Genomic DNA, 115,343 nt, shown 5'->3' with positions numbered 1-115,343 from the left:
GGCGACCCCATCGAGGCGCAGGCGCTGCTGGCCACCTACGGGCGGGACCGGCCCGACGACCGGCCGCTGCTGCTCGGATCGATCAAGTCCAACATCGGGCACACCCAGCAGGCGGCCGGGGTCGCCGGTGTCATCAAGATGGTGCAGGCGATGCGGCACGGCATCGTGCCCGAGTCGCTGCACGTCGACGAGCCGTCCCCGCACATCGACTGGGACGCGGGGGCCGTCCGCGTCGTCTCCGAACCCGTCCCGTGGCCCGAGACCGACCGGCCGCACCGCGCGGCGGTGTCCTCGTTCGGGATCAGCGGCACCAACGCCCACCTCATCCTCGAACAGGCACCGGAAACCGAACAGGCGACCGCCGAACCGGAAGAGCCCACGCCCGACGAACCCGCGTCGGACGCCCCGGCCGTCCCATGGCTGCTGTCCGCGCGGAACGCCGGCGCGCTCCGGGAGCAGGCCTCGCGGCTCGCCGAGCACGTCCGGTCCCGCGCCGACCTGGAACCCGTGGAGTTGGCCCACGCGCTGGCCACCGGCCGTGCCGCGTTCGAGCACCGCGCCGCCGTCGTCGGACGGGACAGGGCGGCGCTCCTCGACGGGCTGGCCGCGCTGGCCGACGAGGTCCCCCATCCGGGCGTGGTGCAGGCGGTGGCGCCCAAGGACCCCGGCAAGATCGCGTTCGTGTTCCCCGGCCAGGGGTCGCAGTGGGCGTCCATGGGAGTGGACCTCCTCGACACGTCCCCGGTGTTCGGCGAGCATCTGCGCGCCTGCGCCGAGGCGATCGCCCGCCATGTGGGCTGGAACCTCGTCGACGTGCTGCGCGGCGAGCCCGGAGCCCCCGACCCGGAACGGGTCGATGTCGTCCAGCCGGCGCTCTTCGCCGTCATGACCTCGCTGGCCGAGCTGTGGAAGGACGCCGGGGTCGTCCCCGACGCGGTCATCGGCCACTCCCAGGGGGAGATCGCCGCCGCGTACGTCGCGGGCGCCCTCACCCTGGAGGACGCCGCCCGCGTGGTGACCCTCCGCAGCCGGGCACTGACCGCGCTGGCGGGCTCGGGTGGCATGGCGTCGATCCCGCTTCCGGCCGACCGGGTCGAAGAGCGGTTGGCGCCGCTGGCGGGCGTGCTCGGCGTCGCCTCGGTCAACGGCCCGGACAGCACCGTGGTCGCCGGCGACGCGCGGGCGCTGGAGGAGTTCGTCGCCGGATACCAGGCGGACGGTGTCCGCGCTCGGCTCATCCCGGTCGACTACGCCTCGCACACCCCGCACGTCGAGGCCCTCCGCGACGAGCTGTTGGAGGTTCTGGAGTCGATCAGGCCACGGTCCTCCGCCGTCCCGTTCTTCTCCACGGTGACCGGGGACGTCCTGGACACCTCCGCCCTGGACGCCGAGTACTGGTACCTGAACCTGCGCCGCAAGGTCCGGTTCGCGGAGACCGTCGGCACGCTGCTCGAACGCGGCCACCGTCTCTTCGTCGAGAGCAGCCCGCACCCGGTGCTCACCGTCGGGATCCAGCAGGTCCACGAGGAGCTGGGCGTCGCCGCCGCCACCGTCGGCACCCTGCGCCGCGACCAGGACGGGCCCCGCGAGTTCCGCACCGCGCTGGCGAGCGTCCACGCACACGGCCACGCCGTGGACTGGACGAAGACGTTGCCCGCGCCGCGGACACGGCGGCACGTGGACCTGCCCACCTACGCGTTCCAGCGGGAGCGCTTCTGGCTGGAGCCGTCGGCGGCGGCCGGGGACGCGACCGCGCTCGGCCTGGACAGCACCGGGCATCCCCTGGTCGGAGCCGCCGTCACGGTCGCCGAGGACGACCGGCTCGTGCTCACCGGCACGGTCTCCGCGCGCACCCATCCCTGGATCACCGAGCACACCGTGCTCGGCACCGTCCTGCTCCCCGGCACCGGCTACGTGGAGTTGGCCGTGCACGCCGCCCGACAGGTCGGTTGCGACCGGGTGGACGACCTCACCCTGCTCGCCCCGCTGACACTGCCCGAACGGGGGACGCTCCAGCTCCAGGTCGTCGTCGGGCCCCCGGACGAGTCGGGGCGGCGGCCGCTCACCGTCCACGCCCGTCCCGGCTCCGGCGACCCCGGCGACGAATGGACCCGCCACGCCACCGGCGTGGTGTCCGCAGGTGAACCCGCCATGGAACGCGACCTGACCGCGTGGCCGCCACCGGGAGCGACCCCGGTGGACGCGACCACCGTCTACGACCGTTTCGCGATGCTCGGCCTGGAGTACGGCCCGATCTTCCAGGGGCTGCGGTCGGCGTGGCGGCACGGCACGGAGGTCTACGCCGAGGTGGACCTGCCCGACGACGTCGACATCGACGGGTACGCCGTCCATCCCGCGCTTCTCGACGCCGCCCTGCACGGGCTGATGCTCGGGGACGGCGACCGGTCCGGCGGGGAGGTGCTGCTGCCGTTCTCCTGGACCGGCCTGACGATGCGCGCGAGCGCCGCCAGGGCGCTACGGGTACGGCTCGCGCCCGAGGGGCCCGACGGTGTTCGGGTCGACGTGAGCGACCGGACCGGGGAGCCGGTGCTGTCGGTCGACGCGCTGCGGCTCCGTCCGGTGAACCCCGACCAGCTCGCCGTGCGCGACACGCGGCGCGGCGACCTGTACCGGATCGACTGGACCCCGGCACCGGAGGTGCCCGCGTCCGCGTCCGGCGGGACGGTCGTGACGCTCGGCGAGGAGCACGCCGACCCGGCCGCTCTCGCGGCGGCCGTCGCCGCCGGAGCCGCCGCCCCGGACGCCGTCATCGCCCGCTGCGCGACGAACGGATCCGCCGATCCGGTCACCGCCGCGCACGAGACCGCCGAGGAAGCCCTCAACCTGGTGCGGCGATGGCTGGACGAAGAACGTCTCGCCGCGTCCCGGCTGGTGATGCTGACGCAGGGCGCCGTGTCAACGGACGAGAAGTCCGATGTCCCGGACCTGGCCGCCGCCACCGTCTGGGGCCTGGTCAGGAGCGCGCAGAACGAGCACCCCGACCGGCTCGTCCTCGTCGACACCGACGACACCGCCACGTCCGCCACGCTGAACGCCGCCATCGCCACGGGCGAACCTCAACTCGCCGTCCGCGACGACCGCGTCTACCGGCCACGCCTCACCGCGGCCGAACCGGCGACCGAACCGGCGCCGTCGTTCGACCCGGACGGCACCGTCCTGATCACCGGCGGCACCGGCACCCTCGGTGGCCTCCTCGCCCGCCACCTCGTCACCACCCACGGCGCCCGGCACCTGCTGCTCACCAGCCGCCGCGGACCGGACGCCCCAGGCGCCACCGACCTGCAACACCAGCTCGAAGACCTCGGCGTGCACGTCACCATCACCGCCTGCGACGCCGCCGACCACGACGCACTCGCCAAGCTGCTCGACACCATCCCGTCCGAGCACCCGCTCACCGCCGTCGTCCACACCGCCGGAGTCCTGGACGACGCCACCATCACCACGCTCACCCCACAACAGCTCGACACCGTCCTGCGTCCCAAGGTCGACGCCGCCTGGAACCTGCACCACCTCACCAAGGACCACGACCTCACAGCCTTCGTGCTGTTCTCCTCCGCCGCAGGCATTCTCGGCAGCCCGGGACAGGCCAACTACGCCGCAGCCAACACCTACCTCGACGCACTCGCCGCACACCGACACGCCAACGGCCGACCAGCCCACTCCCTCGCCTGGGGATTCTGGGCGGAGACCAGCGGCTTGACGGCGGGGCTCGACACGTCCGACGTGCGGCGGATGGCGCGGGGCGGGCTCAGCCCGATGACGACCGACGAGGGCCTCGCGCTCTTCGACGCGGCCCTCACCGTGACGGGCGCCCCGGCGCTCCTCGCCGGACGGCTCGACCAGGCCTCGCTGCGCGCGCAGGCCGGGGCCGGGTTCCTGCCCGCGATCCTGGAGGGTCTGGTCCGGACGCCGCCCCGCCGGGCGGACAGCGGTGGCGTCCCGCTCGCGCAGCGGCTCGCCGGGCTCGGCGAGGACGAACGGCGGAGCCTCGTCGTCGGTGTCGTACGGTCGCACATCGCCGCCGTCCTCGGGCACAGCGGCCCCGACCAGGTGGACCCCGAACAGGCCTTCCAGGACCTCGGCTTCGACTCGCTCACCGCGGTCGAGCTGCGCAACCGCCTCAACGCCGCCACCGGCCTGCGGCTGCCCGCCACCCTGATCTTCGACTACCCCACGGCGCAGGCCCTGGCCGGCCATGTGCTGACCAGGCTCGAACCGGCGACGGAGCGGGCGCCGGGCGGTGTCCTCGACGAACTGGACCGGCTGGAGGCGGCGCTCGCCACCGTGTCCGCCGACGACACCGACACCGACGCCGTCGAGATCGCCCGCCGGCTGCGGGTGCTGGCGGCCCGCTGGGAGGACGTCCCCCGGTCCGCGGGCGCCTCGACCGCCGAGCAGATCCGGGACGCCTCCGCCGAAGAGGTCATGAACTTCATCGACCAGGAGCTGCGGCGGGCCTGACACGCCGTTTCGATCGAGGGTGAGGCTGGAATGACCGATCAGGACAAGCTCGTCGAGTACCTGAAATGGGTGACCGCGGACCTGCACGAGACGCGGCAACGGCTCGCCGAGGCCGAGTCCGGCCGCCGCGAACCGATCGCGATCATCGGGATGAGCTGCCGTTACCCCGGGAACGTCGCGTCGCCGGAGGACCTGTGGCGGCTCACCGCCGGCGGTGTCGACGCGATCTCGGAGTTCCCGCTCGACCGCGGCTGGGACGTCGGAGAGCTGTACGACCCCGCCCCGGAACGGCCGGGCACCTGCTACACGCGCGAGGGCGGATTCCTCTACGACGCCGACCGGTTCGACCCGGCGTTCTTCGGCATCAGCCCGCGTGAGGCCCTCGCGATCGACCCGCAGCAGCGGCTGCTGCTGGAGACCGCCTGGGAGGCGATCGAACGGGCCGGGATCGTCCCCGCCGACCTGCGGGGCAGTCGCACCGGCGTGTTCGCCGGGGTGATGTACGACGACTACGCGGCGCGCCTGTATCCGCACCCGCCGGACGGTTTCGAAGGCTATCTCGGCAACGGCAGCGCGAGCAGCGTCGCGTCGGGCCGGGTGGCGTACACGTTCGGGTTCGAGGGGCCGGCGGTGACGGTGGACACCGCGTGCTCCTCGTCCCTGGTGGCGATCCACCTGGCCGCCCAGTCACTCCGGCGGGGTGAGAGCGATCTGGCGCTGGCGGGCGGCGTGACGGTCATGGCGACCCCCGGCGTGTTCGTCGAGTTCAGCCGGCAGCGCGGTCTGGCGGCCGACGGGCGCTGCAAGTCGTTCGCCGCGGCGGCGGACGGCACCGGCTGGGCCGAGGGCGCCGGGCTCGTCCTGCTGAAGCGGCTGTCGGACGCGCAACGGGACGGCGATCCGATCCTCGCGGTCGTGCGCGGGTCGGCGGTCAACCAGGACGGTGCCAGCAACGGGCTGACCGCCCCCAACGGCCCGTCCCAGGAACGGCTGATCCGCGCGGCACTGGCGGACGCGCGGCTCGCGCCACGGGACGTCGACGCGGTGGAGGCGCACGGCACCGGCACCACGCTCGGCGACCCCATCGAGGCCCAGGCCGTGCTGGCCGCCTACGGGCAGGACCGCCCCGTAGACCGGCCGCTCCGGCTCGGCTCCATCAAATCCAACATCGGCCACACCCAGGCCGCCGCCGGGATCGCGGGCGTCATCAAGATGGTCGAGGCCATCAACCACGGTCTGCTGCCCCGCACCCTGCACATCGACCAGCCGTCCCCGCACGTCGACTGGGACTCCGGCGCCGTCGAACTCCTCACCGAGGCCGTGCCCTGGCCGGAGGTCGAACGGCCCCGCCGGGCCGGGGTGTCCTCGTTCGGGATCAGCGGGACCAACGCGCACATCGTCCTCGAACAGGCACCCGAACCACCCGCCGAGGGCGGCGAGACGGCCGACGGCGGCGCGCCGGCCGTCCCCACGGCGTTGCCGTGGCTGCTCTCCGCCAAGAGCCCGGCCGCGTTGCGCGACCAGGCCGCCCGGCTCCTCACGCACGTCCAGGACGACCCGGACGCCGACCCCGCGGACATCGCCCATGCGTTGATCTCCACCCGCACGCAGTTCGAGCACCGCGCCGCGATCGTCGCCGACGACCGGGCCGGCCTCCTCGAAGGGCTGGACGCGCTCGGCCGCGGGCGGACCGGCTCCGCCGTGATCCAGAACCAGGTCACCGCGCGCGGCGGCGGGCCCGCCTTCCTGTTCACCGGGCAGGGCAGCCAGCGTCCCGGCATGGGTCGCGAGCTGTACGACGCGTTCCCCGTCTTCGCCCGCGCCCTGGACGACGTCTGCGCGCACTTCGAACAGCCGCTCCGCGACATCATGTTCGCGCCCGACGACGACCGTCTCCACGAGACCCGGCACGCGCAACCGGCCCTGTTCGCGCTCGAGACGGCGCTGTTCCGGCTGCTGGAGAGCTGGGAGGTCCGTCCCGGCCACCTCGCCGGACACTCCGTCGGCGAGATCACCGCCGCGCATGTCGGCGGGGTGCTCTCCCTCGCCGACGCCTGCGCGCTCGTCGCGGCCCGCGGCCGGCTCATGCAGGAGATCACCGAGCACGGCGCGATGGTGTCCGTCCGCGCCCCGGAGGACGAGGTGCGCGAGAGCCTGGCCGGCCACGAGGACCGGGTCTCGGTCGCCGCGGTCAACTCGCCGTCGTCCACCGTCATCTCCGGCGACCACGACCTCGTCCTGCGCCTCGCCGACGAGTGGAAGAAGCGCGGCCACCGGACCCGCCGCCTCCAGGTCAGCCACGCGTTCCACTCGCCCCACACCGATGTGATCCTCGACCGGTTCCGGGCCGTCGCGGAGCGGCTCGACTACTCCCCGGCCGCCATTCCGATCGTCTCCAACCTCACCGGGAAGATCGCCACGGACGAGCAGCTGCGCTCGCCCGACTACTGGACCGACCACATCCGCGGCACCGTCCGGTTCGCGGACGCGATCGCGACCCTCCGCTCCGAAGGGGTCACCACCTACCTGGAACTGGGTCCCGACGCGGTGCTCACCGCGATGGCGCAGGACCGCCCGGACGACGACGGCGAGTCGCCCGGCGCGGTGTCCGTCTCGGTGCTGCGGGCCCGGCGGCCCGAGGTCCGCACGGCGTTGACGGCGCTGGCCACCGTCCACACCGCCGGGTGCCCGGTCGGCTGGCGGACGTGGTTCGGCGCGGCCCGCACCCGTCGCGTCCCGCTGCCCACCTACGCCTTCCAGCGCCGCCGCTACTGGATCGACGTGCCGGGCACCGAGGGCGCGGACGGACGGCCCGCCGCGGAGTCGCCCTTCTGGGACGCGGTCGAGGCCGCCGATCTCGACGCCGTCGCCCGCGACCTCCGGATCACCGGCGAGCAGCGGACGGCGCTGGCCGCGCTGCTGCCCGCGCTGTCGGCACGGCGGCGGCGTGCGCGCTGGGGTCACCGGATCGCCTGGCTCCCGGCGGCACACCCGCGGGTCGGCACGCCCGCGGGCAGATGGCTGCTGGTGACACCGCGGCGGAACGCCGGCGACCCCCTCGTGAAGACGGTCGCCGAGGCGTTCGGCGAGCACGGCGCCGAGATCGCCGTGGGTCCGGAGGACACCGGGCCGGACGAACTCGCCGACCGCCTCCGGAACGCGGTCACCGGCACCGGCGTGGAAGGCGTGCTGTCCCTCCTCGCGCTCGACGAGGACCGGATCGAACCGACACGGCGGCTGGCGGAGGCGCTGGACCGTGCCGCGATCCGGGCTCCGATCTGGGCGGCGACCCGCGGCGCGGTCTCCACGGGCCCGTCCGATCCGCCGGTCGACCCCGGTCAGGCCGAGATCTGGGGCCTGGTGCAGTCCCTCGCGGCCGAGCGGCCGCCGCGCTGGGGCGGGCTGGTCGACCTTCCGTCCGACCCGGACCAGCGGGCCGGTGATCTGCTGCGCGCCGTGCTCGCCGGAGAGCCGGACGAGGATCAGATCGCCGTGCGGTCGTCCGGGGTGTTCGCCCGTCGGCTGGTGGGCGCGCCCCTGGACGCGGCGGACGGCGCGGCCTGGCGACCGTCCGGCACCGTCCTGGTGACCGGCGCCGACACCGTGGCCGGGGCGGAGGCGGCCCGCTGGCTGGCCGAGCACGGCGCCCCGCACCTCCTCCTGACCGGGAAGAACGAGCCCGACGAACCGACCGACGAACTGGCCGGGCTCGGTGCCCAGGTGACCTGGACGGCGTGCGACCTCACCGACCGCGACGCGCTCGCCCGCCTGCCGGAGTCGATTCCGGCGACGCGACCGCTCACCGCCGTCGTGCACGTGGCGGTCGACGACGCCGACCCCGCAGCCGCCACGAACCTCGACGAACTGACCTCCGAACTCGACCTGTCGGCCTTCGTGATCCTGTGCTCGGCCGCCGGGGTCCTCGGCGCCCCCGGCCGCGCGGCGGACGCCGCCGGGCACGCGTTCCTGGACGCGCTCGCCCACCGGCGCAGGGCCCGCGGCCTCCCCGCCCTCACCGTGGCGTGGGGCCCCTCGGACGAGAACGCGCAGGCGGACACCACGTGGGGGCTGCGCCCCATCCCGCCCCGGTACGCCATGACCGTCCTCGAACGCGCGACCGACCCCGCGACCGCGTCCGTCGTCGTGGCCGACATCGCGTGGGAATTCCTCGTGCCGGAGCTGGCCGCCGAGGGCCGGGGCGCGCTGTTCCGCGAGGTTCCCGAGGCGCGGCGGCTCCTGAGCCGCACCGAGGAGCCGGCGGACGACTCCTGGCTGGAGCGGCTGCGCGAGGCGCCGGACGAGGAACGCGCGTCCCTGCTGCTCGACCTCGTCCGCGCCCACGCCGCGGACGTGCTCGGCCTCGACTCGCCCGAGGAGCTGGACACCGGCGCCAGCCTCCTCGACCACGGGCTGTCGTCGTTCGCCGCGCTGGAACTGAGCGCCCGGCTGCGCCCGGTCGGGGTGCGCCTGTCCCCCGCGGCGGTGTTCGACGACCCGACCCCCGCCGGGATCGCCCGCCACATCCACACCCTCGTCACAAGGAGCACGTCATGAACCGGAACGTCATCATCGTCGGCGCGGGCCCGGCCGGGCTGATGCTCGCGTGCGAACTCGGAACCGCGGGCGTCGAGACGATCGTGTTGGAACGGCTGCCCGAACCGCGGATCGACTCGCCGGGCATGGCCGTCAACCCGACCGTCGTCGAACTGCTCGTCCAGCGGGGCGTCATGGACGCGCTGCGCGGCGACGGCATGGAGTTCCCCCGCGCGTTCTTCGCGCACCTCGGCCTCGACCCCACCGCGCTGAAGGAGCCGCGCGAATACAACTACGCCCTCCCCCAGACGGCGCTGGAGCGGCGCCTGGAGGAGCACGCCGTGAAGCTGGGCGCGGACGTCCGGCGCGGTCACGAACTCGTCGGCCTGGACCAGGACGACGAGGGCGTCGTGGCGCGGGTCCGTACCGCGACCGGGGAGGAGTCTCTGCGCTGCCGGTTCCTGGTCGGCTGCGACGGGCCCGACAGCACGGTACGGCGGCTCGCCGGCATCGAGTTCCCGGGAACCGAGTCCCCCTTCTACGGGCTGATCGGGGAGCTGGCGGTGAGCGACGAGCTGTTCCAGCGGCTCGGCCCGCACATCCATCCCGGCGGCCTGTTCACCGTGTCGCCGTCCAGCCCCGAGACGCTCCGGGTGACCACCGCCGAGTTCGGGGTGGAGCCGCCCGACCGGAACGCGCCCGTCACGCTCGACGAACTCGGCCGCCGCATCGCCGAGGTCACCGGGGAACAGGTCACGCTCGGCGAACCGCGCTGGCTGTCGCGCTGGTTCCATGTCACCCGGCACGCCGCCGCCTACCGCGACCGGGGCGTGTTCCTCGCCGGCGACGCCGCCCACGTGCACTTCCCGCTCGGCGGGCAGGCCCTCAGCACCGGACTCGAGGACGCGGTCGACCTGGGCTGGAAGCTCGCCGCCGCCGTGCACGGCTGGGCCCCGCCCGCGCTGCTGGACACCTACCACGCCGAACGCCACCCGGTCGGCGCCCGCGCGTGCCGTACCACGCAGGCGCAGATCCCGCTCATGCATCCGATGGCCGCCGCCGAGCCGCTGCGCGAACTGTTCGCCGAGCTGATCAGGCTCGACCAGGTCAACGAGCATCTCGTCAAGCTGGTCGGCGGGATGGACGTCCGGTACGAGCCCGGCCCGAACGCGGTGGACCATCCGCTGGTCGGCCACCGCCTCCCCGACATCCCGATCGAGACGCCGGACGGGCCGACGGGCGTCGCCGCGTGCCTGCGTTCCGGACGCGGCGTCCTGCTCGACCTGTCCCGCGGCTCCATGGCCGCGAACGGCGTCACCGGCTGGGACGACCGGGTGGACGCCGTCACCGCCGAACCGACCGAACGGATCGACGCCGCCGCGCTGCTGCTCCGACCGGACGGACGGGTCGCCTGGGCGACCGCCACGCCCGACGGCACCGGACTCCGGGACGCCCTCACCGCCTGGTTCGGCGCGGCGAACACCGGGACCGAGCCCGGCGAGCGGGCGTCAGCGCGGGCCTAGTTCCGCTTAAGCGGCGCCGTCGACCATGAGAATCCGCGACCTTATTCACGCAGTGCTGGAAGGACCAGGATGAGCGGCCCTGACATCCATCTCCGCTCCGTCGGCACGGCTCTTCCGGGCCCTCCGGTGGACAACGCCACGCTGATCCGCCGCCTCGGCGTCCCGTCGGTGTGGGAGGAGTGGGTGGACTCCTTCATCGGCACCCGCGGCCGTCACTTCGCCATCGACCTGGACACAGGCGAGACCCGCCACTCTCTCGCCGACCTGGGTGAACAGGCCGGCGCTCGGGCGTTGGAGTCCGCCGGGCTCACCGCCGCCGACATCGACCTGGTGGTGATGGGCACCGCGTCGCCCGACCAGCTCATGCCCGCGACGGTCAACATGGTCGCCGAACGGCTCGGTATCAACGACGTTCCCACCTACCAACTCCAGTCGGGATGCTGCGGCGCCGTCCAGGCACTGGACGTGGCACGCACGCTGCTGCGCGCCCGCGGCGACGGGCACGCCCTTGTCCTCGGCGGCGACAACAGCGCCAAGCACTTCGACACGGCCGCGGACTTCGCCGCCCTGCCGTCCGCCGAACAGGTCAACGTGCTGCTGTTCGGCGACGGCGCGGGCGCGGCGGTCCTCGGCACCGAACCCGCGCCGGGATCGGCGGTGATCCGGCACGTGCTGCTCCGGCTGGTCGGGCTGAACCGGCCGCCGGGGCAGGTCGTCGAGTGGTTCGGCCGTGGCGACCGCGGCTCCGACCGCTCCCCGGTCGTGGAGGACTACAAGGCGATCGAGGAGTCCGTCCCCGCGCTCGCCGTCGACGTCCTGGACGCGCTGCTCGACGAGCTGGACTGGAAGGAGACCGACGTCGACTACCTGCTGCCGCCGCAGCTTTCGGGACGGATGACCGCGCGGATCACCGAGGGCCTCGGGCTGCCCGCCGCCGAGGAGGTCAGCTGCGTCGTCGACATCGGCAACACCGGCAACGCGCTGCCGTTCTTCCAGCTGGAACAGGCCCTTCCGCGCATGATCGGCGGCGACCGGACGATCGGCATCGCGATCGAGTCCAGCAAATGGATCAAGGCGGGCTTCGCCCTGGAGAAGGTCTGATCACCATGCCCGAAGCCTCCGGCTCCGAAGCCCCCGGCCCGGCCGACACGCTGCGCGAGCTGCACCGGACGGGACGGCTCGCCGCCGAGTACCCGCGCGTCGCGGGCCTGCTGGCCGGCCTGTCCGACACCGAACTGCTCCAGGCCGGCCACCTGCTGGCCCGGCTCGACCCGGCCGACGTCACCGCCGAGCACCCGGACACCCCGTCCCTCACCGTCGCCGTCACCGGCCACGGAACGCTGCCCGCCCTGGTCCCCGCGCTGACCGCGCAACTGGCCAGGCACGGGCTGCTGCTGCGCCCGCACGTCGGGGACTTCGACGGCTACGTGTTCGACCTCGGCGATCCGGACAGCGGCCTGTACGCGGCCCGGCCCGACCTGGTGACCTGCGTGCTCGACCCGGCCGTCATCTTCGACGACGTGCCGGTCCCGTGGCGGCCGGACGACGTCGAACGCGCGTGGGAGCGGAAGCTCAAGCTCATCGACGGGCTCGCGGAGCGGTTCGAGGCCGCCGGGCGGGGCGTGCTGGTGCTCAACACCGTCCCGCTGCCCCGCCGTTTCCCGGCCCAGCTCGTGGACCATCTCGCCCGCGCCCGGCTCGGGGCGGTGTGGCGGGAGGCCAACGCCCGGTTGCTGCGGATGGCGGAGCGTCGCCCGAGCGTCTACGTGCTCGACCTCGACCCGCTGGTCGCCGACGGCGTCCCCGCCGACGATCTCCGGCAGAGCGTCTACGCGAAGGCGCACCTGTCCGCCGGGCTGCTCGCCGAGTACGCCCGCGAGGTCGGCCACATCGCCCGCCACCTCACCGGCCGCACCGCGAAGGCCCTGGCGCTCGACCTCGACGGCACGCTCTGGGGCGGCGTCCTCGGCGAGGACGGCCCGGAGGGCATCGAGATCGGCGAGGGCATGCGCGGGGAGGCGTTCGGCGCCTTCCAACGGGTCGTCAAGCAGATCGGCGCCCAGGGGGTGCTGCTCGCGGCGGTCAGCAAGAACGATTTGGAGCCCGTCCGCGCGGTCCTCGACTCCCATCCGGGGATGACGCTGCGGGAGAAGGACTTCGTCCGGATCGCGGCGAGCTGGGGTCCGAAGAACGAGAGCATCGCCGACCTCGCCGCCACGCTCAACATCGGCACCGACGCTTTCGTCTTCGTCGACGACAGCCCCTACGAGTGCGGGCTGGTGCGGCACTCGCTCCCCGGCGTCACGGTGATCCGGGTCGACGGCGAACCGGCACTGCACCTCGACCGGCTCCTGCGGGACGGCTGGTTCACCACCCGGGAACTGACGGCCGACGACCGGGCCAGGGTCGACCGGTACCGCGTCGAGGTGGTCCGCAAGGACTTCCTGGACGGCTTCGAGTCGATCGAGGACTACCTCCACGAGCTGCGCGTCGAGGTGCGCCTCACCGCCGCCGACGACGCCGACACGGCACGGATCTCGCAGCTCACGCAGCGGACCAACCAGTTCAACCTCACCGGCCTGCGGCTCGGACGAACCGAGGTCCGGGAACGGGTCGCCGACCCGGACGCGCTCGTGCTCGCCGTCCGCACCCGCGACCGCTTCGGCGACAACGGCCTGGTGGGCGCGGTGCTGACCCGCCGGGTCGGCGCGACCGTCCACATCGAGAACTTCCTGCTCAGTTGCCGGGTCTTCTCCCGCGGCATCGAGCCGACCGCGCTCGCCGCGATCCTCAGGTACGCCAGGTCCACCGGCGCCGAGGAGGTGCTGGCCGACTACCGCAAGACCGCCAAGAACCACGGGGCCAGGGACTTCTACCCGCGCTACGGCTTCGAGCAGGTCGCCGAGGACGGTCCCACGACCACGTACCGGCACGATCTGGCCGACATCGTGGACACCCCGGACCACATCACGCTGACCGAGGAACTTCGTCCCGCCGACCTCGCAGGAGACGCCTAGTGGACACGATCGACGACTTCATCGCCCTCCTCGACCAGGAGCTCGGGATCACGGTGTCGGCCGAGGACGCCGGCGAACGGCTCGACCGGCTCCCCTCCTGGGACTCCCTCCACCTGCTGACCCTGCTCAGCGCCCTGGAGCGGCGGACGGGCCGGCCGGTGTCGCTGCCCGACGCGGTGCGCGCGGCCACGCTGCGGGACCTCTACGAGCTGACGGTGGCCTGAGGTGAAGACCGCACCGGTGCCCCGGGAACGCCGCCACACGCTGCGCTTCCTCGACGAGATCCGCGTGATCGCCCCGGTCTTCCTCGACACCGAGGTCGACATGACCGCCGTCCGGCGGCACCGGGAACGGGTCCGCGCGGAGGGCGGCCGACTCTCCACCGTGACCTGCGTGCTGCACGCCGCCGCGCGGGTGCTGGCGGTGCACCCGGAGGCGAACGCCGCCGTGCGCGGGCGCGTCCGGCCACGGCTGGCGCGCTACGACACGGTCAACGGCAAGGTCACGCTGGACAAGACGCTGGGCGGGCAGCGGGTCGTGCTGGCGACCGTCATCGACGATCTCGCCGGCCGGGACCTGGCGGACGTGCAGCGGCATCTCGACCGGTTCCGCGCCGGTGACCCCGCGACCATGCCGGAGTTCGCGGCCGTGCGGCTGTTCCACCGGCTTCCCTGGCCGCTCGGGACGCTGCTCTACCGGCTCGCGGTGCGGCCGCTCGGCAAGCGCGCCGAGACGGTGGGGACGTTCGCCGTGACGTCGCTCGGGCACCGTCCCGTCGACGGCTTCTACTCCGTGGGCGGCACGACCATCACCCTCGGGCTCGGCCGTGTCACCGACCGTCCGGTCTGCCGGGACGGACAGATCGGCGTCGCACCGGTGATGCGGCTCAGCCTCACCTTCGACCACCGCGTGATCGACGGGGCGGAGGCCGCCGACGTACTGGCGGAGATCAAGGATTCGCTGGAGTCGTTCGGCGCGGGCTCGCCGGGCGCCGCACCGGCACCGGCCCTCGAAGGAGAGCGATGAACGACGTCGGCGAGCTGAAGCGGTACGTGGAGGTCCACGCCCGCGGCCAGCGCATCCCGCGCTACCGCGCGCTGCTGGGCCGCATCACCACCGACGAGGGCGACGGGCCCGGCACCTGGACGGGCGAATGGTGCCGCGCGGCCGAACTGCTCGCGGGACGTGGCCGCGACCTGGAGGCCAGCCGGTACTTCGCCATGGCGCGATTCCCGTACGTGGACGGCCCGCCACGGCAGAAGGCGCAGGACCGGGCGGTCGAGTCGATCCGGCAGTGGGCGGCCGAACGCGGCGGCCTGGAAAGCGTCGAGGTCGAGATGGACGGCGGCCGGGTCCGCTGCTGGGCGACCGGGCTGTCTGCGTCGTCCCCCAAACCCCTCCTGGTGATCATGGGCGGGATCGTCACCGTCAAGGAGCAGTGGGCGCCCACGCTGGTCAAGCTGCGGCGGCTGGGCATGGCGGGCCTCGTCACCGAACTGCCCGGCGTCGGCGAGAACACGCTGCGCTACGGGCCGGACAGTCGGCGCATGCTGTCCCGGGTGCTGGACGCCGTCAGCGGCCGCGCGGACGTCAGCCAGACCTACGCGATCGCGCTGAGCTTCAGCGGTCACCTCGCGCTGCACTGCGCCGCGGAGGACGACCGGATCAAGGGCATCATCACGGCCGGCGCGCCGGTCCACACGTTCTTCACCGACCCCGACTGGCGGCGTGCCCTGCCGCGGATCACCGTGGACACCCTCGCGCACCTCACCGGCGAACCCGCGGCGCGCATCGAGGACGATCTCGGCGCGTGGGCGCTGAGCGGCGAGCAGCTCGCCGGGCTGCGCATCCCCGTCTTCACCACGGCGAGCCTGCGCGACGAGATCATCCCCGCCGGGGACGTGCGGTTCCTGCGCGAGCATGTCCGCGATCTCGAGGTGGTGGAGTACGACGACGTGCACGGCGCTCCCCTGCACGTCGGCGAGACCCAGTTGTGGAGCATCGCGTCGCTGCTGCGCGCCCGGGGCGTCCGCACCCCGCAGAGCGCGGTGATCGGCCTGCTGCTGCGCGGCCACCGCGCCCGCCGGCGGCTGAGCCGTCCGGCCCGCGCCCGCGCCGCCCACGCCTGACCCGCACCGCGTCACCGCTCCCGGCTCCCGGCTCCCGGCTCCCGGAAAGAGCCGGAAATCCGCGTTGTCACGGCCGGGCGACACAGAACACGCGAAATCGCCGGACTCGCGGCGACGCCACCTGCCCTCTGTCAACCCATAAACGCGTCCGCCGGTATACCTACGAAAGAAGCATCTTTCGGAGGGGCCCCACCACTTTAGGTGTTAATGCAGCGCAGAACGGTGCTCGCGGGCTCGTCCGAGCCTAGGCTGGCACCGTAATCGCGTCACCCGAGCCTCCGGCCGAGCGGTTCTCGAACCTCGACCGAAACCCGCATTCCAGAGGGACCTCATGACCGGCATCGCACGTTGGTGTTTCAGGCACCGGTTCATCGTGTTCGCGCTGTGGCTTTCCGCGCTGGTCGCCCTGGCCGTCGGGTCCTCCGCCGCGGGCGGCAAATACAAGGACGACTTCTCCCTTCCCGGTTCGGAGTCGACCAAGGCGCTGACTTTGCTCGAGGATTCGTTCCCCGCGCTGAGCGGCGAGTCCGACATCGTCGTATGGCGGACGAATTCGGGATCGGTCGGCGACCCTTCCGTCAAGGCGCGCATGACGAACGCGCTCAACGAGATCAAGAAACTCGATCACGTGGCGGAGGTGACGAGCCCCTACGTCCCCGCGGGCGCCGGCCAGACGAGCGAGGACGGCCGCACCGCCTTCGCGACGGTGAACTTCGACGTCCAGGGCGACAAGCTGTCCCGCGACACCGTGAAGGACCTGCTCGGCACCGTCGAGGGGGCGCGCACCACGGGGCTGACGGTGGAGATCAGCAGCCCGGCGGTGTCCCTGGTGCAGGCCGAGGAGCGCGGCGGGAACGTCAGCGAGCTGGTCGGGCTGCTGGCCGCGGTGGTGATCCTCCTGCTGGCGTTCGGGTCGATGCTCGCGATGCTGCTGCCGATCGCGATCGCGCTCCTGGCGCTGGGCTCGGCGCTGATGACGATCGGCCTGGCCAGCCACGCCCTCGACATCGCGACGTTCGTCCCGGCCCTCGGCACCCTCATCGGCCTCGGCGTCGGCATCGACTACGCGCTGTTCATCGTGACCCGCTACCGCGCCGGGCTCCAGGGGGGCCTCGGCACGGAGGAGGCGGCGGTGTCCGCGCTCGGCACCGCGGGCCGGGCCGTGGTCTTCGCCGGCGGGACGGTCTGCATCGCCCTGATGGGGCTGCTGGTGCTGAACATGTCGTTCCTCACCGGCATGGCCGTCGCCTCGTCGATCATCGTGCTGTTCACCGTCATCGCCGCCGTCACCCTGCTGCCGGCGATGCTCGGACTGTTCGGCACGCGGGTCCTCAGCCGCCGCCAGCGGCGCCGGCTCGCGGCCGACGGCCCCCGGCGACCGGAGAGCGGGCACGAGCCCCGCACCGGGGTGTGGGCGCGGTGGGCGGAGTTCGGCGCCCGCCATCCCGCGGTCCTGGCCGGTACCGCGACCGTCGTCATGGTCGTCCTGGTCCTGCCGGTGTTCTCGCTCCGCCTCGGCTTCTCCGACCAGAGCACCCAGCCGGAGTCCAGCACGAGCCGGAAGGCCTACGAACTCCTCGCGGACGCCTTCGGCCCCGGGTTCAGCGGCCCGCTCCAGCTGGTCGCCGAGGTCCGCTCCCCCGCGGACAAGGCCGTGCTGGAACGGCTGAGCACCCAGGTCCGCGGCGTCGAGGGGGTCGCGGCGGCGAGCCCGGTCACGCTGAGCCCGGACGGTTCCGTCGGCGTCGTCCAGGTCGTCCCCACCGGGTCACCGCAGGACGAGGCGACGTCCGACCTGATCGAGCGGCTCCGCGAGGACGTCGTCCCGGCGGCGGAACGCGGCGGACGGACCCAGGTCCTGGTCGGCGGCTCCACGGCGCTGACCGACGACTTCTCCGCCAGCCTGAGCGCGAAGCTGCCGCTGTTCGTCGCGGTCATCGTGGTGCTCGGCGGGCTGCTGCTGCTCGTCGCCTTCCGCAGCGTGCTGGTCCCGGTCGCCGCGGCCGCGATGAACCTGCTCGCCGCCGGCACCACCTTCGGGGTGATCGTCCCGGTCTTCCAGTGGGGCTGGGGCGAGAACCTACTCGACCTCGGCCAGGGCCCGATCGAGGCGTTCCAGCCGGTGTTCATGCTGGCGATCCTGTTCGGGCTCTCCATGGACTACCAGGTGTTCCTCGTCAGCCGCGTGCACGAGGAATGGGAGCGCACCGGCGACAACCGGCGCTCGGTGATCGTCGGCCAGACCGACACCAGCCGGGTGATCACCGCGGCGGCGACCATCATGATCTGCGTCTTCGGCGCGTTCGTGCTGTCGGGACAGCGGGTCCTGGCCGAGGTCGGATTCGGTCTCGCCGCCGGCATCGCGCTCGACGCGTTCGTGCTCAGGACGATGCTCGTGCCGTCCATCATGCACCTGCTCGGCCGGGCCAACTGGTGGATCCCGCGCCGGCTGGAGCGGGTGCTGCCACGAGTGTCCTTCGACGGCCCGCGACCCGTCCCGGATGCCCCCGCCGATGGACGGGCCCCCCAGGCGGCGCAGGAGGAGGAGGGTCGGAGCCGATCCGACCGCCTCGCCGCGCAGGGGGACGGGCAATGAGGCCGCGAGGGACGGGCGCCGCGGCGCCCGTCCCTCGCGGCACCCTCACGACGCGGACGACACCGCCAGCAGATCGAGTTCCCGGTCGTCGACCAGGATCGCCTGCTGCAGTTCGCGCAGCGCCCGGCACGGCTCCAGGCCGAGTTCGTCCCGGAGCGTGTCACGGGCCGAGTGGTAGACCTTCAACGCGTCCGCCTGCCGCTCCGACCGGTAGAGCGCCAGCATGAGCTGGCGGTAGAACGACTCGCGGAGCGGGTTCTCCGCGGTGAGCGAGTAGAGCCGTCCGACCAGCTCACGATGCCTGCCCATCTCCAACTGGGCCTCGGCGAGCAGTTCGAGGCATTCCAGCCGCAGTTCCGCCATCCACGTCGTGAAGCCCTCGACGATCGGCCCGCAGCGGACGTCGCCCGAACCGCCCCGCAGGTCACCGAGGACGGGGCCGTGCCAGAGCCCCAGCGCCTCCTCCAGAAGGACCTCCGCGTCCTCGCGCCGTCCCTCCCGCAGCGCGGCCCGGCCCTGGTCGGCGAGCCGCAGAAGATCGTGGAAGTCGATGTCGTCGCCGCCCTTGTTCAGCAGGTAGCCCGCGGGCCGGGTGACGATCCGGTTCCCGTCCTGGTCCGGCCGCTGCAGGAACTTGCGGAGCTGGGAGATGTAGACGTGCAGGCCCGCGGTGGCCCGGCGCGGCGGCCGGTCGGCCCAGATCTCGGCCATCAACTCCTCCGGCGCCACGACCTGGTCGGCCCGGATGAGCAGCACCGCCAGCACGGTCTCGATCTTCCGCGCGCTGATGAACGAGAACTCCCCGCCGTCGTTCACGCGCAGCGGCCCCAGAACCTCGTACCTCACGAAACGCCCCCATCTGTCGAACGAACCCCGGCCACCGCACGGACACCGGCGCGGATCGCGTCGACGACGTCCGCGTGGCGCTCGTCGAGGTAGAAATGACCCCCCGGCATGGTCTGGAGGTCGAACTCCCCGGTCGTGTGCTCCTTCCAGGCCGCCGCCTCGTCGACGGTGGTCTGCGGGTCGTCGGACCCCACCAGCGCGGTGACCGGGCAGGACAGCGGCGGCCCCGGTGACCAGCGGTAGGTCTCCGCCGCCTTGTAGTCGTTACGGGTCACGCTCACCACGGTGGCGAGCATCTCCTCGTCCTCCAGCAGCCTCGGATCGGTCCCGCCGACCTCGCGAAGCGCCGCGACGATCCCCGCGTCGTCACGCTGGTGGACGGTCCCCGGACGGTGCCGGGACGGGGCCCGCCGGCCCGAGACGAACAGGCGCAGCGGCCCGGGGGCGCCGGCGTCCTCAAGCCGCCGCGTCACCTCGAACGCGAGCACGGCGCCCATGCTGTGGCCGAACATGGCGAACGGCCGGTCGACCGCGCCGCGCAGCACCTCGAAGAGGCGGTCCGCCAGCTCGGGAATGTTGTCGAGATACGGTTCCGTGCGCCTGTCCTGGCGGCCCGGGTACTGCACGGACGACACTTCGATCTCGGGAGCCAGCGACCGCGACAACGGAAAGTAGCGGGTCGCCGATCCGCCCGCGTGCGGGAAGCAGAACAGCCGTACGCTCGTTCCCGGGCAGGCGTGGAAGTTCCGGATCCACTTGGCTTCCTCGCTGATGGTCCGCGCCATCACGCTCCCTCCGACATTCGTCCGAGGATTGTTTTCCGCACACACACTCTTCGTCCCCCTGTAAGCACTGAGTCGGTCCCCGTTCGGTGTGCTATTCGGCGATGCTGGTGCGCATGATCCAGCGGAAGACCACCGGCCCCGGGTCGCCGTCCCGGGATTCGGTGTCGGACTTCTCGAAATGCTCGTAACCGGCCCGATGCCTGATCTTGATCTTGCGGTCGGTGATGACCTCCCGCCGCATGCGCACGGTCTCCGGAATGTCCGCCGGACCGCCGGTCAACAGAATGTCCACGGCGGCATCGTGGGTGACGGAATCGCTGGGGCCGTCCATGACATGACCTCCCGCGTCGAGAGAATTCCCTGACATGTGGACGCCGCCCCGACCGGGCGAACTCGTCGCGTTCTTCGGCGGGGGGTGGCTCCGGAATCGATAATGGAGTCCCGGCGCGGCGATTAGCTACCCGTAACCGTGGGCCAAGCGGACCCCTAGAGACCCGGGGCGCTAGGGGTTCCGGCCGGTGCCGTAGGGGTCGGCGGCACCTGACGGGCCGAGGTCACCGGGGTGCTGCGAACCGGTCACCGGCCAGACCCGCGATGTGGCCGACCACGGCGCGGTCACGTGGCGGTCACATGCCGGGGTCTCGCCCCCCTAGAACGGACACGGGGTCCCCCAGAAGAGGGCGTCCACCGGCGCCGCGGCACCGCGTGAGATGGGTCACCCTCGGGTGCGGGAAGCATGGAACGGCGGCCTGGAGGGGCAGGGCGCGCCAAGAATACCCCTGCGACGGGCATGTCGTCCGGCGGTTCGTTCAGGTCAGGCCGTGCAGGCAGGCGAGCAGGGTCCGGGCCTCGACGTTGAGGTACTGCCCGTGCCGGACCAGCTCCATGAGCTGGTGGACGGTCATCCACGCGTGGCTCTCCGGAACCTCCAGGGGGAAGTCCTCACCGACCTCGATCACCTGGTAGCGGGTCCGCGCGTGGTAGAAGCGCCCGCCCTCCTCCGACAGGCTCGCGTCGAAACGGATGCGCGCGGGGTCCGCCGAGACGACCTGGTGGAGGAACGGCGCGGGACCGGCGAGGGCGTCCGGTGACGGAAGCAGGACCGTGGGCGCGAGCTCCACCTTCGCCAGCAGCCCCGGTTCGAAGCGCGCCTGGACGAGCAGGTGCAGGATGCCCCGGGTGGACCGGGCCAGGAACGCCGCCCGCCGCTGCTCGTGCGGTTCGAGCATCGGCTGCGACCACTGGGTGACCTCGCGGCTACCGGCCCGGACCCGGACCGCGATGATGCGGAACGGGACGTCGCCGACCGTGATCGCGTCCCGGTCGCGGTCACAGCCGGACGCCTCCGACAGCGGGATGAGACGGGTCTCCCAACGGCCGCGCGACTTCGCGTCCAGCAGCCAGGTCTCCAGCTCACGCTGGGACGTCACGGCGGACAGCGGGCGCCCCGCCGCGCCATAGGAACGCCGCAGCGCCGCACCGAACGCGTCCACGGACCCCAGGTCCGCCCGCGCGAGCGACCACGCCGGCAGCAGGTCCCTGGGCAGGCAGCCGAGAACCGTGCGGCTGTCCATGTTGACCAGGTCTTCGACGCTCAGCAGCCGCAGCACCTCGGGCAGCGGCAGCCAGCGGAAGTCCGGATGCTCCGGAACGTCACCGTCCACCTCGACGATCATGTTCCGGTTGTGCTTCTGCCAGAACCAGGCGCCCTGCTCGGACTGGAGCACGTCGACGAGCACCCGCCCGCGCCGCGGCCCCCAGAAATGCTCCAGATACCGGGTCCGGCCGCCGCCGTGCACCCGGGTGTAGTTGCTGCGCGTCGCCTGGACGGTCGGCGAAAGCTGCAACCCGTTGACGTTCCCCGGCTCCATCTTCGCCTGCATCAGGCAGTGCGGGACCCCGCAGACGTCCTTGACCAGGAGACCGAGGATGCCGATCTCGGGCTGGTGCAGGATCGGCTGGTCCCAGCCCGACCCGTCCTCGCCCCGGACCCGCAGCCCTTCGACCGTGAAGAACCGTCCGCTCTCGTGGACGAGATTGCCGCCGGGCTCGAAACGCCAGCCGTCGAGCTCCTCGAACGGAATGCCCGTCACCTCGAACCGGTGCGCCGCCCGCCGTTCCGCCCACCAATCGCCGAATTCGGCCGGAAGCCTCGTCCGGCCTCCACCGACGGTCGCCGGTTCACCGACGTTCACGGTTCCGCCCTTTTCACGTTGCCTCGCGACATCGCCTGCTCCCACCGGATCCGAATTCTCTGCATCCGATCTTGGACAACGCCCCTAAAGGCGGGCTTGCCCACCTTTAGCGCCGCGCGAAAACGCGGGCACAACCGCTGACGCGCCGGCTCAGGAACTCGTCAGCCGCTCGGGCAGCGCCGGCCGCTCCACCTTCAGCGGCTTTATCACCGCGAGCAGCGGCCCGGTCATGAGCGTCGTCAGCAACGCCATCAGGACGAGGATGGTGAACAGCTGCTCGCCGATGATTCCGGCCTCCAGCCCGACATTGAGCGCGACCAGCTCGGTGAGCCCTCTGGTGTTCACCAGGGTGGCGACGGTGGCCGACCGGCGGGGATCAAGACCGCTCAGCCTCGAAATCGAGTAGGCGGGCCCGAACTTGCCCGCACAGGCGATCACTGTGATCACCACGAGCAGAACGACCCCGTGCCCGTGCACCGCGTCGATGGTCAACGAGAAACCGGTGGTGACGAAGAACAGCGGAAGCAGCAGGTTCCCGGCCTGCTCCATGGTGCGCAGCACGTCCGGATCAGGCCTGCCGCCCCTCCCGCGCATGACGACGCCCGCCAGCAGGCCGCCGAACACCGGATGCAGGCCGAGTTTCGCGGTGGCCCACGCGGTGCCCATGGCGAGCGCGAACGCGACCGGCAGCTGGTTGCGCACGATCGCCTCACTGCGCCCGCTCCACCAGGCCAGCAGGGGACGCACCACGCCCAACATGACGGCCAGGAAGGCCGCGATCAGCAGCAGCTTGACCGGCAGGGACAGCCCGCCCGAATGGCCCGTGCCGATCAGCGCCGCGGCCAGCGTCAGCCATGCCAACACGTCCATGATCGCCGCCGCGCCCATCGCCACGGTCCCGGTGACGGTCCCGGCCAGGTTGCGCTCGCGCACGATCGCGGCGAGGACGGGCAACGCCGTGATGGACGTCGCCACCCCCATGAACAGCACGAACGACCGCCCCTGAGACTCCTCGCCGATGGCCGCGAAGGACGGCTCCAAGATCAGCACAGCGAGCATGCCGAGGCTCATCGGCACCAGCAGCGCCCCGACCGCCAACACCGGCACGGTCCTGCCGTGCCCCCGCAGCGCCCCGAACTCGATCTCGTAGCCGACGGAGAACATGAAAATGACGATGGCCACCTGCGCCAGCACGGCGAGATACGAGAGCACATGCTCGGGAAACAGATAGTTGGACAGGTCCCCTGACAGCCGCCCGAGCACGGTCGGCCCCAACAGCACACCGGCGAGTATCTGCCCGACGACAGCCGGTTGCTGCAACCGCTGCGCCCCCGCCGCAAGCAGGGACGAAAACACGAACACCAGCGTGATATCCGCAAGGACGGTCGCTACCAGGGACTCCAAAATCAGCCCTCTCACCTGCGGATACACGTCGACCAAACGCCACTCGGACGCCTACACCAACGTCATTGTGCCCTTATCAACCACCCCTCACGCAATGAATTCCCACAATCCTCGTTCACCCAAGCAGTCCTTTAGTAACACTTCAGAAAGAAGCAGGAGCAGATGACCTTCGAATTGAGCACTTCAACAACTCCGATGCTCACGAATTCGACCCGCGGCCTTGGCCCGGACGCAGGGTTTTGCGGAGGATGTAGTTGGTTATCCGGCGCGGGGGCACGTGCGTGGACCGGTGTCTCTCTCGATATCGGCAACGCCTGCATCCGATGGCCCGACCGGCACGGTCCGATCGAGCCGACCGGCGGTCCCTTTCCCGATGTGCCGGTGCTGGTGGTGTCCGGCGACCTGGACACGAACACGCCCACGGAGGACGGTCGGCTGGCCGCACGCCAGTTCCGTCGCGCCACCGTCGTGGAGGTGCCCAACGTGGGTCACGTGCCGGAAAAGGAGCCGAGCGGTCGCGTGGCGGGCATCGAGAGCGCATTCGTCCGGAACCTCCGAGTCGGCGACACCTCCTGCCTGGCCGATATCCCACCGGTGCCCGTACAGAGCGAGAAACGTTCTTAAATCGCCGCAAAGAACAGTCGTCCAGAACCATGCTTTTCGCTACACCGTTTTGGCGGGCGTGGGTTCTCGGGTGGGCGGGCCTATGATCGTCGGCATGTCACTGCGATTCGTTCAGGTGAACTACAAGGCTCGGGACGACGAGGCGCTCGGCCGGTTTTGGGCGGAAGCGCTCGGCTGGGGTGTTTCCAGCGAGGCGCCCGGCGTGACCAATGTCGAACCCACCGGCTTCACCTGGCCCGATCCCGCCGCCTTCTACATCGACTTCGTCGCCGTCCCGGACCCGGAGACGGTGAAGTACCGCGTCCATCTCGAGCTCGCCACCACCTCCGAGGCCCATCAGGCGGAGCTGGTCGCGCGGCTGAAGAATCTCGGCGCGACGTCCCTGGACGTGGGTCAGGGCGACGTGCCCTGGACGGTCCTGGCCGACCCGGAAGGCAACGAGTTCCGCGTGCTGGAGCCCCGGGACATCTACCGGGACACCGGGCAGATCGCCGCGGTGGTGGTCGAATGCGACGCCCCACGGGCCCTCGCCGAGTTCTGGAACCAGGCGCTGGACTGCACTCTGCACGAGGTGACCGACGATCGGGCGATGCTGCGTTCGTCCGACGGTGTCGGCCCGTACCTGGAACTGCGCCGCACGCCCAACGCGCGAACGGCGCGGAAACGCGTCCATATCGATCTGTTGCCGCAGCCGATCGACGGCAAGGAGGCGGAGGTGACCCGGCTGCGGGGCCTGGGCGCCACCGACGTCGACCTCGGCCAGGGCGACGTTCCATGGACGGTCCTGGCCGACCCGGAGGGCAACGAGTTCTGCGTCCTCGGCCGCGGCTGACGCGAATTCTCAGGGCGCCAGGCGGGCCGGGGACGGGGTTCGGACGGTGGGCGAGTCGGCGTCGGGAATCAGGATGCGGGGAGCGCCGCCGCGCAACGCAACGACCCACACGTCGGCGTTGCGGCCACCCGCGCCGCCCTTGGGCACCCCGTACATCACGTGGTCGTCGTCGAGCCACGCCGCCTGGTCGTCCACACTGCGGGTCTCCGCGAGCGGGGCCTCGACGCCGGTCGCCAGGTCGAGGGTGTGGAAACGCCAGACGTCGGAGTTGGACCCGGTCCGCTTCTTGTAGACCAGGCGCTGACCGTTCGGGGACAGGGACGGGCACTCGACGTTCTCGCGCAGAGCGGTGAGGGTGCGCCGTCCGATGTCGCCCTCGACGAGGTATCTGCGGTTCTGCGTGGCGACGGTCGCGAAGAACCGTTGCCCTCCGGGGACGAACGTCACACCCCACACGTTGCGGTCCACGTTCCCGTTCGGCTGCCCGTTCAGCATGAAGGTGAACTGCTCGATGTTGCCGACCGGGTCGCCACCGATCCGACCGATGACGGTCTCGGTGGAGAAGCCGTCCGACAGGTAGGAGTGTCCCGTCACGAAGGCCGTCGTGGCGTAGTAGCGGCCGTCCTCGGAGATCCGGGCACGGCTCGGGATCCCGTTGAGCGGCGTCTCCTTCCCGGGGCGGAGCCGGTCGTCCATCAGGGACGCGGTGAACAGCCGGACCGGGTTGCGCGTCTGCCGCAGGCACAGGCCCCCGGCCGCCGAGGCGGCGGTCCGTTCGCAGCGGGTCGGGAGGACGACGCGCTCGCCGCGCGGTTCGGCGGCCGGAACCGCGGCGATGTGGCCGAAGGCGGGCCCGGGGCGGAGCGACCGGAACACGATCTGGCGACCGTCGGGCAGCTCCGCCGAGCCGTCCCCGCCGGTCGCGCGGGCGCGCAGCACCGAGGACGCGACACAGCCCGCGGCCACGGCCGTCACCAGGATCGCGATCGCCATCATGATCCTGCCGTCTCTGGCGCCGTGCCGGATCATCGAGCCTCCTTCCGTGTGATCATCGGTACGGCCGCGAGCAGGGCGACCGTGAGCGCGGCGGCGAAGGCCAGCACGGCGGTGTCGCTCTCGGCGGCCGTCCAGATCGCGCCGAACGTCACCGCGCCGAGGGCTCGTCCACCCGCCACCGCCGCCTGGACGACGGAGATCCCGGTCGCTCTCAGTTCGGCGGGCGGCAGCGGCGCGGCGGCAGCGGAAAGCACGCCCTCGGTCGCCGCGTAGTAGGCGCCGAGGAACACCAGGGTGAGCGCGGCCCCCGTCGTCCCGTCGATGAGCATCGCCGTGAGATACGCGCACAGCAGCAACCCGTATCCGATGGTGAAGACGCGGTTCCTGCCACAGCGGTCGGAGATGCGGCCGAGCGGCACGGCCAGGGAAAGATAGACCAGGCTCGTGCCGACGAACAACAGGGGGAACCAGCGGGTCGTGACCGCCTCGTTGCGCAGCAGGACGAGGTAGAGAAAGGTGTCGCCGATCGTCGTCGCCGACAACAGGGCCGCGGCGCACAGCAACCGCCGGAACCCGCCGATTCGCATGAGGGACGCGATGTCGCGAACCGAGATCGGTCGCGAGCCGCCGGGCCCGGCCGGACGTTCCGCACGGTGCTCCGGGACGCGGTGGACGAACAGCAGCACACCGAGAACGGCGACGCAGAACGACACGACGAAGACCATGTCGAAGTCGCCCGGTGCGAGCGCGAGCAGTCCGAACGCGACGACGGGGCCGAGCAGCGCACCGGTCGCGTCCAGGGCCCGGTGCACGCCGAAGCATCCGCCGAGCCGATCCCGCGGAGCCGCCGTGGCGATGAGCAGGTCGCGTGGCGCGGTCCGCAGGCCCTTGCCCGCACGGTCCACCGCCACCGCCGCCGACAGGGCGGCCGGGCCCCCGGCGGGGAACAGCATCAGCTTGGCGGCGGCCCCGAGGGCGTACCCCGTGCCCGCCACGAGCTTGGGACGTCGCAGCCGGTCCGCGAAGAAGCCGCCGAGCAGCCGTACCAGGACGGTCGCGCCCTGGTGGAGACCGTCCAGCAGACCGTACGCCAGCGGAGTGAGGCCCAGGGCGAGGGTCGCGAACAGCGGCAGGACGGCCGTCACCATCTCGGTGGACACGTCGGTGATCAGGCTCACCAGGCCGAGGACGACGACGACCCGGGGCACCCGGGTCGTCGATCTCCCACCTTGCGGTACGCCGCGTACCGATACGTACACATGGCCTCCGAGGTCGGCGACGGACGGACGGGGATCCGGTCAGCCGGTGCCGGGGAGCGGCCCGTCGGCGGTGAAGGCGTCCAGGACGTTCTCGGTGATGGTGGCGATGTCGTTGTCGTACTTGTTGAAGAACAGGCTTCCGGCCCAGGAGATGGAACTGGCCGAGAAGACCGCGCCTCCTCGGGGGTAGTGGGTCAGCGCGACGTCGCCGCGGACGAGCCAGTTGACGGTGCCGCCTTCCATGAGGTTGGCGGTGTTGTTCTCCTCTTTCACGAACAGATACTCGTCACCGAAGCCGCTGCCCGTCCCCAGGACGATCGTGTTGTCGGCGGACCCGAGGGCGTAGTCGGCACGATCGAGTTCCTCTCCCATGGGACCGCCCGGACTCTGCAGGGACTCGAAGTCGCCGATGGGACCGGTGGACTTGACGCCGTCGAAGACCCACGCGGCCTTAGGGTCGTGGCTCTCGGGCGAGCGGACGACAGGACGGCTGTACATGCCGGTGCCCAGCCGGGACCCGAACCCCTGAGCGGTGAACCCGACGCCGACCAGTTGCTGCGGGGGCCGTCCACGGAACCGCCACAGGCCGCCGTACTCGCCGGTGGTGCTGTGGTAGTGCTCGCCGGGGGCGCCCTGCCATGCCTCGGTACCGTCGTGGCGGCGCACCTCTGTGTAGGTACCGGTGCGATCGAGCGGCGTGACCCAGTAGAAGCCGTTCCCGCCCAGGTACATGAGGCGACCGCCGCCGTTCAGCCAGCCCTGGAGAGCGTCGAGCATGGGCTCCGAGGTGTACTCCGGATGGCTGCCCGTGATGACGACCTTGTAGTCGTCCAGCAGCTTCCCGCCCTCCCGGTGCAGGTCGTGGTCGGTGATGTAGTCGACGTTGCGGCCGGTGGACTCCAGCCAGTCGAAGATGTGGGTGTCGGCCTCGAACTGCCACGGCCTGCCCTCGCCCTTGGGCCCGGTGGTGTACGGACGCATGTTGATGATCGGACGTAGGCTCGACGAGTAGACCACTCCGCTGCCGTCGCTGTGCTGCGAGTACTGGCTCAGCCCGTTCACGAAGGGCCCCGTCACGCCGTAGGCCAGGTAGCTGAACGTCGGCACCAGCAGTGCGACCTTCGAGACGGGTTTCTTCGGACGCACCACGAAGGTGGCGTGATAGACGCGTCCGTCCGCCTCGAGTTTGGCCGCGTACACGCCACTGCGGGCGTCGTCGGGCACCCGCCAGGAGAAACTGGGCTTCCAGGCGGCGTCGCCCAGGTCGTCATCGTGGAAGTACATGGCGCCGTACTGCTCGCGCGCCCGTTTGAAGTCCTGCTCGTCGGCCTGCCAGTTGTGGCCGGTGACGGCCCGGACCGGCAGGTTGACCGCCCGCCCGTGCAGTCCGTTGCCCGAGGTGTCCACGATGCGGTCGGTGTCCATATTTCTGGAGAAGTCGAAGGACGCCACCGCCCCACCGGCCGGTCCGCCGCGTCGCAGGGCGCGGATCTCCCGGTCGTCCAGGGCCCGGTCGTACACCCTCGGAGCATCGATCTTGCCGTTGTAGAACCCGGCCGGACGGTCGCCGGCGCCCTGGTAGGCGGCCATCAGCAACGGGACGGTCGCGTTCTTCAACCCGCGGGCCCCGATCGTCCGGGTGACGACGGCCTCGGACGTGTTGGGATGCCCGGACAGCGGCTGCTGGTACAAGCGCACCTTGCCGGACTCCGCGTCGTAGGAGACCGCGGCGAAGTACCAGCCGGAGGAGTTCACGTGCTGCGGCCGAACCACCCCACGGGGTTCGACCCCACGCAGCGCCGGGGCCCACGGCTGCATCTTCACCCCGGTGCTCACCGCGTGGACGCGCCCGGACCGGTCGGCCAGCCGAAGGCCCAGCCCGCCGTCCCGATCCACGACCATGCCGTACCCGGTCTGCTCCGCCTCCGACCACTTCGTCACGATCCCCTGGACCGCACCGGTGCCGACCGGCGTCCGCTGAAAGGCGATGGGGTTGAGCTTGGAACCGGGAACGGTCGTCGGCGCGATCCACGCCGCGATGGTGAAATCACCGTCCGGCCGCAGGTCACCATCGTCGGGGACGGTCACGTACGACCCCAGCGGCAACGTCTGATACCGGCCCGGGTACTGCTTGTTGACGTCGGACTCGACGACCTGTTCTTTGATCCCGGGCCCGCGTGGATCGGCGTCACCGTGCACCACCCGCACCATCGTCGCCCGGAACGCCGGGCTCTTGGTGCTCACCCTGAACGTCACGGACTCCCCGGGCCGGACGCTCATCCGATCCGCGTAACCGCTGATCCCGAGCCTGTCCAGCTCTTCCTGCGGCGTCCTGGGATCGGCGGGCAGCGGGGGCGGATCGACCTGCGGGGTCTGGGGCCATGTCGCCGCCACCCCATCCGCCGTGGTCAACGGCCCGGACGCGCCGATCACGGCGACCAACACCGCGACCATCAGGGCCGTTCCCACCCGCGTGCGCGCAATCACAGGATCACCTCTCTGCCGCCCCCGAACCTCGGCCGCACCGGACCGATATGCCTTCTCATCGGGGCCGACGACGAGACACGTGCGCTCATCGTCGCGGAAGACCGCCTTTAACGGAGATCCGTCCTTTGCAGGAGACCTGACCTCAAATTAGATCAAACGTCAGAGAGGTACCAGAGAGCGTGAACCGGCGATCTGTCCGATAGCGGACCTTGATTTCGAGCCCCGCACTCTTACGGCTGATCACACGGCCTGACGGCGGCCCGGCACGAGAACCGGGCCGCCGCCAGGATCGGGTCGTCCGCCGCGCGAAAGCGCGCGACCCACCGGACAGGACTACCAGGCGTGGGCCACGTCAACGACGAGCCGCGTGCCACCGCCGTCACGTGGGAGGGTGAGGACCCGGAACGGCAGACGCGCCCGCACACCCAGGCCGATCGTCGTCTGCCCCTCGAACGAGGCCGCCCCCGCCACCTGCCGGAACGTGCTGTACCCGGAGACATTGGCCAGCTCGGGCGAGACGGCCGGGAACCCGGGCGCCGCGGCCGCCTGGACGATGATCCGGATCTTGGCACCGCCGCGCAGCGGCACCGGCTTGCCCGAACCCTCCTGGTGAACCTCGTCGACATAACCGACGAGGTAGCCGAAGCGCGACCCGGCCACCTCAATGACCAGCCGGTCGTAACACGTTTGACGGCCGGTACGGACCCGCTCCAGCGGCCCCTGCGAGTAGTTGCTCAGGGTCCCCTTCGACTGGGACCCCCATGGGGTGTCACACGCCGCCGACGCGGACGTGCCGAGCACCCCCACGAGAGCGATTGACAGGACGAGGGTCAACAAACCCCCGAATAGTGCGCGCATAGTGGACCTCCATCGCGCGAACCAAACCAAGTGCTTATAGAGACGTCCCATGTCCGCCGAAGGTTGGCCCGTTCCCGCACCCAAAAAGTCGATCACGACCGGTCCGAACTTCCCGTTTGGTCTCCTGCGACCGAGATCCGCCGCCGCAGGTGCTGAGATCAGGCCTAACCCGGCAACTGGGCATCGACACATTGCGTGCCCTTTGGCAGAGCACCACCGGGCAGCCTCTTCCTTCGCGCATCTACACGGCTCTCACCAGCGCTGAGACCGAAGGCATCTGAAATCACGCCCAGCGGCGGTCGGGGCGTGGGTGAGCTACCAGGTGTGGGCTACGTCGACGACGAAGCGTGTGCCGCCGCCGTCGCGGGGGAGAGTGAAGACGCGGAATGGGAGGCGGGCCCGGACGCCTACGCCGAGCGTGGCCTTGCCCTCGAATGCGCCCGTGCCCGCTACCTGCCGGAAGGTGGTGTAGCCGGAGATGTCGGCCAGATCGGGTGAGGTGGACGGGTACCCCGACTCGACCGGCGACTGGACGATGATTTCCAGTTTGGCGCCGCCGCGCAGCGGGACCCGCTCGCCGGAGGCGACCATGTAGACCTGGTCGACGTACTGGACGCGATGGCCGAAGCCCGATTGGGCGACGTCGAGGACCAGACGGTCATAGCAGGCGTGGCGGCCGGTGCGGACTCGCTCCAACGGCCCCTTCGCGACGCCGGTCAGTGTGCCCTTGCGTAACGACCCCCAGGCGGTGTCACACGCGGCCGAAGCGGGTGTGCCGAGCACTCCGACGAAAGCGGCCGACATGACGAGCGTCAGCGAACCCCCAATTAATGCGCGCATTCTGGACCTCCGTCGCGCAAGGAGACTTCGATTGCTCGATAGGACGCCCGTTCTCCAAGGAAGGTTGGCTTGCGCCGCGTTCTGTGATCAACGGGTTATGGCCTGGCGGTAGGTGGGGTTGGTGTTGAGGAGGATGCGGTGGGTGCCTTCGGTGGTGATGGCGCCGTCGTCCAGGACGAGCACGCGGTCGGCGGCGTCCAGGAGAGTCGGGCTGCTGGTGAGGACGACTGTGGTGCGGCCACGGCGCAGGGTGGCCAGGTTGCGGGCGATGAGTTGTTCGGTGACGGCGTCGACCGCGGTCGTCGGGTCGTGCAGGACGAGGACGGCCGGGTCGGCGGCCAGGGCGCGGGCCAGGGAGAGGCGTTGGCGTTGGCCGCCGGAGAGGTTCGCGCCGCGGTCGCGGACGGCGTGGTCGAGGCCCTCGCGGTGAAGGGCGACGACGTCGGTCAGCAGGGACGCCTCGACGGCCTCGTCGACCAGACGGCCAGTGCCGGAAGGGTCGATGTTGGTGCGGAGGGTGCCCGCGAAGATCTCCGCATGGGACGGGTTCACCAGCAGGTGTTCGCGGAGGGCCTCGATCGACAGGTCCGCTGTTTCCCGTCCGCCGACTCGTATCGCTCCTTCGTAGGCGTGTGGCGGGACGTTCATGGAGAGGAGCGCCAGGAGGTCTGCCGCGGCGCCGGGTTGGTAGGCGGCGATGGCCGTGAACTTGCCTGCGGGCACGTGGAAGCTCAGTTTGTGCAGGGAGCCGTACTGGACGCCGTCCAACTCCAGGCCGCCGTCGGCGTCAGGGCGGTCCGAGCCCGGCGTCATCACCGGTGGCGCGGCCAGGACCAGGGCCATTCGTTCGGCGGACGCGCGGGCCACCATGATGTACTTCGGCATTTCCGAGAACAGTTTCAACGGTTCCATGATGAACTGCGCCAGCCCCACGGCCATGACGAGTTCTCCGGTGGTGATCTGGCCCTGGAACGCGAGGTGGCCCGCCAGCAGGGTCACGGCGGCGGCGAGGAGTGCGTTCAGTGCCAGGGCGGCGCCCGCATAGGCGCCGTTCGCCCTCGCGACGGTGACCGCCTGGTTTCTCGCCTCCGTGCTGACCGTCCGGTAGGAGCGGAACGCGGCGTGGTTGCCGCCGAAGCCGTGCAGGGGGCGCAGGCCCGTGATCAGGTCGGTGACCTTGGCGCCCGCACGCGCCACCCGGGCCTGTTGTTCACGGGTGGACGAGCCGATCCGTTTCGACAGGACGCTCAGGATCGTCAGCAGCCCGACCGTCCCGACGATCACGAGCAGGCCGAGGCCGAGGTCGGCCAGACCCAGTGCGACCGTGGCGATCAGGACGGCGACGAGTGAGCTGACCAGCAGCGGCACCACTTCGATGATGTCGGCGGTCTGGTCGGCGTCCTCGGTCGCGATGGTCAGCACTTCACCGGACTTGAGGTCGACGTCGCGGGCCACCGGCTGGAGTCCGCGGGCCGCGACCCGGACCCGCCAGCGGTGCGCCTCCGTCGTCCCGGCCTTCTGCAGGATGCGCATGCCGAACCGCCACGAGAACGAGACCGTTGTGATGATCACGCCGAGGGCGGCGATGGAGAGGGCGAGGGCGCCGAGGCTCCGGTCCCGCATCGTGTGTTCGACGATCAGGCCGAGCGCGATGGGGAAGGCGGTCTCGCCCGCCTGGTAGAGGCCGAGGAGGAGGGTGCCCCAGGTCATGGGGGCGGCGTTGCGGCGCAGCGCGGTTCGGAGAATCGAGGTTCCGGTGGGTGTCATCGTGTGTTCAGCCGCCCGCCCGCCAGGCCCGCCACAGGCGCGCGTACCGGCCGTCGAGCGCGACCAGTTCGTCGTGGGTACCCTGCTCCACCACGCGTCCGGCGTCCAGGACGGCGATGCGGTCGGCCGCCGTCGCCTGGGTCAGACGGTGGGCCACGAACAGCGTGGTGCGGCCCCGGCAGGCGGCGTGGACGGCCCGTTCGAGTTCGGCGGCGCCCTGGCTGCCCGCTTCCGCGGTCGACTCGTCCAGCACCACGACCGGCGACCGGTTCAGGACGAGCCGGGCCAGGGCGATCTGGGTGGCCTTGGTGGCGTCGAGACGTTCGCCGCCCTCGCCGACCAGCGTGTTCAGGCCGTCCGGGAGCGTGTCGACCCATCCGACCGTGCGCAACGCGTCCATCAGTTCGTCGTCGGACGCGTTCGGGGCGGCCAAGCGTAGATCGTCGGCGAGGGAGCCGGAGAACACATGTGTCTCCTGCGTCAGGATGCTGACCAGGGAACGCGCCCCGGCCTCGTCCAACTCGGCGAGGTCGGTCGAGCCGATGCACACCGATCCGGACTGCGGGGTGCCGATGCCCGCGATGAGCGCGGCCAGCGTCGACTTCCCGGCGCCTGTCGCGCCGACCAGTGCGAGCGAGCCGCCCGCCGGGATCGTCAGGGTGACGTCCCGGAGGACGGGCTCTTCATTGCCGGGATAGGTGAACGTCAGGCCCTCGACCATGACCGGGAGGGCGGCGATGTCCGTGGACGGGACATCGCCGACCAGGTTTCCGGACGGCGCCTCCTTCAGCACCCCGACGAGACGGGTGAGGCTCGCGCCCGACTTCTGGGCCTCGTCGAAGGTGAACATGATGGAGCCGAGCGGGTTGAACAGGCGGTGGAACAGCAGCGGCGCCGCCGACACGTCGCCGAGGGTGGCGGCGTCGGCCTCCAGCAGCGCGTATCCGACCACGATGATCAGGACGAGTCCGATGTACTCGGCGCGGTTCTCCCTCCCGACGAAACGGCCGAAGAGGCGGAACACCTCGATGCCGAGATCGCGCACCCGCCATGACTCGCGGGTCACGTTCGCGCGGAAGGCGTCCTCAAGGCGGTACGCCCGGACGGTGTCGATGCCCTCCAGGCCGCTGATCAACTCTTGGGCGCGGTCGGCCTGCGCGGCGCGTTGCCGCTGGTAGAGCGGCGCCGACCTGGGGAGATACCAGCGCAGGGCCAGCGCGTAGGCGGGGAGCGCACCGGCGCCCGCCAGGCCGAGGCGCCAGTCGAGGCCGAACATTCCGGCGATGGCGATGGCGACCAGCACCCCCGCCGAGAAGACCGTGGGGACGGCCGTGCGGATGCCCTTCGACAGGACGGCGACGTCGTCGCCGACGCGGGAGAGCACGTCACCCCTGCCGACCTGTTCGATCCGCGCGCTCGGCATGCCCAGCACCGCGCGGACGGCGCCCTCCCGCAGCCGCGCGAGCAGGTCCGCGCCGAGTCGTCCGATCAGGTATGTCGACACGGCGGTGGCCGCCGTGCCGAGCGGCACGGCGGCCAGGAGAAGGGCGCCGATCGTGATGAGGGTCGACTGTGGTGCGCCTTCGACGACGTTGTCGACCACCCGGCCCAGCAGGAGGACGGGAAGTACCTGGAACGCCGCCCCGGCCACCGTGGTGAGCACGGCGGCGGCGGTGAGCCAGGGCGTCTCACGGCAGTGCGCGGCGACCCATCGCGTGGCCTCGCGCCCGGTCGCCGTGTGCAGGACGGACGGGGCGAGGCGCGTGCCGGTGGCGCCCATGCACCTACGCGGCCGACTCGACGATCTCGTCGATCGCGTAGGGGAGGGACAGCAGCGTGCCCTGGGACATGGCCGCGCCGATCGCCGGGCCCTCGCTGTCCAGCAGGTACGACACCTTCCCGTTCTTGACGGCGGTGAGGTTGTTGAACAGCTCGAACTTCTTCAGGCCCTCCTGGTCGGCCTTGTCGTTGACGACGAAGATGCGGTCGACGTCGATGAGGTCGATGCGCTCGGGTGACAGCTCGGTGAAGAACTTCCCGCCCGCGATCTTGTCGATCTCGGTGGCGCCCTTGAAGCCGATGCCGGTGACGAGCCGTCCCCGGACGTCGGTGGTGGTGAACGGGGCGATCTTGTTCTTGTACCAGGAGATGACGACGGCGGTCTGGTTCGCGAACTCCGGGTGCGCCTTACGGGCGGCGTCGAGCTTGCCCTGGATGTCGCCGACCATCTTGGTGCCCTCGGCCTCCTTGCCGAGGGCCTTGGCGATGTGCACCGCGTTGTCCTGCCACGGCGCGCTGAACGGCTCCTTCTCGGCCTTGGTCCGTCCCACCGTCGGGGCGATCTTGGAGAGCTTGTCATAGGCGGCCCGGTCGATCTCGGAGTAGACCGCGATGATCAGGTCGGGACGCAGCGCGGCGATCTTCTCGAAGTTGGGGCCGGAGTCGCCGTTGTTCATGATGACCTCGGGACGGGTGTCGCCCCATTTGTCCTTCACCCAGGGCCACTGGGTGTTGATGTCGGGGGTCTTGCCCGGCGGGTTCGGGTACTGGTCGACCATGCCGACCGGCTTGATGCCGAACGCGAGGATGGCCTGGTCGTCGGTGTAGCCGACGGACACGACCCGCTTGGGCGCCTTGGTGATCTTCGTGGTGCCGAAGTAGTGCTCCACGGTGACGGGGAACACGCCGCCCGCGGTGCCCTGGGCGCCGTCGCCGGAGTCGTCGCCCGAGTCGGAGCCGCATCCGGCGAGGAGGCTCGTGCCGAGGATCACGGCGGAAAGGATCGCCGCCCACCGCCGCCAGGAACTCGTGAGGGTCGTTGCTTGCAGGGGCATGCGCAATCCTTGATTGTGTACTGTCCTAATTGCCTGATCAAGGCGGGAACACCCTAGCAGGGCGAATTAGGGTAGGCTCACCTAACTATCTGTTGCGTCCCTCACGGTCGTTCCGGCCGGGTCGGCGAGGTCGGGACGGACGTGGGCGCGGCCGATCGGCACGATGAGCGGCCGGTCCCCCACCGGATCGTCGATCACCTCGGCACGCAGCCCGAACGCCTCGTGCAGCAGCTCGGCGGTGATGACGTCCCGTGGATGCCCCTGCGCCAGGATCGAGCCCGCCTTCATCACGATCAGGTTGTCGCTGTAGCGCACGGCCAGATTGAGATCGTGCAGGACCATCACCACGGTGCGGCCCGACTCGTGCAGGTCGTCCACCAGGTCCAGGACGTCGATCGAGTACGCCAGGTCGAGGTACGTCGTCGGCTCGTCCAGCAGCAACAGGTCGGTGCCCTGCGCCAGGATCATCGAGATCCAGACGCGTTGGCGCTGCCCGCCGGACAGCGCGTCCACCGGACGGTCCGCCAGGTCCGACACCTCCGTCATGGCGAGGGCGCGCTCCACGACGTCGGCGTCGTCCGACGACCACTGCCGTAGCCAGCCCTGGTGCGGGTGGCGGCCCCGCGCGACGAGGTCGGCCACCGTCAACCCCTCCGGCGCGACCGGCGCCTGAGGAAGCAGGCCGAGTTTCTTCGCCACGTCCTTCGTCTTGAGGCCGACGATGTCGGCGCCGTCCAGCACGACCGTTCCCCTGGACGGCCTGAGCAGCCGCGACAGCGTCCGTAGCAGGGTCGACTTGCCACAGCCGTTGGGTCCGATGATCGTCGTGATCACGCCGGACGGGATCTGCACGTCCAGACCGTCGATGACCGTCCGGCCGCCGTAGCCGACCGCGACGTCCCGGGCGGCGAGACGCGCGGCGCCGGCCTCGTCGGTTCCGAGGGCCGGGTCGTTCGCATGGTCCACCTTGGTCTGCCTTCGTCTCACCGTCACACCACCTGTCTCCGGTTCGCCCGCACCAGCAGATAGACCAGGAAGGGCCCGCCGATCGCCGCGGTGACCACGCCGACCGGCAGCGTGACCGGCAACAACGTCCGCGCCACCAGGTCGGAACCGATCAGCAGCACCGCGCCCACCAGCCCGGACGCCAGCAGCGGCGGGGTCGGGCAGCGCACCAACCGCATCGCCACCTGTGGTGTCACCAGCGCGACGAACGGGACCGGGCCCGCCGCGCTCACCGCCACACCGGCCAGCAGTACCGCGCACAGCAACATGACCGCGCGCACCGTCGCGTACCGGACGCCCAGTCCCGCGGCGACCTCGTCACCGAAGTGCATCGGCCTGAACTGGAACGCGGCACCGGCCACGACGGCCAGCAGGACGAGGGTGCACCCGAGCGCCACCGTGACCGTGTCCCATGACCGGCCGTCCAGCGAGCCGATGAGCCACACCTGGGCGCGGGCCACGTCGGTGATGTCGGCCGTGGCCAGCAGCCATGTCGTGACCGCCTGCATCAGGGCGCTGACCGAGACGCCGATGAGGATGAGCCGGAAGCCGTCGATTCCGCGCCGCCACGCCAGCAGGTAGACCAGCAGTCCGGTGCCGAGACCGCCCGCGAGCGACGCCGCGGACACGCCCACCGAACCGGCGATCGCCGCGGTCGTGCCGCCCGACACCGTCAGCAGCAGGACCGCGACCGCACCGGCGCCCTGGGTGATGCCCAGAACGTCCGGGCTGGCCAGCGGGTTACGCGCGAGGGACTGCGTGATCGCACCCGACACACCGAGCGCGAGGCCCACGACGAGCCCGGCCAGCGCGCGCGGCAACCGCAGGTCCATGATGACGAACCGGTCGAACCGCTCGCCGCCGCCGAACAGCGTGGCGATCACCCGGGGCAGGGCGATGGGGAAGTCACCGGCGCCGATGGACAGGCAGAACACCAGAAAGGTCGCCGCGGCCAGCAGCAGCGTGACGAGCACGTTCCAAGGGCGCCACACGAACGACACGCGTCCGAGTCGCACGCCGGGCGTGATGGGCCGTCGGAGGTCGGTGTCGTTCATGCGTTCCTGAACTTCCCGCGCCACACCAGGGCCGCGAAGAACGGGGCGCCGACGAGCGCGACGACGATGCCCGCGTCCAGCTCGCCGGGACGCACGACCAGGCGGCCCACGATGTCGCACACCATGAGGACGACCGCGCCGAGCAGCCCCGCGTACGGGACCAGCCAGCGGTAGTCGGGCCCGGTCACGTAGCGGGCGACATGGGCCACCATGAGTCCGAGGAACGCGATGGGGCCGCACGCGGCCGTCGCCGCGCCCGCCAGCAGCGTGATGGCGACGATGGCGACCGTCCGGCTGACCGCGATGTTCACGCCCATCGCCCGCGCGATGTCGTCCCCCAGGTTGAGCAGGTTGACGGCGGGCAGCGTGGCCAGGGCCAGGACGAGCCCGACCACGACGAACGCGGTCACCGGCCAGATGACGCGGAACCCGACACCGGCCACGGTGCCCGCGTTCCAGAACCGCAGCGCGTTCAGCGACTGCCGGTCCGACAGCGCGATCGCCGTGGTCATCGCCGCGAGGAAGACCGCGACCCCCTGCCCGGCGAGGACGAGCGTCAGCGGGTTGCCCGCGCCCCGGCCGATGCTCGCCAGCCCGAACACGACCACGCCGGACGCCGCCGCACCCATGAACGCGAACCAGACGTACTGGAACGGGCTGGTGAACCCGAACAGGGCGATCACCGACACGACTCCGAACGAGGCACCGGCGTTCACGCCCAGCAGTCCCGTGTCCGCGATCGGGTTGCGGGTGCATCCCTGGATCAGCGCGCCGCCGACTCCCAGCGCGATACCCGCGACGACCGCGAGGACCGTCCGGGGCACCCGCACTGTTCGCACGATGAGCCTGATCTCGGTGAGCCGCTGGTCGGGGTCCGGGGCGGCGAACAGTCCGTGCCAGACCTCGCCGGGGCTCAACGACCGCGCCCCGATGGCCAGCGACGCGGCGACCGAGACCGCGAGAAGCGCCACGAGGACACCCAGTCCCGTGACCCGCCGTCGGCGCGTCGCCGCGCTTCCGGAGGCGACCCCGGACGCCGGACCGGACGCGAGCCGCTTCTCCTTGACCGCGCTCATCAACGTCCGCCGAGTCCGGTCAGCACCACTTTCCTCCGAAATCGGCTACCGAATAAGGGGAGCCTAACCTGATCAGTCGTCACAGGTCATCGCGGCCCCGGACTTCGGAACCTCCTCGTTCGGCCGGACGGGGCTCGCTGCTGTGAGCGGATCTGCCGTGGGCGGATATGTCTGTGTCCGGTGCGCGCGTCGCCGCAGAGTGAAGGCATGAGCGAGGAACAGGTAATCCCGTTGTTCAACGAACGAGCGCGGCGCGAGCTGTACCAGCAACGTGTTCTCGTCCTCGACGGCGCGCTCGACGACGACAACGGCACGCTGCTGATGACCCAACTGATCACCTTGGCGAGGGAGGACGCGTCGCGGGACATCGCGCTGTGGATCCACTCCCCCGGCGGGTCGGTGCCGTCGATGCTCGCGATCCGCGACGTCATGCGGCTCCTCCCGTGCGACGTGTCCACGGTGGTGCTCGGCATCGCCTACAGCGCCGGGCAGTTCCTGCTGTCGTCCGGGACGCGCGGCAAGCGCCTCGCCCTGCCGCACTCCCGAGTGCTGATGCACCAGGGCTCCGCCGGGATCGCCGGGGCCGCCGTCGACATCGAACTTCAGGCGGGCGACCTGCGCCACACCCGCGACACGGTGCTCGGGCTCATCGCCGAGGACACCGGCCAATCCCTGGAGCGGGTCTTCGAGGACTCGTTGCACGACCGCTGGTACACGGCGCGCGAAGCGCTCGACTACGGGTTCGTCGACGCGATCGTCAGCGACTTCGACGAACTCGTGCCGTCCGACCGCCGCCCCGCCGGGCTCGGCCTCCCCTCGGAAGGAGCCCTCCGATGAGCACCTACACGATCCCGAACGTCATCGCGCAGCACCCGCGCGGTGAGCGGATCATGGACGTCTACTCGCATCTGCTGACGGAACGGATCATCTACCTCGGCACGGCCATCGACGCCGGAGTCGCGAACGCCCTGGTCGCGCAGCTGCTGTACCTGGAGTCCGACAGCCCCGAACGCGACATCCAGCTGTACATCAACTGCGAGGGCGGGGACCCGAGCGCGATGCTGGCCGTGTACGACACGTTGCGCTACATCCGTCCGCAGGTCGCGACGACATGCGTCGGGCAGGCGGTCGCCGTCGGCGCCGTGCTTCTCGCCGCGGGCACCCCCGGCAAACGCGCCGCGCTGCCCCACACCCGCGTCGTCCTGCACCAGCCGATGGGACAGAGCCGCGGCGCGATCCCCGACCTGATCCTCCAGGCGGACGAGGTCGTCCGGGTGCGCGCCGACATCGAGAGCATCCTCTCCCGGCACACCGGGCAGGACACCGCGACGCTGCGCGCCGACACCGACCGCGACCGCGTGTTCACCGCGAGGACCGCGCTGGACTACGGCCTCATCGACCACGTGATCGAGGAGCGGCAGCCCGTCGGCGTGTAGGGACGCGCCTACGCGGCCAGGGCGTAGGCGGTGGCCTGGCAGGTCGCGCCCATCGGCGGGGTTCCGGTCGGCGCGGCCAGCAGGCCCGTCGCGACCGCGAGCGTCAGGTCGCCGAGCGTCGTGCCGAGGGCACCGGCCACCGCCGCGATCATCTCGCTGGACGGCTCCTTGACGCCGCGTTCCATCTCGGACAGGTACTGCGGCGAGACCCCGGCGCGGCGGGCGGTCTCGACCAGCGTCTCACCGCGGTCGAGACGCAGCCCCCTCAGGCACTGGCCGAGGGCGTCGCGCCACAGCGGCTCGGTCGGTCGGCGCGATGGGTCCGGCTCGTGCGTCGTCTCGTCATCGGGCGTACGCGGACGGGTGGTCTCGGGACGGGTGGTCTCGGCCATGCGCACATCGTAAGTCGGCGTCGCCGTCGCGTCTCCCCCGTTCCGCCGACCGCGGAACACCAAGTCTTTTAGCCACAAACGGTCATGTGATCGGCACCTCATCGGGCATTCCGGACGGCCGCGAAGTGGTGAAATGCTCCGAGATCGGTTGCGGGGAGGATGGGGCATGTACCGACGTTCGGGCTTCGTGGTCGCGATGGTCGCCGGTGTGGTGGTGGTGAGTGCGTGCGGAAGCGGCGGGTCGGACGCCGGTCCGACGGCCGCCGCAAGCCCGTCGTCCGCGGGCGGCACTCCGTCCGCCTCCGCCTCGCCGGGCACCGCACCCGACGGGCCGGTCTTTCTCGGACCCACCGGGTACGGCACGGTCCAACTCGGGATGAGCAGGGACAAGGCCGAGTCCACCGGCTTGATCACGGTCAAGACCGAGCCGCCGGGCGCGATGGGGTGCGGCACGTTCGACCTCAGGAAGTTCCCCCAGAAGAAGTCGAGCGCCGGAGGGTACTTCTCCGCCGAACTCGGCATCGCGTCGATCTTCGCCGTGGAGGACATGCGCACGCCCGAGGGCATCGCGCTCGGATCGTCCACCGCCGAGGTCGAGAAGGCGTATCCGAAGCTGCGGAAGGGCCCGAACGCCTCGTTCACCGTCGTGCCGGGCAATCCGAAGGCGGTGTACACGTTCCTGATCGATGGCGGACGCGTCCAGGAACTGGTCCTCGACCTGGCCGAACAGACCTGCCACAACTGAGGACCGCGCCACCGTCGTTCGGGCTACAGGAGAGCAAGTGGGGAACTGGCAGATCTCCGGGTTCCGTGAGGTGCGGGAACTCGGTGCCGGGGCGCAGGGACGGGTCGTCCTGGCGCAGCATGAGGAATCGGGTCATCCGGTCGCGGTGAAATACGTTTCGGCGCGGGCGGACGAGTCCACCCTGGCCGGGCTGCGGCATGAGGCGAAGATGCTGGCCCAGGTGTCCAGCCCGCATGTCGCCCGGCTGTACCAGCTGGTCGAGAGCGCGCAGGGCAGCGCGATCGTGATGGAGGCCGTGAACGGCGTCTCGCTGAAGGAGATCCTCAAGGAGTACGGGCGGCTGGAGCCGACGGCGGCGCTGACCGTCCTGAAGGGGTCCCTGCTCGGGCTGGCGGCGGCGCACGCGGTCGGGGTCGTCCACCGCGACTACAAGCCCGCGAACGTGGTGGTGCCCGAGGACGGGCGCAGCAAGCTCATCGACTTCGGCATCGCGTCCGTCGCCGGTTCCGCGTCGCGGTCGGGCACGCCGCTCTACATGGCGCCCGAGCAGTGGCTGGGCGCGGAGGCCGGACCGTCCACCGACGTCTACGCGGCGGCCTGCGTCTTCTACGAGTGCGTTGCGGGGATGCGCCCGTTCGGCGCCGAGACGGCGGACGGGTTGCGCGACGAACATCTCGCGGCGCCCATCCCGTTGGACGACCTTCCCGAGCCGCTGCGGCCGCTGGTCGCCAGGGGCATGGCCAAGGACCCGGATGAGCGCCACGCGGGAGCGTTGGAGTTCGTCGCGGACCTGGAGGAGACGGCGCGCACCGCGTACGGGCACGACTGGGAGCAGCGCGGTGTCCGTACCCTCGCCACCACCGCGGCGGCGCTCTCCCTGCTGTTCCCGCTGATCGCGGCCGGGTTGCCCGCGCCGGTGGCGGCAGGTGCCGGGGCGGGCGCCGCGATGAGCGCCGCCGGTACCGGGACGGCCGGAGCCGGGAGCGCGGGAGCCGGAGGAGCGGGGGCCGGGGGCGCGGGGGCCGGGGGTGCGAGTGGTGTCGCCCAGACGTCCTCGGGTTTTCTGGCCAAGGCGACCGTGGCCAAGGCCGCGGTGGTCGTCGCGGGAGCGACGGCGGCGAGCACCGTGGGCGTCGTCGCCTACCAGGCGACCCGTCCGGAGGCCGCGACGGCACCCGTGGTCACCCTGGCCACACTGAACCAGGACCATCCCGACCGGGTGTTGCGCGTCCAGAACGGCCAGTACGCGCAGATCAAGGGCATGGAGGACGCGTCGGTGCAGGCCGCCGCCAACAAGGCACTGCGCGTCCCGCTCGACCAGGCCATCGACTTCTATAAGTACTGGACGCGGACCCCCGCCCTGCGGGCCGCCTGCGGTGACGGCAGGAATCTCCTGGGCACCCGGGTGGTCAAGGGGCTGACTGGGCCGACGCTGGTGTCGGTTCGTTACGTGCCCGACTTCCAGCGCAGGTGCGGCGAGGTACCGCGCTACTTTCCCGGGTTCTCCGTCACCGTCGATCTGCGCACCGGCCGTGCGTTGACGGCCGACGACGTGTTCCAACCGGCCTCGTACAACGACGCGGGAATGATGCGCCTGTGGAACGCCATCCCGGAAGGCGAGGAGAAGCTGCAAGTACGGCGCGGCTACACCGGCACGGGCGGCTTCTTCAATCCCTTCAACCGGGAGGCGTTTCACCTGGCCGCGCGACGTCCGGAGTCTCCTCCCTGGGCGCAGCCGTTCTTCGGCGACAAGCAGTTCAACCTCGTGTTCACCGGACAGAACCTCGGTGTGGCCGGTGACCCCTTCGACTTGAGGCGCACCGCCGCCTACAGCTTCCCCATCCCCTACGCACGGGTGAAGGGGCTCTTCAAACCGGAGCTGGTCAAGCTGCTGCCCGCGTCCTGAGAGCCCATGCCGGGCAGGCCCGGCCAGGCGGTGAGGAGGTCGACGCTCGCCCGCCGTGCCGCGACCGGGTCGGCCATCCTTCGGCAGCAGTCGAGCAGCTCGGCCGCCAGCGACTCGAACCCGTCGCCGTCCTCACGGGGAAGCTCGTGGGCGATCCGGGTCAGCACCCGGGCGCGGGGCTCGGGCCGGCCCGCGCGGGCGGCGGCCCGCCGTGCCCGGTCGACCTGTCCGGTGGACGCCAGCGCGGCGGCGTAGGCGGCCAGTGCGGCGGGGTTCCACCATGCGTGGCCGATCCCGTCGGCCGAGGTCAGCGCCTCGTCGGCGAGCCGCTCCGCGGGGGTGTCCGGGCCCGTGCGCAGGAGCCGGGCGGCGCCGCGCAGGAGTGCGTCGGCCCGCCACAGCGGGTCCTCGTTTCCGCGTGCCAGCGGGACGGCGACATCGAGGTTCCCGGTCCGGAAGTAGAGGTCGGCGACGGCGGCGAGGGCCTCCGAGCGCCAGGCGAGGTACGGGACGTCGCGGGCGGCGGCGACGGCCCGCGCGGCGATCTCCTGGGCGCGTCCGGTCGCCCCGGCACGGGCCAGCGGGACGGCGATGCCGGTGAGGGCCTCGGCGCGGGCCCATGGATCGCCCAGGTCACCGGCCACGTCCGTGCCCGTGTCGACGTCTCCGGCGGCGGCGAGGGCGATGGCCACCTCCGTGAGCGCCGTGACTTCCCGGCCGGGGTACTCCACCCGTTCGCACTGTCGCCGCGCCGCGACCGCGATCTCGTGCGCGCGGCCGGGACGGGCCGCCGCGCTCAGCCGTCGCGAGATCCGCGCGAGCGCCGTGATCCGGTGCTCGCTGAAACCGATGGTGTCGGCCGTAATGAGGGCCTCGTCGACGTCGCCGCAGATCGCCGCGGTCACCGCGATCGTGCGCCGCGCCTCGGCGCGCGACCAGGGGTCGGGGACGTCGCCGGAGCGGTGCAGCGCCGTCCGCACCAGTTCGCCGGACGGGTCCCGTCCCGCCAGGACGCGGGCGATCGCGCACAGCGCCGCGATCCGCGGCCCCGGCTCGATGACGGCGTCCGCGCCGCTGATCGCCGTGTCCACCTGGCCCGCCCTGGTCAGTGCCGCCAGCAGCGCGGGCACGTTCGGGCCGGTCGGCTCCACCGGTTCCGCGCAGGCGCGCAGCAGCTCGTCGACCACGCCGGACGTCATGACACCGCCCGGTGGTCGCCGGCGAGCTGCCGGACCCGCCGCCGGTAGAGGCCGAGGGCGAGCAGGCCGAAGGTGAGATGCGGTCGTCGCCCCTCGGCGGCCTGCTCGGCGGCCAGCGCGTCGATCAACTCAGGTTGCACGAGGTCCTCCAAGCTGTCGCGGTGTTCGCGGACGAGGTCGACGAGGGGCCCGGAACGGAACATCCGCTGATCCAGGTAGTGCGGGCCGGGCGGGTGTCGGGTTCCGGTGAGCCAGTAGGCGGGCGGGGGTCTGCGGGCGAGCGTCCCGGCGGAGGCCCCGGCCTCGGGGAAGTCCAGCAGCGACGGCCACAGGCGCGCCACGCAGTACCGGTGCAGCCGACTTCCGAGTTTCCAGCGCCGGGGCAGCGCACGGACGGCCCGGACCCAGCCGGGGTCGAGGAACGGCGCCCGCCATCGGACGTGCCCGTCCAGCGAAGCCAGCTCGGCACTGATCTTGTGCCGGGCGTACTGGGTCAGGAAGAACTCGTCGGACCGGTCCAACGCCGACCCCGACGCGCGTGACGTCGAGGCGACCCGGTCCCGGACCGCCTCCGGGTGCAGGGCGTCGCGCAGCGCGGGATGGACCATCTCCAGTTCGCGCGGGGTCAGCGGCACGGGGTATCGGCGCGTGACGATCTCGGTGGCGTGCCGTCCCGGCAACGCCGCCTGACGGAGGGCGGACAGCCCACGGCCCGCGGCGTAGTAGCCGCGCGCGTACTCGCCGCCCACGCCGAGCAGAATCGGCGGGCCGTGGTCTCCGGCGGCGACGCGGAGGTGTTCCAGGCCCGCGCGGCCGGTCAACGGGAGGAGCCCGATGCCCGCGGCGTCGCCGTCAAGGGAGCCGTCCAGCAACGTCCGCGCCTCCACCCGCGTCACCACGAGCGGCAGGTCGTAGCGCCGGGCGATGGCCGAGGCGACCTCCCGGTCGAACGAGCCCGGCACTCCGGAGACGAACAGCGTGGGACGGTGCCCGAGACGCAGCAGCGCGGCGAGCAGCACCCGCGAGTCCAGCCCACCGGACATCGACAGGCCGCATTCGGCACCGGCGTCCCCGCGAACGGCGTCGACCAGGGCGCGCGCCGCCGCGTCCGCGCCTTGTTCGGCGGGGCCGGGTTCGGGTGGTGCGGGCCGGCATTCGAGCCCGCCGTCCCCGCGCGTGATGCTCACCGAACCGGGAGGCACCAGCCGGACGCCGGGATGGAACGTGTCGTCCCCGAGCGGATGCGCGAACACGAGGAAGTCCGCCACGGCCCGGTGATTCCACGCGAAGGGCAGCGTGGCGGCGACGTCCGCGAGGCGACGGCCGTGCGCCGCGCGACCGTGATGGTAGGCGACCGCGACGGATCGGGACGAGACGATGACGTCCTCGGCCGCGCCCCGGGCGACGATGACGAAGGCGCCGCCCGCGTCCACCAGCCGTTCGGCTCGTCCCTCGCGCAGAGCGGCCCGGATCGCGTCCTCGTCCAGGCGGCAGTGCCCGTGAATTCGCACCGGACCGTCAGGTCCCTTCACACGCCCGCCTCGACTTCGAGGGCCCCCAGCACCACGTCGACCACAGCCATCGTGTTCGCCTGGCAGGAGCCGGTGACCGTGCTGGCGAACGTCCCGTTCTCGGTCCACTTGTTGACCGCGGCGCCGCCGCCGCACAGCCGGAAGTAGGAGCAGGTGTCACGGCACATCGACCGGCCCCGCTCGATGTCGGCGGCCAGCCGCCGGAACCCCGGCGACCAGTCGGCCACCGCCAGCGTGACGTCGGGATCGAGCACGTTTCCCAGGACGAAGTCGTCGTAGTCGGGCGCCTTCCAGCCGAGCAGCTCCGGCGAGAAGCTGCTCATCCGCCCGTCGGTGTCCACGGAGATCAGACACAGCGGCTCGACCTGGTCGTTGCGCGTCCCCAGGCCCGCCGACAGGATCGCCTCCCGCGCGGCGGTGAACCGGCGCACCGGAATTCCGGTGCGTTCCTGCCAGCGGTACATCTCGGCCAGGAAGTCGGTGTAGGCGGCGCGGAACCCGTGCCGCCCGAACAGTTCCGAGCGGTGCTCGCCCTCGGTCTCCTCCGGGTTGAGCCCGACCGACGCGGGCCGCACGTCCTCCAGGAAGGACAGGTACTCCTCCCGGTGGGCCAGCGTCAGTTCGCTGATCACCGAGATGGTCCAGAAGGGGATGCCGCGTGAGCGGAGCACCTCGATGCCCGCCATGGTCCGCGCGTGGGTACCCTTCCCCGCGCGGGTGCGCCGGTTGGCGTCGTGCAGTTCGGCCGGGCCGTCGACGCTGACGCCCACGTCGAAGCCGAACTCCTCGAACAGGTCGCACCATCGGTCGGTGACCAGGGTGCCGTTGGTCTGCAAGGAGAAACGCACGTCCGTGAGCCCGCCGAGGGCGGCCCTTAGCGCCGTGCACGCCTCCCGGTAGAAGGAGATCGGCGCGGTCAGCGGTTCACCCGCGTGCCATCTGACCTCCAGCCGGTCGTCCAGCAGCCCGGACGCCGCCAGCACGCGGCCCGTCGCCTCGACCACGTCGAGGGACATCACCTTGCGGACGTCCCGGTCGGGCAGGTAGCAGTAGGCGCAGTCGATGTTGCAGAAGCCGGTCGGCTGGAGGATGACCCGCCGGATCGGCCCGTACTCGAACGATTCGGTCATGCGAGCGCCACCGCGCGGCGAGGCACCGAGTCCGGCAGCCCGTTGATCGTCAACAGGGAGACGTCCGGAAGGCCCTGGTCGTTGGTGGCGCCGTCATGGATCGTGTTCTGGGTGTTGCACAGGTACGCCTGCCCCGGGGCCAGGCGCACGCGCAGCACCGGGTACTCGGGGAAGAGGCGGAAGAAGGTGTCCTTCAGCGCGATCGAGGACTCCGGTACCGGCTCTCCTCGCTCGGCGAGCATCGCCAGAAGGTTCCGGACGGGCAGGTTGACGAAGTTCAGGTACCGGTCGGTGAACCCGACGTTGACCGAGCAGAGGGTCATCGCGCCCGCGCACTGGGCGAACGGAAGCCGTTGGTGGCTGTCGATGTGCAGCCCCATGTAGCCGTTGAGTCCCTCGTTGAAGCCGGTGGAGAGTTGGTCCGGACGGTGGACGACCACGTCGACGGCGCCCAACGACTCCGGCACGAGGCCCTGCCGCTCGTACAGCAGGCCGAGGATCTTCTCCTGGAAGTCGCGCAGCGCCGCCTGCTGGTCGTGGCCGGTGTCCGTGCCCGCGCCGACGCCCGGGAGCAGTCGCTCGTGGGCCTCCTTCACCATGTCCTCGCCGAAGTCGGTCACCGACACCGACGAGGCCAGGCTGACCGGTTCGCCGGGGAACAGCACGGCGGCCTCGTCCGGGCGCAACGGCCGCCAGTCGTCGCGCGCCACCACGGCTCCGGGCGCCGCGGGCTGGGACGCGGCACCGTCCAGGGGCCGTACACCGGAACTGATCTCAACTCTGTCCTGCGTGCAGGAATCGGCCAACAGATTGACGCCGAACCCCCGGCGCAGCCCCGTCATCGATCACACTCTTTCCGTCGAAGCCGTTTCGGTGCGAAGGGCGGTGCCCCGGGCGCGACGCGACCCGGGGCACCTCTCTCGGTCAGCTGTCCCACGCGCTCCATGGCGGGTTGCAGGACCCACGCTCACTGAAGTCCAGCTTGTCGTGGAGCCTTTGCACGCGGCCCTCGATCGTCATGTCAATGGAGCCGGGCTTGGCGGAGCTGCTCAACGGTGCAGAAGCCGCACCGAGGCCCTCCAGCAGACTTCCCGCCAAATTGGTGTCCTTCTCCACCAACTCACCTCATTTCGCGTGATACGCCATGAACGACGCAATACTTACATGTGTCCGTTCATGACCACCACAGCCCGCTCACCTCGCGTTTCTCACTGACCGTTAGCGGTCACACGTGTTTGGAAACGCTCACCACGTGCCCGGCGGACCGCCCCCCACCAGGCGCGATGTTTCGATCTTGGTTCCGTCGATGAGATGGACGGTCTCGTCGACCATCACGGCGACCTTCCCTCCGGCCACCCCCACACCGGTCGAGGCACCGGACTCGCCCGGCGGCAACCGCACCCGGCGAGTGACCGTTCCGGTGTCCATCGAGTACCAGAGCAGTTGGTGCGACCGGCCATCGTGGACCAGCACCAGGACATGGGCACCATCCGGTGCGTAGGCGGCGCTGCGCAACCTCGTTCCCGAGCCGAAGGAAACGGGACGGATGTCGCCATTCGCGGAGTCGAGAATCCGCAGTTCGGGACCGTCGCTCACGCCCTCGGTCACGGACTCGAAGACAAGGTGCCGGGCGTCCGGCGCCCACCCGAGGGAATCGGCCCAGACCTTCGGAGGCAGGTCGACGACACGGCGGTCGCCCGTCGACGAATCGATGACGGTGATGACGTTGTGCGGCTGCCCACCGCACGTCTGGCTGACGTAGGCGAACCTGCGTCCACCAGGGGCGACGGCCAGGAGACCCGGTCCCTCGCCCAGCCGTCCCCGCAGGGCGGTCCGTGGCAGTTCGGCCAACGCGGCCGGGGTGCCGTCGGCTTTCAAGGTGAGGCCGTGGAAGCGGATCCGGCACGCGCCGGGGTCGGCGGTGGTGAGGACGAACGTCCGGTTGTCACCGGCGCCGGCGGAGTCACGAAAACCGGACGAACCCGGGGGAGCGGCCACCTCCGCGACGAGCTCCCCGGTGTCGGCCTTCCGCACGTTCACGGCCATCCCGCCGGGAGGCCACGCGCCGTCGAGAACGTACTCGGCGCCCATATAGGACGCGAGCGAGAAACGCTGCGGCGCGTCCCCCTCCTGGGACCACGGCGCGAGCACGACGAGCACGACGGCCGCCGCGACGGCGACGACCAGCCCGCCCAAGGAAACGACGCGCACACGCCGACGCCGCGAAGACGGCTCCGCCAGCGGCCGAAGAGACCGCGGCTCGACCGTGTCGGCGCCCTCGGACAACGCCGAACGCAGGACATCCTCAAAGGGCGGGGTCACCGTTCCTCCTCGTACCGTCGCCGGAGCGCGTCCAGGCCCCGGGAGATGGTGGACTTGACCGTGCCGGCCCGCACGCCCATCGCGGCGGCGATCTCCGCTTCGGACAGGTCGAGGTAGTAGCGCAGCACGATCGCCTCCCGCTGCCGGACGGGCAGCCTGACCAGGGCCTGGAGCACGCGGCGACGATCGTCGGCGAGCATCGCGTCGCTCTCCGCCGACCACACCGGCTGCGGGGCCTGGACGAGCCCGCGTGCGAGGGCGCGGCGGCGCAGCAGTGTCCGGCACGCGTTGAGCACGGAGGCGCGGGCGTAGGCGAGCAGTTCCGGCGGCGCGGCGGGCAGTCTTCCGGGCCCCCGGGCCGCGCGCCGGTGCAGCCGGGCGTACACGTCCTGGACGACGTCCTCGGCACCGGCCCGGTCGCCCGTGAGCAACAGCGCCAGCCGGACGAGCGACAGATGGTGGTCACGGAAGAGGTCCGCCACCACGTCCTCGGCCGCGTCCCCTGCCCCGGGCGCCTCCCGACGGCCGGGGCGGCGGGCCGCCGCCGTCAGCGCACGATCAGATCCCATGCAGAGAGAACCATCGAACCCGCGAAAGGTTGCTTCCGCCGAGCCACGAACTCAACGACCGTCCGTTCGGAGGAAGGCTCAGCCCGGCGGCTCGGTGATGAGTTTCTCGCGGGCGAACCGTTCGACGAGCACCGGCACGTAGTCCCGGAGGGGCGTGTCGTCGTAGCGGTGGTAGACCGCGTTGACGGCCTGGCTCACCTGCTCGGGTGGACGGCGTCCGGCGAGGCTGCGGATGAGGCGGTCGATCACCTCGCGCATGATGTGCTCCTCGCGTTCCACCGGGTTCCCGGACGGCGTCATCGCCAGCCCTCCCCGGCCGGGCGGAGGATGCGCCATGAACGCCGCCGGAACGGACGAGTAGCCGAGCGAGCACGGCCCGAGCCGCGGCTGCGCCGAGTCCCGCGCCGCCAGGTTGGCCTTGATGGCGACACTGACCAGGGAGATCAGCAACCCGACGTCATCGTTGCCGCCGAGCCACAACTCGATCCAGCCGCTGCCGGGCCGGATCCGCACAGCGGCGCAGTCGTCCAGCGACGCGCGCATCCGCTGGACCAGCGGCCAGGTCAAATGCAGCTCGGCCTGATCGGGCCCGTGCAGGTGGACGATCTGGTCACCGCCGCACGCGAACGCCTGACCGAACCCACAGGCGGCCCGACATAACTTCAGCGACGGCCAACCGCTCAGCTGCTCCGCCACACGGTCGGCCAGACAGATCCGCAGACCACCGGTCCCGCCCATACCCGTAGGATCCAACGCCGACGGCTTGATCAGTAGCCCCAGCGCACTAATCGTTACCAATACGGTCACCCACCCGCCACACCGCCGTTCCGTCTCACCGGCACGGGTTCCGCCCACCGCGGCAGGAGCGAGGCGTAGCCCCCGCTCTGGTCAGCGCCACGCTGTCCGGGTTGATATGGAGAGATTTCGTGTAGATGCAGATCAACGCTGACCGCTCGGCGGTGATCCCTGCTTACCTCGAAGCATGATCGATTTGTCTGGAATACTTCGCTCCCGGTCGTGCTCCGTGGCGCTCGCCGGGCTCAGCCTCCTCGGCATCGCGACGTGCGGGGCCACCGCCGTCGAAGCCTCCCCGCACACCGCGGTCGCCGACATGGGCCGTCCCGGCACGATCGTGCGCGACGACCTGCGCACCGTGTTCGACGCGGCCGGTGTGCGCGGCACGTTCGCGCTGCTGGACGTGACCGCCCGCACCACGACCGTTGTAGACCGGCGACGTGCCGGAACACCGATGGTGCCCGCGTCCACTTTCAAGGTCCCGCACGCTTTGGTCGCGCTGGAGACGAAGGCGGTCCGGAGCCCCGACGAAGTGATCCCCTGGGATGGGACGCCCCAGCCCTTCCCCGAGTGGGAGAGGGACATGAGCATGCGGGACGCCGTCAGCGAGTCCAACGCGGCGGCGTTCCAGGTGATCGCTCGCCGCATCGGCCTCAAGCGCGAGCGGCAGTGGCTGCACCGGCTCGGTTACGGCAACCGGCGGACCGGGACGGCGGTGGACAGGTTCTGGTTGGACGGTCCGCTGACGATCTCCGCGGTGGAGCAGACCCGCTTCATGGCGCGGCTGGCGGCCCGCGACCTGCCCGCCTCGGACCGGCACCAGCGGACCGTCCACGACCTGATCAAGCAAGAAGAGCAGGACGGGTACGCGCTGTTCGCCAAGTCCGGCTGGCAGAACGCGCCCGACCCCGGCACCGGCTGGTGGGCCGGGTGGGTCGAGCGCGGCGGACGGGTGTACGCCTTCACGCTGAACATCGACATCACCAAGGACGGCGATGCCGGGAAGCGCGCCACAATCGCACGTGAACTGCTGTACCGGCTGAACGTCCTGCCCGCGGCATGAAGGTTCTCGTCCCCGCTCATGGGCCGCCATGGACGGCCCGGCCGTCACCCGCCAGACCGCGACGGACGCCGCCCGGCGGCTCTCGCTCACCATCGAAGCGCCCATATTGACAGGAACTACGACAGGCGCGGATACTTCGCCTTGAATTCACGGTAGCCCGAGGGAAATCCGGTGAGATGCCGGTGCGGACGCGCCACTGTATCCGGGACGACGATCCCGGGAGCCAGGTCGCTCGGGATGCCGCGACCTCATTGTCCGGGACGCGCTAGATCCCCTACGGAGGTACTGTGAGCACGCTGTCGACTCCAGGTCACATTCCCCTTCCCCGCCTCGTGCCATGGCTGCTCGCGGTGCCCGTACTGCTGCTGGTCGGCTACCTCGTCCTGATGGACAACGGCGCCGTGTCCCAGACAGGCGGCTACCTGCACGAGCTGATGCACGACGGGCGGCATCTGCTCGGCGTGCCCTGCCACTGAGGCCGGGCTCATGATCCGGACCCTCCTGGTGAGGGGCCTTCTGTTCGGCCTGCTCGCGGGTCTCGTCGCGGGCGCGTTCGCGTTCGTCGCGGGCGAGCCCCGCATCGAGGACGCGATCGCGCTGGAGGAGGCCGCGGCCGAGCCCGCGCACGACCACGGCCCGGCGGCCGCCCCCCACGAGCACGAGGCGGCGGGCGGCGGGCACGAGCACGGGGCGGAGGTGAGCCGCGGCACGCAGAAGGTCGGGCTCTTCCTCGCCACCGGGCTCTACGGCCTCACCGTCGGCGGGGTGTTCGCGCTCGTCTACGCGGCGCTGCGCGGGCGGGTCGGCCCACGGTCGGACGGGGGCCTCGCGTTCGCCGCCGCCGGGACGGCCTTCGCCGCGATCATCCTCGTGCCGTTCGTGAAGTATCCCGCGAACCCTCCGGCGGTCGGCGATCCCGAGACGATCACCAGCCGGACCCTGCTGTATCTGGCGATGGTCGGCGTCGGGCTGCTCGCGGCGGCGATCGCGGTGACGACGGCGCGACGCGTCCCTGGCGGGCCGTGGGCGCGCTGGCCCGCCGCCGTGCTCGCCTTCCTCGCACCGGTCGTGGTGGCGACGCTGCTGCTGCCCGGGGTCGACGAGGTGCCGGACGGGTTCCCCGCGACTCTGCTGTGGGAGTTCCGCGTCGTCTCCCTCGGCACACAACTGGTGTTCTGGGCGGCGTTCGGCGTCCTGTTCGGGTGGGCGTGCGACCGGGCACAGCGTCCCGCCCGTGTCGCCGCACCGGCTTGACCGGGGTGCTGTTCGTCCGGCACGCCATGTCGGAGGGGATGCGGAAGGCCCGGTTCCCCTCCGACGACCCGGCCGACACTGCGGGCCTGGCCTCGGCGAGGCTCCTGGCCGGGAGCGTGCAGGGCGCCGAGGCGTGGTCGTCGCCCGCACGAGCGGCCCGGGAGACCTGCGCCGCGCTCGGGCTGGCCGCCCGGCCGGTCGCGGCGCTGGCCGAGGCCGACCACGGCCGCTGGGCGGGCGCCCCCTACGCGCGGATCGCGGCGGACGAACCGGACGCGCTGGCCCGCTGGCGCTCGGACCCGCACGCCGCCCCGCACGGCGGCGAGAGCCGCGCCGCCCTCGCGGCCCGTGTCGCCGCCTGGCTCGGCACCGGCCCGGACGGTGTCGCGGTCTGTGACGCGGGCGTCATCCGGGCCGCACTCGCCCATGCCCTCGGCCTCGACGTCACGGCCGCGGACCGCTTCGACCTCGCGCCGCTGTCCACCACGGGGCTCACCATCGAGGGCGACGGCTGGCGGGTCGCCCACGTCAACCGGAAGGTCCTCGCTTGAACGTCACCTATCCGTTCACCGCCGTCGTCGGCCTGGACGATCTGAAGTTGGCGCTGCTGCTCAACGCCGTCTCCCCCCGGGTCGGCGGGGTGCTGGTGCGCGGTGAGAAGGGAACCGCCAAGTCGACGATCGTCCGCGCGCTCGCCGCGCAGCTTCCCGCCGTGGACACGGTCGCGGGCTGCCGGTTCGCCTGCGATCCCGCCGCGCCCGACCCGTCCTGCCCGGACGGCCCGCACGCGCCGGACGGAGCATCGCTGCGGCGACCGGCCGCGCTGGTGGAACTGCCGGTAGGCGCGTCGGAGGACCGGGTCGCCGGGTCGCTGGACGTGGAACGCGCGCTGACGGAGGGCGTCAAGGCGTTCGAACCGGGCCTGCTCGCCGCCGCGCACCGCGGCGTCCTGTACGTGGACGAGGTGAACCTGCTCCACGACCACCTCGTCGACCTGCTGCTCGACGCGGCGGCGCTCGGCACCTGCTATGTCGAGCGGGAGTCGGTGTCGGTCCGGCACGCGGCACGGTTCCTGCTCGTCGGGACGATGAACCCCGAGGAGGGAGAGCTGCGCCCGCAACTCCTCGACCGGTTCGGGCTGACCGTCGAGGTGCGGGCGTCGCGGGAGCCGAAGGAGCGCGCCGAGATCGTGCGGCGGCGGCTCGCGTTCGAGACCGATCCGGCCCGGTTCGCGGAGCGCTGGGCCGCCGAGGAGGCCGCGCTCGCCGAGCGGATCGCGGCGGCGCGGGACCGGCTCGCGGGCGTCCGGCTGCCGGACGAACGGCTGGAGCAGATCGCGACGGTGTGCGCCGGTTTCGAGGTGGACGGGATGCGCGCCGACCTCGTCACCGCGAACGCCGCCCTCGCGCACGCCGCCTGGCACGGCCGTGACACGGTGACGTCCGACGACGTCCGCGCCGCCGCGCGGCTGGCGCTGCCGCATCGCCGCCGCCGCGACCCGTTCGACGCCCCGGGACTGGACGAGTCGCTGCTGGACGACCTGTTGAACGACTCGTCCCCCGACGACGACCCACCACCGGGCGGCGGCGGAGGCCACGACGACGGCGAGCCGCCCCCGCCCAGCAACGGCACGGAAGGCTCGGCGGAGCCGCCCAGCCCCGAGCCCGAGCAGACCGGCGGGGGCGGCGGCGAACGGGTCGCGTCCGTCGCCGCGCCGCACGCGGTGCCGCTGCTGGAGGTTCCCGGGGTCGGTGACGGCGTCGCCGGACGGCGATCCCGGTCGCGGACGGTCCGTGGCCGGGTCACCGGGGCGCGGCGGCCGTCCGGGAAGGTCCGCGACCCGCATGTGGTGGCGACGCTGCTGGCCGCCGCCCCGCACCAGCGGGCCCGCGGCCGGCACGGCGCCGGGCTGGTGCTGCGCCCCGACGACCTGCGCGAGGCCGACCGCGAAGGACGCGAGGGCAACCTGGTGCTGTTCGTCGTCGACGCGAGCGGCTCGATGGCCGCGCGCCGCCGCATGACCACGGTGAAGACGGCCGTGCTGAGCCTGCTCCTGGACGCCTACCAGCGCCGCGACAAGATCGGCCTGATCACGTTCCGGGGCCGGACGGCCGATCTCGTGCTGCCGCCGACCTCGTCGGTGGAGGCGGGCGCGGCGCGACTGCGGGTGCTGCCGACCGGGGGCCGCACCCCGCTCGCCGCCGGACTCGTCCGCGCCGCGGAGGTGCTGCGCGTGGAACGGCTGCGCGACCCGGCGCGGCGCCCGTTGCTCGTCGTCGTCACCGACGGCCGCGCGACGGCCGAGGGCGACGTGGCACGGGCCGCGGGACTGCTCACCGGCACGGCCGGGATCGTCGTCGACTGCGAGGACGGCCCGGTCCGGCTCGGCCTCGCGGGACGCCTCGCGACCCGGCTCGGGGCACGACTCGTCCCGCTCGGCGACCTCGACGGGATCGTCCGTGACCAGCGGCGCAGGAAGGCGGCCTGAGATGCCCCAGGGAAAGCCCGTGTCCGTCCCCGACGACGGCCTCACCACCAGGCAGCGCCGGAACCGGCCGCTGCTGATCGTCCACACCGGCCCGGGAAAGGGCAAGTCGACGGCCGCGTTCGGGATGGCGCTGCGGGCGTGGAACCAGGGCTGGTCCATCGCGGTGTACCAGTTCGTGAAGTCGGCGAAGTGGCGCATCGGCGAGGAGAGCGCGCTGCGGGTGCTCGGCGACAGCGCGGAGGGCGGCCCGGTCGCCTGGCACAAGATGGGTGAAGGTTGGTCGTGGATCCGGCGGCCCGGCACCGAGGACGACCACGCGGCGAACGCGCGGGAGGGCTGGGCGCAGATCAAACGCGACCTGGCGGCGGAGACACACCGCTTCTATGTCCTGGACGAGTTCACCTACCCCCTCAAGTGGGGCTGGCTCGACCTGGACGACGTCGTGGAGACACTCACCTCCCGTCCCGGTGACCAACATGTCATCATCACCGGACGCGACGCCCCGGACCGCCTCGTCGACGCCGCCGACCTCGTCACGGAGATGGGCAAGGTGAAGCATCCGATGGACGCCGGACAGAAGGGGCAGCGGGGCATCGAGTGGTGACCGGCCGCACCATCCCACGGCTGGTGGTCGCGGCGCCCGCGTCCGGAAGCGGGAAGACGACGGTCGCGACCGGGCTGATCGCGGCGCTGCGGGCCCGTGGCCTGGCGGTGTCCCCGCACAAGGTCGGCCCCGACTACATCGACCCCGGCTACCACGCGCTCGCGGCGGGACGTCCCGGCCGCAACCTCGACCCGTGGCTGACCGGTGAGGACCGGGTGGCGCCGCTGTTCCTGCACGGCGCGTCCGGCTGTGACGTGGCCGTGGTCGAGGGCGTGATGGGCCTGTTCGACGGGCGCGGCGACACCGGGTTCGCGTCCACGGCCCATGTCGCGCGGCTGCTCGCCGCGCCCGTCGTACTCGTCGTGGACGCGGCGCGGCAGAGCCGTTCGGTCGCGGCGCTCGTGCATGGGTTCGCGTCGTTCGAGCCGGATGTCCGGGTCGGCGGTGTCGTCCTCAACCAGGTCGGCTCGGACCGGCACGAGGAACTCTGCCGATCCGCGCTGGACGCGGCGGGTGTCCCGGTGCTCGGGGTGGTCCGCCGGGACGACGAGGTGGTCACACCGTCCCGGCATCTCGGGCTGATCCCGGCGGCCGAACGCGAGCCGGAGGCCGTGCGGGCGGTGGAACGCCTCGGCGAACTGATCTCCCGCTCCTGCGACCTGGACGCCCTGTTGCGCCTCGCCGCGACCGCTCCGCCGCTGCCGGGCCGCTCCTGGGATCCCGCCGAGCAGGTCCGGTCGGTGCCCGGCGTCCGCCCGGTCGTCGCCGTGGCGGGCGGAAAGGCGTTCAGTTTCTCGTATACCGAGCACGCCGAGTTGCTCCGCGCGGCGGGCGCCGACGTCGCCGTCTTCGACCCGCTCCGCGACGAGACCCTCCCGGACGGTACCGCCGCGCTCGTCCTCGGCGGCGGGTTCCCCGAGGTGCACGTCGCCGAACTCGCCGCGAACAAGCCGATGCTCGCTGCGGTGGCTGCCTTCGACGGCCCGATCGCCGCCGAATGCGCGGGCCTTCTCTATCTGTGCGAGGAACTCGACGGCCAGAGGATGTGCGGACGTGTGCCGGGACGGGCGCGGATGACGCCGTCCCTGACACTCGGCTACCGGGACGCGGTCGCCGTCGCCGAGTCGCCGCTGACCCGTCCGGGCGAACGTTTTCACGGCCACGAGTTCCACCGCACGACCCTCACCACCGACGCCGACCCGCTGTTCCGCTGGGCCCCCACCGGACGCGACGGATTCGGCGACGACCGCATCACCGCCTCATACCTGCACCTGCACTGGGCCGGGCATCCGGAGGCGGCTCAACGGCTGGTGTCGTCCTCCAGGTCGCCTTCCGTCTTGAGGTAGACCTCCTGGAGCGCCTGGAGGGTGTCGGGGTCCGGGTGCTCCCACATGCCGCGCTCGGCCGCCTCAAGCAGCCGCTCGGCGATACCGTGCAACGCCCAAGGATTCGACTCCTCCATGAACGCACGGTTCTCTTCGTCGAGCACGTACGCGGCCGTGAGACGGTCGTACATCCAGTCGGCCATGACACCGGTCGTGGCGTCGTAGCCGAACAGGTAGTCGACGGTCGCGGCCAACTCGAACGCACCCTTGTAACCGTGCCGCCGCATGGCGGCCAGCCAGTTCGGATTGACGACCCGAGCACGGAAGATCCGCGCGGTCTCCTCCGACAGGGTTCGGGTGCGGACCGCGTCCGGGCGGGTGCTGTCGCCGACATAGGCCTCCGGGTCCCGCCCGGTCAGCGCCCGCACGGTCGCGATCATGCCGCCGTGGTACTGGAAGTAGTCGTCGGAGTCGGCGATGTCGTGCTCGCGGGTGTCGACGTTCTTGGCCGCCACGGCGATCCGCCGGTAGGCGTTCTCCATGTCGGCGCGCGCCGGAATACCGTCGAGGTCACGGCCGTAGGCGTGGCCGCCCCACACCGCGTACACCTCGGCGAGGTCGGCGTCGTCCCGCCAGTTGCCACTGTCGATCAACGGCAGCAGACCCGCGCCGTACGCGCCGGGCGCCGACCCGAACACCCGCAGGGTGGCACGCCGCTCGTCACCGTGCCGCTCGGCGTCGGCTCGCACATGGGCCCGGACGTAGTTGTCGTCATCAGACTCGTCGAGACCCGCGACGAGCCGGACGGCATCGTCCAGCATCGCGACGACGTGGGGAAAGGCGTCCCGGAAGAAGCCGCTGATACGAACCGTCACATCGATGCGCGGCCGTCCCAACTCGGCCACGGGAACCGGCTCCAACCTCGTGACACGACGCGACGCCTCATCCCATTCCGGGCGAACACCGAGCAGCGCGAGCACCTCGGCGACGTCGTCGCCCGCCGTCCGCATGGCGCTCGTCCCCCACACCGACAGGCCCACAGAACGAGGCCATTCACCATGGTCGGCGCGATAACGCTCCAGCAGCGAGTCGGCCATCGCCTGCCCGGTCTCCCACGCGAGGCGACTCGGCACGGCACGTGGATCGACCGAATAGAAGTTGCGCCCGGTCGGCAGCACATTGACCAACCCGCGCAACGGCGACCCGCTGGGACCGGCCGGGATGTAACCACCATCAAGAGCGTGCAGGACGTGGTCGAGCTCGTCGGTCGTCCGGTCCAGCCGTGGCACGACCTCCGTCGCCGCGAACTCCAACACCCGCGCCACGATTTCCCGCCGCTCCTCGGAAACCTGCGCGGCGACCCGGGGCACCGCGTCCACCGCCCACCCGGCTTCCTCCATCGCCTGGACGAGCGACCGGGCCGTGGCCTCCACGGCGTCCACGGCGGCGAGCGCCTCGGTGCCGTCCTCGGCCAGGCCGAGCGCCTCGCGCAGACCGGGCAGCGTCTCCCGTCCCGACCACATCTGCCGTGCGCGGAGCATGGCCAGCACCAGGTCCACGCGGGCCTCCCCCGCCGGGGCCTGGCCGAGCACATGCAGGCCGTCGCGGATCTGCGCGTCCTTCACCTCGCACAGCCAGCCGTCGACGTGCAGGAGGAAATCGTCGAACTCGGTGTCGTGGGGACGGTCGTCCAACCCAAGGTCATGGTCGAGTTTCGCGGCCTGGATCAGCGTCCAGATCTGCGCGCGGATCGCGGGCAGCTTCGCCGGGTCCATCGCGGCGATCGTGGCGTGCTCGTCCAGGAGCTGTTCGAGTCGGGCGATGTCGCCGTACGTCTCCGCACGCGCCATCGGCGGAACCATGTGGTCGACGAGCACGGCATGGGCCCGGCGCTTCGCCTGCGTCCCCTCCCCCGGGTCGTTGACCAGGAACGGGTAGACCAGCGGCACGTCCCCGAGCGCCGCGTCCGTGCCGCACGACGCCGACATGCCCGCCGCCTTGCCCGGCAGCCACTCCAGGTTGCCGTGCTTGCCGACATGGACGATCGCGTGCGCGCCGAACTCGTCCGACAGCCACCGGTACGCGGCCAGGTAGTGGTGGCTCGGCGGCAGATCGGGATCGTGGTAGATCGCGATCGGGTTCTGCCCGAACCCGCGCGGCGGCTGCACCATCACCACCACGTTGCCCGCGCGCAGGGCCGCGAGCACGATGTCCCCGTCCTGGACGAACAGTTCCCCGGGCGGCGGGCCCCAGTGCCGCTCCATCTCGTCCCGCAGCTCCGCCGGCAGGCCGCGGTACCAATGCTCATACGCCGCCCCGGAGATCCGGACCGGATTACCGGCGAGCTGCTCCTCGGTCAGCCAGTTCTCGTCCTGCCCACCCGCCGCGATCAGCGCATGGACGAGAGCGTCCCCGTCCTGCTCGGCCACACCGGGGAAGCCGTCCCCCAGGTCATGTCCAGCCTCCGCGAGCCGGGCCAGCAACCGCACGGTGCTCGCCGGAGTGTCCAGCCCAACGGCGTTGCCCACCCGCGAATGCTTCGTCGGATACGCCGACAGCATCACGACCAGCCGCCGGTCCCCGGCCGGCGTGTGCCGCAGCCGCCCGTGCCGGACGGCGATCCCCGCGACCCGCGCCGCCCGCTCCGGATCGGCGGCGTACACCGTCAACCCGTCCTCGTCGATCTCCTTGAACGAGAACGGAACCGTGATGATCCGCCCGTCGAACTCGGGAATGGCGACCTGCGACGCCGCGTCCAACGGCGACAACCCGTCGTCGCTCGCCTCCCAGGCCGCCCGGGACGTCGTCAGACACAGTCCCTGCAAGATGGGCACGTCCAGCTCGGCGAGCGCACCCACATCCCAAGCCTCGTCGTCACCGCCCGCCCCGGCCGTCGCGGGCCGCGTCCCACCCGCCGCGAGGACCGTCACGACCAGCGCGTCCGCCTCCCGCAACACGTCGAACAGCTCCGGCTCCGCCGTGCGCAACGACGAACAGAACACCGGCAGGGCCCGCCCGCCCGCGTCCTCCACGGCGGCGCACAACGCCTCGACGAACGCGGTGTTCCCCGCCACATGATGAGCGCGGTAGTACAGCACCCCGACCACGGGCCCCGCCCCACCCCGGGACTCCCGCTCCAACAACCCCCACGTAGGCGTCGGCTGCGGCGGCTCGAACCCTCGCCCGGTGAGCAGCACGGTGTCACACAGAAAGGCATGCAACTCGCCCAGGTTCGCGGGCCCGCCATGCGCAAGATAGGCATGCGCGTCAGCGCACACCCCACCGCTCACCCCGCCCCTGAGCCGGGACAATTCCATCAACTCGGCGTCGGGCGCCTGCTCCCCACCGAGCACGACCACCGGCCGCGGCCCGGTGAGCAGGACCTCCAGCCCGTCCTCCCAGGCACGCCGCCCCCCGAGCAACCGCACCACGACCAGATCAACGCCCTCGACCAGCTCCGGCAGGTCGTCCACGGACAGCCGCGCGGGATTCCCGAGCCGATACGCGGCCCCGGACGCGCGTGCGCTCAACAGATCGGTGTCGGACGTCGAAAGCAGCAGGACAACGGACACGGCAGATCCTCCCCCTGGGGTCCTCGCCCCGGTCGTGGGTGTCACGACGGCGGAAGTCTCCTGGCTCCCGGATCAACGCTCGCCCCGGCCTTCCCATCCGCGAGGACAGTGGCCGAATTGCGGGGTTCACTCCCCGGTGACAGTGGCGGGACCGCGCCGGATTCCCACCGGCTTCCTCCACTGCCGTCGTCCACGTAGAGCGTACGACACCCCACCCCACCCGCCTAGTGCGCGAGACCGACCGAGGGTCAGTGCGGCGGGCCTGCCGCGCCCTTGCGGTGTTCCCAGTCGAACGTCTGCGGCTGCGCGACCGGCTACGGACCTTCGACCTGGACGGGAACGGGTACGCCTCCCACGGGCGCCGTGACCGCATCGAGAAGCCACGCATCGCCGGCGTAGCGGAACGTCAGCGTCTGCGGCAGGCGATACGACTCCCCGTCGTGGCCCTTGGCTCGGGCGGCTTCGCTGACCTCGAGAGAGTAGAGCTTGGTGAATTCACTGACCTTGAGCTGATTCCAGAACTTTTGGCCGGAGCCCGGGCACGCGAGGCAATCGGGGCCATGGCGACAGCGCAGCGTCGCCATGGCCATCAAGCGATGACCGTCGCAGCAGGGGAGTGCAGCGATGCGACTGATTGACAAAGGCGTGCGCCCCTGCTGGGCTCTGAGGCGCACCACAGGACTCTGCATGAAAGGGTGACGAGTGCCCCAACCTCCACAGTCAGTTTGTCCGCATTTCCCCTTCGATCCGCCTGATGATCCTCTTTCATTGCCTGAGACTCACAAGCATCTCCAGGCGCAGGGGCCGGTCTCCAAAGTGGCGTTACCTGCGGGACAGCCGGACGCCGAGGCGTGGCTTGTCACCGGGCACGCCGAAGCTTCCCGCGTCTACCGGGACAGTGACCTGTTCGTGCGCGGCACGGCCGACGGGATCGCGCCGTTCCTCAAAGCCGCCCCCATTATCATCGCGCTGGACGGTGAAGAACACAGACGCATTCGTAGTCTGGTCAAGGGCACCTTCAGTCCAGCGAAAGTACGACGACTCCGCCCGGCGATCGAGGACCTCGCCAACGCTCTGCTGGACGAAATGATCGCGAAGGGCGAGCCGGCCGACCTGGTCGCGGAATTCGCCATGTCGCTCACATTGAGGGTCATCGGCCGCCAGTTCGCCATCCCGGAAGCCGACTTCGATGAATTGCGCGCCTGGAACGAGGCAATCGTCTCGGTCAGTCCGGACGCGCACCAGCGGGCACCCGCCGCAATGCAGGCGATGGTCGAATACATGGTCGCGCTCATGCGCGAGCGCGTCCATGACCCAGGGGAGGACCTGGTGTCGGCCGTCGCTCTCAACGCAAAGGCCGCCGGCGTCGATGAGGCCTCTGCGGGCTTGCTGGCAGCGAGTGTGGTCACCGGCGGGTGGGAAAGCACGGGCGGGGCCCTGGTGTGCTTCACCCATCGTCTTCTCACCACCAAAGGCGCAGACGGAGAGTCCCTGTACTCGCAACTGACCCGCGACCCGGCGATCATCCCGACAGCGGTGGAGGAGTTGCTGCGCATCGTTCCCAACGGGGTTCTCGGCGCCACCCAGCCTCGCCGGGCGACCCGCGACACCGAACTCGGCGGCGTCCACATCCGCGCCGGCGACCTCGTCATCCCGTCCTCGGACGCGGCCGGCCGCGACCCGCAGGTCTTCTCCGACCCCGAGGGGATCGACCTGACGCGCAGCCCGAACCCGCATCTGGCGTTCGGCAGCGGCGCACACGTCTGTCTCGGTGCACCGCTGGGCCGCCTGGAGTTGCAGGTGGCCTTCGAGTCGCTCACCCGGCGGCTGCCCGCGCTACGTCTCGCGGTGCCGGCCGACGAACTGGAGTGGCGGTGGGACGCCGGCTTCATTCGCCGACCGGCGACCTACCCGGTCGCCTGGAACCCGGCATCCGGAGAATAAGCGACTTGGCATCAGACATGCCCAGTGACACAACCTACGGCCTCAAGGTCACCGGCCACGGCCGGCGAGGGCGAAGTCGAAGCAGCCGAACACCAGCGGTTCGTAGTAAGGCTTGTCTAGATCATCGCCTCGCCGGTCAAGTGGCGCACCGGGCACCCTGACCGCCTCATCATCGCCAGGTGGCACGCCTCGGAATGTTTTGTAGGCGGCAATGTGCAGGGCTGTCGCAGAACCATCCTCGAACTGCGGCTCTCAGTGCGTCCTCATGGACTCAACCGAATTCCTGAGAATTGATGGCCTTGGCCCGTCGCACGGACATGGTCTGATCGGCGACCCGTTGGTCTCCTGCGCGTTCGGCGCGTCAGGGGCTCAGGGGCGGAGGCGACTGGTCGCCTTGGGGTCGGTTGGGGTCTGGAAGGTGTGGTTACATCCTCATCGTGCCGGATGTTCATGTGGTGGGACGTATGCGTGCCGACGCGTGTCCCGGGGCGTTGCAGACGCACGACGCCGCGGACGGAGCGTTGGCGCGTGTGCGGACGCCCGGGGGCACGGTGTCGGCGGCGCAGCTCAGGGTGCTCGGCGCGGCTGCTCGTGAGGTGGGTGTGGACGTCATCGAGTTGACGTCCCGGGCCAACCTTCAGGTGCGGGGCGTCCGTGATCCGGCGGTGCTCGCTGAGCGGTTGGCGGAGGTTGGGCTGTTGCCGTCGGCGTCCCATGAGCGGGTCCGCAACATCGTCGCGTCGCCGCTCGGCGGGCGTGGGGTTCGCGGTGTGCTCGACACCGATCCTCTCGTTACGGCGTTGGATCGGGCGGTGTGCGCGAACCCCGTGTTGGCCGGTCTGCCTGGTCGCTTTCTCTTTGCGGTGGATGACGGCACCGGTGATGTGGTCGCGCTGGGCGCCGATGTCGCGCTGACGCCCGGAGGTCTGCTCCTGGCCGGGACGGCGGTGGACTTGGAGTTCGGTGAGCCGGTCGCGGTCATGGTCGCGGCGGCGGAGGCGTTTTTGGAGGTTCGCGGGGACGCGTGGCGGCTGGGTGAGGTGCCGGACGGGCCGCGCCTCGCCGCGGAGCGGCTGGGTGGGGTGTTGGCAGGTGACGGGCACGTCCCGGATCCTCCCGCCCCGCACGCGGGGATCGTCGAGCAGCGGGACGGACGTGTCGCGCTCGAGGTCGTACCGCCGCTCGGACGGATGTCGGGGACGCAGGCCGAAGCGCTCGCCGAGGTCGTGGACGAGGTGCGGTTGACGCCGTGGCGGAGTGTCGTCCTGCGGGATCTGGAGCGCGACGAGGTCGAGCGGTGCGTGAGGCGGCTGGAGCGGCATGGGTTCGCGACCGACGCGGATTCGCCGTGGGTGGGTGTCACCGCCTGCACGGGGAGTCCCGGGTGCGCGAAGTCGCGGGGTGATGTGCAGGGTCAGGCGCGGCGTTGGGTGGACGGGCTAGCGCGCGCTCCTCGAACCCCCGTCCACTGGGCGGGATGCGACCGGCGCTGCGGGATGCCGCGCGGGCCGGTCGTGCTGAAGACGGCGGCACCGGAAGGGCACACGTGATCGACTACATCCGCGACGGCGCGGAGATCTACCGGCGGTCGTTCGCGACCATCCGCGCGGAGGCCGACCTGTCGCGGCTGCCCGAGGATGTGGCGCGGGTCGCCGTGCGCATGATCCACGCCTGCGGGATGACCGACCTCGTCGATGACCTGGTCTGGTCGTCGGGGGTCGTGGAGCGGGCGCGGGCGGCGCTGGTCGGCGGCGCGCCGATCCTGTGCGACGCGAAGATGGTGGCGTCCGGTGTCACCCGGGCGCGACTCCCGGCGGGCAACGAGGTCGTGTGCACGCTCGGCGATCCGCGCGTCCCGGACCTGGCGGCGCGGTTGGGGACGACCCGCAGCGCGGCGGCCCTCGATCTGTGGCTCGACCGGCTGGACGGCGCGGTCGTCGCGATCGGGAACGCGCCGACCGCGTTGTTCCGGTTGTTGGAACTGGTCGGGGACGGCGCGGGCCGTCCGGCGGCGGTTCTCGGAATACCGGTGGGATTCGTCGGCGCGGTCGAGTCCAAGGAGGCGCTCGCCGCGAGCGGACTGCCGCATCTGGTGGTGCGCGGTCGGCGTGGGGGCAGTGCGATGGCGGCGGCGGCGGTCAACGCCATCGCCAGTGAGGCGGAGTGATGACGGGACGGCTCTACGGCGTGGGCGTCGGTCCCGGCGACCCCGAACTGGTCACGGTGAAGGCGGCACGGCTGATCGGCACTGCGGACGTCGTCGCCTACCACTGCGCCCGGCACGGCCGCAGCATCGCCCGTGCCGCCGCGGAACCCCATCTGCGCGGCGGTCAGATCGAGGAGCAGCTCGTCTATCCGGTGACGACGGAGACGACGGATCATCCGGGCGGATATCAGGGGGCGCTGGACGCGTTCTACGCCGAGTGCGCCGCCCGGCTCGCCGCGCACCTGGACGCGGGCCGGACGGTCGTCGTCCTGAGCGAGGGCGACCCGCTGTTCTACGGCTCCTACATGCACCTGCACAAACGGCTCGCGCCGCACTATCCGGCGGAGGTCGTGCCGGGCGTGACGTCGGTCAGCGCGGCGTCGGCGGCGGCGGGACGGCCCCTGGTGGAGCGGGACGAGACCCTGACCGTGCTCCCCGGGACGCTGCCCGGCGACGAGTTGGCCGCACGGCTGCGGGCGGCGGACGCGGCGGCCGTCCTGAAGCTCGGCCGGACGTTCCCCAAGGTCAGGCAGGCGTTCGAGGACGCAGGACGCCTCGATGACGCCTGGTATGTCGAACGCGCCGCGACCGACCGGGAGCGGGTCGTGCCGCTCGCGGACGTCGATCCGGCGGACGTCCCCTACATGTCACTGGCTTTGCTGACGAGCCCGGCGGAGCAGTCGTTCACCGCGCCTCCCCCGGAGCGGCCCGACGAACCGGGAAGCGTCACGGTCGTCGGGCTCGGACCGGCGGGTCGGCCGTGGCTCACCCCCGAGGCGCAGGACGTCCTGTCGTCGGCGACCGACCTCGTCGGCTACGGCCCCTACCTGGACCGCGTCCCGCCGAACCCCCGGCAGCGGCGGCACTCCACCGGCAACCGCGTCGAGTCCGACCGGGCCCGGCACGCGTTGGCGCTGGCCCGCGACGGCGCTCGCGTCGCGGTCGTCTCGTCCGGTGACCCGGGTGTGTTCGCGATGGCGACGGCCGTACTGGAGGTCGCGGAGGAGTTCGTGGACGTGCCCGTGCGCGTCGTTCCCGGGCTGACCGCCGCGCAGGCCGTCGCGGCACGGGCCGGGGCGCCGCTCGGCCACGACTTTTGCGTCCTGTCGCTGTCGGACCTGCTCAAACCGTGGGACGTGATCGCCCGGCGGCTCACTGCGGCGGCGGAGGCCGATCTGGTGCTCGCCCTGTACAACCCGTCGTCGAGCCGCCGCAGGCACCAGCTTCCGGCGGCCCGTGACCTGCTACTGAAACACCGGGACCCGGAAACGCCGGTCGTGGTCGGACGCGACGTCGGCGGCCCCGAGGAGACCGTCACCGTCACGACGCTCGGCAAGCTCGACCCCGAACGAGTCGACATGCGCTGCCTGGTCATCGTCGGCTCGTCCACGACCCGGGTCACCGACCGCGGCGTCGTCTTCACGCCCCGCCGCTACCCCTGAGCCCAGCGGGCGGCGGCGGTCGCGTCCCCGGCCGTCTTGACACCGCCGGGGACGGGCGGACGGTCGACCATGACGACGGGAATCCGGGCCTGACGTGCGGCGATGAGCTTCGGACGGGTCAGCGCGCCGCCGCTGTCCTTGGTGACCAGCACGTCCAGGCGGTGTTCGCGGATCAGCGCGCGTTCACCGTCCAGGGTGTACGGCCCCCGCGACAGCAGCACCCCAACGTTCGACGGGACGTGCCCCTCCGGCGGGTCGACCGAGCGGGCGAGGAACCACACGCCGGTACGGGCGGCGAACACGGGGATGCTGCGACGCCCGGTTGTGAGGAACGCGCGGGCGCCATCCGGCAGCGCGGCGGCGGCAGCATCGAGAGACGGGACGCGGCGCCAGTCATCGCCGTCCTCCTCGACCCAGCCGGGGCGGCGCAGCGCGAGCAGCGGCACACCGGTCAGCCGGGACGCCTCCGCGGCGGACGCGCTCATCTGCTCCGCGAACGGGTGCGTTGCGTCGACGACACGGTCGATCCGTTGGTCGCGGAGCCACGCCGCCAATCCGGCCGGGCCGCCGAAGCCGCCGATCCGGACCTCACCGGCGGGCAGCCGCGGGTCGGCGACCCGTCCGGCGAGCGACGACACGACGCGTAGGCCCGGGACGTCCGCCAGCCGTGCGGCGAGGTCCCGCGCCTCCGCCGTCCCGCCGAGGATCAGGACACGTCTCACACCCGTTGCCGCTCGGCGCTGTACAGGTGGCTTCCTGGAAACGCCGAAGCCGCCAGCACCCGCCCGACGATGATCACCGCCGTGCGCTTCACCCCGGCCTCGTGCACCAGGGCCGCGATGTCGGCGAGGGTGCCGCGCAGGATCAGTTCGTCCGGGCGGCTGGCGCGGGCGACGACCGCGACCGGGCAGTCCGCGCCGTAGTGCGGCAGCAGTTCGGCGGTCACCTCGTCGATCCGCTGGACGGCCAGGTGCAGCACCATCGTGGCGCCGCTCGCGCCGAGGGTGGCGAGGTCCTCACCGTCCGGCATGGGCGTGGCGCGCGCCGCCGTCCGGGTCAGGATCACCGTCTGCCCGACCCCGGGAACGGTCAGCTCCCGGCCCAGCGAGGCCGCCGCCGCCGCGAACGCGGGCACACCCGGGACGATCTCGTGCGGAACGCCCGCCTCGTCCAGCCGCCGGATCTGCTCGGCGACCGCGCTGAACACCGACGGGTCGCCGGAGTGCAGGCGCGCGACGTCCAGGCCGTCCCGGTGCGCGGCGGTCAGCTCGGCGACGATCTCGTCCAGCGTCATGTTCGCGGTGTCGACGAGCCGGGCGCCGGGCGGGCAGGCGTCCAGCAGCTCGACCGGCACCAGCGACCCCGCGTACAGGCACACCGGCGCGGACTCCAGCACCCGCAGCCCCCGCACGGTGATGAGGTCGGCCGCGCCGGGACCGGCCCCGACGAAGTAGACGGTCATTCGCTGTCCTTCCAGGTCGTCCAGATGGTGACGGGCATCGCCGGGCGCCACGCGGTGAACCCGCCGAGCGGCGCCGCCCGTTCGACGCCGATTCGGACCAGTTCTCCGCCGTGCGTCCGGCGGGCCTGGGCCACCAGCGCCTCCGATTCGAGGGTGACGGCGTTGGCGACGAGCCGTCCGCCGGGTCGCAGCGCGTCCCAGCAGCGTTCCAGCAGGCCGGGGACGGTGAGGCCGCCGCCGACGAACACGGCGTCGGGGCGCGGCAGCCCGTCCAGCGCGTCCGGCGCCCAGCCCGTCACCACGCGCACCCCGGGCACGCCGAGCGCCCCGGCGTTCCGACCGATCCGTTCGGCGCGCTCGGGACGTTCCTCGACCGCGACGGCCGCGCAGGACGGATGCGCCCGCGCCCACTCGATCGCGACGCTTCCGGCTCCGGCGCCGACGTCCCACAACAGTTCACCGGGCAGCGGCGCGAGCCGCGCCAGCGTCACGGAGCGGACCTCGCTCTTCGTGATCTGCCCGTCATGCTCGAACAAGTCATCAGAGAGCCCGGCCGTTCGCGGTAGCCGCACCGCGCCGGGACCGGGCGCGCATTCCACGGCGACGATGTTCAGCGCGGACGCGGCGGGCTCCGTCCAATCACCCGCGATCCCGTGCCGGAGCGTTTCGTCTTCCCCGCCCAGATCGCCGAGAACGGTCATCCGGCTGGGCCCGTAGCCGCGTCCGGTGAGCAGCGCCGCGACGACCCGCGGCGCCTCCCGGTCCGCGCCGAGCACCAGCACCCGTCTCCCCGGCGCGACCAGCGCGTTCAGGGTCTCCGCCGGACGGCCGACGAGACTGACGACGTCGACCCGCTCCAGCGGCCAGCCGAGCCGGGCGCACGCCAGCGACACCGACGACGGATGCGGCAGCACCCGCAGCCGCGCCGGGCCGAGCAGTTCCGCGAGCGTGGAGCCGATCCCGTAGAACATCGGGTCACCGCTGGCCAGGACGGCGATCGCGCGGCCCTCATACTTCTCGATCAACCCGGGCAGCGCCGGAAGCAGCGGCGACGGCCAGGCCACGCGCTCGGCCCCTTCGCCGGGAACGAGGGCGAGCTGGCGGCGCCCGCCGAGCAGCACCTCCGCTTGCCGCAGCGCCTCCCTGGAGGTCTCCGCGAGCCCGTCCCACCCGTCGGCGCCGATGCCCACGACGGAGATGACACGCGCGTCCACCGGCCCCCAATCCCCGCCTTCTAGGGACGAGTCTGTAGAAATGCGACGACAAGCCTATAGCAGTAGGACCTGGCACACTGAGCCAGGTGAAGCGGCTTCTGATCATCGGAATCGGCGCGGGCGACCCCGACCATCTCACCTTCCAGGGCGCCAAGGCGATCGCCGCCGCCGACGTCTTCCTCCTCGTCGACAAGGGCGAGGCGAAGGACGACCTGACCCGGCTGCGGCGCGACCTCATCGCCGCACACGGCCGCGAGCCCTACCGGATCGTCGAGGCCCGCGACCCGGAACGCGACCGCACCGCCCCCGCGTACACGGCCGCCGTCGAGAACTGGCGGTCACGCCGCGCCGACATCTACGAGTCCTTCGTCACCGACGAACTCGCCGACGGGCAGACGGGCGCGCTGCTGGTCTGGGGCGACCCCGGCGTCTACGACAGCACGCTCGCCGCCCTGGACGAGATCGACGCCGAGTTCGAGTACGACGTCATCCCCGGCATCAGCAGCATCTCCGCGCTCACCGCCCGCCACCGCGTCACCCTCACCCGCGTCGGCCGTCCCGTCCACCTCACGACGGGCCGCCGCCTCGCCGCCGAGGGCCCCACCGGCGACGACGTCCTCGTCATGCTGGACGCCGCCTGCTCCTTCGCCGGCACCGCCGACGACTTCCACATCTACTGGGGCGCCTACCTCGGCACCCCCGACGAGATCCTCATCTCGGGCCCGGTCACGGAGGTCGCCGACCGGATCCGCGCCGTCCGCGCCGAGGCCCGCGCCCGCAAGGGCTGGATCATGGACACCTATCTCCTCCGCCGTACTAATTGCAGGCTGTACTAATCGCAGGCCAGGCCCACTCCGCTCGCCTGGCGGCTCGCTACGTGACCTGTCCTGGAGCGAACGCGACATCGCTTCGCGATCCACCCGGCTCCGCTCGCCTCCGGCGTCGCTCCACCGGGCGGGTAACGCGTTCGCGCGCGGGCTGAGGCACGCCGATAACGGGCCTGGCACTTGCCGAAGTTCACCAGGATGAGGGCGGCCTTGTGGGTGCCCCGGAGCTTCTTCTTGCGCTTCACGCTGACAGCGGCGCTGGGTGTTTCGAGGGACTCGACACCCCCGGGCCATGGGGTACGTCCACAGAGGCGTGTCCAGCCATGGCCCGGCGGGGGCGCCGAGCTACCTGAAAAGCACGTCCTTCGTCAGGTCTCCTCCGTCAGGGCGACGAGAAGCTCGTTGAGATGGGTGGCGAAGGACGCCGGGTCTTCGACGCGCGCCCCCATGGTGAGGACGGCCTGGTTGAACAGCACATGGGCCCAGTCGCCGAGCCGCGGATCGTCGGGGCGCGCGTTCAGCCGCCGGATCAGCGGATGCCCCGGGTTGATCTCCAGGACCGGCTGGTTCGGCAGCCCGGTCCCCCGCAGACGCTGCACCAGGTTGAAGTCGGTGTCGGGCTCGGCGGCGATGATGCAGGCGGGCGAGGTCGTCAACCGGTTGGTGACGCGGACGTCCCATGCCTTCCCGTCGAGAAGCTCCTTCAGCTTGGCGGTCAGGTCGGCGTGCGCCTCGGTGGCCTCCTCGATGGCCTGCTTCCCGTCCTCGTCCTCCAGGTCACCGAAGTCCGGCGGGGCGCCCTGCGCCACCGACTGCAGGCGGTGACCGTCGATCTCCTGCACCAGGCCGCCTACGACCCAGTTGTCCACGGCCTCGCTGAGCAGCAGCACCTCAATGCCCTTCTCGCGGAACGCCTCCAGGTGCGGGCTCGCGGTGGCGGCGGCGAAGGACGGGGCGAGCAGATAGTAGATCTTGTCCTGGCCGTCCTTCATCCGGCCGATGTAGTCGCGGAACGACACGTCCGCGTTCTCGGTAGTGGAATGCGTGGACGTGAAGCGCAGCAGCTCCGTGAGCTCCTCACGGTTGGAGTAGTCCTCGGCGACGCCCTCTTTCAGGACGGTGCCGAACTCCTTCCAGAAGACCGCGTACTTCTCCGGCTCCTTCTCGGCCAGATCCTTCAGAAGCTTCAGCACCTTCTTGGTGGCGCTGGCGCGGATGTGCTCCACGGCCAGACTGCTCTGCAGGATCTCGCGGGAGACGTTCAGCGGAAGGTCGCTCGAATCGATGATTCCGGTGACGAACCGCAGGTAGTCGGGGAGGAGTTGACCGTCGTCCTCCATGATGAAGACCCGCTGGACGTGCAGGCGCACCTTCCGGCGGAACTCCCTGGCCCAGAGGTCGTACGGCGCGTGGGACGGGACGAAGAGCAGCAGCGTGTACTCGTAGCGTCCTTCCACCTTGGCGTGCAGATGGGTCAACGGCTCGGAGAAGTCACCGGTGATGTGCCGGTAGTAGTCGTGGTAGTCCTTCTCCGTCAGTTCGCTCTTGGGACGGCGCCACAGTGCCGAGGCCTCATTGACCGCGCTTTCGCCGTCCCCCTCGTCGGACGGCATCAGAATCGGCACGCCGATGTGGTCGGAGTACCTCTGCACGATCGAACGCAGCCGGAATCCGTTGAGCAGGTCGTCCTCGCCCTCGCGAAGATGCAGGACGATCGTGGTACCGGGCTCCGCGCGCTCAGCGGGCTCCAAGGTGAACTCACCGGCCCCGTCGGACTCCCACCGCACGGCCTCGTCGGCGGCCAGCCCTGCCCTGCGCGTGGTGAGCACGACCCGCTCGGCGACCACGAACGCGGAGTAGAAGCCCACACCGAACTCACCGATGAGGTTCGCGTCGGCCCGCTCGTCCCCGCTCAGTCCCCGCAGGAACTCCTTCGTCCCCGACTTGGCGATGGTGCCGATGTTCTTGACGACCTCGTCGCGACTCATCCCGATCCCGTTGTCGGCGACGGTGATGGTCCTCGCGTCCTTGTCGTACCCGACCCGGATCCAGGGCTTCTCGGCGTTCTCCTCCGCCCTCTGCTGCGAGAACCGCTCGAACCTCAACCGGTCGATGGCGTCCGAGGCATTGGAGACCAGTTCACGAAGGAAGATCTCCTTGTTGCTGTAGAGCGAATTGGCCATGAGGTTCAGCAGCTGCGTCACCTCGGCCTGGAAGCCGAACCGCTCCTGGTCCGCCTTGAGGTCCACAGAAGATCCCTCCTGTCCATGGGGATCCCGCACCACGGCCGCCGGGATCCCGACCTGAGCACGATGCCCGGCCTCCGCGCACGCCGACCGGGCCCGTCCACTCTAAACAAATCCGCCCGGCTCCGGCGCGACATACCCGCATGTGGACGCACGACGTCTGCGACCAATCGCCGCCAATGACCGGAATCGCTCAGTCCACCCGCCCGCGTGTGGAGTGCGTGACGCGGATCTTGGATTGACCGTGCGGAAGTTCCTCCCAGTCGTCCATGAACCGGGCCGTGAATCCGTGCTTCTCGGCGAGCGCGATCAGGGTCTCGGTGCGGTAGTAGAAGTCCTCCCGCAGGACATGGTGTTCGGGGCCCTCGGTCCGGTCGAAGGTGAAGTCGAAGAAGCCGTCGGGCGCAAGGACACGACCCACGTTCGCAAGGCATTCGTCGATGACGTCGAGGGGCGAGTGGCTGAAAACGCTGTGCGCGTGCACGACGGAGAAGTATTCGGACGGGAGGAACCGCAACTTCAGGTCGTTGACGAGGGTCAGGTGCGGCAGTTTCTCCCGCAGATCCTGCTGGACGAGGGTGTTCTGCGCGGCGAGCAGAATGTCGGGCGAGATGTCGATGCCGTAGTAGTTCCCGGCGTCGAGGTGGTCGATGAACCGCCATCCGGCCCGCAGGTTGCCGCATCCGATCTCCAGAAGCCGGTCATCGGGCTTCAGACCGTGTTTGAGCAGGTAGTCGAACTGCATCTGGCCGAGCGCGAGCCAGCGTTCATGACTACGGCTCCCGACCGCGGCCTCCGGACTCTTGGCCGCGTCGGACCGCATCACGGCCCGGTAGTAGGCGACGTGGTCACGGCTGGACAGCCGGATCCGCAGATCCCTGGCCACCCTGCCCACATACGGTTTGATCTTGTCCGGGTTCTTGGCCGCGTACCGCAGTTTGTAGGCCAGACTCGCGCGATTTCTCCGTGTCGATGGGAGCCGTTCGGTCATTGGGATCGTCCCCTAAGGTGCACTTCGGAAAGCAATGTCCAGTGCCAGAAGGGCCATGATGGCACACCCGGGCAAGCCCTACCCCGATCATCATCAAATAAGCTCAGGACCGGACTCGTCCGGAAGTACGGCGGTTTGCTCCAGAATGTCGACTGTGACGGAGAGTGCCCCCACACAGCCCGAATGACCCACCTCCCCGACAAACACGAACGGACAATCCCACAACGCAGTCACTCCCACATACGGCCCACACAAATTGGAACGGTCACATCCAACGATGCACAGGCGACCAACCAGACTCTGCCTTGATTTGTTCGGCATCAGCCACCACGACAGTCGCATCTAACCAGCGCCGATCCCAGCCATAGGCGTCCTCAACGAGCCCCCCCGACTCCTGACCAAGAGCCGCAGCCCACGCGAAGACACCCGCGACAAGCCCTGCCAACGCTGACGAGCCCACCCCACAACCACGAACCCGACAGTGCGCACGCCAGCATCCACCACAGCCCACTTCCCCGCGCCCAAGCCCGATCCACGTCTCCGGCACACCTTCCAAACCGAGCATGACGCGGGCACCGCAACCAGCATCGTCCTCCCACTCGCCGAAGCCGCCGCCGCTTCACATCCCCGCCGCTCACCTGATTCCGGCAGCACGAACGGCCACCACCGCTAGGCCCGGTTGGCCGCACCCGGGCCCCGCCGCCATCGTCCAGCGAGTCCCGGGCGGCACCGCCAAGACACCTCCCGCCCGGAACGCCGTCGCCAAGGCTTCGACCGACACGGTCCGCTACCCGGCGCGGACGCATCCCGGCCACCCCCACCGCCTACCAATCGATGAGCGCCACGACAAACGTCTCAACCCGCCCGAGCGCGACGACACAAAAGGCACATCACACACATTTCCAAGAGCCCACATTAGCCCCATACCACGACATTTCACGATACCGCCAACTATCCCACCTCAGGACGCGAGATCACCACAGACAAGAAAGACCTCCAACCACCACCCAACGCCCATTGTTCACCGACCTCGACAACGATCACACTAGCTGTCACCTGCGCAAAGACAACTACGTCCGCGCACCTTACGATCAGCGATCTACTCGCGCAAACGACGAACAACCACCGAAACAAATGTGGCCGATATCGGCCACATTGAAGCAACCGATCTCCACCGAGTCTCACCATTGATGTGTGAGTAGTTCACCGGACGACTGATCATTATCAGCCGTCCCACAAGCGAATTGGAGTTGATGTTCGTGGTGGAAACCGCGAGCGAGGAGATCTCCGCCCAGAGCACCGAGGTCGAAGGGCCGGAGGGCGAGGGCTCGTGGCTGGGGCGTGGGGTCGCCCTGTTCACGCCCGTGTTCGCCGTCGCGGCCGGGTGGCTGGCCGGGGTGGTGGCCGAGTACGTCCCGGGAGCGAAGCTCGACGAGACTCAGGTGACCACCTTCATGGTGGCGGCCAGCACCGCGGCCCTGGGCGCCGGATGGAAATGGCTCCAGGGCTGGCAGGAGCACGAGAAGGCAGTCGCCGAAGGCAAGACCGCACCCGTGAAGAGCAGCCGCCAGCGCAACACCCGCGCGAAACGCTGACGGCCCCGCCCCACACACCCACGACACCGCGCGATCCCGCCGGACACGCACAGCAAGAGCCTCCCACCCTCCATAACGCCGCGCCCCGGCCGTCGCCGACGGCAAGTTCCCGCCTGGGAAGAGCAGCCGTAGGCGCCGCCCTCGCGCGGAACGCTGATCGCCCTGGCGTCTCGCACCACGCGCCCACGGCGCGACGCGATCCTCGTCGCACACGCCCAACAAGGGCTTCACGCCCCCGAAACGCCGCGCCCCGGGCCGCCGCCGACGGCAAGGCCGCTTCTGTGAGGAGCGGCCGTCCGCGCAACACCCGCGCGAAACGCTGAGCGCTCCGACGCCCCGCACCGTGCGCCCACAGCGCGGCACCCTCCTCACCGCACACGCCTAACAAGGGCGCCTTACGCCTCTTCGCAACGCCGCGCCCCGCAGATCGCCGACGACAAAGGCCGAACCCGTGACAGGCAGCCGTCCGCGCAACACCCGCGCGAAACGCTGAGCGCTCCGACGCCCCGCACCGTGCGCCCACAGCGCGGCACCCTCCTCACCGCACACGCCTAACAAGGGCGCCTTACGCCTCTTCGCAACGCCGCGCCCCGCAGATCGCCGACGACAAAGGCCGAACCCGTGACAGGCAGCCGTCGGCGCAACGACCGCGTGGATCGCTGAGCGACCGGACGTCTCGCACCACAAGTCCACGGCGCGGTGCGGTCCTCGGCGCAAGGCGCGCAGCCAGGGGCTCGGGGATTTCGGGACGCCGTGGCATGGTGACGTGTCGCGGAGAGTCGGGGGGGTGCGGAGGCGGAGGTCCTCGTGGGCGGTGCGTGGTCGCTTGGTCTCGTTGGTCCGTGGTTGGGCCGTGCGTGGGCTTCATGTGGTGGCAAGAAGGTGATCAATTGGTGTTCATCTGCTGATTTGGGCGGCGGGATACGTATGGCGATGTGCGTGCTGTTCTTGCCGTGGTGTTAGCGGGAGTGCTGGCGGGGTGCGGGGTTGCTCGGGCTTCCGTTTCCGATAATGACGTCATCGTGGTCGGGGTGAAGGCCGACCAGCCGGGGCTCGGGCTGCGGGAAGGGGGCGTCTTTCGCGGGTTCGAGGTGGACGTGGGGACGTACATCGCCCGGCATCTCGGTGCGTCCCGGGTGACGTTTCGGGAGGTCAGGTCCGACGATCGGGAGCAGAAGCTGGACGCGCACGAGGTCGATCTCGTGCTCGCCTCGTACTCGATCACTCCGGACAGGGCGCGGCACGTGACGTTCGGTGGTCCCTACTACGTGGCGCACCAGGACATCATGGTGCGGCGCGGGCAGGCGGGAATCCGAGGTGTGCGCGACCTGGCGGGGCGGTGGATGTGTCAGGCGAGCGGGTCGGTTTCCACCGAACGGGTGATCACGGAGTTGAGTGTCCCGGCGAAGCTCGTTCCCGGCTCTTCGTACAGCGATTGTGTGGAGAAACTGCGGCGGGGTGTCGTCGACGCGGTTTCCACCGGGGATCTCGTGCTGGCCGGTTTCGCGGCGCGAGATCTGGAGATCGTGAACGCGCCGTTCACCGACGAGCGGTACGGGGTCGGGATGCGCAAGGGCGACATCGACGGGTGCGAGGTGGTGAACCGGGCCATCACGACGATGTTCCAGGACGGGACGGCCGGTCGCCTGCTGCGCAAATGGTTCGGGGCCAGCGGGCTCAGGCTCGTCGAAGAGGTACCGCAGTTCGAGGGCTGCTCGTAATGTCGGTCCGGCTGTTTAGAGTGGGCGCGTGGCTGAGGACAGGGTCGCTTGGGACGAGCTTCTGGCAGCGGGCTTCCTGCATGCCCTGCGGGAGGCCCACCGAGACGCGACGCTGGCCGTTCTGGGTTCTTTGAGCCGGGCGGCGGGCTTCACGGAACGCTCGTACGGGGTCAGCTCGTTCGACGTGCTGGCCACGCGGATCGACCGCGCCTTCGAGGACGAGCCTCAGGTCGTCCGGGACGATCTCAACGGTTCCCCGGGGTGGCGCTACGGTCCGTACCGAATTCTGCTGAAGCGGCACGAGTTCGGCAACGTGCACGGCATTCGCTGGGATCGTGACAGCCCCACCAAGCAGGCCGTCGCGCGGCAGGGTTACGTCGAGGATCCGCAGCTGGAGCTGCCGCTCGGCATCCAGCGCGACACGCCCGGGGTCGTGACGTTGGTGCTCGCGCACAGCGCCACCGACGAGCCGCTGGAATTGGAGCTGTTCCTGGGTCGCCCCAGGTGGAACGCCGACGGCGGTACCGCCTGGCATTGGGTGAAGGAGCTGGACGACACCCTCGGACCCGATCCACGTCGTAAGCTCGTCGAGCGGACGATGCCGCTGTGGGACGACCATGAGGACGTCCCGGTGCGGCTCCGTGGGGAGACGAAATCGGCCTAGCAAGAGGTGGCGCGGGTGCTGTTCGACTGCGAGCGGCTGACACTCGCCCGGCGGCTCAGGGGATTGCGTAAGAACCAGGTCGCGCAGGCCGTCGGAACGACACCGAAGGCGATCGGACGGTACGAGGCCGGGGTGCAGGCGCCCGAGGAGCCGATGGTACGGCGCCTGGCGATCGCCCTGGGGGTGCCCGTCGAGTTCTTCCAGGGCGGGCGGAGTCCCGTGTCGCTGGACGGTGCCCATTTCCGGTCGTTGCGGTCGACCAGCCAGATCGAGCGTGACCAAGCCCTGGCCTACGGGCGGATCGCCACCGACGTGGTCGCCGCGCTGGAGGACCTTGTCGACTTCCCCGAGGTCGACCTCCCGGAGTATGTGGTGTCGCCGGACGAGATCGCCGGAAACGGTCCGGTCGAGGCGGCCCGTGTCGCGCGGAAGGCCCTGCTGGGTGAGCCGGGCCCGGTACCGCACGTGGTCAGGCTCCTGGAAGGGCACGGTGTGATCGTGCTCGTGCTGCCGGACGCGGCGGAGCGGGTCGACGCGTTCAGTGTCGGCGTCCATCCACGGCCCATGGTCTTCTTCAATCCGGCCAAGGGCGACTACTGGCGGAACCGTTTCGACGGCGCCCACGAGCTGGGGCATCTGGTGATGCACGCCGACGCCGAACCCGGGGAGAAGATCGTCGAGGATCAGGCGAACAGGTTCGCGGCCGAGTTTCTGATGCCGGAGGAGGACATCGGCGGCGAACTACCGCAGACCGCCGACTGGGACCGGCTGGCCGAGCTGAAGGCGACCTGGGGCGTCAGCATGGCGGCCCTGCTCTACCGGGCCCGCACCCTGCGGATCATGAATGAGACCGTTTACCGGAACGCGATGAGCGCGCTGAGTTCACGAGGCTGGCGGCGGCGTGAACCGGGATTCCCGAAGCCGCTGGAACAGCCGACGATGCTGCTGCGGGCCATCGAGATCGTCGCCACGGCGGGCACGGACCGTGACCGGGTCGCCGAGCGGGCCCGGGTGACGAGAGCCGATCTGGATCTTCTGGTGCGCGGTCGGTGACACCGTGGTGGAACGATCCCTCCTGCGAGTTCAACCAGGATCATGCGATTTGCACGGTCGGCTGGTAGTTACATATCTCTGACCGAAGGTTGCCTGCGCGTCCGTCATGGCGTGTGAGACCCTCCCAGAGTTGTCGCGACGTTCGAGGTGCTGGAGATCTAGTGCTTGATCATCGGCAGACCGGTCCGACCGCGTTGCGCATGCAGATCGGCGCGCGCCTGCGGCGGCTGCGAGAGGAGAAGGGAATCGGACGCGCGGAGGCCGGGGCGGCGATCCGCGGATCGGCGTCCAAAATGTGCCGTCTCGAACTCGGTCGGCACGGTTTCAAGGTCCGCGACGTCCTGGACCTGCTCGACCTGTACGGCCTCGACGACGAGGCCGAGCGTGAGAGCTTCATCGAACTCGTCCAGGAGGCGAAGCGGCCGGGCTGGTGGCAGAGCTACGGCGACGTGGTACCGGGCTGGTTCGAGCAGTACGTCGGATTAGAGCAGTCGGCGACGACGATCCGCGCATACGAGGTGCAGTACGTCCCGGGGCTCCTGCAAACGTTCGACTACGCGCGGGCCGTCATCGGGCTGGAGCATTACGACGCGGCCTATGACGGGCTCGACCGGCGGCTCAAGGTACGGATGGCCCGGCAGGACGTCCTTCGCCGTCCCGTCTCCCCCCTCAGGTTCTGGGCGGTGATCGATGAGGCGGCGCTACGCAGACCCATCGGCGGAACGGCGACGATGCGCGCCCAGATCGAGCATCTGATCACCGTGTCGGAGCACATGCCGAACGTGAAGGTGCAGCTCCTGCCGTTCGCCGCGGGCGGCCATCTCGCACTGGGCGGGCCGATCACGATCGTCCGGTTCGCCGAGCACGACCTGGACGACGTCGTCTACCTCGAACAACTGACCGGCGCCCGCTATCCGGAGGGGAAGGAGGCCGACCGCTACAAAGAGATCATGGACTCCCTGGCCATCCGCGCCGCCTCCCCGGCCCGCACCCTCGTCCTCCTCAAGGAGATGCTGAAGGACTTCTGACGCGCGGGCTCGTGCGAGCAGCCCCCTGAACCACGACACCGTCCGCCGCATGTTCGCGACCCGACCACGCTCGTCGGGCAGCCGATGATCGAACACATGTTTGACATCGCCGAATACAGTGGAGGCATGTTTCAGGCTTCGCTGCTGGACGACACGGACGAGAGCGGCCCGCGTCCACTGAGTTCGGCGCGACGGACGCGACTGGCGCACGGTGCCTGGATAGACGTCCTGCCCGGCTGGCTTCCCGCCGCGGACGCGTTGTTCGAGCGGCTGCTCACGTCCGTCCCGTGGCGTGCCGAGCGCCGCCACATGTACGACCGGGTCGTGGACGTGCCGCGCCTGCTCGCCTTCTACACCGAGGGGGACGAACTACCCGATCCCGTCCTGGACACCGCCAAGGCCGCCCTCGACACCCACTACGCCGACGAACTCGGGGAGCCGTTCCGCACCGCCGGTCTGTGTTTGTACCGGGACGGCCGCGACAGCGTCGCCTGGCACGGAGACCGGATCGGCCGCGGCGCCACGCACGACACGATGGTCGCGATCCTCTCGGTCGGAACACCGCGGAGCCTGCTGCTGCGTCCCCGCGGAGGCGGCCGGACGATCCGTCACGAACTCGGACACGGCGACCTTATTGTGATGGGCGGAAGCTGCCAACGAACATGGGAGCATGCCATCCCGAAGACCACCCGCGTCGCCGGACCCCGGATCAGCGTCCAGTTCCGGCCCCGCGGCGTCCGCTGACCCGTTACTCCCCCGCACGACCCCGGTCGAGCCGCTCGCCTCCATCACCGCCGCGACGCGATCTCTCCTCGCCACCGCGGCGCGACTCAACGACGGCGACGTCCGCGGCCCGTCGCTCCTCCCCGGCTGGACGCGCGGCCATGTCCTCACCCACATAGCGCGGAACGCCGACGGCGGCACCCGCCTGCTCACCTGGGCCCGCACGGGCGTCGAGGCCGCCGAGTACCCGAGCCTGGACGCCCGCGCCGCCGAGATCGAAGCCGGTGCCGGACGTTCCGCCGCGGCACTCCTGGCGGACGTGCGCAACAGCGCTCAACGGTTCGCCGACGCCTACACGCTGATGCCCGACGAGGCATGGGAGCACGTCGTCCAATGGACGTCGGGCGCACGCCATCCCGCCGCCCGCGCTTCCGACTCCCGCCTCACCGAGGTCCTCGTCCACCATGTCGACCTCGACGCGGGTTTCCTGCCCCGCCACTGGCCCGCCGCGTTCACCACGCGCACGCTCGGCGGCGTCGTCGCGTCCTTCGCGCGCCGGGACGACGCGCCCCACCTGCGGTTGCGCGCCACCGACACGGCCCGCGAGTTCGGCGACGGCGACACCCTCGTCTCGGGAACGGAGGCGTCCCTACTCGCCTGGCTGATGGGCCGCTCCGACGGAAACGACCTCACCGGAGCCAACGGCACCCCCCTCCCATTCCTCTACTGACGCCCCTTCGCCGCCCAACCACTTCCCAACAGCGCTCTATACGACACCAGAGCGCGCGGTAACACAGCGCAGACGCCGACACCGCAACGCCGCCCACAGCGGCGAGGCGGGGGCAGGTTCCGCACGCATCACCCTCCCTGACGACGACGCCCCTTCGCCGCCTCGCCGCCCAACCCTCTGGCGGCAGCGCCCGTGCAACGCCAGGGAGCGCGGCGGCGCGGCGCGGGCGTCGCGGCCCCGCTTCGCGGACGCCATCACCGCAGCGCCACCTGCGGTAGCGGGGCGCGCTGCACGCGGCCCGGTTCGTGTGGGGGCAGGTTCCGCGCGCATCACCAGGCGGTCCCGCTACTGACGACCAGCCCGTCGACGCCTCGCCGTCCAACCGTCTGCCGACAGCGCCCGTACGGGGACAGGAAGCGCGGGCGCGGGTGTCGTAGAGCCGGTTCGCGGACGCCATCACCGCAGCGCCACCTGCGGTAGCGGGACGCGCTGCACGCGGTCCGGTGCGGGCGGTCCGGTGCGGGCGGTCCGGTGCGCGTGGTCCGGTGCGCGTGGTCCGGTGCGCGTGGTCCGGTGCGCGTGGTCCGGTGCGGGCGGGGCCGGTTTCGTGTCGCAGGGGATGGCGGCGTTTCTTTGCTGATCATGAACGGTGCCGGATGCGGGTTCGTGGGTGGCGGTCGTGCCGGGGCGACTTGGTGGAGTGCGGGCCCGGCCCGACCGCCGACCGTCGACACATCTGGGGTTCCGTCGAGAGGACGGGGGCGAACAGAGGCGGTTCAGGATTCCCTTACGGGGCACCTCTCAGCGTTATGTCAGGAGTAGCCAGTCAAGCCTTCCGACAATCACCATGCTCGACAATTTTCGAGTGCGGGCGCAAAAAAGAGTCACGCGACTCAACACCCGTCGAGATCCCCGCTTCGGACGGCGTTCAGCAGTGCATTCCACTGAACGGAATCAAGGGTGAGGACGCCGGCGGCATGGTCCCGCGAGTCGCGGACCAGCACCGAGGAGCCCAGCGTCGCCACCTCCACACAATCGCTGTCTTCACTATGGCTGGCCTTGCGCCAGTTCAACGTCGTTCCGTGAAGCGATCGGTACACCATCCCAGCAACCCTCCATCCATTGCCGGGCGGGTGCCGTCTCCTTCGACCGAGCCGACGAGAACACCCGCCCGGGCGAGCACCAAGCAGGGCACGGCAAACCACGACCTTGTGGATTAATTCCCGATCACGAGTGTAAACGGTTCGAGTTACCTCGACTACAAGGGAACACAAGATCACGCTGCGTGCTATGAAGGCCACTCGCCTTGTGGGTGCTTCGCTGCGGCCGTCACCTCCGGTCCGGTCGAGTCGCGGGGCTGGGGTCAGGCCATGAGGTCCTCGGCCGCCTGCCGGAGCAGGGCGATCGACTCGTCGGGCGACAGTGACTGTTCCAGGAGGAGTTCGAACGTGTCGCGGTATTCGTGGATCCTGACGTCGTCACCGGTGACCATCAGGCTGGCGCCCACCCGACGCTCCAGATAAAGGATGTCGTCCAAATCGCCCTCGAACTCCAGAAGGCTGAACGGGCCTTCGAGGCCCCGGTGCGCGCCCTCCTTAAACGGGATGATCCTGACCGTCAGCAGATCGCTGGCCTCGGCGGTGTCGGCGATGTGGTGCAGCTGGTTGGGCATGATCGCCGGATCGACCTTGATGCCCACATGGCGTCGGATGACGGCCTCGTCGATGATGCAGTGCTGGCGCGGGGGATTGCGCCGCTTGGCGAGTTCCTGCTGCCGCTCGACGCGCAGCTTCGCCGCCATCACCCTGCCGTGCTCGGACGCCCGCCCCGTGGCGAGCACTTGGGCGTATTCGGGCGTCTGGATCAGCCCCGGGACGACCGTCCCGTGAAACTGCCGGATGTAGGACGCGCCCGCCGAGTAGCCCACGTAGTTCAGGAAGCTGGGGTCGAACTCGCCCTTGTACTTGTTCCACCAGGCGGGCTCGCGCGCGCCGCGGGCCAGCGACTGCAGCCGCTCCTGGTGTGCCTCGTCGGTGACGCCGTACACGGTGAGCAGGGCCTGCAAGTCCGTCCGGGTGATGGCGTTCTTACCGCCCTCCACCCGGATCAGCTTCGACGGCGACCATTCGAGCTGCCCGGCGACCTGCTCCTGGGTCAGCCCCTTCTCCTTGCGCAGACGGACGAGCTCGGCGCGCAGCAGTGCTCCCTGGACGACGGGCCCCTGATCACTGGTCATCTCAATCGCTCACTCTATGTAGTGGGTGCTACCAGCCTGCATGCAACCTGTCGGCCCGTTACATGGCACGGTACGTCCCGCCATCGCGCTACCTGACGCGGCCCGGCAAACCTGCCCCCGAGGGCCGGACCCCGTCATACCACCCGAAACTCCGTGTTGAAGCTTCCAGACTGCTGCATACCCGTAGACTATGTTGTAATGTGCTAGGTAGCAAAGTAGCAGACGCTAACTTGCGAGCGGACATGTTGCCACCTACGCACCGAGGTCGAAGTTGACACAGGGTGAGGGCCGGGCCGGAACGCGCACACTCCGTCCCAGCACTCCCCACCGGTGGCGGAAACGCAACGAACACCGCCGAACCATAAGGAAACGGACACACGCCCACGGGGAGGACGCCACGAAGTACAGAAATCTCGGCATCGACAGAAAAGGAAATAGAGCCGCCCGCCGCCTTCCACCGACCACCGGTTGCGAGCCAAGACGATCGAGGGAAAGCGGAGAGCGACTCCTCGAGACCGCGTAAGACCGTACCGGCCGGTTACGCCGGGGATGCTGCGAGGAACACAGGAAGATCCCCGTTGACCTGCCAAAACGTTCTGTGCGGACTCACCCAGTCTAACCGCGATCATGCGGTTCGGGCTATAGGTGAACGCGACTTCGGCCGAACGGACGACACGACGCCAAGCAATCCCAGGTAGGTGGACGGACGGCAGCCGAAGAAGTGCTTCGGGACTTGGGGTTCTCGATATGTCAAGCCATGAATTTCTCCCCCCGACCATTGACATCCATCACCCCACACGACCACCACTCGCCGTCCCGTCGAGCGACAGCGGGGTGCGTTGATGGACAGATACACCCGCCGGCACGACCCGGACCAGATCGTCCCGTCCGAGACCGGCCACGGAAACTTCGTCCGGCAGGTGCACACCGACCCCGGCAAGTTCGAGGCCGCCGACGCCGAGGACCCGCGCCTCCTCGTCGCCGCCCCGACCGCGGCGGCCCTGCCGCCCCTCCGGCAGGGTTTCTGGGGCGCACTCACCGAGGACGAGCGGAACGACCTGCTCGCCCACGTCGAGGAGGTCGTCTACCCGGTCGGCACCGTGCTGTGGTTCGAGGGCCAGGCCGCCGACCATGCCGTCGTCGTCCGGTCCGGCTCGATCAGGGTCTCGGTGAACCGCGACGGCCACGAGCGGATCATCGCGTTCCGCGGCCCCGGCGACATCGTCGGTGAACGCGCCGCCCTGCTGCTGCGCCGCCGGTCGGCGACCATCGTCGCGATGGAGACCGTCCACGGCCTGCGGATGAGCACCCAGCAGTTCGTCGCCTACCTCAGCGACCATCCGCGCGTGGTCGCCATCATGGAACACGAGGTGTACCACCGGCTGACCGAGCAGATGGCCGTCGCGCCCCCACGAGCCGAGCCGTACCGGCCCGCGGCATCGCCCTTTCAACACGCCGGTCAGGCGTACGCGACCGGTTCGATGCCGATCCCGCGAACCGATCACGCGACCAACGGCGGCCTGGCCTCCGTGGTTCCGTCAGGCGATTCGACCGTGCCGGCGGCCCGCCTCCCCCCGGAGGAGGAGCCGACACGGCCCATGGTGACCGGCCCGCCCACACCCGCGAGCCCGTCATGGGCGGGTCAGAACTGCACGATCGTCTACACCGACATCGCGGGCTTCAGCGCCCCCCACCGCAACGACCGTGACCGCCTCGCCATGCGCCGCGCCATGTACGCCCTGCTCCAGGAGGCGTTCGAGGTGTCGGCCGTGCCCTGGCACGCCTGCCATATCGAGGACCGCGGCGACGGCGCGCTGATCGTCGTCCCGCCCGAGGTGCCGACCGCCGCCGTCATCGACCCCATGATCGCCTCGCTGGCCGTGCGGCTGCGTCACCACAACGAGCGGTCGAACTGCGCGGCCCGCATCCAGCTCAGGGTCGCGGTGCATGTCGGGCCCGTGATGCCCGACCCGCCCGGCGTGTCCGGTTGGGCGCTGATCCGCACCGCCCGGCTCCTGGACGCCCGTCCGCTCAAGGACCGCCTCGCCGCGACCGGCGCCGACCTCGGCTTCATCGCGTCGACCTTCGTCTACGAATCCGTCATCGCCCACGGCCCCGGGCACGTGAACCCCGCCGAGTACGAGCCCATCAGCTGCACGGTGAAGAAACTCAGGATCGAGGGTTGGGTCCACCTTCGTGGCGTCCCGGCCCAGTCCGCCGTCTGACCCGAAGTACCGCGTGTCCACCCCCACGCGGGCACTTCACCCCCTCGGCTCCGCGGTCCGCTCCCTGGGAATCCGGAGGACGAAACGGGCACCCTTGGCGCTGTCCTCGATGGTCAGCGTCCCGTCGTGAAGCCGGGCGATCTCGCGGGCGATGGGAAGGCCGAGCCCGGTACCCGCGGCGTCGCGGGTCTTGCCGGCCCGCAACCGGGCGAAACGCTGGAACACCAGGTCACGGTCCTGCTCGGCGATACCCTCACCGTCGTCGAGAACCTCCAAGACGGCAGTCGCGCCGTCCAGGCGGACGATGATGTCGATCCTGCTGTCGGCGTGCCTTTCTGCGTTGTCGAGAAGGTTCGTGAGCAGCCGGGCGAGCCGGAGCCGATCACCGAGCACCGTCACCCCGTCCTGGATGTGCGGAACGACCCGCTTCGTACGCTGTGACCTCGCGAGCTCGATGGTGACCAGCGCGCCCAGGTCGATCAGCTCGGTGTCCTGCCACGCGGCGGCGTCCAGGCGCGCGAGCTGCAGCAGGTCCGTCACGATCGCCTGGAGACGTTCGAGGCTCTGCAGGACGTTCCGTGCCGTCGTCGGCCAGTCGACCTCGTCCGTGCGCAACAGGGCCTCCTCGATCTGGGCGCGCGCCGCGGCGATGGGGCTGCGCAGGTCATGGGACGCGTCGGATGTGAAACCACGCTGCCGCGCCAGGGCCGTGTCGAGACGGTCGAGGGTCGCGTTGGCCGCCTCCGCGAGCCGTCTGATCTCGTCCTGGTTCTCCGGAACCGTCACCCGGCGCCCCGACTCGCCGGCGGTGATCTCCGTCAGCTCGGCGCGGATCGCCTCCACCGGGGCGAGCGTCTGGTCGACCGTCCCCCACGTCCGCAGGCACACCAGGAAGACCAGGAGCAACGCCACGGAGACCAACAACATGAGCAGGCCGGGAGTGACATACCAGGGGATGGTCGGCGTCGCCGCATAGACGATCCGGTCTCCGTACGGCTGGGAGACGCGAAACGCGACCACCCACATGCAACGGTCCAGCCCCCGCGGCGGACAGAGCACCTTGGCGCGGTAGATGTTCGCCTCAACCGGGCGGAACCGGGCGATCGGCGGCCCGCTCAACGCTCGGTTGCTCGCGATCACTCCGCCCCGACCGTCCACGAGTTGCAGGACGACACCGTCCGGCGCGGAGAGTTCCCCCCGAACCGGATTACGACCGACCTCGTAGGCGACGCGCAGCGCCGCGGACGTGGCCTGGTTGCGTTTGTAGTCCTCGGTGCGCCCCCGCACCCCGAAAATGATCAAGATGATCAGGACGACACAGATCAGGGCGGCGACCGTCCCGGCCATCACGGTCATCCGCACCCGTATGGACCATGTGCGCCGTCCGTTCACCCGACCTCCCGCAGGTGAGGTAATCACCGCCCAGATCGAAATCAGTCCTCCGAACGGCAGCGCGGCACCCAAGAGACACCAAAGAAATGGTGAGCCTGGCAGAAGCCCCGACGCTGGACAAACGCACTGTTAGCATCGCTGCTTATGGAGCTGCGCCAGCTTGAATACTTTGTGGCGGTAACGGAGGAGGCGGGTTTCACCAAGGCGGCGGCACGGCTGCATGTGGCGCAGCCGGGCGTCAGCGCCCAGATCAGACAGTTGGAGCGCGAGCTGGGGCAGCCGCTGTTCGACCGGTCGGGACGGACCGTCCGGCTGACGGAGGCCGGCAAGGCCGTCCTCCCCTACGCGCGGGCGGCGCTCGCGGCCGTCGAAGGCGCGCGCCTGGCGGTGGACGAGCTGACGGGCCTGCTCCGCGGACGTGTCACGATCGGCACCATCGACTGGATCCGCTCCCTCGACCTGCCCGGCATACTCGCCGCCTTCCACCATGACCATCCGAACGTGGAGATCACGGTCGTCCAGGAGAAGACCGCCACCCTGACGGACGGCCTACGGGACGGACGCGTCGACCTCGCGTTCCTCAGCCTCGGCGCCGAACCACCCGACGGCCTCACGACCCGCGTCGTCATCGAACAGAGCCTCTACGCCGCCGTCGGCCACGACCATCCACTCGCCCGCCGTTCCTCGGTCACGCTGCGCGCCCTCGCCGACCAGGACCTCATCTGCCTGCCGAAGGGCACCGGCCTCCGCGCCGTCCTCGACGACGCCTGCGCCGACTCGGGCCTCCGCCCGCGCATCGCGTTCGAGGCCGGCGACCCGCCCGTCCTGGCACAGCTCGCCGCACACGGCCTCGGCGTCGCCGTCCTGCCCGAATCCGCCGCCCGAGCCCGACCGGACGACCTACACCCGATGCCGATCGTCCGCCCCCGCCTCAGCGGACGAATCGCCCTCGCCTGGCGGACCGAGGGCCCACGCAGTCCCGCCGCACGCGCCCTGATCGCCCACACCCGCGACCGCCTGCCCAGATCAGGCGGCTGAACCTGGCGCGGCGGTCTCCTTCAGCACGCGGTTCAGCACGTCCGGCTTGTTGGTGATGATTCCGTCCACCCCGAGCCGGATGGCCCTTCTCATGTCGCCACTGTTGTTTATCGTCCAGGTAAGGACGTCCATGCGAGCCGCATGAACCTGCTTCACATAAGCCGCAGACAGCCCACGCCACGGCGGATTGATCTCGTCCGCATAAGAGGCGAACCACGGCAACTCCTCGGCCTTCGGAGTCCCCAGCAGCCCGATCGGCACCTGCGGCAGCACGGAGTGGAACCGCCGCATGGACCGCCAGTCGAACGACTGCACAGCGAGACGTCGCTCATTCCGCAGCCAGGACGGTGAACGCCGCAGTGCCCCGGCGACGCGTTTCTCGATGCCCGGATACAGCCTCGGACTCTTGATCTCCACCAGAAGCCCGACGCCCCGTCCCTCCAGGGCGCTCAGCGTCTGTCCCAGCGTCGGCACCCGCTCGCCCCGGTACTTCTTCCCGAACCACGCCCCGGCGTCCAGCCTCCTGATCTCGGCGAGCGTGAAGTCCGAAACCTCCCAGGGCGCCCGCTTCGGATACATCTCCTCCACGTTCGTCGTCCGGGCGAGCGTGGTGTCATGCATGAGCACGAGCTCGTGGTCCTTCGACTCCTGGACGTCGACCTCAACGACATCGGCACGCTGCGACACCGCGAGCTTGAACGCCGCGATCGTGTTCTCCGGCGCGTACGCGGAGGCCCCCCGATGCGCGACGTTCGCGACCCGAGCCTTACCACTGGCCAGCCGCACCGAGACTGGAACGACCTCCGCCGCCGCGGACGGCACCGGAAGGATCAAAGAAGCAGTCAGGACGAGGAGAACGAAACGATTCCGTCGGTGCATCTTCACCTCTTGGAAGCCGGGACCTGTCCACCCCCACCCTCGAACCGTCCGATGACACCAAAGTAACGAGTCAGTAGCTGACCGTGTACACTCAGTGACAACACATAACGGCGACTCAAACGCTGGAACTCCCCGCCTCCACGGCCACCTCCGCACCGGAAACGTCCTGCGAACCACGCCGCACGATCCCCCACCCGGCCACAACCACCCCGGCCCAAGCCGCCATGACGTACAACGCGATCCGGGTATCGGCCTCCCACGCGATCGTCACCGTGACAAACCCAAAGAACGCCAGCACGCCCCAGTTCGTGTACGGCGCCCACGGCATCCGATATGACGCCTTCGCGCCGACCTTCCGCCGGTAAACCATGTGCGCCACCAAAATGACCGTCCACACCGCGAGCGCCCCACCGGTCGACACCGACGTGATGTACATGAACGCCTTCTCCGGGACGACCGCGTTGACCACGACCCCGACCCCCATGACCACGGCCGAGATGACCACGGTCAGCACGGGCACCCCCCGACCGCTCAACCGCGCCAGCACCTTCGGCCCATCTCCGTTCACACCGGCCGTCCGCAACATCCGGGACGTCGAGTACAAACCACCCGCGTTGCAGGACGACAACGCCGCCGTGAGCACCACGAAGTTCACGATGTCCGCGCCGCCCGGGATGCCGATCCTGTCGAACGCCAACACGAACGGGCTGGCACCACCCTTGAACGCCGTCCACGGCACCACCGAGAGGATCACCACCAACGACCCCAGATAGAACAGCGCGAACCGCACCGGCAGAGCATTGATCGCCCGCGGAATATTGCGCTCCGGATCCTTGGCCTCGCCAGCCGTCACACCGACCAGCTCAACCCCCAGATAGGCGAACATCACCATCTGCAGCGTCATGATCGTGGCGCCGTACCCCTCGGGAAAGATCCCCCCGTGCCCCCACAAATTCCCGACCCGCGCGGTCTCCCCCGCATCCCCGAACCCGAAGGCCAACACCCCGAGCCCCACCAGGATCATCATCACGATCGCCGCGACCTTGATCATGGCGAACCAGAACTCCAGCTCACCGAAGATCTTCACCGAGATCAGGTTCACCACGAACAGGACCACCAGCGCCACCAGCGCCGTCTGCCACTGCTCGACCCCCGGCCACCACGTCTGGATGTACGTCCCGGCCGCGGTCAACTCCGCCATGCCGGTCGTGACCCAGATGATCCAGTACGTCCAGGTCGTGGCGTAACCCCAGAACGGCCCCAGAAACTCCCGGGCATACCCGGCGAACCCACCCTCCGCCGTCCGATACGTCAACAACTCCCCGAGCGCCCGCATGACCAGGAACAACGCCACCCCCGCGACCGCGTACATCAAGATCAGACTCGGCCCCGCCTTGGCGATGTTCTCCCCCGCCCCGAGGAACAACCCGGTACCGATCGTCCCGCCGATCGCCAACATCTGAATCTGACGAGTCCCCAGCCCTCGCTGATACCCCTCCGGGAGCTTCGCGACCACACGCCCTCCATCACCTCAGAACCGCCCCACCGGACGGCACCAGGAAGCCCCACGCCCCCCGAAACCACCCCGCCCCGCATCCCCCACCGACTTGATCTTGCCCCCTCCACCCCACCCATAACGAGTTGGCGCCCACCTCGGCCATCGCGTATGCTCTCGGACGTCGCCAAGCGCCACGCAACCCTCCGAAGCCGCTAGGCTCGGAGCAGCAAGGTCCTGTGGAGCAGCTAGGAGTGCTCGCCACCCTGTCAAGGTGGAGGCCGCGGGTTCAAATCCCGTCAGGACCGCCCCGACGTGCTACCAAACACGTCCCGGGCAGGTAGCTCAGTCGGTACGAGCGTCCGCCTGAAAAGCGGAAGGTCGGCGGTTCGACCCCGCCCCTGCCCACACTTCTGACCAGCCAAAAGGCCCGGAACCAATCGCGGTTCCGGGCCTTTTGACGGCAACCCTGACGGCAACGTCCTCAGCCGAGCGCATCCCCCAGCTTCCGCAGCGCCGCCCGCTTGTCGTCGAGCGAAGTGTGAGCGTAAATCGTCATGGTGACCTCGATGTCACTGTGCCCGACGATCTCCCGGACGACGTTCGGCGCGATGCCCAGATGAAGCAGCAGCGAGACGCAGGTGTGCCGCATGTCGTGGAACCGCATCGACCCCAGTCCCGCAGCCGCCCGGACGCGTCCCCAGCTACGGCGTAGGTTGTCCGGCTCCATAGGCGTACCCCGCCGGGACGGAAAGACCAGGCCGTTGTCCTCCCAGTCTTTCCATGCGTCCGCCCGTTCGGCCGCTACCGCCCTGACATAAGGCGCGGAACGGAGACAGGCCAGGTGTGGTGCGAGAGGACGCTCCTCCCGCACCACACCGTCCTCCGTAGCGCTCACCGCCGTGTCCGGAGAACGGTCCGCGGTCCCAAGCCCGGTGAGAATCGTTTGCACAAGGTTCGAAGCCCTTGGGAGACGAGGACGGACCGAATGCGATCTACGTGGGGGCGGCGGATTCTGCGGCCCTGGCTTCGACCGCCGGGCGGAAAGGGCTCGTGGCCGTGTCGATCCGGGCGCGACGTCGCCCGGCCGCCAGCCGGTCGGCGTGAAAGATCTTTAGGTTGCGTTCTCCAGGCTGAGACTGATCACCCTCCCTGACGACGCCACCAGGGATGCGCTTCCGAACTACGGCAAGGGGGCCGTGGGTTGAGTCGCGGCCAGCAGGGCGAGATGCGTTGTTTCTCTGGGAAAGATCTCCCCTACCGGCTGCTGCAGTTGGCGCGCCACTCATCCTCAAGGATGGAATGAACCACTGAGTCACGCCACGCTCCACGTACACGAAGATGTCCGCGGATCCGGCCCTCCTCGGTCATGCCGAGCTTGGTCATCAGCCTTGCGGACGTGGAGTTGTCAGGGCTGCGGGCACCCCAGATCCGGTGCAAGCCAAGGTCCTCAAAACCAAGCCGGAGTAGCAGCCGGACCGTCTCGGCACCGAGGCCCTTGCCCCACCGGTCGGCGCGCAAAGCAAACCCCACCTGCGCGCTTGACTGGCCTGGATGCTGGGCGTCCACTGCCAGTCGCGCAAATCCGATCACCTCGTCGACCGCCGACTCCACCACCGCGAGCGAGTACTCGACCCGCGGCTCCTTTCTAGCCGCATCGATCACGTGGGAAAGTGTCGCGGCGACCTGGTCGCGGCTGCGCGGCTCAAACGAGAGATGTTCGACGACGACCGGGTCGCCGTACACCGCCAAGACCGCGTCGACATCTTCGACCCGGAACTCACGCAGAGCCCCTCCGTTGCCCGTGACCGATACGGGATACATGGCCAGGAGGCTAGCGCCCGGGCGGAAGCGCCGCAGCCGCTGGGGTTCGTGTGTACGCTTCGATCTCCTGCTGAAGGCTCATCGCAGCAGGTCCCTGGAGCCGAGGCTCCCGGAGAATGCGATGCACCCGCCTGACGCTGGCGACGATCCCTTCGATTCTTTGGTCGACCGGAAGATCCAGCACATCCTCCAGAGCGTCCGCAGCGCCCTCAACATCGCTTTGGGCGGCGCGAGCCAGCGCCAGGTCCGTGCGAGCCCCTGCCTCGTCGCTGAACGACTGGTCGACGTCTGCAGCTCGTTGGTAGGCGTCGATTGCGGCCTCCGCCTGCTGAGCGGCATGCTCCTCCGCGCCCGGAAGCCAGATCGAGGCGTCAGCGGCGTAGTACAGCTGCCGGGGAGTTGGGAACGTCATGATGCCGCCGAGCTCGTCCAACTCGTCGCGTCCGGCGGCTTCGCGCGCTTCCTTGGCCCGTTGGATCGCCGCGCGGCACCGTTCGGCATTTCCGAGCAGTCCCCAAGCGCGCGCCTCCTGCGCAGGCAGCCACACTGAGGCGGTGCCGGAGGCGGCTGCTGCGGACTCCGCGCCCTGCTCGGCGTACCGAACGGCGTCGTTCGGCCGACTCGCCCAGTAGGAGATCATCGACCGGAGTCCCGCAGTCCACGCTTTCAATCCATCGTGACCGATGTTGTCAGCACAAATGAACGCCGTCCGCGCCTGCGTCAGGGCCGAATGCGGATCTCCCAGGTCGTGACTCGCCTTGGCCAGCATGCCCGAAAGGACTCCAGCCAGCAGGTACAGCTCCGCAGTGTGGCGTGGGCGTTGCCGGCCTTCCAGCAACCCGAAAGTGACCTCCTGCAGCTCGGCAAGTTCACCGAGCAGTTCCGGCAATGGCCGTTGCGGGTAGGCGCTCGCCACTCGTGCGACGTCGTCGCGAAGCTGATCGATGCCCTCCGGGCCGACGTTGCAGCTTTCGGCGTCGGTACCGAACCGCATGGCTCTACGTGCCGCCATCAGAACCTGCCTTTCCAATCGGGCTTCCACCTGCGGACATTGCCGAGGGGGTACCGACAACCCGAACTGGCCGGTGTCGGCATGAGTCTTGGGAGGAGAAGTGATGCTGCACCTGATCAGGACATCCCGTTCTTGTGGCTCCATGTGGTCTAAGGCCTCTGGAGCCAGGAGCCGTAACGGCAATACCTCGAAAATAGTGGCGAACGTGATGATCTGGGTTGCCAGCGGTGCTCGGCCGCCAGGCCCGGGAAACGCTTCCAGCCGCGACAAGAGTGGCTGATCCATGAAGACTCCAGGCGATGCCTCACTGAACCGTTCCACCAGTTCCGGCTGGGAAAGTCCTGCTGCCAACCGATACGCGGCGAGCATTGACACCCTCGCCCGCATCCGGATCTCGGATGCGATCTCACTGGAGTCACGTCCCTGTTGGACCATTTGCTTGCGCAGTCGGCCAATGTCGCGCCTGTTCCACGCACTCACCAGCGCCTCCCTGATGTGGCCTCATGGCCAGGGTCGCCCGCCGCGACCAGTCGCGGCAACTACACATTTCGGGCGGCCGCGCTCGCCGCGACATATAAAGTGGGCCGACTCTCGCGAATCCGCAGGTCAGCGAGCTAGAGCCCTACATGAAAAGTATGTCCCCAGCCCTAGTGACTCCCGGTGCGATGACGCGTTCACTAACTCCACGTCATCAGTTACCGCGTCCCGGTACGGAGGCCGTCATGAGCGACACCGGAGCCCGAAGGGCTGAGCCAGCCGCACAGCCAACTCTCACGCCCGCCATCCCGGTGGGTGCCCCAGCTCTGCCGTCACGGGCGCTTGCTCGTCGCCTCGAAGGCCGCGACTCGACATGCGACCTCGTCGACGATGGCGCCGACACCGAGTTGCGACTTCAACCGAAGCACGCCGACGGTGCCTCAGAGCGACCGTCCCCGCATCTGAACTGGTGCACGGCAGCGAGCCTCCGCCAGCCCTGCTCGCCCAAGAGGGCTTGGTTGAGACTGTCGCCGACTTGGCAGCCATGTCGGGCGACGCCACCCATGACCGCGGCGGCGGAGACACTGCGACCTGCCGAATGTCCGCCGCCGCACGCCGCCTCACCCCGACAGGTCAGAAACCTCCACATCACGGCCAGCCAGGCCCCGCCCCCCACACCTTCTACCGGCATCAAGGCCCACATCGGGGACGTCGCGCACGCGATCAAGCGCGTCATCACCGCCAAGGGGAACGGCCAGGGCATCACCGCCCGCTAGTCATGAGCGACAACTCTCAGCGCCCCACTTCCAGGCCCACCATGGGTCCGACCTGCGGCCAGTACGGGAGAGAACAGGTGCCGGAACGGTCCGATCTCGACCCCGAGCTCGACTCCAGAGAGCTGGAGCGTCTTGCGTTGGCCGAGCTCGTCCGGCTGCGCGAGGTGTTCAACCGGCCGTCTGGCGGTCAGTGGGCCATCCTGTATGACCCGTTCAGGCAGCGCTGGATCGCGGTCCGCGGGAAGTCCGGATGGGAGTCTGCTGGGACACCGGCCGCGCTGGAGAAGCTCATCGACCGCGCCTAGCGGCCACTGGTAGCCGCGATTGAGCGGTTCGATCCCGGCGGGCCGCCCTTTCTGACTGGCCCAGCCAGCTACACGTTCAGCTCATCGTCCCTACTGAGCCCCTCCCTGCGGAGGAGCCGCATGCCTCGATTCGGCGATCTACCCGACAAGTCCATAAACGATAGAAAGAGCCCTCTTGTCCCCCATCAAACGTAAGTGTCTCTCCGCGATCGCGGCCGGTACCGCACTGGCCGCGATCGGCGCCCTCGCCGCGTGGCCGGCGGCCCCCGGACGCGTCGTGGCCGTGGCTGAGACCTCGCCATCGGTGCTGGCTCGCCAGCTCGCGCAGGGCGTTCTGTCGCTGCATGGCGGCGGTCCGCTCCAGACCCGGCTCTCCGCCCAGGACGTCCGCGCGGCCAAGACCCTCGCTCGCGGCATCACCGCTTCCGCTGGGGGTGCCGCGCCGCCCCACACGGCCGAGTGTCGGGTGGCTTACAAGGTGCCGTGCTTCTCGGTCCGGCAGCTGGCCCGCGCGTACGGTGTCGACAATGCCCACCGTGCGGGTTGGACCGGTAAGGGCGTCACGGTGGTGTTCCCGATCTGGTACGGGTCCCCCACCCTGAAACAGGACCTGGCCCGCTTCAGCGCCGCCTACGGCCTGCCCGCCCCCAACATCGAGGTTCGCAAGTTCGGGACCATCCCGCCGATGCCCGCGCCCGACGCGCCGGACGCGCCGTTCCGGTACGCGGTGGCCGAAGAGGCCGTGCTGGACATGTCGCTGGTGCACGGCATGGCGCCCGACGCCAAACTCGTCGCGCTGGTCACCCCGGGCAACTTCGACGGACCCGACGCCGGGTACGCCGAGATCCTGCACGCGATGCGCTCCTACGCCCGCACTCACCCCGGCGCGGTGTTCTCCCAGTCCTACGGCATCTACGAGGCCGACCTCCCCGCGCGGGTGCTGCGCGGCTTGGACCGGCAAATCGCCCAGCTCGCGACGCAGTATGCCGCGACGATGATCGTGGCCAACGGCGACACCGGCAACACTTCCGGCACCAGCCCCGACCCGGCCGTGCCATGGCCCGCCAGCTCCCCGCACGTGACCGCAGTCGCTGGCACCCGGATGCACCTGACCGACGCCGGTACCCGCATTCGCCCCGACACCGTGTGGGACGACTCGAACGGCATCGGAATGGCCACCGGCGGCGGCCTGTCTGCCGTATTCGCCCGCCCGCCCTACCAGAAGCCCTACCGGAATCTGGTCGGACGGCACCGCGGCGTCGCCGACATCGCCGCCAACGGTTCAGGTGAGTCCCGGGTGGTGTTCTACTCCACCTACAACGTCCTCGGCGGTCAGATCGACCGGGACGGCGGATGGCGGCGCGCGGCCGGGACCTCGGTGGCCGCGCCGCTGATCGCCGGGATCACCGCCCTCGCCCGGCAGGCAGCCCACCGGCCCCTCGGCACCCTCAACCCCACCCTCTACCGGATCGTGGCCACCCCACGCCGCGCCCACAAGTTCGGAATCGCCGACGTCACCACCGGCTGCAACAGCGTCCCCGGCAACCAGGGCTGGTGCGCCCGCCCCTCCTGGGACCCGGTCTCCGGCGTCGGAACCATCGGCGACGCCGCCCGGCTGGTCCCGGCGCTCGCTGGCCGACGTACCAGCGGCTCCTCCGGCTGAGCGAAGGGGACTCCTTTGGCGACCGCGTATTCCGCGCCGAGCACGGAAACCCAAGAGGAGATCGCTGCTGCGCTCCAGCAGATCATCGCCCAACTCGGGTCCAGTGAGATGAAGTATCCGGCGGAGCTGGTCAACGCGTCGCTGGCCCGGGACGGTGCGGTGCGCGTGATCGCCTATCTCGCCGACCTCGCCGCAACCGCGGCGCGCGAGGCGTCGGCGGCCTCCGGGCAGGACCCCGAGGATCTCGTCCGGCGGTTCGTCGAGCGGATCGATCCCGGCGAGCTACCCGGCACCGTCCTGGCGTGGAAACGCGCGGTTGACGCTGTGCTACACCTGCTCGGTGCTCCGTTTCCGAAGGTGGGGGTCGGTTCAGTCGAGCCGGAGGATCTGGCCACCGCGCTAATTTTCCTGCAACTGCTCAGCCGCACCGACCTCGGCGTGGGCAAACACGATCCCGGCCTGATCTGCACGATCCCTGCGACAACCAGACGGGCCACTGGTGGTCCCACGCCCGGCCCGACCCCCTCTTGAACCTCGCCCGGCCGCGGGCCCAGACCGCGATGAGACCGCCAGCCACCGGCACCCGGTCCTGTGTGGTCTGCGGTCGGGCGAGCATGACCAATCACCTGCCCGGCCGCCCGCGAGCCCGCGCGGCCGAAGTCTCCACGCAGATTGGAGGGCACCGCGCATGACCAAGCTCCGGCTCAGCTACGCCAACGTCGAGCACGGCGGCCGGGACACCACCATCGGGTACTCGGCCCACTCCGGTGACGGCGGCGGCTACGACCTTCAGAAGGTCACCGCGATGTTCCACGACGAGGACCGGCCCGACGTCCTCGCCATGGGCGAGGGTGACCGGTACGAGCTGAACGGGATGGAAGCCACTCTTGAGGCCGCCGCCGCGCTGCGTGAGGCGGGCGGCCCCGCCTTTATCCCGCACCCGTGCTCGCTGCCACGCGATGGCGACATGTTCGCGCCCGTGATCCACGTCGACCCGCAGAAGGGCGTGGTGCGACGGTTCTGCCGCCACCAACTGTGGCCCCTGCTCCGGCGCTGCCCGATCCGCAGTCGCCGCCGATCGAGGGACGGCGGGTGCGGCGGATGACCGCAAGTCAGGCCCTGTGGCGATCCCACGTGCACGGTGGACCTCTAACCCACGTCTTCATCGATTACGGTGGCACGCTGACCAGCAGCGGTGACGCCGTCGACCCCCGGCTGGGCATGCGCCCGATCACCGATGCCGCGTTGGCCGCCATCTGGGAGTTGCACGCCGTCGGAGTCGTCCTAGGGCTGGTGTCCAACACCAGGCCGGGCCAGGACCGGCGCCGCGCCCTCCAGGCCGCCGGGGTCGACCATCTCTTCGGCGACCGGGTCCATCTCTCCCACGAGGTGGGCGTCAACAAACGCAGCTCGCTTTTCTACCAGCGTGTTCTAGACACCCTGGGAATCGAGCCCGGCCAGCTGCTGGTCTGCGGCAACCGCCTCGACGCCGATGTCCGCGCACCGGCGGCGCTCGGTATTCGCGCGGTCCTGCTCGGATCCAGTTCGGCCCGCGCTGAGCTGCCCCCACGAGCGACCTTGATCAGCGACATTCGTGATCTTCCCCGCGTCCTGACGGGGGCGAGCCGTGCGCCTCGATTCTGACCCGGTGCTGTGCCGCAACGGTGAGCCGCAGGCACCCCATTCGGCCCGCCGCGGGTGGTAGCGCAACGACCTACTGGAGGACTTCATGCCACCCACGACCACGCACTGCGAACTTCGGCTCGCCTACTGGAACCTTCACGAGGGCGGCCTGGACGGGGAAAACGACGAGCGGCTCCAGCAAGCCGTGCAGATCCTGGGCGCCGAAGACCTCGACGTGGTCTGCCTGGGCGAGGCCCGATGGTCCGAACGCGGCAACCCAACGGGAAACAGGCGGCTCCACCAGGTCGCCCGCGAGCTCGGCATGACCGGCCGGTATCTGGTGCCCTCAAAATATTACCGATGCGACATGGCGATCTTCCTCAAGGAGGACAAACTCCAGCTTGTTGAGGAGCGCCATGAACACGGCATGCCCTGGTTCCATGCGCTCGCCCGACTGGAAACCGTCGTCGACGGGTTCGGGCGCCTTGATCTGGTCTTCAACCATTTCGCGCCGTCGATGCCCACCATACGCGCCCTGGAGGCGGAAGCATTCAAATTGCTGGGCAAGGTTCCGGTCATCGCGGCAGGCGACTACAACGCCGTCGCCGAGCACGACGACGTGGACCCCGAGGCGTTCAAGGCCGATAAAGAACACAAGCTCGACCGCCGACCAGCCCACATCATCGCTGAGGCCGGATTCATCGACGCAGGCGCCGAATACGGCAATTTGTCTTCGACCGTCGGCTGGCGGAACGGCAGACGGTTCCGATGTGACCGCGTGTACCACAACATCAAGAACGCGCAGATCACCGGCTTCACAGTGATTTCGCCCGAAGTTTCGGAAGACCCAAGCCTGGATCTGTCCGACCACGGCGGCGTCATCGCACGCCTCGCCCTACCCACCCGGCCAGACACGCCGACGGCCTGACCGCAACACCCCAACCACGTCCTCCACCCTCCGACCCTCGAAGACCCGGAGTTGATCAACGCGCCGAGCCTGGCACAACGAGCGCGGAAGGACCCGACACGGTGACCAACCAAAACTCGAAACCAGAGGAACCTGACTACGAGACGAACAAACTACTCAAGCTGGCCTCAGAGCTCAACAACTATGGCTTGAAGACCCAGATGAAGACCGAGGACTCTTCACCATCCCTCGTACTGAATAACGGTGAGATAGTGTCCATTTCTGGCGGATACTTCATCGGAACGTTCGGGCGGACGTTCTCGGTACTATCGGCCGTAGAATTGCTCTTGGGGCTGGAGACAGAGCCCCGGCCGCCCTCGTCAGCATCCGGAATGAAATGGGGATGGCTCTCACTGGCCCTGACCTGCTACCCCGGCGTCACAGGAAACGAACCCGGCATCGGGTCCGCAAGCTTCGGATGGCATCGACCTAGCCGATCGGCAACAATCGCGAGAGTTCCAGCAGAAAAGCTACGGCGATGGGCCCAGGCGGGCCTGCTGAGCCACATCCACGAACCCAGAAGGCATCACCGCTATCTGCGCGCCGAACTGGACTTCATCAAGGAAATCGGAGCCGAACAGGAGGTCACCACACCAGCGCTAAGGGCGTACGCAGAGGCGGCGCTGTACGGGTTTCTCACGGCCGACACCTCCGGGCGCATCATTCGGTGTGCGTAAATGGATCTGTCGCTGCAGGCCCTGCAGCGACAGAAAACCGGGCGCACGCCGTGAAGCGACCACGCTCGTCAGGCACAGGTTGATGATCCAGCGTTTGGCAATGTGACCTGACTAACAGGCTGCGGCGCGGCGGTTGGTCAAGAGCGGGGCCGTTGTGTCCATGGCGGCGGTGAGAGCGTCATTGAGGCGGGGTGGCAGGTACTTCGCGCCGAGATGGCATTGCCGAACGATGCCGTGGGCGTGGCTGCTGTCGTCAGCGGTGAGCAGCGCGGCACAGCGGGGGTGGGCGAGCAGGTCACGGACGGCGTATCCGTCTCGAGTGGCGAGTGTCTGGCGGACCAGCCCGGCGGCGTGAGCATCAGCGTCGTGGTGTGCGACGGCTGTGGCGTCCAGGACGGACAGGCCAAGGCGGGTGTGGAAGACCGCCAGTTCTGGCCTCGCGGTGAGGCGCTGGTAGTGGTGGAGCATCGCGGTGACGGTCTGGTCGGTGGTGCGGCCGGCCAGGACGGTCAGGCAGGCGCCGACGGCGCGTTCCCAGGGCTCGTCTGGGGTGGCGGTGTTAAGGAGGGCGAGCGCACCTGCAGGGTCGTCATCGGTGGCGGCGGCGATGATCGCGATTTGGAGGCCGTCCAGGAGCCGGTGTCCAATGCCGCGGTGGTGTTGCATATGGACATGTGCGTCGTGCCAGCGGCCTGCGGTGATGAGGGCGCGGGGCGCGTCAGCGAGAATGATCGACCACAGCCAGCGGTGCAACTGCTGATGGTCGTCGGCGGTAGCGGTGAGTGTTGAGGCAGGCACCTCGATGCCGTCGACGGTGGTGTCGGTGCGAACGGTGACCGCCGTGTAGAGGGCGGCCAGCAGCTGGTAGGCGCTTTCGCCTTCCCCCGCCCGGATCCGTAGGCGTGCCAGGTTGACAAGGGGTTCGAGTGCGCGCCGGGCCGCTTGGCCATTCAGGGGGGCCTTGTCCAGGTGGAGCTGGGCGTGGCGGTGACACCAGGCGCGGGCAAGGTCGGGCAGACCGCAGTCGGATGCCAGGAGCGCGGAGCGGTTGTGGACGGCCGCGGCCTTGACCGGGTCGTGTTTCTGAGCGGCGGTGCGGGCGAGGGCGCAGATCCCTTCCACGCGTGTGGTCAGGGGCGAGCAGATGGGTCGGGTGCGGGGTAACAGCGGGAAGCGTTGCGCGGTCGGCCCGGTGGGGTCCATGGCATCACTGCCAGGTCACCACGATGGGCCTGCCGGGCCGGGGCAGCACGAAACGGCCGTTGGCCGGGTCGCTGGCGCCGGGGTCGCCGTCGGGGAGGGTGAAGGTGGCGGTCATTTCCCGGCGGTCGGCATTCCAGAGGTGGATCTGACGGGCGACGTCGTGGACGAGGTCCGGGGCGCCTGAGCCGTGACCGGCGACGCCGACCTCGAAGTTTCCATCCGGCGTACGTCTCATCGTCAGATAGGCCAACGCTTGGCCTCGGGTGGTGGCCATCGCCCCCCACCCGAACATCGGCGTGAGCCCATGCCGCTGTCTGGCTTCAGCGGCGACGGTCATCCGCATCAGCGCGTTGTCCAGGGTGAGGCCCAACCACAGGTCCATCCATTCGAACGATGCGCCTGGTGGGAGTTCCACACCGGTCCACTGCTGGGTCCCGGGGCTGTCCAGGACGTTGTCCATATGGTCGGCGTTGACAGTCTGGTCTTTGTGGACTTGGAGGGTGACGTCCTGTTGCGGGTTGAGGGCGATGGTGGTTCGTGCGTCGTCGCCCAGACCACGCAATGGCATGAACACCGACAAGTGACTGTCGACCGATGCCCAGCCGTCGCTTTGGCGCTCGAACGCGATGGTGCGGGAGGCGGTGCCTCGCAGCCTGGTGGGGACGACCAGGCGTCCGTCGGTTGCGAGTTGGTCGAGCCAGGCCGCGGGGATGTCGTAGGCGGAGCAGGTCGCGATGACCCGCTGATAGGGGGCGGCGGTCGGGTTGCCGAGCGCCCCGTCGCCGAGGATCACCTCGACGTTGGCGACGTCGGCGTCGGCGAGGTGGGCGCGGGCCCCGGCGACCAGGTCGTCGTCGACATCGATGGTGACGACCCGGCCAGATCGGCCGACCAGGTGTGCCAGCAGAGCGGCGTTGTAGCCGGTTCCGGCGCCGATCTCCAAGACCCGGTCCCCGGGCTTCGCCGCAAGCTGGTGCAGCATCATCGCCACCACGGTCGGTTTTGACGCGGCGGAGATGCGGGTGCCGCCACCGTCAGCCTTGGTGTAGACGGGGCCGTCGAAATAAGCCCTATCGATGGGGACGCCGGGTAGGAACGCCTCGCGCGGCACGGTGCGGAAGGCGTCGCCGATCTCGGGGGCCGTGACGGCACCCTGCTCGGCGAGCCGGTCAACCAGCGCGTTGCGGAGCGCCTCGGCGTCCAAGGGCGCCTGGTGGCTGAGGGTCGTCATCTCATCGACCTTACGGGTTGTGGGTGCGGTGGCGGGGCCGGACACGAGGGTCCGGTCTGGCGCGAACACGGTGCGGGTGGCCAGGTCGGCGAGGACGGCTTGGTCGGTGCCGGGAATGCCCGCCCGGTTGAAGTGGAACAGGATGTGCTTGGCCAGGATGCCGCGCAGGCCGCGGCCCTGTCGGAGGCGACCGTGGCGGTTCAGGTCGGCCAGTGTCTGGCCCGCCCGCTCGAAGGCGTCGACCCAGGCGCCGAAGCCGTGTAGCGGCTGACCCGGTCGGGTGAGAGCGCGGGTGTCGACGGTCAGCAGCGTGCCCATCGCCGCGGCGAGGCGATCGGCGTCGGCCGTGACCGCGCCGACGGGTTTGGCGAACCCCCGCAGGACGGTGATCTTGTCCCACACGTCGCCCTGCTCATGCCAGTCCAGCTCCGCCGCCCGTAGCAGGACGCTGCAAAGCAGCACGGCGGTCTCCTTGGCGCCCAAGGCGGGACGGGCCGGGGACAATAGCGCATGGCTGTCGAGGTGGAACAGTAGGTGAGCTGCGTCCATCGCGGCAGCTCCGCCGAACGCAGCCGTCTCCGGTTCGTAGGTCACCGATGTCCATCCGGCGATCAGGTCCTGTTTCGCGAGCTGGTCGAGGAGACGGCCGATCGTGGTGTCGGGGCCGTTCGACCGAAACCGGAGCCGCCACGTGGGCACGTCGGCCACGGCCCCGGCCGCGAACGGTTTCCGCAGGAACCACCACAGCGACAACAGATCGTCGCCCTGAGCACCCACCAGCGCCGGATACAGGTGGCGGCCGAGCCGCGGGGCCAAGGCCCGCTCGTGCATGACGATGTTGTATTGGAGCCAGCCGGTCATCAGTCGACGCGCCCTTCACCCAGGCGGGCGGCGGGGCGCGGGGTGAGCAGGCAGCAGTCCCATCCGCTGCGCGGAGGAACTCCGGTGGCGGGCATAAGGACCGCCAACGCGGTCCCAACGGCGCCCTCCAGGAAGTGCGCCCCTGCCGTGGTCTGCTGCAACGCTGCGTCAGCGGCAGCCCGAGCGTCGCTGTCGGCCGGGTAGACGGCATCCAGGAGGCCGGACACAACGGTGGAGAGCCTGCCGGTGCTGGGTGCCGCGTCGGCGGCTGCCGTCGCGGCGATGTGGGCGAGACCGGCGAAACCGTGGCAGAGCGAGGTATCGGTGGTGGCGGCGCGCTGGAGCGGATCCGACAATGCTTCAGCCAGGATGGTCTCGGCGGCCTCACGCCGGTGCGGGTCACCGATTGCCAAGGCGGCGAGCTGTTGGCTGCGGGCAACGCCCGCGGCGCCGTAGCACCAGCTCGGCCGCGCATGCCCGAGCCGCTCCCGCCGCGAGGCGGCTAATTCGGCATGGTTGATGGTGTAGGGCCAGGCAGGTCCGGAGCCGGTGCCGGTCAGCCACTGATCGAACCAGGCCAGGATGGTGGTGATCGCGGTGTGGTGGTGCTCGACCGTGACACCGTCCAGCGCGGCTACCGATAGGAGCGCTAGTGGACCGGCAATGCCGTGGGCGAGGCCGTTGTTGCTGTGCCCGCGCGGGAACGCGGCGTCGGATTTACCGGAGGAGCCGCTGGCGGTCCACCAGCCCGGCAGGGGCAGCCCGTCCGGGCCGTCGACCGGCGTGGTGAGCCGGACCAAGTAGGTGAGCACGTCTCGGGTGAGTTCATCGTCGCGGTGGCGCCTCAGCAAGTAGGAGCCGAATCCGGTGAGTCCGCGGATTACGTCGAACTCGGCCAGGGCAGCGAGGCCGCCAGCGTCAATGCGGGCGTGGGCGGCGTCCAGGCGAGCCCGGACGTCGGCGCGGATGGCGGTGTCGAGGATCTCCAGCGCTCTGCCGTAGCGGCCCGGCTTGGTTTGGGCCGCGCAGGCGAGCGCGTGAGCGACCGCCGGTGCGCCGTAGAAAAGGTGGCTGTCGGGCCCGGACGCCACGGCGCGGCCGGTGGCATAGGTCAGCCAGTCGTGGGCGCGGTCCCAAGACCGCTCGCCGAGGGCGGCGAGCTCGATGTGCAGCAGAGCGATGCCCGGTGCTCCGTAGGCTAGCGATTGGCGACGCACCTGCTCCCCAATCGAGCCTGGGAAGGGGGCGGCCGCCAGGTCAGCGAGCAAATCCGCGACGGCTAGGGCGAACCACCGGCTCGGATGCATTTCAGCAGGCGAGCGCGGAGCGGGCGGCGGCGAGGACAGCGGTCGGGACACTTGCGCCGTCACCGGATTCCCTCCTTTGCCTCCCACGCCAGCGCGGCCGAGCGGGTTAGATGCAAGGCGAGGTCCTCGGCTTGGCGGTCGATGCCGTAGCCGCGAATGAAATGAACGTGCAGCAGCGATCTCAGCACCTGATCGGGGATGATCCCGGCGCAGTCCCCCTCTGGCTGTTCGGCGTCAGGCAGCACCGCCCGATAGGCGGCGACCGCCTCCTGTCGGGCCCGCCATCCCACCATGATCTCCTGACCGCCGGTGCAGCCGCGCAGCGCACCCCAGTCGTCGCGCGGGTCAGCCAGCCTCACCGCCTCGCGGAACACCGGGCGGGCAACAGGCGAGGGCGGCCTGGCGGGAAGATGGTCGATCAACCACCGCATACCCGCCGCTGCGCCGCCGGTGAACGCGGCAGCGATCGCGGTCGTGTGGACGGCGGCCAAGACCAGCGGGTCAGGGCGGGACGGCGTACGCAACTGGGTACAGACCGCGTGGGAGTCGGCGGCGAATACCCGCTCGGCCAGCCGATAGGCCCGGCCACTGCCCCACCGGCCGACTTCCGGATAGCAGGTGGCGTAAGTGATGTGACGAGCCAGCCCGGTCTGATGCAGGTCGGCGGCCCACTCGCCGACGGCCCCGGCGTACTTCCCGAACATGGCGGGACCTGCGGATTCGTCAGCGGCTTCGGGGAGGGTGATGCGCAACCGCAGATGTGGGCCGTCGCTATCGGCGAACCGCAGGAACCACCACTGCGGGTCCCCGAGCCGGTGCAGCAGCTTCGGGAGGCGTTCGGCCAGCAGCAAGTCTTGGAGCTGCGCGGGACCGTACAGCTTGGTGAACATCTGCCCACTACTGCCCGGAAGGTGGCCGTGGCCACGGTGCAGGACCCGCGCTATGGCGGGTCGAGGAAGCGGCGGCCAGGAGTGTGCCGTGGTCGCAGCAACCGTGACGACGAGCTCGTGAGAGCGGCCCGCGCACCAATCCGCCGCGTCCGAGGCAGGCGCCTCCAACAGCCTGGCGTGGCGGTTGCGGGTCAGGTGGGCGCGCAGCAGCGCCCGGTGCGCGGCCTCGTCCAGATCCAGCGGGAGCCGCTGGTCGCCCTCGGCGATCAGCACGCGGCGTGGCAGTCGTCGTCGGTGCCGCCAGCCGGACAGGGCCGTCTCCCATTGCGGCCACGACGCTGCGCGCCCGGACAGTTCCGCCTCGGTCAGGCGCCACTGCGCGGGGGCCAGGATGATCCGGCCGCAGCGTACCCGTGGCCGAAACGGGAGCCGGTCGGCGGGCCCCCAGTCGAACGGCGTCACTTGCGTGGCGTGGGCACGGCCGATCTCGATCAGCAGCCGCGCCAGGGGCGCGGTGTGCACCTGCACGTTCAGGGCGTGCGCGGCAACCACCTCGACCCGCCTGCCCAGGGCGGGGGCGGCGAGATACAGACGGTGGCCGTCGCAGCCGACCGCCATGTCGTCCACTGTCAGCACGCGTTCACCGAACGGTCGGTGCTCGGCCAGGCTAAGCAGCGTCGGCCAGATCTGCCCAGTCCGAGCCAGGTGGGCGTCCCTCGGCCGCAGCGGTGAGAACGAGATCTGCACCACCATGGTGTCAGGATCCGCACCCGGCATCCCCGCGATATCCACAGCTGTGGCTGCGGCGGCACTACTGTTCAGGATGGGCAGGAAACGGCCGGTCAGAGTGCCCGCGCCCCGTGAAACGGTCAGCACCTCCACGGTGAAATCACCGCCGTCCACCGCAGCGGCGGAGTCGGCGCTGAGACGCACCCCGAGTTCCAGGTGCGGCGGTAACCGGAGCTCATCTGGCGGCGAGGCCAGCTCATCCAGCAACGTCTCGTCCACAACGACCTCGTCACGGCCGTCCAGGGCAGCTGCCTGCGCCAGTTCGAGAAGGACCTCGTCGCGGTGCCCGACCGTTGGACGGCGGGGCGGTTCACCGGTTCCGGGATATCCGGCGGGGTAGCCGAGATCGGCGACGACATCGGCCACGGGGACCAGCGAACCGATCCCGTATCGTTCCCAGAACCGCTTCAGGTAGGCACCCCATTCGCCGGTTCCGGACGGATACGCCGACAGCCGGGCCAACAGGTATGCGGCGCGCTCCACCTCACCGGCGACCCGCCACGGCAGCACCACCTTGGCATCCAGCCGCAGGTCCACCGCCAGCGGACCGCGCCCGGTCGACGTGGGGATCGACCGGGGGATCAGTGAACTCATCTCGTCCGCCAGATCACGGCGGACGGCGCGGCCCTTGCTCGCGGCCACCCGGTTCTGCTCCTGCAACCTGTCGTGGATCAGCGTCAGCCCCCTGACGAGGTCTGCGACTCCCGCGATCTGGTCGCCGCCGACGCGATGCAGTTGCCCGACCAGGTGGCCAAGCGCGTCCGGGACGGTGGCAGGAGCGTGCAGACTGCTGATCAAGGCGCGGCGGTGCACCAGTTCCGTCAGCATCCCGGTCACTGCCTCTGCGGCGACACCAGGAAACTCCTGTTGCAGCGAAGCGGCCAGATCAGCGAAACGGATCGGAGTCCGGGCCTGCGCCATGACGGTCCGTACGGCCGCGGTATGGCGCATGGCGACATCCACGGTGCCGATGCTCTGCTCAGACGCCTGGTAGGGGACGATCAGGCGATCCCCGCGCAGGATAGCGGTGGAGTTCGCCGCGACCGGGAGCTGGGCCAACAGGTCGGGGACGCCCTCCAAGTGCGCGAGGAGGCCGGCCAGCCAAGGCGCGCTGGCGCGCGTCACCGCCACGTGATCGTCGCCCCACTCGACAGCGGTCGCCGCGCCGAAACAGGCCGGTGCCACGCCGGCGAAGAAACCGAACGGGGTGGGCCGTTCCCGAGCCCGCAGCAAGTACCGGGCCACTGTCATCACCACCGACCGGACCCGTCGGGCTGCCGGAGCGGGAGCCGACAGCAACGCGGTGACCCCGTCCGCCAGCTCTGCGGTGGCGTAGCCGATCGCCTCGACGGTCTGTTCGTCACGCCAGACATCAGCGAGCCACTCCAGCCATTCATCGACCGCAGCGGCCGACCCATCGGTGAGGTCAGGCCACCGGCGCCCAGGCCGCGCTGGAATCGGAACGGCACGCAACACAACGGTACGGCTGGCTTTGTAGGGCGACGATCGCACGTGAATCCTCCGCCTCGCGGGCTGACGTCAAGTCGGGCGTGTCCCTACGGGTGGCTGCCGCCCCGGGAGGGATAGCGGCCACCCGCTGGTCATTCGGCGCTACTCACGCAGGAGGTGGCGCAGGTCGATGCGCAGCCGTGGTCGGAGCCGGACAGCTGAGCGGCCCCGTCCGACACGATGATCGTCTCGACAGGTCGAACGCGGCGTCCGAGCCGTCACCGACGGTCGTCGTCGTGGTCATCGCCATGAGCCCTCCATGACATGGTGGAGCGGATCGTGCTCGGGATACAGAGATCAGTTGGCGGCGCTGGTGCAGGACTCCGGGCAGGTCGGATTGCAACCGTCGTCGGTCAGATTGACCTGCTCGGCGATCCCGTCCTGCTCGATCAGCTCAATGTCCAGGTCGAACGGTTGGGCCGCCGCGTCGGCGTTGAGACTGAGCGACATCGCGTCCTCCAAAAGGGGTCGGTTCACGCCAGTGAACCCGCTTCCACAGCAGGATTGGAGGGCTCAGACTGGACGGAAGGTTGAAAGTCCTGAAAGCCCGTACAAGGCTCCGGAGACGGCCTGATGACAGCCCGCACGCGCACGCCGAACACCGCCCTCGCCGGGCTCATCGCCGAGGCTCACTGGAGTAACGGGAACCTCGCCCGTGCCGTCAACCGGCTCGGTGAAGAAGCCGGACTCCAACTCAACTACGACGACAGCGCCGTCTGCCATTGGCTGTCGGGCACCATGCCGCGCCCAGCCGTCCGGCCGCTGGTCTGTGAGGCGTTCGCACGGCGCCTGCACCGACCCATCACCCTCGCCGACGCCGGGCTGGGGCCCGCCGACCTGCCGTCCGGGCCCTCCAGGTTCGGCGGCGGCACGGATATCGTGGCCAGACTGATCGATCTTGGGAGCGCCGACATGGACCCGACGCGGCGAGCACTGCTGGGACTGGGCCTGTACTCAGCCGCGCTGACCATCCCGGGCTGGCCAGAGGTGTCCCAGCGGTTCGAGCGACTACGCCGCGACCCGCACACCCGCATCGGTCAACAAGACGTCGACGGCGTCCGCGCGATGACCGATCACCTGTCGAGCCTGGACGACCAGTTCGGCGGCAGGGCCGTCCGCCCGATGGCCGCTGCGTTCATGGTCAACACCATCGCCCCCTACCTGCGTGCCGAGGCACGTGAGAGCATCCGGAATCAGATGCTGTCGGCGGCGTCCGACCACTGCTACCTCACCGGCTACATGGCCGCCGACGAAGGCGTTGCAGGTCTCGCCCAGCACTACTACCTGCAAGCCATCGAACTCGCCGGGCACGCCGACGACCACCTGACCTACTGCACCACGCTGCGCGGCATGTCCGTCCAAGCCGTCGACGTCCGCGACAGCGCCACCGCGGTCCAACTCGCCGACGCCGCCGCAGCCGCCTCACCGAAGGCCGGCCCACGAATGCTGGCATTCCTAGCCGGACAACAGGCTCACGCCTCTGCCCAAAACGGCGACCGCGCCCAGGCCCTCCGCAAACTCCGCGAGGCCGAAGCCGCCCTAGACCGCGCAGAATCCCGCGCCAAGGCACTGGGCTCCTACGACCCCGCCGCGATGAGCTACCACATATCCCAGGTCCACTACGAGCTCGGTGACCTGGAAAACTCGATCACCGCGATGGAGCAGTCCGACCGGATCCGTCCGCCCGTCTACCGGCGCATCCGAATCCGCAACCTCGGCACACTGGCCGAACGCAAACTCGCCGCGGGCCGGCTCGAAGAAGCCTGCCGCGACTGGGAACGCATGCTCAACGACTACCCTGCCGTCCAATCCGGCTGGTGCGACCGCCGCTACCAGACCATGATGGCCGAACTGCGCCGCCACCAACACAACCCACGAGCACGTGACCTCTACGAACAAGGCCAGACCCACCGCAACCACGCCTCCCGGCGCACCGGTGCGGACAGATAACAGCGCGAAATACCTAGACACACACGTAATCAAATAGGACGAGTCCGCCGCAGACAGACTGGCGACTTGGCGTCGGCCCTGCGATCGTGGGTGAGCGCGGTCCTAGACCCGGCCCGGCGCCGCCCCCACCTGACTGCCGGCACTCCGCCATACTGGCCCACCTCTACGGCGCGGAAATACTTCCGCGCCACGTTGGACGGGCGGGGACCGGGTCGTGTTGCCAGGTCGTTTTCGCCTTCCTTGGCGCAGGCCTACGCGGTAAAGTTGAGATCTCGGAATTTGAGCCGTGGTCGTGTGTTTAGCGGCCGGATTCCCGCCATGACGAAGTCATTCCGTCGCAACTGAAGGCTCTTTCGCATCACGCGACGGTGACTCAGCAACGCTTGCATGGGATGGAACCGCGGCCACGATTCACCCTCACGGGTGCCGGGAGCCGACGGCGCAGGTGGATCAGGCGCTGCGAGACACTGGTTCACCCGGGCGTGGAAAGCAGGCGACCCGAACCAAACCGAGCCGCGTCGTCTACCGGTTCACCCCCACAGGCGTGGGGAGCAGGGCCGCGGCTTCGGCTTGCTCGGCGAGCTGGGCGGTTCACCCCCACGGACGTGGGGAGCAGACGTCCTCGACCACCGTCCGGGCTCCCGTCCGCGGTTCACCCCCACGGGCGTGGGGAGCAGTTCACCGCCGCAATCCCGCTCATGATCGAAACCGGTTCACCCCCACGGGCGTGGGGAGCAGGCCCACGCTTCGGGAGGCGCTTCGGCCCGGACCGGTTCACCCCCCGGGCGTGGGGAGCAGTCGGGCTGCTCACTTGCCGGGTCGAGCCAGAGCGGTTCACCCCCACGGGCGTGTGGAGCAGTTCGCCTTCGTCGGGTACGGCTCCCGCTTCTCCGGTTCACCCCCACGGGCGTGGGGAGCAGGGTCCCGGCCAGCGGCATCAGCCCGCCGTAGGCGGTTCACCCCCACGGGCGTGGGGAGCAGAACTGCTGCTCGTCCTCGGCGGTCAGAGTGTCCGGTTCACCCCCACGGGCGTGGGGAGCAGGCTCACACCCCCGCGTAGGTCTCGGACCGCGGCGGTTCACCCCCACGGCGTGGGGAGCATGGGCGCCGCGCACGTCGGCGAGCGGGCCCCGGCGGTTCACCCCCACGGGCGTGGGGAGCAGTGGGTGCGTAGGGCGGCCTGCCACTGCCTCACCGGTTCACCCCCACGGGCGTGGGGAGCAGGACGGCCGAGGATGGGACGACATCGGGTACAACGGTTCACCCCCACGGGCGTGGGGAGCAGACTCAGGGATTGGCGGACTGGCTACGCGCGATCGGTTCACCCCCACGGGCGTGGGGAGCAGGACGAGCGCCAGGACGAGCGTGAGGACGGGGACTGGTTCACCCCCACGGGCGTGGGGAGCAACTCGGACGCGTGGTCAAGGAAGGGCGAGACACCGGTTCACCCCCACGGGCGTGGGGAGCAGCAAAGCCCACCTTGGGACGCGGCCTCTGGCCGCGGTTCACCCCCACGGGCGTGGGGAGCAGCTCCCGCCGACGTCGACCGGTACCTGCGCAGGCGGTTCACCCCCACGGGCGTGGGGAGCAGTTGGTGACGGTGAGGCCGAGCTCCATCGCCAACGGTTCACCCCCACGGGCGTGGGGAGCAGGGCTTGTTGCAGATCACGCACGGTTCCGGCGTCGGTTCACCCCCACGGGCGTGGGGAGCAGTTGCCCGGTCGGCGGTGGGTTCTCTTCAGCGGGGGTTCACCCCCACGGGCGTGGGGAGCAGGGCCCGCAAGTTGGGGGCGATGCTGTCATGAGCGGTTCACCCCCACGGGCGTGGGGAGCAGCAGGGGCTCCCCCGACACGAACAACTCGTGTGCGGTTCACCCCCACGGGCGTGGGGAGCAGGCTTCGCGACCTGCGGTTTCACAAAGGCACTTGGAGTTCGTGACTGCCTCCTCGGGGTGCCTGGTTCCTGGGGAGTCTGGTCATTGGTGTGTTGGTTCGCGGGGCCGGGTGGCTATGTCGGTTCTGTTGGGGCTGTCGGGTCTTCGGTGTCTTGGGGGAGGAACCGGACGAGTTGGAGACCGTCGAAGTCGGCGATGCGGCGGCGGCGTTCTCCGGCGGTTCGGATGGTGAAGCCTTGTTCGGTCGTCGCTGGGTGGACGAGGACGGCAGCGCCTTCACCAACCGCTTCGCTAACGGCCTCCCAGAGTTTGTCGCGAACGCGGGCGGAGACTGTGCCGACGTAGAGGCCGGGGGCCGGTTCGGTGAGCCAGCGGGTGAGGGAGCCGCGGACGTAGTCGGGCACGGCCGTCGTGGAGAGGACGATCATTGTTCCCATGGGTCGTCTCCGGGTGTGACGGTGTCCGCGTAGTTCATGCCCGCTGGTAACTGGCCAGCGTGCGGGTCCCATAGATGGGTGATGTCGCCCGTGCGGTCGGTGGTCTCGCTGGCAACCGAGGGGTCCAGGACTTGCTGTATAGCGGTGATAATGCCCGGCATGAGCTTGAGGAGGCGGAACTCCTCGCGCAGTGCTCGGCGGGCCTCGCGCTCCGGATTTGATGCTGCGTGCAGCGAGAAAGCGAGCGGGACGGTGACCTGCATCTTGAAGAGGTCGGCGATGTCGTAGACAAAGGCCATTTGTGTGCCGCTGTGGATGAAGCCGAGGGCGGGCGAGCAACCGAGCGCGAGAACCGCCGCGTGGACGACGCCGTACATGCAAGAGTTGGCTGCTGAGAGGGCGAGGTTCACTGGATCCTGGCTGTCCCACGCTGACGGATCGTAGTTCCGTCGGAAACGCTTGATTCCGTACTTCTGCGCCAGGATGCGGTAGAGCGCCTTGACCCGCTGGCCTTCCATGCCGCGCAGCCGAGCGAGCGAGGCGCTTTCTCCGGGTGCACCGAAACGGTAGGTGTACATTCGCGTCGCGACGGCAAGGCGCTGGTCGTCGTTGGCCCATGCCCGTGCCTGACGCTCCAGCCATGTGGTGGTGAGCGACGCCGGCAGAATGCCCGCGTAGCTGCGGACGCCTCCCGCGCCGACGGCCACAAGGCTCGTGCCGTTCCGCGCGAGACTCGCAAGCGCCGGTTGAGTGATCGAAGTTCCTGGGCCGAGCAGGACGCAACTCAGCGCGGCGGCGGGCAGGTAGACCCGTTCTGTGCCGCGCGGCGATTCGACCTGAGCGCAGATTCCGAGGTCATCCTGGACGATACGGACCGTTTCCAGGTAGAGGAACGACAGCGAGTCGGCGATGCGGGGCAGCATCGCGAGTGTCGGCGTGCCGAGGTCGCGGCGGGCGCGGATGCTCATTGTGAGCCCGCCGGGACAATGCTGAGCATCCCACAGCCGTGGGACTTTCCTCGTCCGATGCCTTCCAGGATGGCTGTGCGCAGTGCGTCGGGGGCTGTGACGATCGCGATGCCGTCGAAGCGGCGGGCCGCGTGCAGGATGGGACGGTCGTCTTTGCGGCCGACGAGGTCGGGGAGGGATGTGGTCGTGGCGGTCCGCAGCGCGAGTCCGACTCGTGCGGCGCGGTCGCTCCACCACTGGTCCGCCGCGGCGCCGGTCAGCGCCGCGAGTTTGCCCTGGTGCGGCGACGTCCGGCCGTGCCGCTTGGTCGGATTGGCGACCAAGCGGTACCGGACGACCAGTCCGGTGTCCAGGAGTTTTAGCAGCGGGTCGAGACTTGTCACAGCGACCGTGCCGTAACCGGCGGGCAGTTTGTCGTCGGTGGGGCGGCGGGTGGTCTGGACGAGGAACCGCGTTTCGGTGCGGGACTGCTCGAGCCGATAGAGCACGCCGGCCTCGCGGCGGGCTTCGGCGCCGAGCCCATCGGGGACGAGCGACATCACCCGACGGTGCGCGCGGGCGGCGTCACCGATGTCGCGGCGCGCGGCCTGGTGACGAAGGTCAAGCGAGATCTGGGTCAGCCAGACGGTCACCGGGCCTCCTGAATGTATTCGATCAGTGCGTCGTGGTAGGCGTTGGTGGCTTTTGACCACAGTTCCGCCGGGACGGGTCGCGGAGCGATCGAGACCGTTCTGGTTCGGAACTTGCGTTCAAGGCGGGAGAAGGTCTGCGGCACGTCGGTGAGTTCCGCGACCGATTCAGCGTCACCGCGGCTTCCTTCGGTGACGAAGTCGAGTTCGTATGGGGTGTCCGGCCGGGGTGGGCGGCGGGCTACGGGCACGCGGGTCAGCAGATGCACGACGGGGTCGTCGACATCGCCGTTCAGCAGGAGCGGCTGGTCCGGCGGGCATGATCGGCGACCGAGGTACACAGGCCAGTACGGTGATTCCAGGGCGCGTGCGATGGCATCGGTACGTTCGCTGGGGCCCTCGACAGCGACGACGAAGACCGCGTCCGAACAGTAGTAGCGGTGGGTCAGAATCGTCTCGGACCCGGGTTGCCGCCGCTTGCCTTCTGCGGTGGGCACGGTGAGTTCTCGTGGGTATCCGCCGCCGATGGTGTGGTAGTCCCGCATGATGATGCCGGGCCGGTCGATCCGGATGGTCAGCCGCAGGCTGTCGTAGTCGTCCAGCGGCGTGCCGCGTGGGCGTCCCTCTGCGGCGGCGAATATTCCGATCAACCCGGATCGAGTGGGGAATCGGAGGGTGTCCCGGTGGCCGAACACGCTGTGTTCGCCCCATGATTGCAGTGGACCGGCCAGGCGTAGGAGTAGTCCCATCACGCCTGCGCTTCGGGGAAGGCGGCTCCAACCGCTGACGTGATCAGTTCGGGGTAGGAGTCGACCGCGGTGCCGAGCCCGGTGAGCGGCTTGTCCTCCACGCCGGCGTAGCCGTCGAAGACGATTCCGCTGGTTCCCCACAGTCGGCGAATCTTGGTGCTGTGGTCGGCGAGTCGGCGGAAGGACGGAGCCGCCCAGCCGTCCGACTCGGCGCGGACCGGGCTTTCGAACGCGGGAGCCAGTGAGATCGGCCGGTCGGACCGCACCGCCAGGTACGCCAGGTCGGGCAGAGTGTTCGCGGCGGTGGAGTTCTGCTTGCCACTGGGGAGTGCGGACAGAAATGCGGTCAAGAACGCGCTGGTGAGTCGGGCGGCATAGGTGTGGTCAGCCGCCGATGTGCCGGACGCTTGGGGGCCTGCCAGACCGCGCATCAGCCCGGTGATGTCGAGGCAGGCGTAGCGGTAGAAGACGCCCGCGCTGAACTCGGCGCTGTTCATGTGGCCGCTGCCGTGCTGGTCGGCCTGGTTGAGGTCGTCGACGGCGGTGAAGAAGTCGATCTCCGGGTCGGTGCCGTGGGTGGTGAACGCGTGGGCGAACTGAACGTTGCCGTCGACGCCGGCGCCGGGAATTTCGGCGAGCATGCGGCCGAACAGATTGATGCTGGCGTTCCGCTCGGTGATGAGTTCGTGAAGTCGGGCCTTGGGCAGGGCGGCTGCGGGTTTCTTGGTGCCCGCCTCGGCGGCGATCGCGTCCCGGTACTCCTCGGCGAGGTCGGCGAGCTCGTCCAAAGCGCTGGTCGGCAGGTAGAACAAGGCGGCGCTGCTGCCGTCCTTCTCGTACTTGAGACCTGTCTCTTTCTCACCTGCCGAGCGCAGGATCTGCTTGCCTGCGGCGTCTGCGAGTTCCTTCGGCCAGCCGCGTTTCTGGAGGCGCTCGCTGACGTGGCCGGGCACTCGCCGGGTCCGGGCGGCGGGCTCACCAAGGTCGTCTTCGACCATCAACCGCACCGGACGCT

The 115,343-nt window shown here is 70.1% G+C and carries 95 protein-coding genes, 2 tRNA genes, 1 CRISPR repeat array and 1 riboswitch (2 of these 99 cut by a window edge); of the genes, 47 read left to right on the top strand and 50 right to left on the bottom strand.

Going from position 1 to position 115,343, the window contains the following annotated elements:
• The 9 genes from BZB76_RS36195 to BZB76_RS31650 form a co-directional block, all read left to right on the top strand.
• Positions 1–4,482 carry the final stretch of a type I polyketide synthase gene (locus tag BZB76_RS36195; RefSeq protein WP_121438118.1) on the top strand. 7,251 nt of this gene lie to the left of the window's left edge, so only the last 4,482 of its 11,733 coding nucleotides appear in the window; its start codon lies off the left edge, out of view; its stop codon occupies positions 4,480–4,482.
• A 30-nt stretch (positions 4,483–4,512) separates the two neighbouring features.
• Positions 4,513–9,036 (top strand): type I polyketide synthase, encoded by a 4,524-nt coding sequence (locus BZB76_RS36570; RefSeq protein ID WP_121438117.1) that lies wholly within the window; start codon positions 4,513–4,515, stop codon positions 9,034–9,036.
• Positions 9,033–10,538 carry an FAD-dependent monooxygenase gene (locus BZB76_RS31680; RefSeq protein WP_121438116.1) on the top strand — a complete coding sequence of 502 codons (1,506 nt, stop codon included), beginning with the start codon at positions 9,033–9,035 and terminating at the stop codon, positions 10,536–10,538. Before BZB76_RS36570 ends, BZB76_RS31680 begins: the two co-directional genes overlap by 4 nt.
• A 69-nt stretch (positions 10,539–10,607) precedes the next feature.
• On the top strand, positions 10,608–11,639 hold the full coding sequence (locus BZB76_RS31675) for a 3-oxoacyl-ACP synthase III family protein (protein ID WP_121438115.1): 1,032 nt from the start codon (positions 10,608–10,610) through the stop codon (positions 11,637–11,639).
• Positions 11,640–11,644: 5 nt separating this feature from the next.
• Positions 11,645–13,555: an HAD-IIIC family phosphatase gene (locus BZB76_RS31670; RefSeq protein ID WP_121438114.1), complete on the top strand. Its 1,911-nt coding sequence runs from the start codon at positions 11,645–11,647 to the stop codon at positions 13,553–13,555.
• Positions 13,555–13,779: an acyl carrier protein gene (locus BZB76_RS31665; RefSeq protein WP_121438113.1), complete on the top strand. Its 225-nt coding sequence runs from the start codon at positions 13,555–13,557 to the stop codon at positions 13,777–13,779. Before BZB76_RS31670 ends, BZB76_RS31665 begins: the two co-directional genes overlap by 1 nt.
• A gap of 1 nt (position 13,780) precedes the next feature.
• Positions 13,781–14,581, top strand: a complete 801-nt coding sequence (locus BZB76_RS31660; protein WP_121438112.1) for a 2-oxo acid dehydrogenase subunit E2 — start codon at positions 13,781–13,783, stop codon at positions 14,579–14,581.
• Positions 14,578–15,684 (top strand): alpha/beta hydrolase, encoded by a 1,107-nt coding sequence (locus tag BZB76_RS31655; RefSeq protein WP_121438111.1) that lies wholly within the window; start codon positions 14,578–14,580, stop codon positions 15,682–15,684. The genes BZB76_RS31660 and BZB76_RS31655 overlap by 4 nt, the downstream gene beginning before the upstream one ends.
• A gap of 331 nt (positions 15,685–16,015) precedes the next feature.
• A complete protein-coding gene (locus BZB76_RS31650; RefSeq protein ID WP_121438110.1) occupies positions 16,016–18,280 on the top strand; it encodes an MMPL family transporter in 2,265 nt (754 codons plus the stop codon).
• A gap of 45 nt (positions 18,281–18,325) precedes the next feature.
• Here BZB76_RS31650 and BZB76_RS31645 read toward each other — a convergent pair whose 3' ends face one another.
• From BZB76_RS31645 to BZB76_RS31625, 5 genes are all read right to left on the bottom strand, one after another.
• Positions 18,326–19,126: an AfsR/SARP family transcriptional regulator gene (locus BZB76_RS31645; protein WP_121438109.1), complete on the bottom strand. Its 801-nt coding sequence runs from the start codon at positions 19,124–19,126 to the stop codon at positions 18,326–18,328.
• Complete coding sequence (locus tag BZB76_RS31640) at positions 19,123–19,911, bottom strand: thioesterase II family protein (RefSeq protein WP_121438108.1); 789 nt, start codon at positions 19,909–19,911, stop codon at positions 19,123–19,125. The genes BZB76_RS31645 and BZB76_RS31640 overlap by 4 nt, the downstream gene beginning before the upstream one ends.
• A 91-nt stretch (positions 19,912–20,002) precedes the next feature.
• Positions 20,003–20,203, bottom strand: a complete 201-nt coding sequence (locus BZB76_RS31635; protein ID WP_211343296.1) for a DUF5988 family protein — start codon at positions 20,201–20,203, stop codon at positions 20,003–20,005.
• A gap of 517 nt (positions 20,204–20,720) precedes the next feature.
• Entirely contained in the window at positions 20,721–22,106 is a 1,386-nt protein-coding gene (locus BZB76_RS31630) for an NDP-hexose 2,3-dehydratase family protein (RefSeq protein WP_211343295.1), read from the bottom strand.
• Positions 22,107–22,256: 150 nt separating this feature from the next.
• Entirely contained in the window at positions 22,257–23,462 is a 1,206-nt protein-coding gene (locus BZB76_RS31625; RefSeq protein ID WP_170180852.1) for a cation:proton antiporter, read from the bottom strand.
• Between the two features lie 210 nt (positions 23,463–23,672).
• Between BZB76_RS31625 and BZB76_RS31620 the strand changes: the two genes are divergently transcribed.
• Complete coding sequence (locus BZB76_RS31620) at positions 23,673–24,134, top strand: alpha/beta fold hydrolase (RefSeq protein ID WP_121438104.1); 462 nt, start codon at positions 23,673–23,675, stop codon at positions 24,132–24,134.
• 94 nt (positions 24,135–24,228) lie between these two features.
• Positions 24,229–24,966 (top strand): VOC family protein, encoded by a 738-nt coding sequence (locus BZB76_RS31615; protein ID WP_121438351.1) that lies wholly within the window; start codon positions 24,229–24,231, stop codon positions 24,964–24,966.
• A 9-nt stretch (positions 24,967–24,975) separates the two neighbouring features.
• Here BZB76_RS31615 and BZB76_RS31610 read toward each other — a convergent pair whose 3' ends face one another.
• From BZB76_RS31610 to BZB76_RS31560, 11 genes are all read right to left on the bottom strand, one after another.
• Positions 24,976–25,995 (bottom strand): TolB family protein, encoded by a 1,020-nt coding sequence (locus BZB76_RS31610; protein WP_121438103.1) that lies wholly within the window; start codon positions 25,993–25,995, stop codon positions 24,976–24,978.
• Positions 25,992–27,170 carry an MFS transporter gene (locus tag BZB76_RS31605; RefSeq protein ID WP_121438102.1) on the bottom strand — a complete coding sequence of 393 codons (1,179 nt, stop codon included), beginning with the start codon at positions 27,168–27,170 and terminating at the stop codon, positions 25,992–25,994. The genes BZB76_RS31610 and BZB76_RS31605 overlap by 4 nt, the downstream gene beginning before the upstream one ends.
• A 90-nt stretch (positions 27,171–27,260) precedes the next feature.
• Entirely contained in the window at positions 27,261–29,708 is a 2,448-nt protein-coding gene (locus tag BZB76_RS31600; RefSeq protein WP_147449621.1) for a N,N-dimethylformamidase beta subunit family domain-containing protein, read from the bottom strand.
• A gap of 333 nt (positions 29,709–30,041) precedes the next feature.
• Positions 30,042–30,566: an AMIN-like domain-containing (lipo)protein gene (locus BZB76_RS31595; RefSeq protein WP_121438100.1), complete on the bottom strand. Its 525-nt coding sequence runs from the start codon at positions 30,564–30,566 to the stop codon at positions 30,042–30,044.
• A 315-nt stretch (positions 30,567–30,881) separates the two neighbouring features.
• On the bottom strand, positions 30,882–31,406 hold the full coding sequence (locus BZB76_RS31590) for an AMIN-like domain-containing (lipo)protein (RefSeq protein WP_121438099.1): 525 nt from the start codon (positions 31,404–31,406) through the stop codon (positions 30,882–30,884).
• Positions 31,407–31,493: 87 nt separating this feature from the next.
• The gene (locus BZB76_RS31585; protein ID WP_121438098.1) at positions 31,494–33,173 is read right to left on the bottom strand and encodes an ABC transporter ATP-binding protein; all 1,680 of its coding nucleotides are present in this window, start codon (positions 33,171–33,173) and stop codon (positions 31,494–31,496) included.
• 7 nt (positions 33,174–33,180) lie between these two features.
• Positions 33,181–34,953, bottom strand: a complete 1,773-nt coding sequence (locus tag BZB76_RS31580; protein WP_121438097.1) for an ABC transporter ATP-binding protein — start codon at positions 34,951–34,953, stop codon at positions 33,181–33,183.
• Between the two features lie 4 nt (positions 34,954–34,957).
• Complete coding sequence (locus BZB76_RS31575) at positions 34,958–36,007, bottom strand: iron-siderophore ABC transporter substrate-binding protein (protein ID WP_121438096.1); 1,050 nt, start codon at positions 36,005–36,007, stop codon at positions 34,958–34,960.
• A gap of 81 nt (positions 36,008–36,088) precedes the next feature.
• On the bottom strand, positions 36,089–36,973 hold the full coding sequence (locus BZB76_RS31570) for an ABC transporter ATP-binding protein (protein WP_121438095.1): 885 nt from the start codon (positions 36,971–36,973) through the stop codon (positions 36,089–36,091).
• A 23-nt stretch (positions 36,974–36,996) separates the two neighbouring features.
• The gene (locus tag BZB76_RS31565; RefSeq protein WP_121438094.1) at positions 36,997–38,067 is read right to left on the bottom strand and encodes a FecCD family ABC transporter permease; all 1,071 of its coding nucleotides are present in this window, start codon (positions 38,065–38,067) and stop codon (positions 36,997–36,999) included.
• Positions 38,064–39,143, bottom strand: a complete 1,080-nt coding sequence (locus tag BZB76_RS31560) for a FecCD family ABC transporter permease (protein ID WP_121438093.1) — start codon at positions 39,141–39,143, stop codon at positions 38,064–38,066. Before BZB76_RS31560 ends, BZB76_RS31565 begins: the two co-directional genes overlap by 4 nt.
• A 207-nt stretch (positions 39,144–39,350) precedes the next feature.
• Here BZB76_RS31560 and BZB76_RS31555 point away from each other — a divergent pair, with 207 nt between their 5' ends.
• Both BZB76_RS31555 and BZB76_RS31550 read left to right on the top strand, forming a co-directional pair.
• Entirely contained in the window at positions 39,351–39,980 is a 630-nt protein-coding gene (locus BZB76_RS31555) for a ClpP family protease (protein ID WP_121438092.1), read from the top strand.
• Entirely contained in the window at positions 39,977–40,579 is a 603-nt protein-coding gene (locus BZB76_RS31550; RefSeq protein ID WP_121438091.1) for a ClpP family protease, read from the top strand. Before BZB76_RS31555 ends, BZB76_RS31550 begins: the two co-directional genes overlap by 4 nt.
• Positions 40,580–40,587: 8 nt before the next feature.
• Here BZB76_RS31550 and BZB76_RS31545 read toward each other — a convergent pair whose 3' ends face one another.
• Positions 40,588–40,971 (bottom strand): helix-turn-helix domain-containing protein, encoded by a 384-nt coding sequence (locus tag BZB76_RS31545; RefSeq protein WP_121438090.1) that lies wholly within the window; start codon positions 40,969–40,971, stop codon positions 40,588–40,590.
• Between the two features lie 166 nt (positions 40,972–41,137).
• Here BZB76_RS31545 and BZB76_RS31540 point away from each other — a divergent pair, with 166 nt between their 5' ends.
• Entirely contained in the window at positions 41,138–41,716 is a 579-nt protein-coding gene (locus BZB76_RS31540; protein ID WP_121438089.1) for a hypothetical protein, read from the top strand.
• Between the two features lie 37 nt (positions 41,717–41,753).
• On the top strand, positions 41,754–43,622 hold the full coding sequence (locus BZB76_RS31535; protein ID WP_170180851.1) for a serine/threonine-protein kinase: 1,869 nt from the start codon (positions 41,754–41,756) through the stop codon (positions 43,620–43,622).
• Here BZB76_RS31535 and BZB76_RS31530 read toward each other — a convergent pair.
• The 8 genes from BZB76_RS31530 to BZB76_RS35050 form a co-directional block, all read right to left on the bottom strand.
• Positions 43,562–44,821, bottom strand: coding sequence for a hypothetical protein (locus BZB76_RS31530; RefSeq protein ID WP_121438087.1), 1,260 nt, complete (start codon positions 44,819–44,821; stop codon positions 43,562–43,564). The two genes, BZB76_RS31535 and BZB76_RS31530, sit on opposite strands and share 61 nt — an antisense overlap.
• Entirely contained in the window at positions 44,818–46,353 is a 1,536-nt protein-coding gene (locus BZB76_RS31525) for an asparagine synthase-related protein (protein ID WP_170180850.1), read from the bottom strand. The genes BZB76_RS31530 and BZB76_RS31525 overlap by 4 nt, the downstream gene beginning before the upstream one ends.
• Positions 46,350–47,483 carry a cyclophane-forming radical SAM/SPASM peptide maturase GrrM/OscB gene (grrM, locus tag BZB76_RS31520; RefSeq protein WP_121438085.1) on the bottom strand — a complete coding sequence of 378 codons (1,134 nt, stop codon included), beginning with the start codon at positions 47,481–47,483 and terminating at the stop codon, positions 46,350–46,352. Before grrM ends, BZB76_RS31525 begins: the two co-directional genes overlap by 4 nt.
• Complete coding sequence (locus BZB76_RS31515) at positions 47,480–48,325, bottom strand: hypothetical protein (RefSeq protein ID WP_121438084.1); 846 nt, start codon at positions 48,323–48,325, stop codon at positions 47,480–47,482. Before BZB76_RS31515 ends, grrM begins: the two co-directional genes overlap by 4 nt.
• An 82-nt stretch (positions 48,326–48,407) precedes the next feature.
• Positions 48,408–48,599 (bottom strand): hypothetical protein, encoded by a 192-nt coding sequence (locus BZB76_RS31510; RefSeq protein ID WP_147449620.1) that lies wholly within the window; start codon positions 48,597–48,599, stop codon positions 48,408–48,410.
• A 129-nt stretch (positions 48,600–48,728) separates the two neighbouring features.
• Positions 48,729–49,694 (bottom strand): TolB family protein, encoded by a 966-nt coding sequence (locus BZB76_RS31505; protein ID WP_147449619.1) that lies wholly within the window; start codon positions 49,692–49,694, stop codon positions 48,729–48,731.
• Positions 49,695–49,801: 107 nt separating this feature from the next.
• Entirely contained in the window at positions 49,802–50,374 is a 573-nt protein-coding gene (locus BZB76_RS31500; RefSeq protein ID WP_121438081.1) for an RNA polymerase sigma factor, read from the bottom strand.
• Between the two features lie 78 nt (positions 50,375–50,452).
• A complete protein-coding gene (locus tag BZB76_RS35050; protein ID WP_170180849.1) occupies positions 50,453–51,112 on the bottom strand; it encodes a three-helix bundle dimerization domain-containing protein in 660 nt (219 codons plus the stop codon).
• A gap of 244 nt (positions 51,113–51,356) precedes the next feature.
• Between BZB76_RS35050 and blaOXA the strand changes: the two genes are divergently transcribed.
• The 7 genes from blaOXA to BZB76_RS31460 all read left to right on the top strand — a co-directional run bounded on the left by blaOXA (position 51,357) and on the right by BZB76_RS31460 (position 57,924).
• Positions 51,357–52,232, top strand: coding sequence for a class D beta-lactamase (gene blaOXA / locus BZB76_RS31490; RefSeq protein WP_121438080.1), 876 nt, complete (start codon positions 51,357–51,359; stop codon positions 52,230–52,232).
• Between the two features lie 287 nt (positions 52,233–52,519).
• A complete protein-coding gene (locus BZB76_RS31485) occupies positions 52,520–52,708 on the top strand; it encodes a CbtB domain-containing protein (RefSeq protein WP_121438079.1) in 189 nt (62 codons plus the stop codon).
• A gap of 10 nt (positions 52,709–52,718) precedes the next feature.
• Positions 52,719–53,486 carry a CbtA family protein gene (locus tag BZB76_RS31480; protein WP_121438078.1) on the top strand — a complete coding sequence of 256 codons (768 nt, stop codon included), beginning with the start codon at positions 52,719–52,721 and terminating at the stop codon, positions 53,484–53,486.
• A 5-nt stretch (positions 53,487–53,491) separates the two neighbouring features.
• Positions 53,492–54,037 carry a histidine phosphatase family protein gene (locus tag BZB76_RS31475; protein ID WP_246007359.1) on the top strand — a complete coding sequence of 182 codons (546 nt, stop codon included), beginning with the start codon at positions 53,492–53,494 and terminating at the stop codon, positions 54,035–54,037.
• On the top strand, positions 54,034–55,974 hold the full coding sequence (locus BZB76_RS31470) for a VWA domain-containing protein (RefSeq protein ID WP_121438077.1): 1,941 nt from the start codon (positions 54,034–54,036) through the stop codon (positions 55,972–55,974). Before BZB76_RS31475 ends, BZB76_RS31470 begins: the two co-directional genes overlap by 4 nt.
• A 1-nt stretch (position 55,975) precedes the next feature.
• Complete coding sequence (gene cobO / locus BZB76_RS31465) at positions 55,976–56,578, top strand: cob(I)yrinic acid a,c-diamide adenosyltransferase (RefSeq protein WP_121438076.1); 603 nt, start codon at positions 55,976–55,978, stop codon at positions 56,576–56,578.
• 20 nt (positions 56,579–56,598) lie between these two features.
• The gene (locus BZB76_RS31460) at positions 56,599–57,924 is read left to right on the top strand and encodes a cobyrinic acid a,c-diamide synthase CobB (RefSeq protein WP_211343321.1); all 1,326 of its coding nucleotides are present in this window, start codon (positions 56,599–56,601) and stop codon (positions 57,922–57,924) included.
• On the opposite strand, the gene cobN is transcribed toward BZB76_RS31460, so the two are convergent.
• Together cobN and BZB76_RS31450 are read right to left on the bottom strand one after the other, a co-directional pair.
• Complete coding sequence (cobN, locus tag BZB76_RS31455; protein ID WP_121438075.1) at positions 57,879–61,475, bottom strand: cobaltochelatase subunit CobN; 3,597 nt, start codon at positions 61,473–61,475, stop codon at positions 57,879–57,881. The two genes, BZB76_RS31460 and cobN, sit on opposite strands and share 46 nt — an antisense overlap.
• A gap of 54 nt (positions 61,476–61,529) precedes the next feature.
• Positions 61,530–61,652, bottom strand: a riboswitch (cobalamin riboswitch).
• A 137-nt stretch (positions 61,653–61,789) separates the two neighbouring features.
• Positions 61,790–62,059 (bottom strand): hypothetical protein, encoded by a 270-nt coding sequence (locus BZB76_RS31450; protein ID WP_121438074.1) that lies wholly within the window; start codon positions 62,057–62,059, stop codon positions 61,790–61,792.
• A gap of 184 nt (positions 62,060–62,243) precedes the next feature.
• On the opposite strand from BZB76_RS31450, the gene BZB76_RS31445 reads away from it, so the two are divergent.
• From BZB76_RS31445 to BZB76_RS31430, 4 genes are all read left to right on the top strand, one after another.
• Positions 62,244–63,419 (top strand): cytochrome P450, encoded by a 1,176-nt coding sequence (locus tag BZB76_RS31445; protein ID WP_147449618.1) that lies wholly within the window; start codon positions 62,244–62,246, stop codon positions 63,417–63,419.
• 464 nt (positions 63,420–63,883) lie between these two features.
• Positions 63,884–64,969, top strand: a complete 1,086-nt coding sequence (locus BZB76_RS31440) for a precorrin-3B synthase (RefSeq protein ID WP_121438072.1) — start codon at positions 63,884–63,886, stop codon at positions 64,967–64,969.
• The gene (locus BZB76_RS31435; protein ID WP_211343293.1) at positions 64,966–65,586 is read left to right on the top strand and encodes a precorrin-8X methylmutase; all 621 of its coding nucleotides are present in this window, start codon (positions 64,966–64,968) and stop codon (positions 65,584–65,586) included. The genes BZB76_RS31440 and BZB76_RS31435 overlap by 4 nt, the downstream gene beginning before the upstream one ends.
• Positions 65,586–67,067: a precorrin-2 C(20)-methyltransferase gene (locus tag BZB76_RS31430; RefSeq protein WP_121438070.1), complete on the top strand. Its 1,482-nt coding sequence runs from the start codon at positions 65,586–65,588 to the stop codon at positions 67,065–67,067. Before BZB76_RS31435 ends, BZB76_RS31430 begins: the two co-directional genes overlap by 1 nt.
• Here BZB76_RS31430 and BZB76_RS31425 read toward each other — a convergent pair.
• Genes BZB76_RS31425 through cbiE form a run of 3 tightly spaced genes read right to left on the bottom strand, consistent with a single transcriptional unit; the run spans position 67,058 to position 69,743 of the window.
• Positions 67,058–67,789 carry a cobalt-precorrin-6A reductase gene (locus tag BZB76_RS31425; RefSeq protein ID WP_121438069.1) on the bottom strand — a complete coding sequence of 244 codons (732 nt, stop codon included), beginning with the start codon at positions 67,787–67,789 and terminating at the stop codon, positions 67,058–67,060. The two genes, BZB76_RS31430 and BZB76_RS31425, sit on opposite strands and share 10 nt — an antisense overlap.
• The gene (cobM, locus tag BZB76_RS31420; protein WP_121438068.1) at positions 67,786–68,529 is read right to left on the bottom strand and encodes a precorrin-4 C(11)-methyltransferase; all 744 of its coding nucleotides are present in this window, start codon (positions 68,527–68,529) and stop codon (positions 67,786–67,788) included. Before cobM ends, BZB76_RS31425 begins: the two co-directional genes overlap by 4 nt.
• Complete coding sequence (cbiE, locus tag BZB76_RS31415) at positions 68,526–69,743, bottom strand: precorrin-6y C5,15-methyltransferase (decarboxylating) subunit CbiE (protein ID WP_121438067.1); 1,218 nt, start codon at positions 69,741–69,743, stop codon at positions 68,526–68,528. The genes cobM and cbiE overlap by 4 nt, the downstream gene beginning before the upstream one ends.
• 86 nt (positions 69,744–69,829) lie before the next feature.
• Between cbiE and cobF the strand changes: the two genes are divergently transcribed.
• On the top strand, positions 69,830–70,579 hold the full coding sequence (cobF, locus tag BZB76_RS31410) for a precorrin-6A synthase (deacetylating) (protein WP_121438066.1): 750 nt from the start codon (positions 69,830–69,832) through the stop codon (positions 70,577–70,579).
• A gap of 359 nt (positions 70,580–70,938) precedes the next feature.
• On the opposite strand, the gene htpG is transcribed toward cobF, so the two are convergent.
• Both htpG and BZB76_RS31400 read right to left on the bottom strand, forming a co-directional pair.
• Positions 70,939–72,819, bottom strand: a complete 1,881-nt coding sequence (htpG, locus tag BZB76_RS31405; RefSeq protein ID WP_121438065.1) for a molecular chaperone HtpG — start codon at positions 72,817–72,819, stop codon at positions 70,939–70,941.
• Positions 72,820–73,009: 190 nt separating this feature from the next.
• Positions 73,010–73,807, bottom strand: a complete 798-nt coding sequence (locus BZB76_RS31400) for a class I SAM-dependent methyltransferase (RefSeq protein ID WP_121438064.1) — start codon at positions 73,805–73,807, stop codon at positions 73,010–73,012.
• 1,253 nt (positions 73,808–75,060) lie between these two features.
• Between BZB76_RS31400 and BZB76_RS31395 the strand changes: the two genes are divergently transcribed.
• From BZB76_RS31395 to BZB76_RS31365, 7 genes are all read left to right on the top strand, one after another.
• Positions 75,061–75,402 (top strand): hypothetical protein, encoded by a 342-nt coding sequence (locus tag BZB76_RS31395; RefSeq protein WP_121438063.1) that lies wholly within the window; start codon positions 75,061–75,063, stop codon positions 75,400–75,402.
• A 1,022-nt stretch (positions 75,403–76,424) separates the two neighbouring features.
• The gene (locus BZB76_RS31390) at positions 76,425–77,123 is read left to right on the top strand and encodes a glutamate ABC transporter substrate-binding protein (RefSeq protein ID WP_246007338.1); all 699 of its coding nucleotides are present in this window, start codon (positions 76,425–76,427) and stop codon (positions 77,121–77,123) included.
• A 28-nt stretch (positions 77,124–77,151) separates the two neighbouring features.
• A complete protein-coding gene (locus BZB76_RS31385) occupies positions 77,152–77,787 on the top strand; it encodes a hypothetical protein (RefSeq protein WP_121438061.1) in 636 nt (211 codons plus the stop codon).
• A gap of 15 nt (positions 77,788–77,802) precedes the next feature.
• A complete protein-coding gene (locus BZB76_RS31380; protein WP_246007337.1) occupies positions 77,803–78,840 on the top strand; it encodes an XRE family transcriptional regulator in 1,038 nt (345 codons plus the stop codon).
• A 161-nt stretch (positions 78,841–79,001) separates the two neighbouring features.
• On the top strand, positions 79,002–79,868 hold the full coding sequence (locus BZB76_RS31375; protein ID WP_246007336.1) for a helix-turn-helix domain-containing protein: 867 nt from the start codon (positions 79,002–79,004) through the stop codon (positions 79,866–79,868).
• A gap of 126 nt (positions 79,869–79,994) precedes the next feature.
• Positions 79,995–80,612 carry an alpha-ketoglutarate-dependent dioxygenase AlkB gene (locus BZB76_RS31370; protein WP_121438347.1) on the top strand — a complete coding sequence of 206 codons (618 nt, stop codon included), beginning with the start codon at positions 79,995–79,997 and terminating at the stop codon, positions 80,610–80,612.
• Positions 80,539–81,321, top strand: a complete 783-nt coding sequence (locus BZB76_RS31365) for a maleylpyruvate isomerase family mycothiol-dependent enzyme (protein ID WP_121438058.1) — start codon at positions 80,539–80,541, stop codon at positions 81,319–81,321. Before BZB76_RS31370 ends, BZB76_RS31365 begins: the two co-directional genes overlap by 74 nt.
• A gap of 893 nt (positions 81,322–82,214) precedes the next feature.
• Here BZB76_RS31365 and BZB76_RS31360 read toward each other — a convergent pair.
• Both BZB76_RS31360 and BZB76_RS31355 read right to left on the bottom strand, forming a co-directional pair.
• Positions 82,215–82,394 (bottom strand): DUF397 domain-containing protein, encoded by a 180-nt coding sequence (locus BZB76_RS31360; protein ID WP_211343292.1) that lies wholly within the window; start codon positions 82,392–82,394, stop codon positions 82,215–82,217.
• A gap of 290 nt (positions 82,395–82,684) precedes the next feature.
• A complete protein-coding gene (locus tag BZB76_RS31355) occupies positions 82,685–83,557 on the bottom strand; it encodes a helix-turn-helix domain-containing protein (protein ID WP_121438056.1) in 873 nt (290 codons plus the stop codon).
• A gap of 842 nt (positions 83,558–84,399) precedes the next feature.
• Here BZB76_RS31355 and BZB76_RS31350 point away from each other — a divergent pair.
• On the top strand, positions 84,400–85,782 hold the full coding sequence (locus tag BZB76_RS31350) for a cyclic nucleotide-binding domain-containing protein (RefSeq protein WP_121438055.1): 1,383 nt from the start codon (positions 84,400–84,402) through the stop codon (positions 85,780–85,782).
• 36 nt (positions 85,783–85,818) lie between these two features.
• Here the strand turns inward: BZB76_RS31350 and BZB76_RS31345 are convergent, their stop codons facing one another.
• The gene (locus BZB76_RS31345) at positions 85,819–87,138 is read right to left on the bottom strand and encodes a sensor histidine kinase (protein WP_121438054.1); all 1,320 of its coding nucleotides are present in this window, start codon (positions 87,136–87,138) and stop codon (positions 85,819–85,821) included.
• Between the two features lie 180 nt (positions 87,139–87,318).
• Here BZB76_RS31345 and BZB76_RS31340 point away from each other — a divergent pair, with 180 nt between their 5' ends.
• Positions 87,319–88,212, top strand: a complete 894-nt coding sequence (locus BZB76_RS31340) for a LysR family transcriptional regulator (RefSeq protein ID WP_121438053.1) — start codon at positions 87,319–87,321, stop codon at positions 88,210–88,212.
• Here the strand turns inward: BZB76_RS31340 and BZB76_RS31335 are convergent.
• Together BZB76_RS31335 and BZB76_RS31330 are read right to left on the bottom strand one after the other, a co-directional pair.
• A complete protein-coding gene (locus tag BZB76_RS31335; protein ID WP_121438346.1) occupies positions 88,201–89,091 on the bottom strand; it encodes a glycerophosphodiester phosphodiesterase in 891 nt (296 codons plus the stop codon). The genes BZB76_RS31340 and BZB76_RS31335 overlap by 12 nt on opposite strands.
• Positions 89,092–89,206: 115 nt before the next feature.
• A complete protein-coding gene (locus tag BZB76_RS31330) occupies positions 89,207–90,607 on the bottom strand; it encodes an amino acid permease (RefSeq protein ID WP_281273933.1) in 1,401 nt (466 codons plus the stop codon).
• A 212-nt stretch (positions 90,608–90,819) separates the two neighbouring features.
• On the opposite strand from BZB76_RS31330, the gene BZB76_RS31325 reads away from it, so the two are divergent.
• Both BZB76_RS31325 and BZB76_RS31320 read left to right on the top strand, forming a co-directional pair.
• A tRNA-Asp gene (locus BZB76_RS31325) sits at positions 90,820–90,894 on the top strand.
• A 26-nt stretch (positions 90,895–90,920) separates the two neighbouring features.
• A tRNA-Phe gene (locus BZB76_RS31320) sits at positions 90,921–90,994 on the top strand.
• Positions 90,995–91,070: 76 nt separating this feature from the next.
• Here the strand turns inward: BZB76_RS31320 and BZB76_RS31315 are convergent.
• From BZB76_RS31315 to BZB76_RS31305, 3 genes are all read right to left on the bottom strand, one after another.
• Entirely contained in the window at positions 91,071–91,460 is a 390-nt protein-coding gene (locus BZB76_RS31315) for a tyrosine-type recombinase/integrase (protein WP_246007358.1), read from the bottom strand.
• A gap of 383 nt (positions 91,461–91,843) precedes the next feature.
• Positions 91,844–92,410: a GNAT family N-acetyltransferase gene (locus tag BZB76_RS31310; protein ID WP_121438052.1), complete on the bottom strand. Its 567-nt coding sequence runs from the start codon at positions 92,408–92,410 to the stop codon at positions 91,844–91,846.
• A gap of 10 nt (positions 92,411–92,420) precedes the next feature.
• On the bottom strand, positions 92,421–93,902 hold the full coding sequence (locus BZB76_RS31305; RefSeq protein ID WP_211343291.1) for an NsdA family TPR-like regulatory protein: 1,482 nt from the start codon (positions 93,900–93,902) through the stop codon (positions 92,421–92,423).
• 560 nt (positions 93,903–94,462) lie between these two features.
• Between BZB76_RS31305 and BZB76_RS31300 the strand changes: the two genes are divergently transcribed.
• From BZB76_RS31300 to BZB76_RS35045, 8 genes are all read left to right on the top strand, one after another.
• Entirely contained in the window at positions 94,463–94,675 is a 213-nt protein-coding gene (locus BZB76_RS31300) for a hypothetical protein (RefSeq protein ID WP_121438051.1), read from the top strand.
• Between the two features lie 77 nt (positions 94,676–94,752).
• Positions 94,753–94,980: a hypothetical protein gene (locus tag BZB76_RS31295; RefSeq protein ID WP_147449617.1), complete on the top strand. Its 228-nt coding sequence runs from the start codon at positions 94,753–94,755 to the stop codon at positions 94,978–94,980.
• A 175-nt stretch (positions 94,981–95,155) separates the two neighbouring features.
• Complete coding sequence (locus BZB76_RS31290; protein WP_121438049.1) at positions 95,156–96,643, top strand: S53 family peptidase; 1,488 nt, start codon at positions 95,156–95,158, stop codon at positions 96,641–96,643.
• 15 nt (positions 96,644–96,658) lie between these two features.
• Entirely contained in the window at positions 96,659–97,174 is a 516-nt protein-coding gene (locus tag BZB76_RS31285; protein WP_121438048.1) for a hypothetical protein, read from the top strand.
• A gap of 157 nt (positions 97,175–97,331) precedes the next feature.
• Positions 97,332–97,748, top strand: coding sequence for a hypothetical protein (locus BZB76_RS31280; RefSeq protein WP_121438047.1), 417 nt, complete (start codon positions 97,332–97,334; stop codon positions 97,746–97,748).
• Positions 97,745–98,287, top strand: coding sequence for an HAD family hydrolase (locus tag BZB76_RS31275; RefSeq protein WP_147449616.1), 543 nt, complete (start codon positions 97,745–97,747; stop codon positions 98,285–98,287). Before BZB76_RS31280 ends, BZB76_RS31275 begins: the two co-directional genes overlap by 4 nt.
• Before the next feature lie 85 nt (positions 98,288–98,372).
• Positions 98,373–99,194: an endonuclease/exonuclease/phosphatase family protein gene (locus tag BZB76_RS31270; RefSeq protein ID WP_121438045.1), complete on the top strand. Its 822-nt coding sequence runs from the start codon at positions 98,373–98,375 to the stop codon at positions 99,192–99,194.
• A gap of 101 nt (positions 99,195–99,295) precedes the next feature.
• Positions 99,296–99,910: a hypothetical protein gene (locus BZB76_RS35045; protein WP_170180848.1), complete on the top strand. Its 615-nt coding sequence runs from the start codon at positions 99,296–99,298 to the stop codon at positions 99,908–99,910.
• Positions 99,911–100,021: 111 nt separating this feature from the next.
• Here the strand turns inward: BZB76_RS35045 and BZB76_RS31260 are convergent, their stop codons facing one another.
• The 5 genes from BZB76_RS31260 to BZB76_RS31240 all read right to left on the bottom strand — a co-directional run bounded on the left by BZB76_RS31260 (position 100,022) and on the right by BZB76_RS31240 (position 108,150).
• Entirely contained in the window at positions 100,022–101,032 is a 1,011-nt protein-coding gene (locus tag BZB76_RS31260; protein ID WP_147449615.1) for a hypothetical protein, read from the bottom strand.
• 85 nt (positions 101,033–101,117) lie between these two features.
• A complete protein-coding gene (fxlM, locus tag BZB76_RS31255; protein ID WP_121438043.1) occupies positions 101,118–103,205 on the bottom strand; it encodes a methyltransferase, FxLD system in 2,088 nt (695 codons plus the stop codon).
• Positions 103,205–104,575 carry a lanthionine synthetase C family protein gene (locus BZB76_RS31250; RefSeq protein WP_211343290.1) on the bottom strand — a complete coding sequence of 457 codons (1,371 nt, stop codon included), beginning with the start codon at positions 104,573–104,575 and terminating at the stop codon, positions 103,205–103,207. Before BZB76_RS31250 ends, fxlM begins: the two co-directional genes overlap by 1 nt.
• Positions 104,572–107,703: a lantibiotic dehydratase gene (locus tag BZB76_RS31245; protein WP_211343289.1), complete on the bottom strand. Its 3,132-nt coding sequence runs from the start codon at positions 107,701–107,703 to the stop codon at positions 104,572–104,574. Before BZB76_RS31245 ends, BZB76_RS31250 begins: the two co-directional genes overlap by 4 nt.
• Positions 107,704–107,997: 294 nt before the next feature.
• Positions 107,998–108,150, bottom strand: a complete 153-nt coding sequence (locus BZB76_RS31240) for an FxLD family lanthipeptide (RefSeq protein WP_121438342.1) — start codon at positions 108,148–108,150, stop codon at positions 107,998–108,000.
• A gap of 123 nt (positions 108,151–108,273) precedes the next feature.
• Between BZB76_RS31240 and BZB76_RS31235 the strand changes: the two genes are divergently transcribed.
• On the top strand, positions 108,274–109,650 hold the full coding sequence (locus BZB76_RS31235) for an NsdA family TPR-like regulatory protein (RefSeq protein WP_121438041.1): 1,377 nt from the start codon (positions 108,274–108,276) through the stop codon (positions 109,648–109,650).
• A gap of 1,133 nt (positions 109,651–110,783) precedes the next feature.
• A CRISPR array of direct repeats spans positions 110,784–111,546; the repeat unit is 29 nt; unit sequence CGGTTCACCCCCACGGGCGTGGGGAGCAG.
• Between the two features lie 112 nt (positions 111,547–111,658).
• Here BZB76_RS31235 and cas2e read toward each other — a convergent pair.
• The 5 genes in view from cas2e to cas7e are tightly spaced (each overlapping or abutting the next) and all read right to left on the bottom strand, a layout consistent with a single transcriptional unit that may run on beyond the window.
• Positions 111,659–111,982, bottom strand: coding sequence for a type I-E CRISPR-associated endoribonuclease Cas2e (gene cas2e, locus BZB76_RS31230; RefSeq protein ID WP_121438040.1), 324 nt, complete (start codon positions 111,980–111,982; stop codon positions 111,659–111,661).
• Positions 111,970–112,950: a type I-E CRISPR-associated endonuclease Cas1e gene (gene cas1e / locus BZB76_RS31225; RefSeq protein WP_121438039.1), complete on the bottom strand. Its 981-nt coding sequence runs from the start codon at positions 112,948–112,950 to the stop codon at positions 111,970–111,972. The genes cas2e and cas1e overlap by 13 nt, the downstream gene beginning before the upstream one ends.
• Positions 112,947–113,582 carry a type I-E CRISPR-associated protein Cas6/Cse3/CasE gene (gene cas6e / locus BZB76_RS31220; RefSeq protein WP_121438038.1) on the bottom strand — a complete coding sequence of 212 codons (636 nt, stop codon included), beginning with the start codon at positions 113,580–113,582 and terminating at the stop codon, positions 112,947–112,949. Before cas6e ends, cas1e begins: the two co-directional genes overlap by 4 nt.
• The gene (gene cas5e, locus BZB76_RS31215; protein ID WP_246007357.1) at positions 113,579–114,328 is read right to left on the bottom strand and encodes a type I-E CRISPR-associated protein Cas5/CasD; all 750 of its coding nucleotides are present in this window, start codon (positions 114,326–114,328) and stop codon (positions 113,579–113,581) included. The genes cas6e and cas5e overlap by 4 nt, the downstream gene beginning before the upstream one ends.
• Positions 114,328–115,343, bottom strand: the 3' portion of a protein-coding gene (cas7e, locus tag BZB76_RS31210) for a type I-E CRISPR-associated protein Cas7/Cse4/CasC (RefSeq protein ID WP_121438036.1). Its footprint extends 139 nt past the window's final position; 1,016 of the gene's 1,155 nt are visible here — the last part of the coding sequence; its start codon lies off the right edge, out of view; it ends in the stop codon at positions 114,328–114,330. The genes cas5e and cas7e overlap by 1 nt, the downstream gene beginning before the upstream one ends.

This window comes from Actinomadura pelletieri DSM 43383 (assembly GCF_003634705.1).
Taxonomy (GTDB): Bacteria; Actinomycetota; Actinomycetes; order Streptosporangiales; family Streptosporangiaceae; genus Spirillospora; species Spirillospora pelletieri.
The sequence above is the reverse complement of the archived record's forward strand: the minus strand, read 5'-3'. Positions and strand labels throughout refer to the sequence as shown.

Bases quoted from the DNA above. Each gene is read 5' to 3' on its own strand.
- BZB76_RS36570 (WP_121438117.1), top strand. From the start codon at position 4,513: ATGACCGATCAGGACAAGCTCGTCGAGTACCTGAAATGGGTGACCGCG.
- BZB76_RS31680 (WP_121438116.1), top strand. From the start codon at position 9,033: ATGAACCGGAACGTCATCATCGTCGGCGCGGGCCCGGCCGGGCTGATG.
- BZB76_RS31675 (WP_121438115.1), top strand. From the start codon at position 10,608: ATGAGCGGCCCTGACATCCATCTCCGCTCCGTCGGCACGGCTCTTCCG.
- BZB76_RS31670 (WP_121438114.1), top strand. From the start codon at position 11,645: ATGCCCGAAGCCTCCGGCTCCGAAGCCCCCGGCCCGGCCGACACGCTG.
- BZB76_RS31655 (WP_121438111.1), top strand. From the start codon at position 14,578: ATGAACGACGTCGGCGAGCTGAAGCGGTACGTGGAGGTCCACGCCCGC.
- BZB76_RS31650 (WP_121438110.1), top strand. From the start codon at position 16,016: ATGACCGGCATCGCACGTTGGTGTTTCAGGCACCGGTTCATCGTGTTC.
- BZB76_RS31640 (WP_121438108.1), bottom strand. From the start codon at position 19,911: ATGGCGCGGACCATCAGCGAGGAAGCCAAGTGGATCCGGAACTTCCAC.
- BZB76_RS31620 (WP_121438104.1), top strand. From the start codon at position 23,673: ATGACCTTCGAATTGAGCACTTCAACAACTCCGATGCTCACGAATTCG.
- BZB76_RS31615 (WP_121438351.1), top strand. From the start codon at position 24,229: ATGTCACTGCGATTCGTTCAGGTGAACTACAAGGCTCGGGACGACGAG.
- BZB76_RS31610 (WP_121438103.1), bottom strand. From the start codon at position 25,995: ATGATCCGGCACGGCGCCAGAGACGGCAGGATCATGATGGCGATCGCG.
- BZB76_RS31595 (WP_121438100.1), bottom strand. From the start codon at position 30,566: ATGCGCGCACTATTCGGGGGTTTGTTGACCCTCGTCCTGTCAATCGCT.
- BZB76_RS31590 (WP_121438099.1), bottom strand. From the start codon at position 31,406: ATGCGCGCATTAATTGGGGGTTCGCTGACGCTCGTCATGTCGGCCGCT.
- BZB76_RS31585 (WP_121438098.1), bottom strand. From the start codon at position 33,173: ATGACACCCACCGGAACCTCGATTCTCCGAACCGCGCTGCGCCGCAAC.
- BZB76_RS31580 (WP_121438097.1), bottom strand. From the start codon at position 34,953: ATGGGCGCCACCGGCACGCGCCTCGCCCCGTCCGTCCTGCACACGGCG.
- BZB76_RS31575 (WP_121438096.1), bottom strand. From the start codon at position 36,007: ATGCCCCTGCAAGCAACGACCCTCACGAGTTCCTGGCGGCGGTGGGCG.
- BZB76_RS31565 (WP_121438094.1), bottom strand. From the start codon at position 38,067: ATGAACGACACCGACCTCCGACGGCCCATCACGCCCGGCGTGCGACTC.
- BZB76_RS31560 (WP_121438093.1), bottom strand. From the start codon at position 39,143: ATGAGCGCGGTCAAGGAGAAGCGGCTCGCGTCCGGTCCGGCGTCCGGG.
- BZB76_RS31555 (WP_121438092.1), top strand. From the start codon at position 39,351: ATGAGCGAGGAACAGGTAATCCCGTTGTTCAACGAACGAGCGCGGCGC.
- BZB76_RS31550 (WP_121438091.1), top strand. From the start codon at position 39,977: ATGAGCACCTACACGATCCCGAACGTCATCGCGCAGCACCCGCGCGGT.
- BZB76_RS31545 (WP_121438090.1), bottom strand. From the start codon at position 40,971: ATGGCCGAGACCACCCGTCCCGAGACCACCCGTCCGCGTACGCCCGAT.
- BZB76_RS31540 (WP_121438089.1), top strand. From the start codon at position 41,138: ATGTACCGACGTTCGGGCTTCGTGGTCGCGATGGTCGCCGGTGTGGTG.
- BZB76_RS31530 (WP_121438087.1), bottom strand. From the start codon at position 44,821: ATGACGTCCGGCGTGGTCGACGAGCTGCTGCGCGCCTGCGCGGAACCG.
- grrM (WP_121438085.1), bottom strand. From the start codon at position 47,483: ATGACCGAATCGTTCGAGTACGGGCCGATCCGGCGGGTCATCCTCCAG.
- BZB76_RS31515 (WP_121438084.1), bottom strand. From the start codon at position 48,325: ATGACGGGGCTGCGCCGGGGGTTCGGCGTCAATCTGTTGGCCGATTCC.
- BZB76_RS31500 (WP_121438081.1), bottom strand. From the start codon at position 50,374: ATGGGATCTGATCGTGCGCTGACGGCGGCGGCCCGCCGCCCCGGCCGT.
- BZB76_RS35050 (WP_170180849.1), bottom strand. From the start codon at position 51,112: ATGGGCGGGACCGGTGGTCTGCGGATCTGTCTGGCCGACCGTGTGGCG.
- blaOXA (WP_121438080.1), top strand. From the start codon at position 51,357: ATGATCGATTTGTCTGGAATACTTCGCTCCCGGTCGTGCTCCGTGGCG.
- BZB76_RS31480 (WP_121438078.1), top strand. From the start codon at position 52,719: ATGATCCGGACCCTCCTGGTGAGGGGCCTTCTGTTCGGCCTGCTCGCG.
- cobO (WP_121438076.1), top strand. From the start codon at position 55,976: ATGCCCCAGGGAAAGCCCGTGTCCGTCCCCGACGACGGCCTCACCACC.
- BZB76_RS31450 (WP_121438074.1), bottom strand. From the start codon at position 62,059: ATGGCGACGCTGCGCTGTCGCCATGGCCCCGATTGCCTCGCGTGCCCG.
- BZB76_RS31440 (WP_121438072.1), top strand. From the start codon at position 63,884: ATGCGTGCCGACGCGTGTCCCGGGGCGTTGCAGACGCACGACGCCGCG.
- BZB76_RS31430 (WP_121438070.1), top strand. From the start codon at position 65,586: ATGACGGGACGGCTCTACGGCGTGGGCGTCGGTCCCGGCGACCCCGAA.
- cobM (WP_121438068.1), bottom strand. From the start codon at position 68,529: ATGACCGTCTACTTCGTCGGGGCCGGTCCCGGCGCGGCCGACCTCATC.
- BZB76_RS31400 (WP_121438064.1), bottom strand. From the start codon at position 73,807: ATGACCGAACGGCTCCCATCGACACGGAGAAATCGCGCGAGTCTGGCC.
- BZB76_RS31395 (WP_121438063.1), top strand. From the start codon at position 75,061: ATGTTCGTGGTGGAAACCGCGAGCGAGGAGATCTCCGCCCAGAGCACC.
- BZB76_RS31370 (WP_121438347.1), top strand. From the start codon at position 79,995: ATGTTTCAGGCTTCGCTGCTGGACGACACGGACGAGAGCGGCCCGCGT.
- BZB76_RS31365 (WP_121438058.1), top strand. From the start codon at position 80,539: ATGCCATCCCGAAGACCACCCGCGTCGCCGGACCCCGGATCAGCGTCC.
- BZB76_RS31355 (WP_121438056.1), bottom strand. From the start codon at position 83,557: ATGACCAGTGATCAGGGGCCCGTCGTCCAGGGAGCACTGCTGCGCGCC.
- BZB76_RS31350 (WP_121438055.1), top strand. From the start codon at position 84,400: ATGGACAGATACACCCGCCGGCACGACCCGGACCAGATCGTCCCGTCC.
- BZB76_RS31345 (WP_121438054.1), bottom strand. From the start codon at position 87,138: ATGACCGTGATGGCCGGGACGGTCGCCGCCCTGATCTGTGTCGTCCTG.
- BZB76_RS31340 (WP_121438053.1), top strand. From the start codon at position 87,319: ATGGAGCTGCGCCAGCTTGAATACTTTGTGGCGGTAACGGAGGAGGCG.
- BZB76_RS31335 (WP_121438346.1), bottom strand. From the start codon at position 89,091: ATGCACCGACGGAATCGTTTCGTTCTCCTCGTCCTGACTGCTTCTTTG.
- BZB76_RS31310 (WP_121438052.1), bottom strand. From the start codon at position 92,410: ATGTATCCCGTATCGGTCACGGGCAACGGAGGGGCTCTGCGTGAGTTC.
- BZB76_RS31300 (WP_121438051.1), top strand. From the start codon at position 94,463: ATGACCGCGGCGGCGGAGACACTGCGACCTGCCGAATGTCCGCCGCCG.
- BZB76_RS31280 (WP_121438047.1), top strand. From the start codon at position 97,332: ATGACCAAGCTCCGGCTCAGCTACGCCAACGTCGAGCACGGCGGCCGG.
- BZB76_RS31275 (WP_147449616.1), top strand. From the start codon at position 97,745: ATGACCGCAAGTCAGGCCCTGTGGCGATCCCACGTGCACGGTGGACCT.
- BZB76_RS31270 (WP_121438045.1), top strand. From the start codon at position 98,373: ATGCCACCCACGACCACGCACTGCGAACTTCGGCTCGCCTACTGGAAC.
- fxlM (WP_121438043.1), bottom strand. From the start codon at position 103,205: ATGACCGGCTGGCTCCAATACAACATCGTCATGCACGAGCGGGCCTTG.
- BZB76_RS31240 (WP_121438342.1), bottom strand. From the start codon at position 108,150: ATGTCGCTCAGTCTCAACGCCGACGCGGCGGCCCAACCGTTCGACCTG.
- BZB76_RS31235 (WP_121438041.1), top strand. From the start codon at position 108,274: ATGACAGCCCGCACGCGCACGCCGAACACCGCCCTCGCCGGGCTCATC.
- cas2e (WP_121438040.1), bottom strand. From the start codon at position 111,982: ATGGGAACAATGATCGTCCTCTCCACGACGGCCGTGCCCGACTACGTC.
- cas1e (WP_121438039.1), bottom strand. From the start codon at position 112,950: ATGAGCATCCGCGCCCGCCGCGACCTCGGCACGCCGACACTCGCGATG.
- cas5e (WP_246007357.1), bottom strand. From the start codon at position 114,328: ATGGGACTACTCCTACGCCTGGCCGGTCCACTGCAATCATGGGGCGAA.